The organism is Streptomyces asiaticus (assembly GCF_018138715.1).
In the GTDB taxonomy this organism is placed as follows: domain Bacteria; phylum Actinomycetota; class Actinomycetes; order Streptomycetales; family Streptomycetaceae; genus Streptomyces; species Streptomyces asiaticus.
In genome coordinates, this window is record NZ_JAGSHX010000006.1 from 690,411 (window position 1) to 793,788 (window position 103,378).

At 69.7% G+C, this 103,378-nt stretch carries 145 protein-coding genes and 1 pseudogene (2 of these 146 only partly in view); 45 read left to right on the top strand and 101 right to left on the bottom strand.

The genetic code is table 11. The annotated features are described in order from the left end of the window. Together KHP12_RS10235 and uppS are read left to right on the top strand one after the other, a co-directional pair. Positions 1-372, top strand: the 3' portion of a protein-coding gene (locus KHP12_RS10235; RefSeq protein ID WP_086879357.1) for an SAM-dependent methyltransferase. The gene continues 441 nt to the left of window position 1, outside the view; the window shows 372 of its 813 coding nt (coding positions 442-813); the start codon falls outside the window, past its left edge; the stop codon is at positions 370-372. Positions 373-494: 122 nt separating this feature from the next. After that, positions 495-1,304 (top strand): polyprenyl diphosphate synthase, encoded by an 810-nt coding sequence (uppS, locus tag KHP12_RS10240; RefSeq protein WP_211832590.1) that lies wholly within the window; start codon positions 495-497, stop codon positions 1,302-1,304. Between the two features lie 125 nt (positions 1,305-1,429). On the opposite strand, the gene KHP12_RS10245 is transcribed toward uppS, so the two are convergent. Beyond that, a complete protein-coding gene (locus tag KHP12_RS10245; protein ID WP_037960006.1) occupies positions 1,430-2,656 on the bottom strand; it encodes an acyl-CoA dehydrogenase family protein in 1,227 nt (408 codons plus the stop codon). 192 nt (positions 2,657-2,848) lie between these two features. Here KHP12_RS10245 and KHP12_RS10250 point away from each other — a divergent pair, with 192 nt between their 5' ends. Continuing rightward, a complete protein-coding gene (locus KHP12_RS10250; protein WP_086879354.1) occupies positions 2,849-3,505 on the top strand; it encodes a TetR/AcrR family transcriptional regulator in 657 nt (218 codons plus the stop codon). 58 nt (positions 3,506-3,563) lie between these two features. Here the strand turns inward: KHP12_RS10250 and def are convergent, their stop codons facing one another. Next, positions 3,564-4,136, bottom strand: coding sequence for a peptide deformylase (gene def, locus KHP12_RS10255; RefSeq protein WP_086879353.1), 573 nt, complete (start codon positions 4,134-4,136; stop codon positions 3,564-3,566). Positions 4,137-4,326: 190 nt separating this feature from the next. Between def and KHP12_RS10260 the strand changes: the two genes are divergently transcribed. The 5 genes from KHP12_RS10260 to KHP12_RS10280 all read left to right on the top strand — a co-directional run bounded on the left by KHP12_RS10260 (position 4,327) and on the right by KHP12_RS10280 (position 8,987). Then, positions 4,327-5,565, top strand: a complete 1,239-nt coding sequence (locus KHP12_RS10260; RefSeq protein WP_037959995.1) for a Mur ligase family protein — start codon at positions 4,327-4,329, stop codon at positions 5,563-5,565. Between the two features lie 23 nt (positions 5,566-5,588). Next, a complete protein-coding gene (locus KHP12_RS10265; RefSeq protein ID WP_086879352.1) occupies positions 5,589-6,326 on the top strand; it encodes a type 1 glutamine amidotransferase in 738 nt (245 codons plus the stop codon). A 176-nt stretch (positions 6,327-6,502) separates the two neighbouring features. Then, positions 6,503-7,528: a 6-phosphofructokinase gene (locus tag KHP12_RS10270; RefSeq protein ID WP_211832592.1), complete on the top strand. Its 1,026-nt coding sequence runs from the start codon at positions 6,503-6,505 to the stop codon at positions 7,526-7,528. Between the two features lie 57 nt (positions 7,529-7,585). Continuing rightward, positions 7,586-8,536, top strand: coding sequence for a cytochrome c oxidase assembly protein (locus KHP12_RS10275; protein ID WP_086879351.1), 951 nt, complete (start codon positions 7,586-7,588; stop codon positions 8,534-8,536). A gap of 295 nt (positions 8,537-8,831) precedes the next feature. Next, the gene (locus tag KHP12_RS10280; RefSeq protein WP_167442820.1) at positions 8,832-8,987 is read left to right on the top strand and encodes a hypothetical protein; all 156 of its coding nucleotides are present in this window, start codon (positions 8,832-8,834) and stop codon (positions 8,985-8,987) included. 3 nt (positions 8,988-8,990) lie between these two features. Here KHP12_RS10280 and KHP12_RS10285 read toward each other — a convergent pair whose 3' ends face one another. The 5 genes from KHP12_RS10285 to KHP12_RS10305 are packed head-to-tail and all read right to left on the bottom strand — an operon-like array spanning position 8,991 to position 13,418. Next, on the bottom strand, positions 8,991-10,484 hold the full coding sequence (locus KHP12_RS10285; RefSeq protein WP_211832594.1) for a cytochrome P450: 1,494 nt from the start codon (positions 10,482-10,484) through the stop codon (positions 8,991-8,993). Next, complete coding sequence (locus tag KHP12_RS10290) at positions 10,481-11,104, bottom strand: GTP-binding protein (RefSeq protein WP_086886479.1); 624 nt, start codon at positions 11,102-11,104, stop codon at positions 10,481-10,483. The genes KHP12_RS10285 and KHP12_RS10290 overlap by 4 nt, the downstream gene beginning before the upstream one ends. Further along, positions 11,085-11,447 carry a DUF742 domain-containing protein gene (locus tag KHP12_RS10295; RefSeq protein WP_037959976.1) on the bottom strand — a complete coding sequence of 121 codons (363 nt, stop codon included), beginning with the start codon at positions 11,445-11,447 and terminating at the stop codon, positions 11,085-11,087. The genes KHP12_RS10290 and KHP12_RS10295 overlap by 20 nt, the downstream gene beginning before the upstream one ends. Then, positions 11,444-11,863, bottom strand: a complete 420-nt coding sequence (locus tag KHP12_RS10300; protein ID WP_037959972.1) for a roadblock/LC7 domain-containing protein — start codon at positions 11,861-11,863, stop codon at positions 11,444-11,446. The genes KHP12_RS10295 and KHP12_RS10300 overlap by 4 nt, the downstream gene beginning before the upstream one ends. After that, positions 11,856-13,418 carry a sensor histidine kinase gene (locus tag KHP12_RS10305; protein WP_210610291.1) on the bottom strand — a complete coding sequence of 521 codons (1,563 nt, stop codon included), beginning with the start codon at positions 13,416-13,418 and terminating at the stop codon, positions 11,856-11,858. Before KHP12_RS10305 ends, KHP12_RS10300 begins: the two co-directional genes overlap by 8 nt. Positions 13,419-13,683: 265 nt before the next feature. Between KHP12_RS10305 and KHP12_RS10310 the strand changes: the two genes are divergently transcribed. Further along, on the top strand, positions 13,684-14,745 hold the full coding sequence (locus tag KHP12_RS10310) for an NAD-dependent epimerase/dehydratase family protein (RefSeq protein ID WP_211832596.1): 1,062 nt from the start codon (positions 13,684-13,686) through the stop codon (positions 14,743-14,745). 71 nt (positions 14,746-14,816) lie between these two features. Here the strand turns inward: KHP12_RS10310 and KHP12_RS10315 are convergent, their stop codons facing one another. Together KHP12_RS10315 and KHP12_RS10320 are read right to left on the bottom strand one after the other, a co-directional pair. Continuing rightward, positions 14,817-16,460: an alpha/beta hydrolase gene (locus KHP12_RS10315; RefSeq protein WP_086883503.1), complete on the bottom strand. Its 1,644-nt coding sequence runs from the start codon at positions 16,458-16,460 to the stop codon at positions 14,817-14,819. 127 nt (positions 16,461-16,587) lie between these two features. After that, complete coding sequence (locus KHP12_RS10320) at positions 16,588-17,274, bottom strand: urease accessory protein UreD (RefSeq protein ID WP_086883504.1); 687 nt, start codon at positions 17,272-17,274, stop codon at positions 16,588-16,590. Between KHP12_RS10320 and KHP12_RS10325 the strand changes: the two genes are divergently transcribed. Further along, positions 17,186-17,458 carry a hypothetical protein gene (locus KHP12_RS10325; protein WP_167442612.1) on the top strand — a complete coding sequence of 91 codons (273 nt, stop codon included), beginning with the start codon at positions 17,186-17,188 and terminating at the stop codon, positions 17,456-17,458. The two genes, KHP12_RS10320 and KHP12_RS10325, sit on opposite strands and share 89 nt — an antisense overlap. A 145-nt stretch (positions 17,459-17,603) precedes the next feature. Here the strand turns inward: KHP12_RS10325 and ureG are convergent, their stop codons facing one another. The 5 genes from ureG to KHP12_RS10350 form a co-directional block, all read right to left on the bottom strand. Further along, positions 17,604-18,299 carry an urease accessory protein UreG gene (gene ureG, locus KHP12_RS10330; RefSeq protein WP_086883505.1) on the bottom strand — a complete coding sequence of 232 codons (696 nt, stop codon included), beginning with the start codon at positions 18,297-18,299 and terminating at the stop codon, positions 17,604-17,606. A gap of 40 nt (positions 18,300-18,339) precedes the next feature. Next, positions 18,340-19,008 carry an urease accessory protein UreF gene (locus KHP12_RS10335; RefSeq protein WP_086883510.1) on the bottom strand — a complete coding sequence of 223 codons (669 nt, stop codon included), beginning with the start codon at positions 19,006-19,008 and terminating at the stop codon, positions 18,340-18,342. A gap of 707 nt (positions 19,009-19,715) precedes the next feature. Then, on the bottom strand, positions 19,716-21,440 hold the full coding sequence (locus KHP12_RS10340; RefSeq protein ID WP_086883506.1) for an urease subunit alpha: 1,725 nt from the start codon (positions 21,438-21,440) through the stop codon (positions 19,716-19,718). Next, entirely contained in the window at positions 21,430-21,744 is a 315-nt protein-coding gene (locus tag KHP12_RS10345) for an urease subunit beta (protein ID WP_037959955.1), read from the bottom strand. The genes KHP12_RS10340 and KHP12_RS10345 overlap by 11 nt, the downstream gene beginning before the upstream one ends. 14 nt (positions 21,745-21,758) lie before the next feature. Continuing rightward, positions 21,759-22,061, bottom strand: coding sequence for an urease subunit gamma (locus tag KHP12_RS10350; RefSeq protein ID WP_086883507.1), 303 nt, complete (start codon positions 22,059-22,061; stop codon positions 21,759-21,761). Positions 22,062-22,427: 366 nt separating this feature from the next. Here KHP12_RS10350 and KHP12_RS10355 point away from each other — a divergent pair, with 366 nt between their 5' ends. After that, positions 22,428-23,381: a M28 family metallopeptidase gene (locus KHP12_RS10355; protein WP_086883508.1), complete on the top strand. Its 954-nt coding sequence runs from the start codon at positions 22,428-22,430 to the stop codon at positions 23,379-23,381. A gap of 48 nt (positions 23,382-23,429) precedes the next feature. Here KHP12_RS10355 and KHP12_RS10360 read toward each other — a convergent pair whose 3' ends face one another. Then, positions 23,430-23,732: a type II toxin-antitoxin system Phd/YefM family antitoxin gene (locus KHP12_RS10360; RefSeq protein WP_037959943.1), complete on the bottom strand. Its 303-nt coding sequence runs from the start codon at positions 23,730-23,732 to the stop codon at positions 23,430-23,432. 84 nt (positions 23,733-23,816) lie between these two features. Between KHP12_RS10360 and KHP12_RS10365 the strand changes: the two genes are divergently transcribed. The 5 genes from KHP12_RS10365 to KHP12_RS52365 all read left to right on the top strand — a co-directional run bounded on the left by KHP12_RS10365 (position 23,817) and on the right by KHP12_RS52365 (position 27,368). Continuing rightward, on the top strand, positions 23,817-24,452 hold the full coding sequence (locus tag KHP12_RS10365) for an ATP-dependent Clp protease proteolytic subunit (RefSeq protein ID WP_211832598.1): 636 nt from the start codon (positions 23,817-23,819) through the stop codon (positions 24,450-24,452). 5 nt (positions 24,453-24,457) lie between these two features. After that, positions 24,458-24,766: a hypothetical protein gene (locus KHP12_RS10370; protein WP_210610289.1), complete on the top strand. Its 309-nt coding sequence runs from the start codon at positions 24,458-24,460 to the stop codon at positions 24,764-24,766. A gap of 443 nt (positions 24,767-25,209) precedes the next feature. Then, positions 25,210-25,683, top strand: coding sequence for a C40 family peptidase (locus KHP12_RS10375; RefSeq protein WP_037959937.1), 474 nt, complete (start codon positions 25,210-25,212; stop codon positions 25,681-25,683). Between the two features lie 87 nt (positions 25,684-25,770). After that, entirely contained in the window at positions 25,771-26,166 is a 396-nt protein-coding gene (locus KHP12_RS10380) for a VOC family protein (protein WP_086880187.1), read from the top strand. After that, on the top strand, positions 26,163-27,368 hold the full coding sequence (locus KHP12_RS52365; RefSeq protein ID WP_211832600.1) for a nucleotidyl cyclase domain-containing protein: 1,206 nt from the start codon (positions 26,163-26,165) through the stop codon (positions 27,366-27,368). The genes KHP12_RS10380 and KHP12_RS52365 overlap by 4 nt, the downstream gene beginning before the upstream one ends. Before the next feature lie 31 nt (positions 27,369-27,399). Here KHP12_RS52365 and KHP12_RS10390 read toward each other — a convergent pair whose 3' ends face one another. Then, on the bottom strand, positions 27,400-27,828 hold the full coding sequence (locus KHP12_RS10390) for an ATP-binding protein (protein ID WP_037959925.1): 429 nt from the start codon (positions 27,826-27,828) through the stop codon (positions 27,400-27,402). Positions 27,829-28,103: 275 nt separating this feature from the next. On the opposite strand from KHP12_RS10390, the gene KHP12_RS10395 reads away from it, so the two are divergent. Then, complete coding sequence (locus KHP12_RS10395; protein ID WP_037959922.1) at positions 28,104-28,973, top strand: helix-turn-helix domain-containing protein; 870 nt, start codon at positions 28,104-28,106, stop codon at positions 28,971-28,973. Between the two features lie 18 nt (positions 28,974-28,991). Next, a complete protein-coding gene (locus KHP12_RS10400; protein WP_372455188.1) occupies positions 28,992-29,219 on the top strand; it encodes a DUF397 domain-containing protein in 228 nt (75 codons plus the stop codon). Positions 29,220-29,282: 63 nt separating this feature from the next. Here KHP12_RS10400 and KHP12_RS10405 read toward each other — a convergent pair whose 3' ends face one another. Then, entirely contained in the window at positions 29,283-30,470 is a 1,188-nt protein-coding gene (locus KHP12_RS10405) for an 8-amino-7-oxononanoate synthase (RefSeq protein ID WP_086880190.1), read from the bottom strand. A gap of 169 nt (positions 30,471-30,639) precedes the next feature. Here KHP12_RS10405 and bioB point away from each other — a divergent pair, with 169 nt between their 5' ends. The 9 genes from bioB to KHP12_RS10450 all read left to right on the top strand — a co-directional run bounded on the left by bioB (position 30,640) and on the right by KHP12_RS10450 (position 39,796). After that, positions 30,640-31,875, top strand: a complete 1,236-nt coding sequence (gene bioB, locus KHP12_RS10410) for a biotin synthase BioB (protein ID WP_086880191.1) — start codon at positions 30,640-30,642, stop codon at positions 31,873-31,875. After that, entirely contained in the window at positions 31,868-33,196 is a 1,329-nt protein-coding gene (locus KHP12_RS10415; protein ID WP_211832602.1) for an adenosylmethionine--8-amino-7-oxononanoate transaminase, read from the top strand. Before bioB ends, KHP12_RS10415 begins: the two co-directional genes overlap by 8 nt. 73 nt (positions 33,197-33,269) lie before the next feature. Beyond that, positions 33,270-33,974 (top strand): dethiobiotin synthase, encoded by a 705-nt coding sequence (gene bioD, locus KHP12_RS10420; protein ID WP_086880193.1) that lies wholly within the window; start codon positions 33,270-33,272, stop codon positions 33,972-33,974. 100 nt (positions 33,975-34,074) lie between these two features. Then, positions 34,075-34,758, top strand: coding sequence for a class I SAM-dependent methyltransferase (locus KHP12_RS10425; RefSeq protein WP_086880194.1), 684 nt, complete (start codon positions 34,075-34,077; stop codon positions 34,756-34,758). 110 nt (positions 34,759-34,868) lie between these two features. Then, the gene (locus KHP12_RS10430; RefSeq protein ID WP_086880195.1) at positions 34,869-35,672 is read left to right on the top strand and encodes an ABC transporter ATP-binding protein; all 804 of its coding nucleotides are present in this window, start codon (positions 34,869-34,871) and stop codon (positions 35,670-35,672) included. A gap of 106 nt (positions 35,673-35,778) precedes the next feature. Next, the gene (locus KHP12_RS10435) at positions 35,779-36,696 is read left to right on the top strand and encodes an LLM class F420-dependent oxidoreductase (RefSeq protein WP_086880196.1); all 918 of its coding nucleotides are present in this window, start codon (positions 35,779-35,781) and stop codon (positions 36,694-36,696) included. Between the two features lie 51 nt (positions 36,697-36,747). Then, a complete protein-coding gene (locus KHP12_RS10440; protein WP_086880197.1) occupies positions 36,748-37,173 on the top strand; it encodes a GNAT family N-acetyltransferase in 426 nt (141 codons plus the stop codon). 257 nt (positions 37,174-37,430) lie between these two features. Then, positions 37,431-38,795, top strand: a complete 1,365-nt coding sequence (locus tag KHP12_RS10445; RefSeq protein ID WP_086880198.1) for a hemolysin family protein — start codon at positions 37,431-37,433, stop codon at positions 38,793-38,795. Further along, positions 38,792-39,796 carry a hemolysin family protein gene (locus KHP12_RS10450; protein ID WP_086880199.1) on the top strand — a complete coding sequence of 335 codons (1,005 nt, stop codon included), beginning with the start codon at positions 38,792-38,794 and terminating at the stop codon, positions 39,794-39,796. Before KHP12_RS10445 ends, KHP12_RS10450 begins: the two co-directional genes overlap by 4 nt. A gap of 24 nt (positions 39,797-39,820) precedes the next feature. Here the strand turns inward: KHP12_RS10450 and KHP12_RS10455 are convergent, their stop codons facing one another. After that, a complete protein-coding gene (locus KHP12_RS10455) occupies positions 39,821-40,075 on the bottom strand; it encodes a hypothetical protein (RefSeq protein ID WP_372455189.1) in 255 nt (84 codons plus the stop codon). Between the two features lie 91 nt (positions 40,076-40,166). Next, positions 40,167-40,397, bottom strand: coding sequence for a hypothetical protein (locus KHP12_RS10460; RefSeq protein WP_244202572.1), 231 nt, complete (start codon positions 40,395-40,397; stop codon positions 40,167-40,169). A gap of 54 nt (positions 40,398-40,451) precedes the next feature. Between KHP12_RS10460 and KHP12_RS10465 the strand changes: the two are divergent. Together KHP12_RS10465 and KHP12_RS10470 are read left to right on the top strand one after the other, a co-directional pair. After that, positions 40,452-40,574 (top strand): annotated as a pseudogene (locus tag KHP12_RS10465) (SGNH/GDSL hydrolase family protein); the annotation flags it as partial. A gap of 481 nt (positions 40,575-41,055) precedes the next feature. Beyond that, entirely contained in the window at positions 41,056-41,667 is a 612-nt protein-coding gene (locus KHP12_RS10470) for a GntR family transcriptional regulator (RefSeq protein WP_211832609.1), read from the top strand. Positions 41,668-41,804: 137 nt separating this feature from the next. Here KHP12_RS10470 and KHP12_RS10475 read toward each other — a convergent pair whose 3' ends face one another. Then, on the bottom strand, positions 41,805-42,209 hold the full coding sequence (locus tag KHP12_RS10475) for a hypothetical protein (protein ID WP_211832612.1): 405 nt from the start codon (positions 42,207-42,209) through the stop codon (positions 41,805-41,807). A gap of 161 nt (positions 42,210-42,370) precedes the next feature. Between KHP12_RS10475 and KHP12_RS10480 the strand changes: the two genes are divergently transcribed. Next, positions 42,371-42,637 carry a winged helix-turn-helix domain-containing protein gene (locus tag KHP12_RS10480; protein ID WP_211832614.1) on the top strand — a complete coding sequence of 89 codons (267 nt, stop codon included), beginning with the start codon at positions 42,371-42,373 and terminating at the stop codon, positions 42,635-42,637. Positions 42,638-42,696: 59 nt separating this feature from the next. On the opposite strand, the gene KHP12_RS10485 is transcribed toward KHP12_RS10480, so the two are convergent. Then, a complete protein-coding gene (locus KHP12_RS10485) occupies positions 42,697-42,921 on the bottom strand; it encodes a hypothetical protein (RefSeq protein ID WP_211832616.1) in 225 nt (74 codons plus the stop codon). Positions 42,922-43,205: 284 nt separating this feature from the next. Here KHP12_RS10485 and KHP12_RS10490 point away from each other — a divergent pair, with 284 nt between their 5' ends. Continuing rightward, the gene (locus KHP12_RS10490; RefSeq protein WP_308289357.1) at positions 43,206-43,430 is read left to right on the top strand and encodes a hypothetical protein; all 225 of its coding nucleotides are present in this window, start codon (positions 43,206-43,208) and stop codon (positions 43,428-43,430) included. Here KHP12_RS10490 and KHP12_RS10495 read toward each other — a convergent pair. Beyond that, positions 43,427-43,882, bottom strand: coding sequence for a DUF6221 family protein (locus tag KHP12_RS10495; RefSeq protein WP_211832618.1), 456 nt, complete (start codon positions 43,880-43,882; stop codon positions 43,427-43,429). The two genes, KHP12_RS10490 and KHP12_RS10495, sit on opposite strands and share 4 nt — an antisense overlap. A 254-nt stretch (positions 43,883-44,136) precedes the next feature. Next, positions 44,137-44,364 (bottom strand): hypothetical protein, encoded by a 228-nt coding sequence (locus tag KHP12_RS10500; RefSeq protein ID WP_211832620.1) that lies wholly within the window; start codon positions 44,362-44,364, stop codon positions 44,137-44,139. Between the two features lie 118 nt (positions 44,365-44,482). Between KHP12_RS10500 and KHP12_RS10505 the strand changes: the two genes are divergently transcribed. Continuing rightward, the gene (locus tag KHP12_RS10505) at positions 44,483-44,707 is read left to right on the top strand and encodes a hypothetical protein (RefSeq protein ID WP_211832621.1); all 225 of its coding nucleotides are present in this window, start codon (positions 44,483-44,485) and stop codon (positions 44,705-44,707) included. Here KHP12_RS10505 and KHP12_RS10510 read toward each other — a convergent pair. Next, complete coding sequence (locus KHP12_RS10510; RefSeq protein ID WP_211832622.1) at positions 44,704-45,177, bottom strand: DUF6233 domain-containing protein; 474 nt, start codon at positions 45,175-45,177, stop codon at positions 44,704-44,706. The two genes, KHP12_RS10505 and KHP12_RS10510, sit on opposite strands and share 4 nt — an antisense overlap. 78 nt (positions 45,178-45,255) lie before the next feature. Between KHP12_RS10510 and ku the strand changes: the two genes are divergently transcribed. The 3 genes from ku to KHP12_RS10525 all read left to right on the top strand — a co-directional run bounded on the left by ku (position 45,256) and on the right by KHP12_RS10525 (position 47,178). Continuing rightward, positions 45,256-46,029: a non-homologous end joining protein Ku gene (ku, locus tag KHP12_RS10515; RefSeq protein WP_211832624.1), complete on the top strand. Its 774-nt coding sequence runs from the start codon at positions 45,256-45,258 to the stop codon at positions 46,027-46,029. 75 nt (positions 46,030-46,104) lie between these two features. Next, positions 46,105-46,386, top strand: coding sequence for a hypothetical protein (locus KHP12_RS10520; protein WP_211832626.1), 282 nt, complete (start codon positions 46,105-46,107; stop codon positions 46,384-46,386). Positions 46,387-46,623: 237 nt separating this feature from the next. After that, complete coding sequence (locus tag KHP12_RS10525) at positions 46,624-47,178, top strand: hypothetical protein (protein ID WP_211832627.1); 555 nt, start codon at positions 46,624-46,626, stop codon at positions 47,176-47,178. Positions 47,179-47,358: 180 nt separating this feature from the next. Here the strand turns inward: KHP12_RS10525 and KHP12_RS10530 are convergent, their stop codons facing one another. Next, positions 47,359-48,402 (bottom strand): tyrosine-type recombinase/integrase, encoded by a 1,044-nt coding sequence (locus KHP12_RS10530; RefSeq protein WP_211832630.1) that lies wholly within the window; start codon positions 48,400-48,402, stop codon positions 47,359-47,361. A gap of 195 nt (positions 48,403-48,597) precedes the next feature. Between KHP12_RS10530 and KHP12_RS10535 the strand changes: the two genes are divergently transcribed. The 5 genes from KHP12_RS10535 (at position 48,598) to KHP12_RS50900 (ending at position 50,463) form a co-directional block, all read left to right on the top strand. Next, positions 48,598-48,909, top strand: a complete 312-nt coding sequence (locus KHP12_RS10535; protein ID WP_246648487.1) for a hypothetical protein — start codon at positions 48,598-48,600, stop codon at positions 48,907-48,909. Further along, entirely contained in the window at positions 48,906-49,070 is a 165-nt protein-coding gene (locus KHP12_RS10540) for a hypothetical protein (protein WP_211832632.1), read from the top strand. The genes KHP12_RS10535 and KHP12_RS10540 overlap by 4 nt, the downstream gene beginning before the upstream one ends. A gap of 60 nt (positions 49,071-49,130) precedes the next feature. Further along, positions 49,131-49,442 (top strand): hypothetical protein, encoded by a 312-nt coding sequence (locus KHP12_RS10545; RefSeq protein WP_211832634.1) that lies wholly within the window; start codon positions 49,131-49,133, stop codon positions 49,440-49,442. A gap of 2 nt (positions 49,443-49,444) precedes the next feature. After that, a complete protein-coding gene (locus tag KHP12_RS10550; protein WP_211832636.1) occupies positions 49,445-49,660 on the top strand; it encodes a hypothetical protein in 216 nt (71 codons plus the stop codon). A gap of 500 nt (positions 49,661-50,160) precedes the next feature. Next, complete coding sequence (locus tag KHP12_RS50900) at positions 50,161-50,463, top strand: hypothetical protein (RefSeq protein ID WP_246648492.1); 303 nt, start codon at positions 50,161-50,163, stop codon at positions 50,461-50,463. 11 nt (positions 50,464-50,474) lie between these two features. Here the strand turns inward: KHP12_RS50900 and KHP12_RS10560 are convergent, their stop codons facing one another. The 53 genes from KHP12_RS10560 to KHP12_RS52860 all read right to left on the bottom strand — a co-directional run bounded on the left by KHP12_RS10560 (position 50,475) and on the right by KHP12_RS52860 (position 87,310). Further along, the gene (locus KHP12_RS10560) at positions 50,475-50,771 is read right to left on the bottom strand and encodes a hypothetical protein (protein ID WP_211832640.1); all 297 of its coding nucleotides are present in this window, start codon (positions 50,769-50,771) and stop codon (positions 50,475-50,477) included. Positions 50,772-50,788: 17 nt separating this feature from the next. Beyond that, complete coding sequence (locus KHP12_RS10565; RefSeq protein WP_211832641.1) at positions 50,789-51,160, bottom strand: hypothetical protein; 372 nt, start codon at positions 51,158-51,160, stop codon at positions 50,789-50,791. 84 nt (positions 51,161-51,244) lie between these two features. Then, positions 51,245-52,084 carry a peptidoglycan-binding protein gene (locus KHP12_RS50905; protein WP_308289358.1) on the bottom strand — a complete coding sequence of 280 codons (840 nt, stop codon included), beginning with the start codon at positions 52,082-52,084 and terminating at the stop codon, positions 51,245-51,247. A 57-nt stretch (positions 52,085-52,141) separates the two neighbouring features. After that, the gene (locus tag KHP12_RS10575) at positions 52,142-52,624 is read right to left on the bottom strand and encodes a hypothetical protein (RefSeq protein ID WP_211832643.1); all 483 of its coding nucleotides are present in this window, start codon (positions 52,622-52,624) and stop codon (positions 52,142-52,144) included. Positions 52,625-52,675: 51 nt separating this feature from the next. Then, positions 52,676-52,915 carry a hypothetical protein gene (locus KHP12_RS10580; protein ID WP_211832645.1) on the bottom strand — a complete coding sequence of 80 codons (240 nt, stop codon included), beginning with the start codon at positions 52,913-52,915 and terminating at the stop codon, positions 52,676-52,678. A gap of 8 nt (positions 52,916-52,923) precedes the next feature. Further along, positions 52,924-53,691 (bottom strand): glycine-rich domain-containing protein, encoded by a 768-nt coding sequence (locus KHP12_RS10585; RefSeq protein ID WP_211832647.1) that lies wholly within the window; start codon positions 53,689-53,691, stop codon positions 52,924-52,926. Further along, on the bottom strand, positions 53,688-54,500 hold the full coding sequence (locus tag KHP12_RS10590; protein WP_211832648.1) for a hypothetical protein: 813 nt from the start codon (positions 54,498-54,500) through the stop codon (positions 53,688-53,690). The genes KHP12_RS10585 and KHP12_RS10590 overlap by 4 nt, the downstream gene beginning before the upstream one ends. Before the next feature lie 24 nt (positions 54,501-54,524). Continuing rightward, positions 54,525-54,980 (bottom strand): hypothetical protein, encoded by a 456-nt coding sequence (locus tag KHP12_RS10595; protein WP_211832650.1) that lies wholly within the window; start codon positions 54,978-54,980, stop codon positions 54,525-54,527. A 51-nt stretch (positions 54,981-55,031) separates the two neighbouring features. Beyond that, complete coding sequence (locus KHP12_RS10600; protein WP_211832652.1) at positions 55,032-56,063, bottom strand: DUF5047 domain-containing protein; 1,032 nt, start codon at positions 56,061-56,063, stop codon at positions 55,032-55,034. A gap of 52 nt (positions 56,064-56,115) precedes the next feature. Beyond that, entirely contained in the window at positions 56,116-57,585 is a 1,470-nt protein-coding gene (locus KHP12_RS10605; protein WP_211832654.1) for a hypothetical protein, read from the bottom strand. Continuing rightward, entirely contained in the window at positions 57,586-62,256 is a 4,671-nt protein-coding gene (locus KHP12_RS10610; protein ID WP_211832662.1) for a phage tail tape measure protein, read from the bottom strand. It abuts the gene before it with no gap. 154 nt (positions 62,257-62,410) lie between these two features. Beyond that, positions 62,411-62,848 (bottom strand): phage tail assembly chaperone, encoded by a 438-nt coding sequence (locus KHP12_RS10615; RefSeq protein WP_211832664.1) that lies wholly within the window; start codon positions 62,846-62,848, stop codon positions 62,411-62,413. Positions 62,849-62,855: 7 nt separating this feature from the next. Then, on the bottom strand, positions 62,856-63,329 hold the full coding sequence (locus KHP12_RS10620; RefSeq protein WP_211832666.1) for a hypothetical protein: 474 nt from the start codon (positions 63,327-63,329) through the stop codon (positions 62,856-62,858). Continuing rightward, a complete protein-coding gene (locus tag KHP12_RS10625; RefSeq protein WP_211832668.1) occupies positions 63,304-63,549 on the bottom strand; it encodes a hypothetical protein in 246 nt (81 codons plus the stop codon). Before KHP12_RS10625 ends, KHP12_RS10620 begins: the two co-directional genes overlap by 26 nt. Then, positions 63,546-64,025 carry a phage tail tube protein gene (locus tag KHP12_RS10630; RefSeq protein WP_211832670.1) on the bottom strand — a complete coding sequence of 160 codons (480 nt, stop codon included), beginning with the start codon at positions 64,023-64,025 and terminating at the stop codon, positions 63,546-63,548. The genes KHP12_RS10625 and KHP12_RS10630 overlap by 4 nt, the downstream gene beginning before the upstream one ends. A 2-nt stretch (positions 64,026-64,027) precedes the next feature. After that, positions 64,028-64,336, bottom strand: a complete 309-nt coding sequence (locus tag KHP12_RS10635) for a hypothetical protein (RefSeq protein WP_211832672.1) — start codon at positions 64,334-64,336, stop codon at positions 64,028-64,030. Further along, on the bottom strand, positions 64,333-64,674 hold the full coding sequence (locus KHP12_RS10640; protein WP_211832674.1) for a hypothetical protein: 342 nt from the start codon (positions 64,672-64,674) through the stop codon (positions 64,333-64,335). Before KHP12_RS10640 ends, KHP12_RS10635 begins: the two co-directional genes overlap by 4 nt. Positions 64,675-64,725: 51 nt before the next feature. Then, complete coding sequence (locus tag KHP12_RS10645; protein ID WP_211832676.1) at positions 64,726-65,157, bottom strand: hypothetical protein; 432 nt, start codon at positions 65,155-65,157, stop codon at positions 64,726-64,728. Positions 65,158-65,186: 29 nt separating this feature from the next. Next, positions 65,187-65,723 (bottom strand): head-tail connector protein, encoded by a 537-nt coding sequence (locus KHP12_RS10650; RefSeq protein WP_211832677.1) that lies wholly within the window; start codon positions 65,721-65,723, stop codon positions 65,187-65,189. A 29-nt stretch (positions 65,724-65,752) separates the two neighbouring features. Next, positions 65,753-66,046: a hypothetical protein gene (locus KHP12_RS10655; protein WP_211832679.1), complete on the bottom strand. Its 294-nt coding sequence runs from the start codon at positions 66,044-66,046 to the stop codon at positions 65,753-65,755. Beyond that, entirely contained in the window at positions 66,043-66,729 is a 687-nt protein-coding gene (locus tag KHP12_RS10660) for a hypothetical protein (protein WP_211832681.1), read from the bottom strand. Before KHP12_RS10660 ends, KHP12_RS10655 begins: the two co-directional genes overlap by 4 nt. Beyond that, the gene (locus KHP12_RS10665) at positions 66,726-67,226 is read right to left on the bottom strand and encodes a hypothetical protein (protein WP_211832682.1); all 501 of its coding nucleotides are present in this window, start codon (positions 67,224-67,226) and stop codon (positions 66,726-66,728) included. The genes KHP12_RS10660 and KHP12_RS10665 overlap by 4 nt, the downstream gene beginning before the upstream one ends. Before the next feature lie 46 nt (positions 67,227-67,272). Then, positions 67,273-68,667, bottom strand: coding sequence for a phage major capsid protein (locus tag KHP12_RS10670; RefSeq protein ID WP_211832685.1), 1,395 nt, complete (start codon positions 68,665-68,667; stop codon positions 67,273-67,275). 141 nt (positions 68,668-68,808) lie between these two features. Then, on the bottom strand, positions 68,809-69,858 hold the full coding sequence (locus KHP12_RS10675; RefSeq protein WP_211832686.1) for an HK97 family phage prohead protease: 1,050 nt from the start codon (positions 69,856-69,858) through the stop codon (positions 68,809-68,811). Continuing rightward, entirely contained in the window at positions 69,851-71,098 is a 1,248-nt protein-coding gene (locus KHP12_RS10680) for a phage portal protein (RefSeq protein WP_211832688.1), read from the bottom strand. The genes KHP12_RS10675 and KHP12_RS10680 overlap by 8 nt, the downstream gene beginning before the upstream one ends. A 15-nt stretch (positions 71,099-71,113) precedes the next feature. Further along, complete coding sequence (locus tag KHP12_RS10685) at positions 71,114-72,643, bottom strand: terminase large subunit domain-containing protein (protein WP_211832690.1); 1,530 nt, start codon at positions 72,641-72,643, stop codon at positions 71,114-71,116. Positions 72,644-73,141: 498 nt separating this feature from the next. Next, a complete protein-coding gene (locus KHP12_RS10690) occupies positions 73,142-73,447 on the bottom strand; it encodes an HNH endonuclease signature motif containing protein (RefSeq protein WP_211832692.1) in 306 nt (101 codons plus the stop codon). Between the two features lie 50 nt (positions 73,448-73,497). After that, complete coding sequence (locus KHP12_RS10695; RefSeq protein ID WP_211832694.1) at positions 73,498-74,010, bottom strand: hypothetical protein; 513 nt, start codon at positions 74,008-74,010, stop codon at positions 73,498-73,500. Positions 74,011-74,068: 58 nt separating this feature from the next. Next, positions 74,069-74,389, bottom strand: a complete 321-nt coding sequence (locus KHP12_RS10700; protein WP_211832696.1) for a hypothetical protein — start codon at positions 74,387-74,389, stop codon at positions 74,069-74,071. 224 nt (positions 74,390-74,613) lie between these two features. After that, on the bottom strand, positions 74,614-74,856 hold the full coding sequence (locus KHP12_RS10705; protein WP_246648496.1) for a hypothetical protein: 243 nt from the start codon (positions 74,854-74,856) through the stop codon (positions 74,614-74,616). Positions 74,857-75,030: 174 nt separating this feature from the next. Next, positions 75,031-75,675: a hypothetical protein gene (locus KHP12_RS10710; RefSeq protein WP_211832699.1), complete on the bottom strand. Its 645-nt coding sequence runs from the start codon at positions 75,673-75,675 to the stop codon at positions 75,031-75,033. Positions 75,676-76,047: 372 nt separating this feature from the next. Further along, complete coding sequence (locus KHP12_RS10715) at positions 76,048-76,206, bottom strand: hypothetical protein (RefSeq protein ID WP_211832701.1); 159 nt, start codon at positions 76,204-76,206, stop codon at positions 76,048-76,050. 96 nt (positions 76,207-76,302) lie between these two features. Continuing rightward, the gene (locus KHP12_RS10720) at positions 76,303-76,500 is read right to left on the bottom strand and encodes a DUF4236 domain-containing protein (RefSeq protein ID WP_211832703.1); all 198 of its coding nucleotides are present in this window, start codon (positions 76,498-76,500) and stop codon (positions 76,303-76,305) included. A gap of 173 nt (positions 76,501-76,673) precedes the next feature. Next, a complete protein-coding gene (locus KHP12_RS10725) occupies positions 76,674-76,994 on the bottom strand; it encodes a DUF7739 domain-containing protein (RefSeq protein ID WP_211832704.1) in 321 nt (106 codons plus the stop codon). Between the two features lie 11 nt (positions 76,995-77,005). Beyond that, positions 77,006-77,239, bottom strand: a complete 234-nt coding sequence (locus KHP12_RS10730; protein WP_211832706.1) for a hypothetical protein — start codon at positions 77,237-77,239, stop codon at positions 77,006-77,008. Further along, positions 77,236-77,838, bottom strand: coding sequence for a DUF6197 family protein (locus KHP12_RS10735; RefSeq protein ID WP_211832708.1), 603 nt, complete (start codon positions 77,836-77,838; stop codon positions 77,236-77,238). Before KHP12_RS10735 ends, KHP12_RS10730 begins: the two co-directional genes overlap by 4 nt. 86 nt (positions 77,839-77,924) lie before the next feature. Next, positions 77,925-78,170 (bottom strand): hypothetical protein, encoded by a 246-nt coding sequence (locus KHP12_RS10740; RefSeq protein ID WP_211832710.1) that lies wholly within the window; start codon positions 78,168-78,170, stop codon positions 77,925-77,927. Between the two features lie 22 nt (positions 78,171-78,192). After that, entirely contained in the window at positions 78,193-78,612 is a 420-nt protein-coding gene (locus KHP12_RS10745) for an NUDIX domain-containing protein (RefSeq protein ID WP_211832711.1), read from the bottom strand. Positions 78,613-78,658: 46 nt separating this feature from the next. Further along, positions 78,659-79,093, bottom strand: a complete 435-nt coding sequence (locus KHP12_RS10750) for a hypothetical protein (RefSeq protein WP_211832713.1) — start codon at positions 79,091-79,093, stop codon at positions 78,659-78,661. Positions 79,094-79,120: 27 nt separating this feature from the next. Further along, the gene (locus KHP12_RS10755) at positions 79,121-79,732 is read right to left on the bottom strand and encodes a hypothetical protein (RefSeq protein ID WP_211832715.1); all 612 of its coding nucleotides are present in this window, start codon (positions 79,730-79,732) and stop codon (positions 79,121-79,123) included. Between the two features lie 151 nt (positions 79,733-79,883). Beyond that, positions 79,884-81,854 (bottom strand): hypothetical protein, encoded by a 1,971-nt coding sequence (locus KHP12_RS10760; protein ID WP_211832717.1) that lies wholly within the window; start codon positions 81,852-81,854, stop codon positions 79,884-79,886. Positions 81,855-81,970: 116 nt separating this feature from the next. After that, complete coding sequence (locus KHP12_RS10765) at positions 81,971-83,290, bottom strand: MFS transporter (RefSeq protein ID WP_211832719.1); 1,320 nt, start codon at positions 83,288-83,290, stop codon at positions 81,971-81,973. Positions 83,291-83,311: 21 nt separating this feature from the next. Then, positions 83,312-83,611, bottom strand: coding sequence for a hypothetical protein (locus tag KHP12_RS10770; RefSeq protein ID WP_211832721.1), 300 nt, complete (start codon positions 83,609-83,611; stop codon positions 83,312-83,314). A 102-nt stretch (positions 83,612-83,713) separates the two neighbouring features. Next, positions 83,714-83,920 carry a hypothetical protein gene (locus KHP12_RS10775; protein ID WP_211832729.1) on the bottom strand — a complete coding sequence of 69 codons (207 nt, stop codon included), beginning with the start codon at positions 83,918-83,920 and terminating at the stop codon, positions 83,714-83,716. Between the two features lie 54 nt (positions 83,921-83,974). Next, positions 83,975-84,130 carry a hypothetical protein gene (locus tag KHP12_RS10780; protein WP_211832731.1) on the bottom strand — a complete coding sequence of 52 codons (156 nt, stop codon included), beginning with the start codon at positions 84,128-84,130 and terminating at the stop codon, positions 83,975-83,977. Positions 84,131-84,253: 123 nt separating this feature from the next. Further along, positions 84,254-84,466 carry a hypothetical protein gene (locus KHP12_RS10785; protein ID WP_211832732.1) on the bottom strand — a complete coding sequence of 71 codons (213 nt, stop codon included), beginning with the start codon at positions 84,464-84,466 and terminating at the stop codon, positions 84,254-84,256. A 92-nt stretch (positions 84,467-84,558) separates the two neighbouring features. Beyond that, positions 84,559-84,822, bottom strand: a complete 264-nt coding sequence (locus KHP12_RS10790; RefSeq protein WP_246648500.1) for a hypothetical protein — start codon at positions 84,820-84,822, stop codon at positions 84,559-84,561. After that, positions 84,822-84,956, bottom strand: coding sequence for a hypothetical protein (locus tag KHP12_RS52370; protein WP_281429934.1), 135 nt, complete (start codon positions 84,954-84,956; stop codon positions 84,822-84,824). Before KHP12_RS52370 ends, KHP12_RS10790 begins: the two co-directional genes overlap by 1 nt. Positions 84,957-84,967: 11 nt before the next feature. Continuing rightward, entirely contained in the window at positions 84,968-85,135 is a 168-nt protein-coding gene (locus tag KHP12_RS10795; protein WP_211832736.1) for a hypothetical protein, read from the bottom strand. After that, positions 85,135-85,728, bottom strand: a complete 594-nt coding sequence (locus KHP12_RS10800; RefSeq protein ID WP_211832738.1) for a DUF6197 family protein — start codon at positions 85,726-85,728, stop codon at positions 85,135-85,137. Before KHP12_RS10800 ends, KHP12_RS10795 begins: the two co-directional genes overlap by 1 nt. Next, on the bottom strand, positions 85,728-86,030 hold the full coding sequence (locus KHP12_RS10805; protein WP_211832740.1) for a hypothetical protein: 303 nt from the start codon (positions 86,028-86,030) through the stop codon (positions 85,728-85,730). Before KHP12_RS10805 ends, KHP12_RS10800 begins: the two co-directional genes overlap by 1 nt. A gap of 80 nt (positions 86,031-86,110) precedes the next feature. Beyond that, positions 86,111-86,359: a hypothetical protein gene (locus tag KHP12_RS10810; RefSeq protein WP_211832746.1), complete on the bottom strand. Its 249-nt coding sequence runs from the start codon at positions 86,357-86,359 to the stop codon at positions 86,111-86,113. Between the two features lie 195 nt (positions 86,360-86,554). Next, on the bottom strand, positions 86,555-87,310 hold the full coding sequence (locus tag KHP12_RS52860; RefSeq protein WP_211832747.1) for a GntR family transcriptional regulator: 756 nt from the start codon (positions 87,308-87,310) through the stop codon (positions 86,555-86,557). A 181-nt stretch (positions 87,311-87,491) separates the two neighbouring features. Here KHP12_RS52860 and KHP12_RS10820 point away from each other — a divergent pair, with 181 nt between their 5' ends. Together KHP12_RS10820 and KHP12_RS10825 are read left to right on the top strand one after the other, a co-directional pair. Further along, positions 87,492-88,073 (top strand): endonuclease domain-containing protein, encoded by a 582-nt coding sequence (locus KHP12_RS10820; protein WP_211832750.1) that lies wholly within the window; start codon positions 87,492-87,494, stop codon positions 88,071-88,073. A gap of 323 nt (positions 88,074-88,396) precedes the next feature. After that, complete coding sequence (locus KHP12_RS10825; RefSeq protein ID WP_211832752.1) at positions 88,397-88,837, top strand: DUF6907 domain-containing protein; 441 nt, start codon at positions 88,397-88,399, stop codon at positions 88,835-88,837. 52 nt (positions 88,838-88,889) lie between these two features. On the opposite strand, the gene KHP12_RS10830 is transcribed toward KHP12_RS10825, so the two are convergent. Beyond that, positions 88,890-89,390, bottom strand: a complete 501-nt coding sequence (locus KHP12_RS10830; RefSeq protein WP_211832754.1) for a hypothetical protein — start codon at positions 89,388-89,390, stop codon at positions 88,890-88,892. A 176-nt stretch (positions 89,391-89,566) separates the two neighbouring features. Between KHP12_RS10830 and KHP12_RS10835 the strand changes: the two genes are divergently transcribed. Continuing rightward, complete coding sequence (locus KHP12_RS10835) at positions 89,567-89,923, top strand: hypothetical protein (protein ID WP_211832755.1); 357 nt, start codon at positions 89,567-89,569, stop codon at positions 89,921-89,923. Positions 89,924-89,970: 47 nt separating this feature from the next. Here the strand turns inward: KHP12_RS10835 and KHP12_RS10840 are convergent, their stop codons facing one another. From KHP12_RS10840 to KHP12_RS10880, 9 genes are all read right to left on the bottom strand, one after another. Then, complete coding sequence (locus KHP12_RS10840) at positions 89,971-90,213, bottom strand: hypothetical protein (RefSeq protein ID WP_211832757.1); 243 nt, start codon at positions 90,211-90,213, stop codon at positions 89,971-89,973. 18 nt (positions 90,214-90,231) lie between these two features. Beyond that, the gene (locus tag KHP12_RS10845) at positions 90,232-90,516 is read right to left on the bottom strand and encodes a hypothetical protein (protein WP_211832759.1); all 285 of its coding nucleotides are present in this window, start codon (positions 90,514-90,516) and stop codon (positions 90,232-90,234) included. 111 nt (positions 90,517-90,627) lie between these two features. Beyond that, entirely contained in the window at positions 90,628-90,942 is a 315-nt protein-coding gene (locus tag KHP12_RS10850; RefSeq protein WP_211832764.1) for a hypothetical protein, read from the bottom strand. Next, the gene (locus tag KHP12_RS10855; RefSeq protein ID WP_211832765.1) at positions 90,939-91,220 is read right to left on the bottom strand and encodes a hypothetical protein; all 282 of its coding nucleotides are present in this window, start codon (positions 91,218-91,220) and stop codon (positions 90,939-90,941) included. The genes KHP12_RS10850 and KHP12_RS10855 overlap by 4 nt, the downstream gene beginning before the upstream one ends. A gap of 112 nt (positions 91,221-91,332) precedes the next feature. Continuing rightward, positions 91,333-91,773: a hypothetical protein gene (locus tag KHP12_RS10860; protein WP_211832766.1), complete on the bottom strand. Its 441-nt coding sequence runs from the start codon at positions 91,771-91,773 to the stop codon at positions 91,333-91,335. Between the two features lie 38 nt (positions 91,774-91,811). Beyond that, positions 91,812-92,372 carry a hypothetical protein gene (locus KHP12_RS10865; protein WP_211832768.1) on the bottom strand — a complete coding sequence of 187 codons (561 nt, stop codon included), beginning with the start codon at positions 92,370-92,372 and terminating at the stop codon, positions 91,812-91,814. A gap of 11 nt (positions 92,373-92,383) precedes the next feature. Further along, complete coding sequence (locus tag KHP12_RS10870) at positions 92,384-92,635, bottom strand: hypothetical protein (protein WP_211832770.1); 252 nt, start codon at positions 92,633-92,635, stop codon at positions 92,384-92,386. Positions 92,636-92,667: 32 nt separating this feature from the next. After that, positions 92,668-92,838: a hypothetical protein gene (locus KHP12_RS10875; RefSeq protein ID WP_211832777.1), complete on the bottom strand. Its 171-nt coding sequence runs from the start codon at positions 92,836-92,838 to the stop codon at positions 92,668-92,670. Positions 92,839-92,910: 72 nt separating this feature from the next. Further along, complete coding sequence (locus tag KHP12_RS10880) at positions 92,911-93,234, bottom strand: hypothetical protein (RefSeq protein ID WP_211832779.1); 324 nt, start codon at positions 93,232-93,234, stop codon at positions 92,911-92,913. A 156-nt stretch (positions 93,235-93,390) separates the two neighbouring features. On the opposite strand from KHP12_RS10880, the gene KHP12_RS10885 reads away from it, so the two are divergent. Beyond that, complete coding sequence (locus KHP12_RS10885; protein WP_211832781.1) at positions 93,391-93,669, top strand: hypothetical protein; 279 nt, start codon at positions 93,391-93,393, stop codon at positions 93,667-93,669. 51 nt (positions 93,670-93,720) lie between these two features. On the opposite strand, the gene KHP12_RS10890 is transcribed toward KHP12_RS10885, so the two are convergent. The 13 genes from KHP12_RS10890 to KHP12_RS10950 form a co-directional block, all read right to left on the bottom strand. Next, positions 93,721-94,830, bottom strand: coding sequence for a hypothetical protein (locus KHP12_RS10890; RefSeq protein WP_211832783.1), 1,110 nt, complete (start codon positions 94,828-94,830; stop codon positions 93,721-93,723). Beyond that, on the bottom strand, positions 94,827-95,135 hold the full coding sequence (locus tag KHP12_RS10895; RefSeq protein WP_211832784.1) for a hypothetical protein: 309 nt from the start codon (positions 95,133-95,135) through the stop codon (positions 94,827-94,829). Before KHP12_RS10895 ends, KHP12_RS10890 begins: the two co-directional genes overlap by 4 nt. Further along, positions 95,135-95,533: a hypothetical protein gene (locus KHP12_RS10900; RefSeq protein ID WP_211832786.1), complete on the bottom strand. Its 399-nt coding sequence runs from the start codon at positions 95,531-95,533 to the stop codon at positions 95,135-95,137. Before KHP12_RS10900 ends, KHP12_RS10895 begins: the two co-directional genes overlap by 1 nt. Next, entirely contained in the window at positions 95,530-95,808 is a 279-nt protein-coding gene (locus tag KHP12_RS10905) for a hypothetical protein (protein ID WP_211832788.1), read from the bottom strand. Before KHP12_RS10905 ends, KHP12_RS10900 begins: the two co-directional genes overlap by 4 nt. A 247-nt stretch (positions 95,809-96,055) precedes the next feature. Beyond that, positions 96,056-96,310, bottom strand: coding sequence for a hypothetical protein (locus tag KHP12_RS10910; protein ID WP_211832790.1), 255 nt, complete (start codon positions 96,308-96,310; stop codon positions 96,056-96,058). Then, positions 96,310-96,639: a hypothetical protein gene (locus tag KHP12_RS10915; protein WP_211832792.1), complete on the bottom strand. Its 330-nt coding sequence runs from the start codon at positions 96,637-96,639 to the stop codon at positions 96,310-96,312. The genes KHP12_RS10910 and KHP12_RS10915 overlap by 1 nt, the downstream gene beginning before the upstream one ends. 91 nt (positions 96,640-96,730) lie before the next feature. Beyond that, positions 96,731-97,633 carry a deazapurine DNA modification protein DpdA family protein gene (locus KHP12_RS10920; RefSeq protein ID WP_211832795.1) on the bottom strand — a complete coding sequence of 301 codons (903 nt, stop codon included), beginning with the start codon at positions 97,631-97,633 and terminating at the stop codon, positions 96,731-96,733. Further along, positions 97,630-98,151 carry a VUT family protein gene (locus tag KHP12_RS10925; protein ID WP_211832797.1) on the bottom strand — a complete coding sequence of 174 codons (522 nt, stop codon included), beginning with the start codon at positions 98,149-98,151 and terminating at the stop codon, positions 97,630-97,632. The genes KHP12_RS10920 and KHP12_RS10925 overlap by 4 nt, the downstream gene beginning before the upstream one ends. Positions 98,152-98,230: 79 nt before the next feature. Beyond that, positions 98,231-99,592: a DNA cytosine methyltransferase gene (locus KHP12_RS10930; protein WP_246648503.1), complete on the bottom strand. Its 1,362-nt coding sequence runs from the start codon at positions 99,590-99,592 to the stop codon at positions 98,231-98,233. Positions 99,593-99,600: 8 nt separating this feature from the next. Further along, positions 99,601-99,783, bottom strand: coding sequence for a hypothetical protein (locus KHP12_RS10935; protein ID WP_211832801.1), 183 nt, complete (start codon positions 99,781-99,783; stop codon positions 99,601-99,603). Beyond that, the gene (gene dnaB, locus KHP12_RS10940) at positions 99,780-101,174 is read right to left on the bottom strand and encodes a replicative DNA helicase (protein ID WP_211834833.1); all 1,395 of its coding nucleotides are present in this window, start codon (positions 101,172-101,174) and stop codon (positions 99,780-99,782) included. The genes KHP12_RS10935 and dnaB overlap by 4 nt, the downstream gene beginning before the upstream one ends. A gap of 20 nt (positions 101,175-101,194) precedes the next feature. Continuing rightward, positions 101,195-101,908: an ATP-binding protein gene (locus KHP12_RS10945; RefSeq protein WP_211832803.1), complete on the bottom strand. Its 714-nt coding sequence runs from the start codon at positions 101,906-101,908 to the stop codon at positions 101,195-101,197. 8 nt (positions 101,909-101,916) lie between these two features. Further along, on the bottom strand, positions 101,917-102,900 hold the full coding sequence (locus KHP12_RS10950) for a helix-turn-helix transcriptional regulator (protein ID WP_211832805.1): 984 nt from the start codon (positions 102,898-102,900) through the stop codon (positions 101,917-101,919). A 169-nt stretch (positions 102,901-103,069) separates the two neighbouring features. On the opposite strand from KHP12_RS10950, the gene KHP12_RS10955 reads away from it, so the two are divergent. Continuing rightward, a protein-coding gene (locus KHP12_RS10955) for a type II toxin-antitoxin system prevent-host-death family antitoxin (RefSeq protein WP_211832808.1) crosses the window boundary here: on the top strand, positions 103,070-103,378 show its 5' portion. The gene runs 75 nt beyond the window's last position; the window shows 309 of its 384 coding nt (coding positions 1-309); its start codon is at positions 103,070-103,072; the stop codon falls past the right edge of the window.

The window sequence follows — 103,378 nt, forward strand, 5'->3', positions numbered from 1 at the left end:
GCCGCGTCGAAGACGCTCGACTTCGACCGGCCCATCGCCCTGATGCTGATGGGCATCCTCGGCCACATCCAGAACTACGACGAGTCGGTGTCGATCGTGCGGCGGCTCCAGGCCGCCTTACCGTCCGGCAGCTACTTCGTGCACTACGACAGCACCGACACCGACCAGGCGCTCAAGCAGGCCCAGCAGGGCTACGACGACACCGGCGCCGTGCCGTACGTGCTGCGCAGCGTCGAGCAGATCAGCCGCTACTACGAGGGCCTGGAGCTGATCGAGCCCGGTATCGTGTCGTGTCCGCTGTGGCGCCCGGCCCCCTCCGAGACGGATATCGAGACCACCGATGTCCACGGGGGCGTGGCGCGCAAGCCGTGACGATGGTGACGACCAAACGAATGGTGACGACCAAACGAATGGTTCGGCCACCGGGGAGGTAACCCCCGCCCCCGTCGCGTCGTCAGACACGGCGCCGGGAAGCGAGGCGGAGGGACGCGCGGGTGTTCGAGGTCGGGGCCTGGAGAGTGCCCTCCGTCAAGCGGCTGCTGCGGGCGTCGGTCGCCGGTGCCCCCGCCGTCGTACGGCAGCGCCGCGGCCCCCAGGACGAGGCGCCGGGGCGGCCGCGGCACCTGGCCATCATCATGGACGGCAACGGCCGCTGGGCCGCCCTGCGCGGCCTCTCCCGCACCCGTGGCCATCAGGCGGGGGTGCTCGCGCTGCCGCGGGTGGTGGACACGGCCCTGGAGGAGGGCATCGAACACCTGTCGCTGTTCTTCTTCTCCACCGAGAACTGGAACCGGCCGCGCGGCGAGGTGGCCGCCCTGATGCGGCTCACCGCCCAGCTGGCGGATGTCTTCCGGGGCTACGGCGAGCGGGGGGTGCGGCTGCGCTGGCTGGGCTCGGAGGCCCGGCTCCCCCGGGCCACCCTGGCCGCGCTGCGCCGCGCGGAGGACGACACCCGCGACAACCGCGCCATGACGCTGGCCTTCTGCTTCAACCACGGCGGCCGGGAGGAGATCGCCCGCGCCGCCACCTCACTGGCCCGCGCCTCGGCGGACGGCGCGCTGGACCCCGGGGCCATCGACGAGGCGCTGTTCACCCGCCATCTGCCGCACGCCGATCTGCCGGACATCGACATGCTGGTGCGCACCTCCGGGGAGCAGCGCATCTCCAACTTCATGCTCTGGCGGGCGGCCTACGCGGAGCTCTTCTTCGTGGACACCCTGTGGCCCGACTTCACCGCTGAGGAGCTCCGCGCGCTGCTGACCGCGTTTGCCTCCCGGAAGCGGCGTTTCGGCGCGGGGGTCTGACCTGTTGTCGATCGTCTGCGGCGCCGTCGTGGCCGGTCGCGCCCGCGCGGCGGAGCCGCACATCGACACAGCCCCGCGCCCCTTCAGGGCGCCTCCCGAACCGGAGCCGACTTTCGCCGATCTGCTCAGCGAATCTGGACGCCGGACAGGGTGCGGGCGATGACCAGGCGCTGGATCTCGCTGGTGCCCTCGAAGATGGTGTAGATGGCGGCGTCGCGGTGCATCCGCTCGACCGGGTACTCGCGGGTGAAGCCGTTGCCGCCGAGGATCTGCACCGCCTGGGCGGTGACCTGCTTGGCGGTCTCACTGGCGAACAGCTTGGACATCGAGCCCTCGGCCGACTCGAAGGGCCGGCCGTTCACGGCCATCCACGACGCGCGCCACACCATCAGCCGCGCGGCGTCGATCCGGGTGCGCATATCGGCGAGCTGGAAGGCGACACCCTGGTTGTCGATGATGGGACGGCCGAACTGCTCCCGGGTCTTGGCGTAGTCGAGCGCGACCTCGTACGCGGCGCGGGCGGTGCCGACCGCCATGGCGCCGACGGCCGGGCGGGACGCCTCGAAGGTGGCCATGGCGGCGTTCTTCAGCCGCTCCCCGCCCGACTTGGCCCGCTCCCGGGCGCGTGCGAGGCGTTCGTCCAGCTTCTCCTTGCCCCCGAGCAGGCAGCTGCCGGGCACCCGCACCTGGTCGAGGACCACTTCGGCGGTGTGCGAGGCGCGGATGCCGTGCTTCTTGAACTTCTGGCCCTGGGAAAGACCGGGGGTGCCGGGCGGGATGATGAACGAGGCGTGGCCCTTGGAGCCGAGGTCGGGGTCGACGACCGCGACCACCACGTGGACATTGGCGATACCGCCGTTGGTGGCCCAGGTCTTGGTGCCGTTCAGCACCCATTCGTCCTTGGCCTCGTCGTAGACGGCGCGGGTGCGCATCGAGCCGACGTCGGAGCCCGCGTCGGGCTCGGAGGAGCAGAAGGCGGCGACCTTCACATCGTCGGCGTCGCCGTACATCTGCGGGATCCAGGTGCCGATCTGCTCCTCGGTGCCGTTGGCGAGGACGCCGACGGCGGCGAGGCCGGTGCCGACGATGGACAGGGCGATGCCCGCGTCGCCCCAGAACAGCTCCTCCATGGTCATCGGGATGCCGAGGCCCGTGGGATCGAAGTACTGCTGGGCGTAGAAGTCCAGGGAGTACAGGCCGATCTTGGCGGCCTCCTGGATAATCGGCCAGGGGGTCTCCTCGCGCTCGTCCCATTCGGCGGCGGCCGGGCGCATGACGTCCGCGGCGAAGCCGTGGATCCAGTCGCGCACCGCCTTCTGATCGTCGTCGAGCTCGAACGAGAACTCCGCCATGACCCCTCCACGTGCTTATTACCTGCGGTAACAGCAGTCTGTTACCGCCCAGTAGGCGATGTCAACTCCCCCGGGCACGCGGGCCCCGCTCCCCCTCGGGTGTTACGTTGCGCTTCAGCGCGCAGCGCGATCGCGCAGGGAAGCGCGAGGCGCGAAGGCGCGAGTACGACATCGGGGGCGGGGAGGCAACGCATGCGGACCGGGACCAGCCAGCGGGACGACCAGCGGCAGACGGCCCAGCAGAGGCGCAAGGAGCTGCTGGAGGCCGCGGACCGGGTGGTGTTGCGCGACGGACCAGAGGCCTCGATGAACGCCATCGCCGCCGAAGCGGGCATCACCAAGCCCATTCTGTACCGCCACTTCGGTGACAAGGGCGGACTGTACCGCGCCCTCGCCAAGCGTCACACCGACGCCCTGCTCGCCTCGCTGCGCGCGGCCCTGGACGCGCCCGCCGACGACCGTAGGCAGCGCGTGGAGGCCACGCTGGACACCTATCTGGCCGCGATCGAGGCCCGGCCCCAGGTGTACCGCTTCCTGATGCACCCGGCCGACCACGGCCAGCAGGAGCCGGAGCAGAGCTTCGACGTCGGCCACCACTCCGCCCCGCTGCTGCGGCGGCTCGGCGAGGAGCTGGCCACGGTGATCGCCGAGCGGGTGGAGCTGGGCCCCGGCGGCGACGAGGTGGCCCGGGTCTGGGGCCATGGGATCGTCGGCATGATGCACGCGGCCGGTGACTGGTGGCTGCGCGACCGCCCCTGCGCACGCGGCCAGTTGGTGCACCATCTCACCGATCTGCTGTGGGGGCGGCTGTCGCTGGCGGACGACCGGGTCGGCGCACCGGGATTCTGAGACCCCGGCAGCTCCCCGCCCCTTCCCTCAACTGGGGCTCCGCCCCAGACCCCGCTCCTCAGACGCCGGAGGGGCTGGAACCGGAGGGGCTGGAATGGGTCCAGGGGGCGCGGCGGATCGCGCGCAGCGCCCTGCGCCGCCGCAGCCCGGTGAGCCGGTCGATGAACAGCCCGCCGTCCAGATGGTCACACTCGTGCTGAAGACAGCGCGCGAAGAAGCCCGTGCCCTCGATCCGCACCGGCTCCCCGGTCATCGTCACGCCCTCGATCACCACGTGGTCGTGGCGCGGGGTGCCCGCCTCGACGCCCGGCAGCGACAGACAGCCCTCCGGCCCGCGCACCGTCACCCCGTCGGCCGCGACCGGCCGGGGGTTGACCACATGCCCCAGATGGCGGTGGTCCTCGTCGTCCGGGCAGTCGAAGACGAAGACCCGCAGCCCCACACCGATCTGATTGGCCGCGAGGCCCACCCCGTGGGCCGCGTACATCGTGGCGTACATGTCCTCGATCAGCAGGGCCAGCTCGGCGTCGAACGCGGTGACCTCCTCGCACGGCGCGCGCAACGCCGGATCGCCGAGGAGACGCAGGGGCCGCACCGCTCCGCGGCTGCCCGGGATCACGCCATGTCGCATGGCAGCCAAGCTTACGGCGCCGGTGAGGTGGGCCCCGCGCGCGCGGCCGGAATTCGGGACAGCCGCCGGATCTCGATAGGCTGCTCTCCGACCGTGGCCTCCCGGCCGGCGACGCGGCACGGAGGGGGCGTACCACCGGCGCCTCGGGGGGCAGGAGCGGCGCCGGTATGCGAGGAGGATCGAGAAGACGATGGCAGGCAACTCGGAGCCGCTGTCACCGCGGGCCAAGCTGGCCGTGACGGCGGGCAAGGCCGCGGCGGCGGTGTCGCGGGCCGCGGGCCGCGGCAGTGGATCGGTGATCGGCGGCAAGGTGGCCCTGCGGCTCGACCCCGATCTGCTGGGCAGGCTGGCGCAGCACCTGGACGTCATCCTGGTGTCGGCGACCAACGGCAAGACCACGACCACCCGGCTCATCGCCGAGGCGCTGCGGGCGGCCGGCCCGGTCGTCTCCAACGCGCTGGGCGCCAATATGCCGGCCGGTATCACCTCGGCCCTGGCGGGCGGCTCCGATGCCCGCTACGGCGTCATCGAGGTCGACGAGAAGTACCTCGCCGGTGTGGCGCGCGACACCGAGCCCAAGGCCATCGCGCTCCTCAACCTCTCCCGTGACCAGCTCGACCGCGCCGCCGAGACCCGGATGCTCGCCGAGAAGTGGCGCGAGGGCCTGACCGGCTCCAAGGCGGTCGTGATCGCCAACGCCGACGACCCGCTGATCGTCTGGGCCGCCTCCTCCAGCCCCAATGTGGTGTGGGTCGCGGCCGGGCAGGAGTGGAAGGACGACGCCTGGTCCTGCCCGTCCTGCGGCGGTGTGCTCCAGCGCCCGGGGGACGACTGGGTCTGCGGGGAGTGCGGCTTCCGCCGTCCGGTCCCCAGCTGGGCGCTGAACGGCGACTACGTCCTGGACCCGCACGGCGCCGCCTGGCCCATCCAGCTCCAGCTCCCCGGCCGCGCCAACAAGGCCAACGCGGCCACCTCGGCCGCCGTCGCCGCCACCTTCGGGGTGCCCCCGCAGGTCGCGCTGGAGCGGATGTACCAGGTCCAGGCCGTGGCCGGCCGGTATGACGTGGTCACCTTCCAGGAGCGCCAGCTGCGGCTGCTGCTGGCCAAGAACCCGGCCGGCTGGCTGGAGACCTTCTCGCTGATCGACCCGCCGCCCACCCCGGTGATCCTCTCGGTGAACGCGCGCGGCGCCGACGGCACCGACACCTCCTGGCTGTGGGACGTGGACTACACCCGGCTCGCCGGGCACCCGATCTGCCTGATCGGCGACCGCAAGCTGGACCTCGCGGTGCGCCTGGAGGTCGCCGGGCTGGACTTCCGGGTCTGCGCGGACGCGGACGAGGCGGTGCGGATCTCCCCGCCCGGCCGCATCGAGGTGATCGCCAACTACACCGCGTTCCAGGACCTGCGCCGCCGGGTCGGCAACTGACCCCCGTATCGAGAGGCACGAAGATGCGTAGCACGAGCCAGAACGGCCTGCGTCTGGTGTGGGTCTACCCCGACCTGCTGAGCACGTACGGCGACCAGGGCAACACCCTGGTGGTGGAGCGCCGGGCGCGGCAGCGCGGGCTGGAGGTCTCCCGCCTGGACGTCCGCTCCGACCAGCAGATCCCCACCTCCGGGGACATCTATCTGATCGGCGGCGGCGAGGACCGCCCGCAGCGGCTGGCCGCCGAGCGGCTGATCCGCGACGGCGGGCTGAACCGGGCGGTGGCCAACGGGGCGATCGTCTTCTCGGTGTGCGCCGGGTACCAGATCCTCGGCCATGAGTTCGTCAACGACCTCGGCCAGCGCCAGCAGGGCCTGGGGCTGCTGGACGTGGTCAGCACCCGCGGCGAGGGCGCCCGGTGCGTCGGGGACGTGCTGGCCGACATCGACGAGCGGCTGGCGCTGCCCCCGCTGACCGGCTTCGAGAACCACCAGGGCGTCACCCACCTGGGCCCGACCGCCCGCCCCTTCGCCCGGGTCCGGTTCGGCAACGGAAACGGCACCGGGGACGGCTTCGAGGGCGCGTACAGCGACACCGTCTTCGGGACGTACATGCACGGCCCGGTGATGGCCCGCAACCCGCACATCGCGGACCACCTGCTGAAGCTGGCCCTCGATGTGAACGCGCTGCCGCCGGTCAACGACCAGTGGTACGAGGCGCTGCGCAACGAGCGGATCGCGGCGGCGACCCAGCCCGCCTGAGCCGCGCCCCGCTCGCTCGAGCGCAGCTCAGACGCCGTTCGAGCGCAGGGTGACCGCATGGCGGACATCCGGCCGTCGAGCGCGCCCCCGCCACCCGCCCGCTTGTAGGGTGGCGGGGTCCCGCCGGACGACGCGGTCCGGCCGTCGGCCCCATCTCAGACAGAGGTATGCGTGCCATGCGCATTGGTGTGCTCACGTCCGGCGGCGACTGCCCCGGCCTGAACGCGGTCATCAGGTCAGTCGTCCACCGCGCCACCGTCGACCACGGCGATGAGGTGATCGGCTTCCAGGACGGCTGGAAGGGCCTGCTGGAGTGCGACTACCGCAAGCTGGACCTGGACGCCGTGAGCGGCATCCTGGCCCTCGGCGGCACCATCCTCGGCTCCACCCGGGTGCGCCCGGAGCATCTGCGGGACGGGGTGGAGCGGGCCAAGAGCCATGTGGCGGAGCTCGGCCTGGACGCGGTCATCCCCATCGGCGGGGAGGGCACGCTGAAGGCCGCCCGGCTGCTCTCGGACGCCGGGCTGCCGATCGTCGGCGTGCCCAAGACCATCGACAACGACATCGCCTCGACCGATGTGACCTTCGGCTTCGACACCGCGGTCGGGGTCGCCACCGAGGCCCTGGACCGGCTCAAGACCACCGCGGAGTCCCATCAGCGGGTGCTGATCGTCGAGGTCATGGGGCGGCACACCGGCTGGATCGCGCTGCACTCGGGCATGGCCGCGGGCGCCCACGCCATCGTCGTCCCGGAGCGCCCGTTCGACATCGAGGAGCTGGCCGGGACCGTCGGGGCGCGGTTCGAGGCGGGCAAGAAGTTCGCGATCGTGGTGGTGGCGGAGGGCGCCAAGCCGCGCGAGGGCACGATGGACTACGAGGCCGGCGGCAGGGACGTCTACGGCCACGAGCGCTTCGCGGGCATCGCCCGCCACCTCTCCGTGGAGCTGGAGCGGCGGCTCGGCAAGGAGGCCCGGGCGGTCATCCTGGGCCATGTGCAGCGCGGTGGCACCCCGACGGCGTACGACAGGGTGCTGGCCACCCGCTTCGGCTGGCACGCGGTCGAGGCGGCCCACCGCGGCGAATTCGGCACGATCACGGCGCTGCGCGGCACGGACATCACCCTGGTGCCGCTCGCCGCGGCCGTGGAGCGGCTGAAGACGGTCCCCACCGAGCGGTACGCCGAGGCCGAGTGCGTGCTGTGATCGATGCGGTTCTAGGCTGGTGCGAGCACATTTCGTGCGCACTGGGAGGAGCACCGGATGGATCACGGCGGGCACGGCATGATGATGGATCTGCCGCCGTTCACGCTGTCGCGCGGGCTGGAGTTCGGCGGCGATCCGTTCTTCCTGGTCGGCTGTGTGCTGGCGCTCGGTCTTTACGGCTGGGGCGTCGCGCGGCTGCGGCGGCGCGGCGACGCCTGGCCGGTCGGGCGCGTGGTCTCCTTCGTGCTCGGGGTGCTGACCATCGCGGTCGCGATGTGCACCAAGCTGAACGACTACGGCATGGTCATGTTCAGCGTCCATATGGTGCAGCACATGATCATCAGCATGGTCTCGCCGATCCTGCTGCTGCTGGGCGCGCCGGTCACGCTGACCCTGCGGGCCCTCCCGGCGGCCGAGCGCGGCCGCAAGGGGCCACGGGAGCTGCTGGTCGCGCTGTTGCACAGCCGCTATATGCGGATCATCACCCACCCGGCGTTCACCATCCCGCTGTTCATCGCGAGCCTGTACGCGCTGTACTTCACCCCGCTCTTCGACTTCCTGATGGAGAGCAAGGCCGGGCATATCGCGATGATGGTCCACTTCCTCGCGGTGGGCCTGGTCTTCTTCTGGCCGATCATGGGCGTGGACCCGGGCCCGCACCGGCCCGGCTATGTGATGCGGATGCTGGAGCTGTTCTCGGGCATGCCGTTCCACGCGTTCTTCGGCATCGCGCTGATGATGGCGTCCGAGCCCATGGTCGGCGCGTACAAGCACCCGCCCGCCTCGCTGGGCATCGACGCGCTGTCGGATCAGACCTGGGCGGGCGGTATCGCCTGGGCCTTCAGCGAGATCCCGTCGGTGATCGTGCTGGTGGCGCTGGTCTACCAGTGGTACAAGTCCGAGCAGCGCCAGGCGCGGCGCATCGACCGCACCGCGGACCGGGACGGCGACCAGGAGCTCGCGGCGTACAACGCGTATCTGGCCTCGCTCCAGTCCCGGAGCCAGTGAGGGTTCGCCGGATCTTGTCGCCTGCGGCGGGCCACGCGGCGGAGCCGCATATCGATGCTTCCCCTCCCCGCCCCTTCCCGACACCTGACGATTTGCGGCTTCGCCGCGTGGGCGGCTCCGCCCCTGGACCCCGGGGTCTGGGGCGGAGCCCCAGTTGAGGGAAGGGGCGGGGAGGGGAAAGACCCGCCGGACACCCCGTAGCGGCCGGGGCCCGGAGCGCGAGACCATGGACCCGGGCCCTGGGTGGCCCGGGTCCTGACGAAGGGGCGTCGGGACCGCCGTGAGGAGGTCGGGGATGCCCGGTTCCGCGAAGGCGATGACGATGGCCACGGTGGGGGGTCTGGTGCTGGTGACGGCCTACACCGTGGCTCTGGGGAGCAACGGCTGGCTCTGGTTCAGCTGGGTGGTGCTCGGACTGCTGACCGTGGGGGTCGTGGTGGCCCGGGGCTGAGTCCTACCGGGCGGAGGCCCGCTTCGGAGCGGATCCCGGGGGCCTGCCCAGCAGCCACCGCCATAACGCCACCCACCACGGGACGCGCCCGGGGGCCGCCGCCTCTGGCCCCTCGGTACCGGACAGGACCGGGGCCGGCGTCTCCTCGGCCATCGACGGCACCCGCTGCCGGGGGGAGAGCAGGGCCTCGACGGGGAGGTCCATGATGTCCGGCTCGGGGCGCCGGGGCATGAACTCCACCGGCAGCTCCACAAGGTGGCGGGAGATCCAGGACGAGAGCCAGGTCAGCTCGGTCTCGTCCACGGCCAGCCGCAGATCGGGCAGGCGCAGCAGCAGGGTGTCGATGGCGGTGTCCGTGATGGCGCGGCCGATGTCCTGCCCCGGGCATTCATGGGGGCCGCCGCTGAAGGCGAGATGGGACCGGTTGCCGTACATGGGCGCGGCGATGTCGGGGCGGATGGCCGGGTCGACGTTCCCGGCGGCCAGCCCCAGCAGCAGCATGTCGCCGGCCTTGATCCGCTGACCGCCCAGCTCGGTGTCGCCGGTGGCCCAGCGGCCGGGCACGACCGTGAGCGGGGGCTCGTTCCACAGCACGTGCTCGATGGCGTCCGGCAGCGTCATATGGCCGCCGGCCAGGGACGCGCGGAAGCGCGGGTCGGTGAGGACCATGCGCAGCGTGTTGGCCATCAGATTGGTGGTGGTCTCGTTGCCGGTGAGCAGCACCAGCCGCAGATGCTGGACCACCTCCTCCTCGGTGAGGCCGGAGGGGTGGGCCAGCAGCCAGGACGCCAGGTCCTCGCCGGGTTCAGCGCGCCTGCGGTCCACCAGGCCCTTGAGGGCTTCGGTGACGTACGCGTCGCTGCGCAGGGCCGTCTCGGTGCCCTTCATCAGGTCCCGGGTGGCCTCGACCAGCCGTGGGCCGTACTCGTCGGGCATGCCCAGCAGTTGGGTGAGGACGAGCATGGGCAGCTGCTGGGCGAAGGCGGTGACCATTTCCGCGCCCCCGTCGGCGCAGAAGTCGTTCACCAGCTGGTGGGTGAAGCGGGTGACATGGCGGCGGATCCCGCGGCGGTCGAAGCGCCCCATGGACTCGGTGAGCGCGGCCCGCAGCCGCTCGTGCTCGTCGCCGTCGGCGAAGGTGCACATGGGCTGCCAGCCGACCACCGGCAGCAGGGGCGAGTCGGCGCCGATCCTGCCGTCCTTCCAGGCGTGCCAGTGGCGGGAGTCGCGGGAGAAGCGGGAGGGGGTGCGGGAGACCTCCAGGTTCTCGCGGTAGCCCAGCAGCAGCCAGGCCGGTATGCCACCGTCGAGCACGATGGGGGCCACCGGGCCGTGCTCGGCGCGCAGCCGCTCGTACAGCCCCATCGGGTCCTTCTCGTTCTCGGGCCCGAGGAGGTCCACCAGAGCGCCGTCTCCGTGGAGCGCGGTGTGGACGGGGCACCGGGTGAGCGGCGGATCGGCGGGCCCGGTGCCGGGGCCGTCGGGATGAGGAGTCACGGTGTCTCCGGGGTCACGGTGTGGAGGGATTGCAGATGGCGTACGAGGGCGAGGAGGGTGTCGCGGCTGGAGGCCCGGTCGCGGGCATCGCAGTCGATCATCGGTACGGAGTCGGGCAGGTCCATGGCCGCGCGCAGCTCCGCCATGGGGTGGACGGGGGCCTCGGGGAAGGCGTTGACCGCGACCACGAAGGGCACCCCGCGCTCCTCGAGCCGCCCGACCGCGTCGAAGCTGACCTCCAGACGGCGGGTGTCGATCAGGACGACGGCGCCCAGGGCACCCTCGAAGAGGCCGTTCCACAGGAACCAGAACCGCTCCTGGCCGGGGGTGCCGAACAGATAGAGCACCAGCCGTTCGTTGAGGCTGATCCGGCCGAAGTCCATCGCGACGGTGGTCTCGGTCTTGCGCTCGATCCCCGCGATGTCGTCGACGCCGACCCCGGCCTGGGTCATGGTCTCCTCGGTGGTCAGCGGGCGGATCTCGCTCACCGAGCCGACCATGGTGGTCTTGCCGACGCCGAAGCCGCCGACGATCACCACCTTGACCGCGGCGGCGGCGGAGGCCGGGAGGGTGTCCTCGCTGCGCGGTCCGGTGATTCCCTCAGAGGTTCTGTAGTCCATGCATCACCGCCTGGAGCAGTTCGGGGTCGGGCAGCACGGCGGCCGGGACCGGCGCCCTGACCTCCACCCGGTCCTCCCGCAGCAGCCCCGCGAGGAGCACGGTGACGGTGGAGACGGGCAGGACCAGATACGCGGAGATCTCGGCCACCGAGAGCGGGAACTGGCACATCCTCAGCACGGCCGCGGCCTCGGGGGCGGTCCCCGGCTCCGGTTCTGCGCGCGCCACGATCAGGCTGACGAGCTCGACGGGCCGGTGCCGGGGTTCCTGCGGCGCGCGGCCGCGGCTCACGGTGTAGAGCCGCTCCGGGCCGCCCTCGTCCCACGGCTTGCCGGGCTCGCTCATGTCACGCGTCCGTCGACCCGCGGCGGGCTGCTGAGGTGCTCCCCGAGCCGGGCGACGAGGTCTCTCATGCACTGGCCCATCAGCCCGGCGTCCACGCTGTCCTCGGCGAGCACCGCCAGATACGAGCTGGTACCGGCCGCCATCAGATAGAAGAACCCGCCGTCGACCTCGATGACGACCAGCCGCATCCGGCCGTCCCCCTCGGGGAATTCGGCGGCGATCGCACCGGAGAGGCTCTGTAGCCCGGCGCAGGCGGCGGCCAGGCGGTCGGCGGTGTCCTTGTCCGTGCCGACCTGGGCCATGCACAGGCCGTCCGAGGACAGCAGGACCACGTGCCGGGTCTCCGGAACGCTGGACGCCAGGTCCCGGAGCATCCAGTCCATGTTGAACCGCGGTTGCGTCACTTGCCTACTCATCCTTGTCCGACGTGTTCGGGTTGCTCGAGCTGTCCGGGGTGTGGGGGGACTTCCGGGGGTCCGGTGGGTCCGTGGCGGCGTCCGCCGCCGGGAGCGGCTCACCGTTGAGCCCCTTGGTGAAGGCGTCCAGCCAGATCCCCGGCTGTACCGGCTGGCGGGGCGGGGCGGGCGCCGCCGGGGGCGCGGAGTCGACGCGGAACGACGAGGGGGCCGGGGCGACCATGGGCATCCGGCGGCGGCGCTGCGGGAGTCCGGCGCCGTTCTGCCGGAAGCCGGGGCCGGGGCGGCCCTGCGCCACCGGGCCGGTGCGGGTGGGCGACGGCAGCGGGGTGGCCCGCTTGATGGGCTTGGGCGGGGGCAGTTTGGCCGCGCGGGCGATGGCGCCGCCGGGCGCGGGGGTGGGGCAGATGATGTCCTGCGGTACGACCAGCACCGCGCGCACCCCGCCGTACGCCGAGGGCCGCAGCGAGACCTGGAAGCGGTACCGCACGGCGAGCCTGCCGACCACGGCCAGGCCGAGCCGCGGTGTCTCGCCGAGGTCGTTGAGGTCGAATCCGGTGGCCGCCTGGAGCAGCACCGCGTCGGTGCGTCTGCGCGCCTCCTCCGACAGGCCCACCCCGGCGTCCTCGATCTCGATCGCGACCCCGGACTGGACCTCGATCGCGGTCAGGTGCACCCGGGTCTTGGGCGGCGAGTAGCGGGTGGCGTTGTCCAGCAGTTCGGCGAGGGCGTGGATCAGCGGCTCCACCGAGGGGCCGACGATGGCGACGTCCGCCACCGAGTGCAGATCCACCCGCTCGTACTCGAGGATGCGGGACATGGCGCCGCGGCAGACGTTGAACAGCGGCACCTCCTTCTGCCACTGACGGCCCGGGCGGGAGCCGCCCAGGACCGCGATGGAGTCCGCCAGCCGGCCGATGAGGGCGTTGCCGTGGTCCAGGTGGAGCAGATCCTCGAAGACGTCCGGGTCGGCGCCGTGCTTGTCCTCCATCTCCCGCATGTCCTGGGCCTGTTGGTGGACGATGGCCTGCACCCGGCGGGCGATGTTGACGAACGCCCGCTGGGCCGCGTCCCTCAGGTCCTCCTCGGTCCGCACGGTGTCCAGCACCCACCGCAGCAGTTGCTCGTGGGCGGCGTCGAAGTCCGGGTCGAGACGGGGCGCGTAGTCGACGTCCTTCATCGCCTCGTGCACCATGGCGCCGCGCCGCAGCCGGGCCACCGTCGCGGGGAGCACCTCCCGGGTCAGCCGCCGGATCTCCGCCTCCTGGTCCGCCAGGCGCTGCCGCAGCTCGGCGTCCCGGGCGGTGAGCCGGGTGCGCAGCGTGGTGATCAGCCGGCCGCGGCGCATCGCCTCGGCCGCCGCGAGGGCCACGGCGAATGTCGCCGCCACTCCGCACCAGGCGACCGTGGCCCGCGCCCCGGAGGGGACCACGACGACGGCCAGCGCCGCGCAGAACGCCATCGCGGCGGGAGGGATGACCCATACGAGCGTGGAGGCGGGCCGTCGGCCTCCGGGTGACGTGCCACCTCCGGATGAGGTGCCGGCGAAAACCATGGGCATCCTTAAAAACAGCGAAGAGAAAATGAGTGCGAAAACGCGGGCGATGAACCAGCCCGTCATGGGCCCTGGAGCATAGCGGTTTCACCGTCGCATGAATCGAAGATGCTTTTTTCTTCGGAATGCATCACGGTGAATTCAAAGGGCGTGAAAAAGCGATCACCTGCACTCAGTCTTTGACCGTGAATGATCGGCCGAGGGCGAATCTGCTCATGGCGAAGAAGTCTGGGCAGCGTGCCGCCCGGGCCCTTAGCGTCCCGGCATGAGCACTGGGAACGCATGTGTGATCGGGGCGACGGGACAGATCGGCCGGGCGGCGGTGCGCGCGCTCGCCGAGGAGGGCTGGCGGGTGCGGGCCGCCTCGCGCGGCGGGGGCCGCGACGAGAGCTGGCCCGGCTCGGTGGAGAGCGTGGCCGTGGACCGGGACGACGACGCCGCGGTGGCCGCGCTGGTCGGCGACGGCTGCGATGTGGTGCTGGACTGCGTCGCCTACGGCCGGGCGCACGCACGGCAGTTGCTGGGGCTCGCCGACCGGATCGGATCGGCGGTGGTGATCTCCACCGGAGCGGTGTACGAGGACGACCAGGGCCGGGGCTTCGGAACCCAGGACCGGCCGGACGGCGCCCCGCGCTATCCGCTGCCGCTCCCCGAGTCCCAGCGGACCGTCCCGCCGGGCGACGGCTACGGCAGCCGTAAGGTGGCGCTGGAGCGGGAGCTGCTGGCCGCCGGGGACCGGCTGCCGACGACCGTGCTGCGCGCCGGGGCGATCCACGGCCCGCACTGCCGCACCCCCCGTGAGCTGTACTTCGTCAAACGGGCGCTGGACGGGCGGCCGGTGCGGATCCTGGCGTACGGCGGCCGCAGCCGGTTCCATCCGGTGCATGTCGACAACATCGCGGAGCTGGTGCGGCTGGCCGCCCACCGGCCCGGTTCCCGGGTGCTCAACGCGGGCGATCCGCAGGCCCCGACGGTCGCCGACATCGCCGCCGCCGTGGACGCGGTGCTGGAGGTGCGCGGCGAGCTGGTGCTGGTCGACGGGGAGCCGCCGCATCCGCATGTCGGCAGCACCCCCTGGAGCCTGGCCCACCCCCTCGTCTACGACATGTCCGCGGCCGAGCGGGAGCTGGGCTACCGCCCGGTGACCGGCTATGCGGAATCGCTGCCGGCGACCGTCGCCTGGCTGACGGAGCGGCTGGCGGCCACCCCGGACTGGCGTACGGCCTTCCCCGACATGGCCGCCGCCTACGACCCGATGACCGATCTGTTCGACTACGCGGCCGAGGACGCGTGGCTGCGGGGCGGCGGGGATTCCCCAGCGTCCTGATCACTTCGGGGAAACAGCGCCGGGCCCGTGCGGGAAACGCACGGGCCCGGCACATCACCGCGTACCGCCGGCTACTTGACGACGGCGGCCGCCTCCTTCGCGGCCTTGGCCGCCTTCGCGGACGCGCCCGACTTCGCGGGCACCGGCGTGGCGTGCGGGGCGCAGGTCACGTCCTTGGCGTCCACCGTGCCCTTGAGCAGGTAGGCGTCCACCCGGTCGTTGACACACGGGTTCACCAGACCGGTGACCCCGTGCGAACCGGCGTCCTTCTCGGTCACCAGACGCGAGCCCTTCAGCCGCTTGTGCAGCTCCACCGCGCCCTCGTACGGGGTCGCGGCGTCGCGGGTGCTCTGCACGATCAGCGTCTTGGGCAGCCCCTTGGCGGCCCCCACCTCCAGCGGGGTCCCCTGCTTGGCCCCCCAGGTGGCGCACGGCAGGTTCATCCAGGCGTTGGACCAGGTCAGGAAGGGGTAGTCGCGGTGGAGCCGGGTGTTGTCCCGGTCCCACTTCGACCAGCTGGTCGGCCACTTGGCGTCGGCGCACTCGACGGCGGTGTAGACGGCGTTGCCGTTCTCCGAGGCGATGTTGCCCGCGGTGTCGGACATGTCCGGGCCCGCGGCCTCGACCAGCGCCTTCTCATCGCCGCCGAGGTAGTCGCTCCACACCTGGGCGACGGTGGCCCACGACGAGTCGTAGTACGGAGCGCTCTGGAAGAACCCGAGCAGTTCGGCCGGGCCCACGACCCCGCCGATGGGGCTCTTCTTGGCGGCCGCGCGCAGCTTCTCCCACTGCCGCTGGACCTTCGCCGGGGTGTCGCCGATGTGGTAGGCGGCGTCATTCTTCGCCACCCACGCCTTCCAGTCGTTCCAGCGCGTCTCGAAGGCGACGTCCTGGTCCAGGTTGGCCTGGTACCAGATCTTCTCCCGCGAGGGGTTCACCACGCTGTCCACGATCAGCCGGCGCACATGGGTCGGGAAGAGCGTCGCGTAGACCCCGCCGATGTACGTTCCGTAGGACACGCCCAGGTAGTTGAGCTTCTTGTCGCCGAGCGCGGCCCGGATGACGTCGATGTCCCGGGCGGTGTTGGGCGTCGTCATCTGCGGCAGCATCCAGCCGCTGCGCTCCTTGCACCCCTCGGCGTACTCGCGGGCCAGCTTGCGCTGGACGCGCTTGTCCGCCTCGCTGTCGGGCACCGGGTCCAGCTTCGGGGCCTTGACGTACTCCTGGGGATCCACGCAGGAGATGGCCGTGGAGTGGCCCACCCCGCGCGGGTCGAAGCCGACGAAGTCGTACGCCTTCGACACCTTCGTCCACAGCGGGTTCTTGGTGGTGACCCGGGTCGGGAAGCGCAGCCCGGAGCCGCCGGGCCCGCCCGGGTTGTAGATCAGCGAGCCCTGCCGCTCGGAGGCGGAGCCGGTGTTGGCGATCCGGTCCACCGCGAGCTTGATGGTGCGGCCGTTCGGCTTGGCGTAGTCGAGCGGCACGGTGACATAGCCGCACTGGATGGGCTTGGCGAACCCCCAGTCGGCCGGGCAGTCCGTCCAGTCGATGCCCTTCTTCGCGGCCTTGGCCGCGGCCACCGCCACCCCACGGGCCTCGGCGGCCCCGCCGGGCGTCCGCTCCGAGGCCCCGGCCGTGGGGGCGGCCAGCGCACCGGTTATCAGCGCACCGGCGATCACACCGCCGGTCGCGCCGAAGAGTGCTGTGCGTCTCACTTAGTCATCCCCCTGCTTTGTTGCGCCGCCAGGAGCGGCAATGATCACAGAGTGTCAGGGGGATTCTTCTGTCTTGCTTACCGCCGAGTACAGGGCAAACCGCCGTTTCTTTATCAAGACGTGAACATCAACCCACGGCGGCGGCCGCCGCGTCGAGGGCCCGGCGGAGGTGGAGGGCGTCCGGGGCAACGGCGGTGGCGAGGGCGGCGGGGCCGGTCAGCGGCGTGAGGACGGCGGTCTCGGCGAGGCGGCGGGGCGTGATGGGACGAGTGTCGAAGGCCGGATCGACCACGAGCAGCTGGCCCACCGCCCGATGGCCGCCGAGGACCGCGCCGCCGTCCCAGCCGGGGGCGCCGGGGCCGTGGGCGAGCTCCTGGTCGAGGAGCGGGCGCCCGGCGCGGTGGACGGTGAGGCGGCTGGTCAGATGGCCCGGGGATTCGCCGGTGCGGCCCAGGATCTGCTCCTCGCGGAGCACGAGGCGGGCGGTGGGCGCGAGTTCGACCCGGGTGGTCATCAGCAGTTCGCTGCCATGGGCGGAGATCAGGGGCTCGGGCAGCCAGTGCAGGGCCGCGCCGTCGGCGACCGTCAGCCGGATCTCGTAGTGCGCGGGCCCGGCCGCGCGCCCGGGCAGCGCGATGGTGGCCGCGGCGGAACCGATGCGCAGCCGGGCACCCGGTCCGACGGTCGCCTCCAGGGCGATCCGATCGCCGCCGAGGGGCCCGCTCATGGCCCCGACCACGGTGACACACGCCGCCCCGCCCACGCCCCGGGTCCGCCGCAACGCGAGCGGCCCGCCCCCGGCGAGCACGGGCAACGCGGTGCCGCCGCGCCCGTCCGCCTCGGCGACGAGACGGGCGGTGGCCCGTACGACCGGGCTTGGGGTGCCCGTTGCGGGTGAGGTGCCCGATGCGGGTGAGGTGCCCGATGCGGGTGAGGTGCCTGCCGCACGCGGGACGACTGCCGACGCACCCGAGGTGCATGTCGCGCCCGAGGCGTGAGTCGCAGCCGAGGAGCCCGCCGCACCTGCGGTGCCCGAGGCGGCCGGGCCGCGCCGGATGTCCGGGGCTTCCCGCTCCGGAGCACTTCCCGGCATCCGCGGCTCGGGGTGTGGCGGTACGCCACCCGGTGCGGCCGGGGCCGGGGTCATGCCGGGGCCGCCGTCCAGGCGGCCAGGCGGCCGCGGACCCAGTCGGCGATGGGGCGGATGCCGTCCTCGGCGACCAGGGAGGTGAAGGCGACGGGGAGTTCACCGCGCTGGGCCTCGGCGTCGCGGGCCATGCGCGCCAGGTCCGAGCCGACGTAGGGGGCCAGGTCGGTCTTGTTGACCACGAGCAGATCGGCGGTGGTCACGCCGGGGCCGCCCTTGCGGGGTATGTCGTCGCCGCCCGCGACGTCGATGACGAACACCTGCGCGTCGACCAGGCCCTTGGAGAACGTCGCGGTGAGGTTGTCGCCCCCGGACTCGACCAGGATCAGATCGAGCGGACCCACGGTCTCCTCGAGCTCCTCGACCGCCTCCAGGTTGGCGGAGATGTCGTCGCGGATCGCGGTGTGCGGACAGGCCCCGGTCTCCACGGCGGTGATGCGCTCCGGCGGCAGTACGGCGTTGCGCAGCAGGAACTCGGCGTCCTCGCGGGTGTAGATGTCATTGGTGACCACGGCGAGGGAGAGCTGGTCGCGCAGCGCCCGGCACAGCGCGGCGACGGTCGCGGTCTTGCCCGAGCCCACCGGTCCGCCGAGGCCGACGCGCAGCGCGCGGCGGGTGCCGTCGGGGCGGTGGGGGTCGGTGGCGCCGTAGGTGTGGCGCGGGGGGTAGGTGTCCGGGTGGTCGAGATGCATGAACGGCTCCGAAATTCCAACAGGGGCGGCACGGGCCCGGTTACGAGGCGAAGAGGCGTACGGACCAGGTGGCGTGCTGTTCGGCGGCGATGTCGAGCAGCGGCGCGGAGGCGGCGGGCAGCGCGCCCGGGCCCTCGTCGAGGGCCCGCCGCGCCGCGTCGGCGGCCCGCGCCACGACCTGGTCCAGTTCGGGGGCGAGGCGGGCGAGGACGGCGGTGGCGTCGAAGGGGTCGAGGCTCAGCAGCCGTACGGCGGCGGTCGCGGGCCCGCTCACCGCCTCGTACCCGGCGGCGTACGCGGCGTCCGGCGGGCCCAGCGCGGCGGCGCGCGCGGTGAGTCCGAGCACCACGGGCTGATGCGCCCCGCGCGGCCGGGCGGCGGCCAGGGCGTCCAGCCCGGGCGACGGCCAGGTGGCGCGGGCGGCGCGCATCAGCTGGCGCCCGAGCCGCCGGGCGGTGGCCCGCAGCGCGGGGCTGGGGGTACGGGCGTCCGCGGCGTCGTCCAGCGCGAGCGGCTCGAGCCCGGCGGCGGCCGCGGCGGCGAGCCCGGCCGCGGTGAGCCCGACGGTGTGCAGCCGCCCCCGGCAGAACGCCGCCAGGGAGGCCGCGTCACGGATCCGCCCCGCCGCGACGGCGGCCTCGGCCCCACCGGAATGCGCATGGCCTCCGGCGGGAAACCGCCCATCGGAAAGAACGAGCAACGCACCGATCCCACCGGGGGCTTCACCCCCGGGCCCCCGTTGCGAGGCCCCCACCGCATGCCCTACAGCCACGTCCTCCGCCCCCGACCGAGCCCGACCTGGTCCGCCCGATGACGGCGTACCGGGGCGGGCGGGAACGTCGGCCCGGACCCCGCCGGAGGGCGTCTCCTCCGTCCCCGAACGGGCCCGATCCGGCCCGTCCGATGACGGCGCACCAAGCGCCCAGGGAGCAGCAGCGGCGCCCCCACCAGAGGCTCCACCCCCGGGCGACCGTCGACCGGCCCCATCCGCCCTGCCCGGCGACGAGGCACCCGGGGCCCAGGGACCGGAAGCGACAATCCCACCAGGGGCATCACCCCGGACCCCACCGGAGGCTTCACCCCGGACCTCACCGGAGGCTCCGCCCCCAGGCGACCGTTGACCGGCCCCATCCTCCCTGTCCGGCGACGGGGCACCCGGGGCCCAGCGGCCGGGAGCGGCGATCCCGCTAGAGGTTTCACCCCCGACCTCACCAGAGGCTCCGCCCCCGGGCGACCGTTCGCGGGCCCGGTCCGGCACCTCCGCTGACGAGGCACCGGGGGTCCAGGGGGCGGAGCCCCTTGGTTGTGGGAAGGGGCGGGTTGGGGAAAGGTCCGCCGGCCGGCCACCCGCGGCCGGGCCGTGGACGTCCCCAGGACTGGGCGGTGTCTCGTTCGTGGGCATGATGGCCGGTCCGGTCAGAAGAGGAAGTACCGCTGGGCCATGGGAAGTTCCGTCGCCGGAGCCGGTTCGACGGGCTCGCCGTCGATCGTCACGGTGAACGTGTCGGGGTCGACCTCGACCCGCGGCAGGGCGTCGTTCTCCCGCATGTCCGCCTTGGTGACCCCCCGCGTGCCGCGGATCGGGGCGAACCGCTTGTGGAGGTCCAGCCGGTCCGCCAGGCCGTCGTCCAAGGCGGCCTGGGTCACGAAGTTGACCGAGCCCCTGGCCGCCGCGCGGCCCAGCGCGCCGAACATGGGGCGCGGCAGGACCGGCTGCGGGGTCGGGATGGAGGCGTTGGCGTCGCCCATCTGCGCATACGCGATCTGGCCGCCCTTGATGACCAGGTGCGGTTTGACGCCGAAGAACGCGGGGTCCCAGAGCACCAGGTCGGCCAGTTTCCCGGGCTCCACCGAGCCGATCTCCCCGTCGAGGCCCTGCGCCACCGCCGGATTGATGGTGTATTTGGCGACATAGCGACGCGCCCGGAGATTGTCGGCGCGGCCGTCCCCGGCCAACGCCCCGCGCCGTCGCTTCATCACATGCGCGGTCTGCCAGGTGCGCAGCACCACCTCGCCGATCCGTCCCATGGCCTGGGAGTCGGAGGAGATGATCGAGATCGCGCCGAGGTCGTGCAGCACATCCTCGGCGGCGATGGTGCTGGGCCGGATGCGGGACTCGGCGAAGGCGAGGTCCTCGGGGACGGCCGGGTTGAGGTGGTGGCAGACCATCAGCATGTCGAGGTGCTCCTCGACGGTGTTGACGGTGTGCGGGCGCGTCGGATTGGTGGAGCTGGGGAGTACGTTCGGCTGGGAGACCACGGTGATGATGTCGGGCGCGTGCCCGCCGCCCGCGCCCTCGGTGTGATACGCGTGCAGGGTGCGCCCGGCGATGGCGGCGAGGGTGTCGCCGACGAAGCCCGCCTCGTTGAGGGTGTCGGTGTGAATGGCGAGCTGGGCGCCGCTCTCCTCGCAGACGCCGAGGCAGGCGTCGATGGCGGCGGGGGTCGCCCCCCAGTCCTCATGGATCTTGAATCCGAGTGCCCCACCGCGCAGTTGGGACCACATCGCCTCACTCGAGACGGTGTTGCCCTTGCCGAGCAGCCCGATGTTGACCGGATACCCCTCCAGCGCCTCGAACATCCGGGCGAGGTGCCAGGGTCCGGGGGTGATGGTGGTCGCCTTGGTGCCCTCGGCAGGCCCGGTGCCGCCGCCGACGAGGGTGGTGATCCCGGAGCAGAGCGCCTGGTCGACGAGGGTCGGGGAGATGAAGTGAACGTGGGCGTCGATGGCGCCCGCGGTGAGGATCCTGCCGTTGCCCGCGATGACCTCGGTCTCGGGCCCGATGACGAGGTCGGGGTGGACGCCGTCCATGGTGTCGGGGTTCCCGGCCTTGCCGATCCCGGTGATACGGCCGTCACGCAGGCCGATATCCGCCTTGACGACGCCCCAGTGGTCGAGCACGACGGCCCCGGTGATCACGGTGTCGGGGGCGCCCTCGGCACGGGTGGCCCGGGACTGGCCCATGGACTCGCGGATCACCTTGCCGCCGCCGAAGACCGCCTCGTCCCCGGCCCGGCCGGGCCCCCCGCAGCGGTCCTCCTCGATCTCGATGAAGAGGTCGGTGTCGGCGAGCCGGACGCGGTCCCCGGTGGTGGGGCCGAAGAGATCGGCGTACGCGGCGCGGTCCAGTTCAGCGGTCATCGAGCGCTCCTCCCGTCTCCCCGCGCAGCCCCGGCACGATCCGCTCCCCCGCGATCGGGATCAGGGCGACCTCCACGGGGATGCCCGGTTCGAAGCGCACGGCGGTGCCCGCGGCGATGTTCAGCCGCTTGCCGCGGGCGGCGGCGCGGTCGAAGTCGAGGCCGGGGTTGGCCTCGGCGAAATGGTAGTGGGAGCCGACCTGGACGGGCCGGTCGGCGGCGTTGAGCACGGTGAGCCGGGTGACCGGCCGCCCCTCGTTGAGGCGCACCGGCTCATCGGCGTGCAGGATCTCTCCGGGGATCATCGAAGCGCCCCCCGTCAGGCTATCGGCTGATGGACGGTGACCAGCTTGGTGCCGTCGGGGAAAGTGGCCTCGACCTGCACGTCCTGGATCATCTCGGGAACGCCCTCCATCACCTCGTCGCGGGTGAGCACCTGGCGGCCGGAGGCCATCAGCTCGGCGACACCGCGGCCGTCGCGGGCGCCCTCCAGGATGTGGGCGGTGATCAGCGCCGTCGCCTCGGGATGGTTGAGGAGCACGCCCCGGGCCCGTCGCTTCTCGGCCACGTCGGCGGCCACATGGATGAGCAGACGTTCCTGCTCATGCGGGGTCAAACGCATGCTTCCCACCTCATTCTCGCCCTCATCCCGCGGAAGCCCCGATCCGGCGGAAACCACCCGTTCCGCGCGATTCCGGGCCATGTGCGTCCAGCCTTCGCAGGCTAGTTCCGCGGCATTTCGTCGGCGTTAACTGAACCATTGACCGGACAACCCTGATCAATCCGATCGATGCTGGTCAAGACGGCCTTGGGAGCCACGGTCACGTTCCCGTACCCCCCTCGGCCGCCGCCCGGCAATCCGCTCGGCGGACCCGTACGTCCGGCTATCGCACTTGACGGCCCCACCGCATAGCCCCGATTCTCATCACCGCAACACCATGATTCACCTGCTCCGCTCCAACCCCCCACATCACAACGGAGCCCAACTGTGAAGCGAATAGCGTCAATTCGCCGCGGAAGCCTCGCGGCGGCAACCGGTGCCGCGCTCGCCGCGGCCCTGCTGAGCGGCGCCTCCGGCGCCGAGGCCACCGTCAACACCAAGGCCGCCGCCCCCGACGTGGACGTCGCGGCCGTCAAGGCCGATCTGGGCGAGCTCCAGTCCATCGCGGACGCCAACGGCGGCAACCGCGCCCATGGCGAGCCCGGCTACCAGAAGTCCCTGGACTTCATCAAGGGCAAGCTGGACGAGGCCGGATTCACCACCTCCGTCCAGGAGTTCACCTCCGGCGGCAAGAAGGGCTACAACCTCATCGCCGACTGGAAGGGCGGTGCCGACGACAAGGTCGTGATGGCCGGTTCCCATCTCGACTCGGTCGAGGCCGGCCCCGGCATCAACGACAACGGTTCCGGCTCGGCCGCGATCCTCGAGGTCGCGCTCGCCGTGGCCAAGGCCGACCTCCAGCCCTCCAAGCACCTGCGGTTCGCCTGGTGGGGCGACGAGGAGGACGGCATGGTCGGGTCGACGCACTACGTCGACAGCCTGGCGGCCGACGACACGTCGAAGATCGACTCCTATCTCAACTTCGACATGCTCGGCTCCCCCAACCCGGGCTACTTCGTCTATGACGACGACCCGGAGCTGGAGAAGGTCTTCAAGGACTGGTACGCGGCGAAGAACATCACCACCGAGAAGGAGACCGAGGGCGACGGCCGCTCGGACCACGCCCCGTTCAAGGACGCGGGCGTGCGGGTCGGCGGTCTGTTCACCGGCGCCGAGGCCACCATGAGCCAGGAGCAGGCCGACCAGTGGGGCGGCAAGGCGGGCGAGGCGTTCGACCCGTGCTACCACTCCGCATGTGACAAGGCGTCGAACATCGACGACAAGGCGCTGGACCTGAACACCGACGCCATCGCCAACGCGATCTGGACGCTCAGCTCCTGACGAGCGCCCCCACACCGGACCGGCGCCGAGCCGGTCCGGTTCCGTCCGTCACTCCTCGCGGCCCGGACGCCGATCCCCGGCGTCCGGGCCGCGGTGTTCCGCCGCGATGCCGAAGCGCCGCCGTTCGCCCGGAGCGGACGAGGTGGGGCGCATCGAGGACACGGTGCTGATCACCTGCTCCTCCTCGCCCGTCTCGATCTCCTCGAGTCGCCGCAGGTCCGCGGCTGACACCAGGGCGACAAGCGGCTTCCCGTGGCGCGTGACGACCACCCTCTCGCCGCCGTACACCACGCGGTTGATCAGCTCCGCGAGCTCTGCACGGGCTTGCGTCACCGGAATCTCGTAAGCCATGCTCCCATCATATCTGGATGTACATCCTGTACATTTTTTACGGAGCCCACGACACCGCTGACGACGACGCCGAGAGGTGACGCGATGGAACGACCGACCGCGCGCTATGTCCTGCCCGAGTTCACCGAGCGCACCAGCTCGGGGACGCACACCATGGACCCGTACTCCAAGCTGCTCTCCGAGCGCATCGTCTTCCTCGGCACCCCGATCGACGACACCGCCGCCAACGATGTGATCGCGCAGCTGATCCATCTCGAGCACGCCGCGCCCGACCAGGACATCTCGCTCTACATCAACTCGCCCGGCGGCTCGTTCGGGGCCATGACGGCGGTCTACGACACCATGCACTTCGTCTCCTGCGACATCGAGACGGTCTGCCTGGGCCAGGCCGCCTCGGCGGCCGCCGTGCTGCTGGCCGCCGGCACCCCGGGCAAGCGCCTGGCCCTGCCGGGCGCGCGGATCCTCATCCACCAGGCCGCGTTCAGCGAGCCGGTCGAGGGCACCACCTCGGATCTGGAGATCCAGGCCAATGAGCTGCGGCGCACCCAGGAGATGCTCGAGGAGATGCTGGTGCGGCACACCGGCCGGAGCGCCGAGCGGATCCGGGCCGATATCGACCGCGACAAGATCTTCGACGCCGAGGGCGCGAGGGCGTACGGGCTGGTGGACGAGGTCACCCAGAGCCGTAAGCGGCCGGGCCCGCCGCCGCGGACGAGGTGAGCGCGGTGCTGCCACCGGAGCTGCCCCCGCTGCCCGCGCTCACCCGCGCGGAGGGGAATCTGATCGACGGCTATCTGGAGGTGGTCGATCTGCTGGGCCGGATCAATCCGGCCCGCGGCCGTGACACCTACGGCAGTCTGCGGGCCGCCCAGGCGCTGGTGGGGAAGGCCACCGCGCTGCGGGACGCGCTGACGCTGATGCATGAGCGCGGGGAGAGCGAGCTGCACACCGCGACCCTGGCCCGGGCGCTGCGGGTGCTGGACGGGGAGCGGCGCGCGGAGCGCGTCACGCTGCCCCCGGCGCTGCGGGCCTGAGGCGGGCTGGTCAGGGGCGCGGGTCGGTCGGGGGCCCGGGTCGGTCGGGGGCCCGGGTCGGTCGGGGGCCCGGGTCGGTCGGGGGCGCGGGTCGGCCGGAGGGGGCGCGGGGCGGCCGGGGGGCGCGGGGGCCGTCACCGTCGCGCAAGGCCGTCGCCCGAACGGCGGAGTGGAATTCCGGTGCTCCGGGCCGGATCGGCTTGCGCCGCGCGGCGCCCCGGGTCCGTTCCACCGCCCGCCCCACCACGCCGCAGCACGGCCGTTCGGACAGGTCATGGACGTATGGCGGGACGGTCGGCACCACCCGAACGGCCCTGCCGTGACCACCGTCACACCGCGCCCGCTCGAGTCGGAACCGGTGCGCGTCTGCGTGACCATCCCTGGAGACGACAGGACCCCGCCACCGCACCGGGGCGGGGTCGGCTCACGAAGGGTGTCGTGTGATGTCTGCGCACATACGTATCCCCAGGATGTTCTCCCGAGCGAGCGCCGTCTCCGCCCTCACCGTCGCCGCCGTGGGCGGCACCGTGGCGACGCCGGGCTGTCCACCGGAGGCCGAGGCCGCGACCGTCGCCGCCAAGGCGCTGCGGATCGCGGCCTCCAAGAAGGGCGCACCGTACAAGTACGGCGCGGCGGGGCCGAAGCGCTTCGACTGCTCCGGGCTGACGCAGTACGCCTACAAGCGGGCCGGGAAGCGGCTGCCACGCACCGCGGCCGCCCAGTACAACCGGACCCGCCATATCAAGGCCGCCTCCCGCAAGGGCGGTGACCTGGTCTTCTTCCACTCCGGCGGCGGGGTGTACCACGTCGGGGTGTACGCGGGCGGCGGGCGCCTGTGGCACGCCCCCAAGACCGGCCAGGTGGTGCGGCTGGAGCGGATCTGGACCAAGAAGGTCTGGTACGGACATGTGCGCTGACCCGCCGTAGGCGTCAGTGACCGTGGGTAGGTTGACGGGGCCGGGACACCGCTGTGGACCGGCCCCGTCGACCACCGGAGGCTTCGCATGGCGTATCTCAACCCGGTCCGGCACATCACCTTCGACGCCCGTGATCCGCACGCCCTCGCGCGGTTCTGGTCCCGGCTGACCGGCTACCCCCTGGAGGACTCCGATCCGGACGGCGAATGGGCACTGATCAGCCCGGGGCGACCCGGGGTGCCGGGGCTGCTGTTCCTGCGGGTCCCGGACGCCAAGACCGTCAAGAACCGCGTGCACCTGGACATCCAGCCGCCGTCGGGCACCCGGGACGCCGAGGTGGAGCGGCTGATCGGGCTCGGCGCGCGGGTGGCGGACGACCGGCGCACGGAGGACGGGCTGGGGTGGGTGGTGATGTCCGACCTCGAGGGCAATGAGTTCTGCGTGGAGCGCAGCGCCGTCGAGCGCGGTGTGGTGCCGTCATGAACGAGCCCTTCCAGCCGGACCACACCTACGACCAGGTGTATCTGCTCTTCGTCGACACCTCCGGGTATTCGACGATCGTCCGCTCGAACCCCAGGGACCGCGCCGCCCACGCCTTCGATCTGCTGCGCGAGCGGATGCGCGCGCGGATCGAGCAGTTCTCGGCCCAGCACCGCTGTGCCCGCGGCGACTTATGGAGCTGGCGCGGCGACGGGGGCTTCTTCGCGGTCCACGACGACCGCGAGAGCGTGGCCCGTGATGTCGCGCTGGAGGCGGCCCGCACCTTTCTCACCCTCGATCTGCGCCATCTGCGGGACGAGTTCGCCCAGGCGGGGGTGGACGGCGAGCTGCATGTGCGGATGGCGCTGCACAAGGGGGCGATACGGCACACCGGCGAGGGCCGGACCGGCACCATCCACTCCCCCGACATCAATCTGGCCGCGCATCTGGAGAAGGCGACTCCGCCGGACTGCCTGGCGGTCTCGGAGGATGTGTACCGCACCGCCGGGCCGTACGCGGAGCTGTTCGCCCATGTGGGAAGCCATGAGGGCAAGGACGTCTATCTGATGGCGGGCGACGGCGGCCCGGGCGGGGCGGCCAAGGCGTGGCTGGCGGGCCGGGGGCTGGCGGACGGCGCCCCGGTGCACGCGTATCCGGAGCGGCCGAGCCCGCAGGAGAAGGCGCGGCTGCTGGACGCGGCGGACGAAGAGGTCCTGGACATGGGGACGGCGCTGCGCACCACCTCCGGCCGGCTGGTCACCACCGAGCGTCCGGCCCGCTTCCGCGACGCGGTCCTCGGGCTGCTGCGCCGGGGCGGCACCTACCACTGCTATCTGCTGGACCCGTCCTCGGACGCGGCGGCCACGCTCTCCCGCCAGTACCAGGAGGACATGGCGCGGAAGATCAAGGATTCGCTGGAGCGGTTCGGCCGTTTCAAGGAGCGCTACGGGGCGGAGGCCGACGGTCTGCGGGTCTATCAGACGGAGGAGTTTCCCGGCTTCTCGGCGCTCACCATCGATATGCGCGGACCGAGCGGGCTGATCCTGTATTCCTCATATCTGATGGGCACGAGCCGGTACGGGGTGATCGAGCGCGGCGACATGCCGCACTATCTGATCGGCCCGGCCGCCGGGCGGGTCTACACCCGGATCCGCCAGCTGGCCGAGGCGCGGGTCTCGGAGGGGCAGGCCCAGCGCGTGCTGTGAACGATTCAGCGGACGGGGAGGGTCCACCGGCTCAGCGGACCGGCACGGTCCACGGCAGGGCGATCCAGACGGTCTTGCCGCCGTCCGCGGTCGGGGTGACGAACACCTCGCCGCCCGACTCCGCGGCCAGACAGCGGACGATGACCATCCCGCGCCCGCTGTCCTGCTGGGTGGCCAGCGGCAGCCACCTGGGCCATTTCGGATGGCTGTCGGTGACCCCGATCTCCAGCCGCTGCTCGCGGTCGAGCCGTAGGTCCACGGTGAAGGTGGGCGACTGGCCCACGGTGTGCTCCACGGCGTTGGTGGCGAGCTCGGAGACGATCAGCCGCACGGTGTCGGCGGCCTCCGCTCCCGCCCCGAGCCCCCATTCGGCGAGCACGTCCGTGACATAGGCGCGTGCCGCGGGAACCGACGCCGGTGCGCTCGGCAGAGTGACGGATGCTTCCTGATGGTCTGCCATGACGGCCTGTCCCTTTCCGGCCGGGGCGCGGCTGCGGACGCGTTTCGAGGGTGGACTTGCGAAGCCGGTGAAGTCGTGGGCTGCCCCGACGGCTCTACGCGTCAGACTGCCACCAATGGCCTCTCCAACGGGGGCGATCCACCGAGTTATGCATATATCTGTCGCCCAAAGCGGTGAACTCTGCTACGGAAGACCGGATTTGGAAGGCACACTGGGCCACTGGTGCGACACGCGCTCTGGGTGGCGCGTCAAAAGGAAGGCGGGAGGGAGAACTGATGCGATACGGCCCGGCGGTGCGTCGCCGCAAGCTCGGTGCGGAACTGCGCCGCCAGCGCGATCTGGCCGGGCTCACCAGCGGTGAGGTCGCCAACCGGCTGGGCTGGCACCAGTCGAAGGTGAGCCGGATCGAGACCGGGCGGAGCGGCGCCAAGCCCTCGGATGTGGCCCGGCTGCTGGAGGTCTACCAGGTCGCCGACCCGGAGCTGCGCGCCCTGCTGGAGGCGCTGTGCCGCGGGGGTGCCTCCGATCCGGAGGGGTCGCGGCGCGGCTGGTGGTACGCGTACCGCGATCTGCTGCCGCCCGCCTACCGGGACTTCATCAGCCTGGAGGCGGAGGCGTCGGACGCGTACACGCTGGAGACCACGGTGGTGCCGGGCCTGTTGCAGACCCCGGACTACGCCCGGGCGGTGACCCTCGCGGCGCTCCCGGATCTGCCGGGACCCCAGGTGGACTCGCTGGTCGAGGTGCGGATCGCGCGCCAGTCGGTGCTGCACGGCGAGCGGCCGCTGCGGCTGCACGCGGTGCTCGACGAGGCGGCTCTGCGGCGTGAGGTGGGCGGGCCCGGAGTGATGACGGCGCAATTGCGCCATCTGGCCGAACTCTGCGCATTGCCTCAGGTGCAGCTACAGGTGCTGCCATTCTCGATCGGAATGCCCATTGGTATGACAGGTCCTTTCATTATTTTCTCTTTTCCGCACATTAGTGACCTGGACGTAGTAGTTCTCGACCACTTGACGAGTAGCCTCTATCTGGAGCGGAAAGAAGACCTCCGGGCGTACAGCGCCGCGTTCGAAGTACTGCGCGCACACGCCCTGACACCTGAGGAATCGTTGTCCTTCATCAACAAAATCGGGGGCGGCGCCTGAGGGGGCACCATGTCCAAAATGTCCGCCAACTCCGTCGACTGGCTGCGCAGCAGCTACAGCGTCGGAATGAACAACTGCGTCGAGACGGCCCTGCTGGGGCCCGACCAGCTCGGCGTGCGCGATTCGAAGAACACGGCGGGCCCCGTCCTGCTGTTCACCCCGTCGACCTGGGTCTCCTTCCTCGAGGGACTCAAGGGCGACGGCCCCGGCTCCGGCATCTCCCGCTCGGCCGGAACCGGAAGCTGATCCGTGAGTGAAGTATCCCTTCCGCCGGTGAGCTGATCCGCTCACCGTCCCGTCAGTGAGCCATCAGGCGGCCGGCGCGGTCCTCACGATCACGTCGGCCGCCTCTTCGATCTGGTCCTCCGTCAGATCCCCGCGCGCGGTCAGCCGCAGCCGGGAGACGCCGTCCGGGACGGACGGCGGGCGGAAGCACCCCACCATCAGCCCGGCCGCGCGGCAGTCCGCGGCCCAGCGCACCGCCTTCTCCGGCGACGGGGCCCGCACCGACACCACCGACGCGTCCGGCCGCACCGCGGCCAGCCCGGCGGCGGTCAGCCGCCCGTACAGCCCCATGGCGACCGTACGGACGCGGGCGGCGCGCTCCGGCTCCCGGCGCAGCAGCCGCAGGCCGGCCAGGGCGGCGCCCACGGCCGCCGGGTTGAGCCCGGTGTCGAAGATGAACGTCCGTGCGGAGTTCACCAGGTGCTCGATGACCCGGGCGGGCCCCAGCACCGCCCCGCCCTGGCTGCCCAGCGACTTGGAGAGGGTGGCCGTGACCACCACGTCCGGCGCGCCCGCGAGCCCGGCCCCGTGCACCGCGCCGCGCCCGCCCTCGCCGAGCACCCCCAGGCCGTGCGCCTCGTCCACCACCAGCGCCGCGCCGTAACGCCGGGCGACAGCGGCGAGGGCGGCCAGCGGGGCGGCGTCGCCGTCGACGGAGAAGACCGCGTCGCTGACGACGAGGGCGCGCCGCCGCGCCTCCCCCTCCTTCGTCGCCCCCGCGTCCGCCTCGTCCGCGTCCAGCGCCTTGCCTACGGCGTCCGGGTCGGCGTGCGGGACGACGGCGATCTCGGCGCGGGAGAGCCGGCAGCCGTCGATGAGCGAGGCGTGGTTGTCCGCGTCGGAGACGACCAGGGCGTCCCGGCCGCCCAGCGCGGAGACGGCGGCCAGATTGGCCGCGTAACCGGAGGAGAACACCAGGGCCGCCTCGAATCCGCAGAACTCGGCGAGCTCCCGCTCCAGCGTGGTGTGCAGCTCGGTGGAGCCGGTGACCAGGCGCGAGCCGGTCGATCCCGCGCCCCAGCGGTGCGCCGCCGCGGCCGCGGCGGCCGTCACCTCCGGGTGCCGGGCCAGCCCCAGATAGTCATTGCTCGCCAGATCGAGCAGCGGGGAGTCGGCGGGGCGGGGGCTGAGCCGGCGCACCAGCCCCGCCCGGTCGCGCCGCTCCCGCTGCGCGTCGATCCATGCGAACGCGCCGTCGCGGTCCTGGGGCATCGGCTGCCTCGCCTTCCGTGGCCTCGTCTCGGGCACCGACTGTCGGGTCCGGATAGAACGTAGCCTCGTCCATGCCCGGTCATGGTGTGGCAATACACACACCCCGATCAGCGCGTCTTGTACGGTCTCTCCTTGGCCGCGGGCGGTGGGGTAGGAAAGGATCGTCGCCATGGACCTGCTGAACACGCTGGTGGAGAAGGGGCTGCGGCGCGAGACGCCCACCCGCGAAGAGGCGCTCGCCGTCCTGGCGACCTCCGATGACGAGCTGCTCGATGTGGTGGCCGCGGCGGGCAAGGTGCGCCGCGCCTGGTTCGGGCGGCGGGTGAAGCTCAACTATCTGGTGAACCTCAAGTCGGGGCTGTGCCCCGAGGACTGCTCGTACTGCTCGCAGCGGCTGGGCTCGAAGTCCGGCATCCTCAAGTACACCTGGCTCAAGCCGGAGCAGGCGGCCGCCGCGGCGGGCGCCGGGGTCGCGGGCGGCGCCAAGCGGGTGTGCCTGGTCGCCAGCGGACGCGGCCCGACCGACCGCGATGTGGACCGGGTCTCCCAGACCATCGCCGCCATCAAGGAGGAGCACCAGGACGTCGAGATCTGCGCCTGTCTGGGGCTGCTGTCCGACGGCCAGGCGGAGCGGCTGAAGGACGCGGGGGCGAACGCGTACAACCACAACCTCAACACCTCAGAGGCGACGTACGGCGACATCACCACCACCCACACCTACGCCGACCGGGTCTCGACCGTGCAGCAGGCCCAGGCGGCGGGGATGTCCGCCTGCTCCGGGCTGATCGCGGGCATGGGCGAGTCGGACGAGGACCTGGTGGACGTGGTCTTCTCGCTGCGCGAGCTGGACCCGGACTCGGTGCCGGTCAACTTCCTCATCCCGATCGAGGGCACCCCGCTGGCCGGGGACTGGAACCTCACCCCGCAGCGGTGTCTGCGGATCCTGGCCATGGTGCGGTTCGTCTGCCCGGACGTCGAGGTGCGGCTGGCGGGCGGCCGCGAGATCCATCTGCGGACGCTCCAGCCGCTGGCCCTGAACCTGGCGAACTCGATCTTCCTCGGCGACTATCTGACCACCGAGGGCCAGTCGGGCAAGGACGATCTCGCGATGATCGCCGACGCGGGCTTCGAGGTGGAGGGCACCGATACGACGACGCTGCCCGCACACCGCGCGGACGCACTCGCCGCGGCCGGTTCCGGCTGCGGCGGCCACGGTGCGGAGGGCGGCGGCTGCGGCCCGTGCGGTGACGCGGCGCCCGCCGACGCGGTCCCTGCCGACGCCGTACCCGCCCCGGCGGCGGCCGGTGCGGTGGTCCCCGCCGCCGCGGGCACGCGGGAGTCCCACGCCGACCTGGTCGCGGTGCGCCGCCGCGGCGCGGGCACGGATCTGCCGCCCAATGCCTGAGCCACTGACCCCGGCCGAGCTGCGGGACCTGGACCGGCAGCACGTCTGGCATCCGTACGGCCCGATGCCCGGCCGCCAGGACCCGCTGGTCGTGGAGTCCGCGGCCGGGGTCCGGCTGCGGCTGGCCGAGCCGGTGGAGGGCGTCCGCGAGCTGGTGGACGGGATGTCGTCGTGGTGGTCCGCCATCCACGGCTACAACCACCCGGCGCTCAACGACGCCGCGCGCGGTCAGCTGGACCGGATGAGCCATGTGATGTTCGGCGGGCTCACCCATGAGCCCGCCGTCCGGCTGGCCACCCGGCTGGTGGAGATCACGCCCGAGCCGCTCCAGCACGTCTTCCTCGCCGACTCCGGTTCGGTGTCGGTCGAGGTCGCGGTGAAGATGTGCCTCCAGTACTGGCGCTCCCTGGGCCGCCCCGCCAAGCGGCGGCTGCTGACCTGGCGCGGCGGCTACCACGGCGACACCTGGCAGCCGATGGCGGTGTGCGACCCGGAGGGCGGCATGCACCGGCTGTGGTCCGGTGTGCTGCCCGAGCAGATCTTCGCGGACGGCCCGCCGCCCGGCTTCGACGCGGACCCCGACCCGGTGTACGAGCGCCACATCCGTGAGCTGGTGGCCCGTCACGCCGATGAGCTGGCCGCGGTGATCGTGGAGCCGGTGGTGCAGGGCGCGGGCGGGATGCGCTTCCACTCCCCCGCGCTGCTGCGGGTGCTGCGCGAGGCGTGCGACGAGCACGATGTGCTGCTGGTGTTCGACGAGATCGCCACCGGCTTCGGCCGCTCGGGCGCGCTCTTCGCGGCCGAGCACGCGGGGGTGTGCCCCGATGTGATGTGTCTGGGCAAGGCGCTGACCGGGGGTTATCTGACCCTCGCCGCCACGCTGTGCACCCCGCGGGTGGCGGAGGGCATCTCGCGCGGCGAGGTGCCGGTGCTCGCCCACGGCCCGACCTTCATGGGCAATCCGCTGGCCACGGCCGTGGCCTGCGCCTCGATCGACCTGCTGCTCTCCTACGACTGGCGGCAGGAGGTCAAGCGGATCGAGGCCGGGCTGCGGGACGGTCTCGCGGAGGCGGCCGCCGGGCCGGGCGTCCGGGACGTACGGGTGCTCGGCGCGATCGGCGTCGTCCAACTGGACCGTCCGATGGACGACGCGGCGATGGCGGCGGCGACGCGGGCCGCGGTGCGCGAGGGCGTGTGGCTGCGCCCGTTCCGCGATCTGCTGTACACCATGCCGCCGTACATCACCGGGGACCACGATCTGGCCCGGATCTGCGCGGCGGTCCGGGCGGCCGCGACAGCGGCCAGCGCCACGGCCGTCTGACGCGGGAACAGGCCGGGGCAGACCGGGGCACGCCCCGGAGTGCGAACGAAAACGAAAGGCAACGGAAACGAAGATGTCAGTCCTGGTCGTCACCGGTACGGGCACGGAGATCGGAAAGACCGTCAGCACGGCGGCCGTCGCCGCGGCGGCGCTGGCACGCGGCCGCTCGGTGGCGGTGCTCAAACCCGCCCAGACCGGTGTCGCGGAGGGCGAACCGGGCGATGCCGCGGAGGTGGGCCGCCTCGCCGGGGCGGTGACCCTGCTCGAACTCGCCCGCTACCCCGAGCCGCTGGCCCCGGCCACCGCCGCCCGCCGCGCCGGACGGCCGCCGGTGCGGCCGCACGAGGTGGCCGACGCGGCCGAGAAGCTGGCCACCGAGCACGATCTGGTGCTGGTCGAGGGCGCGGGCGGGCTGCTCGTACGGTTCGACGAGACGGGGGCGACGCTCGCCGACGCGGCCCGGCTGCTCGGCGCGCCCGTCCTGGTCGTCGCCCACGCCGGTCTCGGCACGCTCAACGCGACCACCCTGACCACCGAGGCGCTGCACGCCCGCGGGCTGGAGTGCCCCGGTGTCGTCATCGGCAGCTGGCCCGCCGCCGCGGATCTCGCCTCCCGCTGCAATGTGGCCGATCTGCCGGAGTCCTCCGGCGTCCCGCTGCTGGGCGCCATCCCCCAGGGCGCCCCCGCCCTGCCGCCCGCCGAGTTCCGCGCCCAGGCCCCCGGTTGGCTGGCGCCCCGGCTGGACGGCACCTGGGACCCGGCGCGGCTGGCCGCGTAGCGACACCCCCCGGCTGGGCAGAATCCCGGTACCGGTCATCGTCCATCCCTGGAACACGGCCGGGACAAACCGTCCGAACCTGGGACAAGGGGGAGCCCCCATGCCCGTAGGCCGTCGCACACCCCCGCGTGACGCCGTCCACCACCCGCTCTTCGCCCGCGCCTACGCCAGACTGAGCCCGCTGGCCGACGAGCGGGCCGGGCTGGGTGAGCTGCGCGGCGAGCTGCTGACCGGGCTCTCCGGCCGGGTCATCGAGATCGGCGCGGGCAACGGGCTGAACTTCCCGCACTACCCCGAGACCGTCTCCGAGGTCGTCGCCATCGAACCCGAGCGCCATCTGCGGCGGCTGGCCGCCCAGGCGGGGCTGCGCGCCGGGGTGCCGGTGGACGTGGTGCCGGGCGTCGCCGAGGCGCTGCCGGTCAAGAGCGAGGGGTTCGACGCGGCGGTGGCCTGTCTGGTGCTGTGTTCGGTCCGCGATGTGCGGCGCGCGCTCGCCGAGCTGCTACGGGTGCTGCGGCCCGGCGGTGAGCTGCGCTTCCTCGAGCACGGCCGGGCCGAGGGCCGGGTCCTGGCGACGACCCAGCGGGCGCTGGACCGCACGGTGTGGCCGCTGATGTTCGGCGGCTGCCATACGGCGCGCGAGGCGCGGTCGGAGATCGCGGCCGCGGGCTTCGAGCCGCTCGGCCACCGCCGGCTGCGCATCCCCGACCGGGGCCCGACGCTGCCGACGTCCCCGTGCGTGCTCGGCGCCGCCCGCCGCCCGTCCGCGCCTTCCGGTCCCTGATCGCCTCCCCGTCGGCGTTCGCAATCCCGTATGCCCGTGTCCGCGGGCGGGCGTACCGGCGGCCGGGTCCCTACCATCGAGGGCACGACGTTCCGATACGGGGAGGCATCGTGTCCACACCGGCGGCAACGAAAACGGACGGGTTCGCGGACGGCGGCGCCCATGTGGCGGCCCGGGCCCAGTCCCTGACCAAGGCGTACGGCAGCGGCGAGACGGCCGTGCTCGCGCTGGACGCGGTGGACGTGGAGATCGAACGGGGCAGGTTCACCGCGGTGATGGGCCCGTCCGGCTCCGGGAAGTCCACCCTGATGCACTGTCTGGCGGGGCTCGACACGGTCTCGTCGGGCCGGGCCTGGCTGGGCGACATCGAGATCACCGGCCTGGGCGACAAGGAGCTGACCCAGCTCCGCCGCGACCGGATCGGCTTTATGTTCCAGTCGTTCAATCTGCTGCCCACGCTCAACGCGGCCGAGAACATCACCCTGCCCATGGACATCGCGGGCCACAAGCCCGACCGGGAGTGGGTGGACCGGGTCATCGACACCCTCGGGCTGCGGGACCGGCTGCGGCACCGGCCCGCCCAGCTGTCCGGCGGACAGCAGCAGCGGGTGGCGTGCGCGCGGGCGCTCGCCTCCCGCCCCGAGCTGATCTTCGCGGACGAGCCCACCGGCAACCTGGACTCGCGGGCGGGGCTCGAGGTGCTGCGCTTCCTGCGGGAGGCCGTGGACGAACTGGGCCAGACGGTCGTCATGGTCACCCACGACCCGACCGCGGCCGCCCACTCCGATCTGGTGCTCTTCCTCGCCGACGGCCGGATCGTGGACCGGATGGACCGGCCCACGGCCGAGGCGGTGCTGGAGCGGATGCACATCTTCGCGGCCACCACCACCCCCGACCCCGATCCGCTCACCTGATCCCCCGGCCCCGGGCCGGATCTGCCGGGCCGCCGCATGAGGGTGAGTGGTCCCGAACGGGGCCGATCTCGGATACGTTCGCGGTATCCGCGATCAAGGAGGGCTCATGGCAAGGCCGTTCCGTTTCGGAGTCAATCTGCTCACCCTTGAATCGGCCGAGGCATGGCGGGAGAAGTGCCGCCACGCCGAGCGACTCGGCTACGACGTGCTGCTGGTCCCCGACCACCTCGGCAACCCCGCCCCGTTCCCGGCGCTGGCCACCGCCGCCGAGGCGACCGAGCGCCCCCGGCTGGGCACCTTCGTGCTCAACGCCGGCTTCTGGAACCCCGCACTGCTCGCCCGGGAGGTGGCCACCTGCGACGCGCTCACCGACGGCCGGCTGGAGCTCGGCCTGGGCGCCGGCTATGTCAAGGCCGAGCACGACAGCGCCGGGCTGCCGTTCGGTTCGCCACGGGACCGGGTGGACCATCTGGTGCACACCGTGGCCGAGTTGGAGCGGCTGCTGACCGATTCCGAGCACCGGCCGCGGTCCACCCAGTCCCCGCGCCCGCCGCTGCTGCTCGGCGGCAACGGCGACCGGCTGCTGCGGCTGGCCGCGCGCCACGCGGACATCGCGGCCTTCACCGGCGCGGTGCAGCCCGCCGGCAAACCCCAGGGCACCCTCCGGCTGATCAGCCCCGAGGCGCTGGAGGGCCGGGTCGCCGCCTTCCGCCGCTTCGCCGCCGAAGCGGGGAGGGCGAAGGGGTCCGATGAGAGCGATGACACCATCGAGCTGAACTACCTCATCCAGATGGTCGGCCCGACCGGCGACCGGAGCGCCAAGGCGCGTGAGCTGGCCCCGTACGCACCGGACCTCACCGAGGACCAGCTGCTGGAGCACCCGGCGCTGCTGCTGGGCGACGCCAAGGAGATGGCGGAGCAGCTGCGGGCCCACCGCGAGCGGTTCGGCTTCTCGTACTTCACGGTGCTGGAGCACAACATGGAGGCGTTCGCCCCGGTGATCGAGGAGCTGCGCGGCGGCTGACCCGGCGGAATCCCGTCGACGCCGCGGCCCGCCCAATGGTGGGATACGGCCATGGACGATCTCCGGATACGGGCCGCGGCCCCCGCCGACCTCGACACCGTGCTCACCTTCTGGAAGGAGGCGGCCGAGGGCACCAGCATCAGCGACGACCGGGCCGGGGTGGCCCGGCTGCTCGACCGCGACCCGGAGTCGCTGCTGCTGGCCGAGCGGGACGGTGCGCTCGCCGGGACCGTGATCGCCGGTTTCGACGGCTGGCGCTGCCATCTGTACCGGCTGGCCGTCCACCCCGCGCACCGCCGCCGCGGCGTGGCGACGGCCCTGCTGGCCGCGGCCGAGGAGCGGTTCGCGGCCCTGGGCGGACGGCGCGGGGACGCGATGGTGCTCAACGAGAACGAACTCGCGCATCACGCGTGGAGCGCGGCGGGCTATGCACCGCAGCCGCAGTGGAGCCGCTGGGTCAAGCCGCTGCGCCCCTGACCCCGGCGGGCGTCCCGGGCGCGGCGCCGCCGTGCCCCGCCTTCAGGGCCTGTCTGGGGTTGTGATCTGGGCTCGTGGGGCGTGGCACGCTCCCCCAGCTACCGCTGGGAGGTACCCCCTCTCGCGGCGTTGCCGAAACGCCCCAGTAGCTCCGCTACGAGGGCCTTCCGGCGCCTTGCGATCGCACGCACCACGCCCCGCTCCCTGATCCAGATCACAACCCCAGACAGGCCCTAGCATGGGACGGAGGTGAACCGATGACCGAAGTCCTCCTCCTGGCCGTGGCGCTCCTCCTGGCGGTGACCTGTGGCGCCTTCGTCGCGGCGGAGTTCTCGCTGACCACGGTCGAGCGCGGCGAGCTGGAACGGGCGGCCGAACGCGGGGAGCGCGGCGCGGCCGGGGCGCTGAAGGCGGTGCGGAGCCTCACCTACCAGCTCTCCGGCGCGCAGCTCGGCATCACCGTGACCAATCTGGTCGTCGGCATGCTGGCCGAGCCGTCCGTCGCGGCCCTGCTGGCCGGGCCGCTCACCGCGATCGGGGTGCCCCCGTCGGCCGTCCGCTCGGCCGCGCTGGTGCTCGGCACCTTTCTGTCGACCGTCGTGCTGATGGTCGTCGGCGAGCTGGTGCCCAAGAACTGGGCCATCTCCCGGCCGCTGCCGGTCGCCAAGGCCGTGGCCACCCCGCAGCGCGTCTTCAGCTCCGTCTTCCGCCCGCTGATCAGCCATCTCAACAACACCGCCAACCGCACCGTGCGCCGGATGGGCCTGGAGCCCGCCGAGGAGCTGGCCTCCGCGCGCGGCCCGCAGGAGCTGATCGCCCTCGCCCGGCACTCGGCCAAGGAGGGCGCGCTGGAGAAGGACACCGCCGAGCTGTTCGTCCGCACCCTCAACCTCGCCGAGCTCACCGCGGAGAACGTGATGACCCCGAGGGTGCGGGTGGTGGCACTGGACGTACGGGCCACCGCCGAGGACGTCGCCAACGCGACCCGCGCCACCGGGCTGTCCCGCTTCCCCGTCTACCAGGGCAGCCTGGACACCGTCGTCGGCATCGTGCACATCAAGGACGTCCTGGCGGTCCCCGCCGAGGAGCGGCCCCGCCGCCCGGTGTCCGAGCTGATGCGCGAACCGGTACTCGTCCCCGAGTCGCTCACCGTGGACCGGCTGCTGGACCGGCTCTCGGCCCAGCGCAGCATGGCGGTGGTCATCGACGAGTACGGCGGTACGGCCGGGGTCGTCACCCTGGAGGACATCGTCGAGGAGGTGGTCGGCGAGGTCCGCGACGAGCACGATCCGCACGAGACCCCCCATCTGATTCCGATGGGCCGGGACACGGAGGGCCATATGCTCTACGACGCGGACGGCGCGGCCCGCGTCGATCAGCTGGAGCGCATCGGGCTGCGCGTGCCGCCGGGCCCGTACGAGACCCTGGCCGGGCTGATCGCCACCGAGCTGGGCCGGATCCCGGCCGTCGGCGACACCGTCGAGCTGGCGGGCTGGTCCGCGGAGGTGCGGAAGGTGTCCAGCCACCGGGCGGCCCGGGTCCGGCTGCGGGCGCCGGTGCGCGGTGCCGGGAGCGATGGCGACGGCGGCGTGCCCGGTACCGAGGGGGCGGCGGGCCGATGACCGTCCTCCAGCTGCTGATCGGCCTGCTGACGCTGGTCCTCAACGCCTTCTTCGTGGGCGCGGAGTTCGCCCTGATCTCGGTGCGCCGCAGCCAGATCGAACCGCATGCCCAGCAGGGCGACCGGCGGGCCCGGGCCGTGCTGTGGGGCCTGGAGCACCTCTCCGCGCTGCTGGCCGCGGCCCAGCTCGGGATCACGCTGTGCACGCTGGTGCTGGGCGCCGTGGCGGAACCGGCCATCGCGCATCTGCTGGAGCCCTTGTTCCACGTGGTGAGTCTGCCGCTGGGTCTGGTGCACCCCATCTCGTTCGTGATCGCGCTGACCCTGGCCACGTATCTGCACATGCTGTTCGGCGAGATGGTGCCGAAGAACGTGGCGCTGGCCGAGCCGGTGCGCACCGTGCTGCTGCTCGGCCCGCCCCTGGTCGCCCTCGCCCGCGCCCTGCGCCCGGTGATCTTCGGGGTGAACGCCCTGGCGAACGGGGTGCTGAAGCTGTTGCGCGTGGAGCCCAAGGGCGAGGTCGCGGCCACCTTCTCCGACGACGAGCTGGCCCGGATGGTCTCGGACTCCAGCGAGGCCGGGCTGCTGGACGACCGCGCCACCGAGCGGCTGCGGGACGCGCTGGAGCTGGGCCGGCGACGGGTGCGGGACGTGGTGCTGCCCATGGACCGGGTGGTCAGGGCGCGGCTCGGGGTGACCCCCGAGGAGCTGGAGCGGCTGGCGGCGCGGACCGGCTTCTCACGGTTCCCGGTGGTGGACGACTCCGGGCGGATCCTGGGCTATCTGCATGTGAAGGACGCGCTGGACGCACGGCCCCGGGATCTGCCGTTCCGCCCCGATCAGCTGCGCCCGATCCCCCGGGTGCGGTCCCTCACGCCGCTGGACGACGTGCTCACCGCGATGCGCGACAGCCGTACCCATCTCGCGGCGGTCATCGCCGCGGACGGACGGCTGGAGGGGCTGGTGACCATGGAGGACGTGCTGCGCGAGCTGGTCGCCTGAGCGCCCCGGCCCGCCCGCGTCCGGTCATTCCTCGGTCTGTCTGGACTCATGGGCGATGATGCACGCCTGCCAGTGGGCCAGCGCCTCCTCCCGGCCGCCGCCGCCCTCCTCGGCCACCGCCACCAGCGCATGGGCGGCCATCGCGGCGAGCCGCACCGCGACCCGGCACACATCGCGGGTCTCGAGCGGCTCCAGGAGGGCGGCGGCGCCCTCCCCGTCGTCGGCGAGCGCGGTGGCGACGATGGCCATGGTCGTACGGTCGCATTCGAAGGCATCCACGCCGACCAGACTGCCCCGCCGCGCGGCGCGGGGAACCCCGGGCGGTCCAACCGGTCCAACGGCGGCCCCCGGCCGGACGGCCGCGCGAGGCTCAGCGGCGGGGGCCGGAACCGGGGCCGGGACCGGGCCGGGTGCCCATCGGGTCGTAGCGGAAGATCACGTACTCGACCCGGCCGATGACCTTGGTGCGGTTCGTCCGCCGGTACAGCTCGGGTGGCCGGAAGATGTTGTCGTCGTAGATGTCCGCGCCGGGCTCCACATTCCAGCTGGCGGTCGTCCCGTTCCGCGCCCCGCCCTCGAAGTAGATGTGGGTCATCGCCATGCGGCTCATCATGCTCGCGCTCGGCGGTCCACGCAGCCCACGCACCCGGATAGAATCTCCCGAGCCATGCAGACGAACATCACCTACAGCAGCTTTGTCGCGCTCGGCGACTCCTTCACCGAGGGAATGTCGGACGCGCTCCCCGAGCCAGGTGGATCATCTGCGCTAATGGCTGGCTGACCTGGGGAAGCGCCCGCCCATGGTGGGCGTTCCCCCGGATTGCTTGGGCGTTGATCCGGGTTGCAAATGCTTGATCATCTCCCAATCGTCTCCCAGATCCCGGCCGCTGGACACTAAAGCCAGCTCCGCCCTCCAGGGTGCAGAATGTGCACGAGCCCCCCTCCCCTTTGTGGAGGGGGGCTCGCTCTGTGCCGGGAGCACCGACCGAGAGGGCCATCTCTGGCAGGCATCCCGGCACGTCTATGTGTCCGACTACCCACTACGACCGCTGGATGCAGCAGGCAATCAGCAATCACACCAACGAGTGAACGCTTGTGCGAATCCGGACGTCATGATCCCCACCCTGTCGCGGCACCACCGAAGGTGACGCAGGGTTTCATCCTCATCAACCATTGTGACCGTATCTTCCGGCCGGAAGATTTTCGACCCCTCTCTAGCGTGACATCTTCAAGATCGTCCGCTGTTGGGGGCCTGCTAAATGGCTGGTGCGCCGTATCAGCGGCTCGCCGCCCACCTCCGGAGCCTCATCCAGAACGGCGACTGGCCGCCCGGATACCGCATCCCCTCGCACGCCCAACTCCAAGCCGAGCACGGCGTCGGCCGTGGCGTCGTCGAGCATGCCATCGCCCAACTGCGGCGCGAGGGACTCCTCGAAGGGGTCCGCCGCGCTCGGCCCACAGTCGCCTACCCTCCAGCTGTGCGCACCCTCGTCTCCGCGGACGTCGACTGGCCGGTACGTCGGGACGCGAAGCAGGCCGAGAGCCGGCCGATGGCGGACGACGACCTGGCCGCCCGGCTTGGCGTACCGCCCCGCACGCGGCTCATCTGCCGGGCAGTCGAACTGGTCGACGCGTGTGGTGTGACCGTGGGCCTGTGTACGACGTGGCGGCGCGGCCGGCGCCGAGCGCACGCCTCGTATCGGTGTGAAGTGCAGCCGCATCAGGTCACCGCCGCGGAGGCTGAACTGACGGGTCTCGCTGCTGGCGCCGCTGCCTGGCTGCTTCAGCGGGTGCGGTATGCCGCAGATGGCCGCCCGGTTGAGGCATCTGACCTGGTCCTTCCTGCGGATCGTTGGCGCCTGCGCGCATAGGTTCCGGGCAGGACTGATGGGGGCGTTTGCGCCGTTCGGCGCCGCCTTGTTGACGCCACAGTCAACTCGGGTAGATGCCGCCAGGGAAGAGGGTTGCGCCAGATAAATGCATCCCCCACGGACCCATCACTCGGTGTTCAACCACTGGCCAATGGATTTGCCTGACAGGCAGGGGCACACGCCCAAAGTTGCAGGCCATCGATACTGCCGAGGAACCGGGTCGTGTACAGGCCGGCGCCGCACAAAGCGCAGGCGTAGCCGGCGCACTGGTCGGCGGTGAGCCGGCCGAGGGCCGGTAGCTCGAGGAGTTCGGCCCACACCTGGCCGTCCGGGTTGATGCCGCAGTGGTCGGTGGCGGCGAGGGCGAGGTACAGCATGCGGCATTCGGCGTTGGTGAGCCGGGGTGGAAGGTCGGCTTCGACCCGGGTTCGCGCGCCGTCGGTGGTGATCCGCGGCGTGCTGCCGGTGAGGGCGGCTAGTCGGGCGGCTACGGATTCGGCCCTGGGGCTGCTGTGGTGGCGTGGTCCGGTCGTAGGCTCCATCGTGTCTGCCTGCTCTCTCCAGGTGGGCCATGCCCCCGGGCCGGTCGCACGGTCGCGGGGGTCAAGCATCGTACCGCTATGCAGTGCGGTGCGTAGCGGTGCAGTGCGGTGCACCGCTCTCTGGAGATGTGCCCTGCTGGGGGCAGCTTTACGTTGCTGACATGAGCGAAGATCGCGAACCGGTGGTGGACACCTCGGCGGCGGCCTACGTGTATGTCCAGGTCGCGGACCATGTGGCGTGGCAGATCCGCGTGGGGCGGCTACAGCCGGGTGCGCGGTTGGCTGGTGAGCGGGATCTGGCACAGGAGTATGGGGTGTCGGTTCAGACGGCCCGACGGGCGGTGCAGGAGCTGCGGGAGCGCGGGTTGGTGATCACGCTGCCCGCGAAGGGCACGTTCGTGGCCGGGCCTGGGTCGGGTGGCGGATAGCCTGGCGCGCCAAGGCTCCACCTCCTCAGGCGGGGGCGTCGTGTACGCGGGCCGGATCCTCACTGCTCGGTGGTGCGGTCGCCCGTCAGTTGGGCGACTTTGACTTCGAGCGCGCCGATCCTGCGCCCCTGTTCGGCGATCAACTCCGCGAGTTTGGTGATGCCTGTCGTCCGGTTACCCAGTTCGGCGACACATTCCCGCAGCAGGGATTCGATCTCGCTCTGCTCCGTTGGCACTCTCCCCGACTGGCGGGGGTGGTCCCGTTCGGCGTCGTTATTGTTCATGGTCGGTGTCCTCACCGCTCGGTGGTACGGCCGGGGCCACGGTACGGTCGAGGCCAGCCTTTATGTCAGACCTTCGTCCTAAGATCGGGGGCATGTCCGACACTCCTCGACCTACCCCGGTGCACCCGTCTGCTGATGAGGTGAACAAGCGGATCCGCCGCCTGCTGGAGCGGGCTGGTGGGCGCCTGTCGTCGCCGGAGGATCGGGCGGAGTATGCGCGGCTGGTGGTGGCGTGGGCGGCAGCCCAGCGCCGGGATGTCACTGCCGCGGCTTAAGATCCGGCCGTGAGTGATATCGACAGATTGATCGAATTGCAGCGGGCCTCTGATGCCGAGCACGCCAAGCTTCAGGGCCTGGACGGCGAGGAGCACCGCGAGCAGTGGGAGCGGTGGCGGACAGCGGCCGAGACCGTGCAGGCCGCCATCACCGAGGCGGCGGGCGATGGGAACCGGTTCGAGCTGGAGGCGAAGGTGAAGAAGGCAGCCCGCCACCCGGAGTCGGAGGGCTAGGGCCGCCACTCCACGCGGTAGTCGGGGTGTTCGGCGTAGGGCAGCGCCAAGTGCTGGAGGGTGTTCCGCATCAGGTTTGTCGCGCCCGTCAGAAGGTCGTGAGGTGGAGTACCCGGCCCTGCACTGCTGAGGCTTCGAGCCACGGCTTCGTAACTGGTCACGATCTGCCGCTTGGCGTCGACTTCGGCGAGGATGCGGGCCGGATCGTGGCGGGCGATGTGGGGTGCAATGTGCGAGTCGATGGTCTGGCCGCGCCAGTGGTCCGAGACGACGGGCAGACCCTTCTCCCGCTCCTTCTCCGCGATGTGCGGCTCAGGCGGCCACCACAGCACGGTCTCCCCGAACTCCTCGTCGAGCCGCCACTCGGCCTCGGCATACTCACAGGCACGCCGTGCGATCTGCTCGTCTTCGTCGAGCCGCGCCCGCAGGAACTCCACCAGACCGTCGCTCACCGCGTCCTCCTCATGCCGCCGCCCCGCCGGGTGGACGGGGCGGTTCGCATCCGAGTAGCTGCGCAGCCCACGCAGTAGATCGGATAGATGAGACCAAGGGTACGAGACGGCACCGACAACGCCGGGGCGCGAAGTGGCCCCCGCCGACGGGGGATGCGGTGGGGGCCAAAACCAGTGTGGCACGGAGGTCAGCGGCGGAGGGCCCGATCCGGTCGGCACACGCCTCAGTTGCGGCCGGTACAGGTTCCCCCGGCCTAGACGGGAGCGAGGTCGCGAGCGTCGTAAACAACCTCCGCGCCGGAGGGGTCACCATCCAGGAGTACGCCGTAACGGCCGTCGAAGCGGCCACCGGCTCGGGCGTCCTTATCAAGGCGGCTTGCGATGCGACCGAGGGTCCCGACCGGGGCAGAGAAGGCTCCGGGCCGGTCGTCGAGCAGGTCGACGGTGGTACGAACGAGCTGTCCTACGGTGAACGTCTGCATCGTGGGCTCCTTAAGAGGTGAGGTGGAGGCAGGCAAACCAGTTGCGCCGCATCGGTGGCTTGCCACCAAGCTTCCCGCACTCTTTGACCGGTGGCAAGCCACCTGTCATGATTCGCACATGGCCAGCGCAGAGGAACGCCGACGACAGCACCGTCACCGCCACAGGCAGCGGGTCGTGCGTGGCATCAGCGACGAACTGGTCGATGAGTTTGACGCCGCCGCACGCGCCGCAGGCGGCGACCGCAGCAGCATCACGCGACAGCTCTGGGAATGGTTCGCGCACCGTCCCGGCGCCGAGCTACCCCAGCGACCCGAGCCACCCGAGGCGCGGCCCGTCGACTAGCGACGCAGGGCCTTGTCGGGTCGGCACACGTCGCACCGCACGACAGTCTCGCGGGCGAGCCGGTCGATGGCGTCCTCCGTCGTGATGCGCTCGTGAGAGTCGCGGGCCTGCCAGCAGTCCCGGCGGTGCAGGCGACGGGACGGATCCTCCTCGGCGTACTGGTGGAGTTTCTCGAGCACCCACTGGCGCCCGGCGATCGCCCCGCCCCTGGGCACCGCCGAGTAGTCCTCGCCGGGGATCGGGGTGACCCGGTCGGCGGCCAAGGTGATCGCGGTCGGGGCACCGGTCGGGCGGCTACAGCCATCAGTATCCTCGTGCCGCGTCGGCAGGATCGCCTCGGCCTCGCACCACCACTGCCCATCCAGGGAGCGGGTCCAGCCTGTGACGATGACGTCCAGCTCCTGGCCGTCCGGGAGCGTCGCCCGCACCCACGGCCCGGCCTTCGACCGCCACCCCTCCTCCGGATCCATAAATCGGATTCTAGTTCGAATACTCGGATGGGGGCCGACCAGGGGCGCAGCCCACCAGCCCGTCCTACCGTCAGAAGCATGCGGGCCATCTGGAGCGGAACCATCAGCTTCGGGCTCGTCGCACTGCCCTGCCAGCTCTACACCGCCACCGAAGAGAGCGGCCCCGGACTCCACACCGTCCACGCCACCTGCGGAGGACGCATCCGCCACCGGCGCGTCTGCGAACTCGAAGGGATCGAAGTCCAGCAGGCTGAGATCGCCCGAGCGTGGGAAGCCCCCGACGGGCGGCAGGTCATCCTGCGAGACACCGACCTCGAAGCCCTACCGCTGCCCACCAAGCACGTCATCGAAGTGCTCGGATTCGTCTCCACGGACGAGGTCGACCCCATCCTCTACTCCCGCCCGTACTGGATCCGGGCATCCGGCGCCGGCGCCCAGCGGCCCTACGCGCTCCTCGTCGAAGCCCTCTCCCGGTCCGGTCGGCTCGCCATCTGCAAGGTGGCTATCCGTAGCCGGGAGCGATTGGCGGCGCTCAGGCCGCGGCACGGGATGCTGCTCCTACAGACGCTGCTGTGGCCGGAAGAAGTGCGCGACCCCGGCGACCTCTCCTCGTCGTCGCCGTTGACCGACCGGGAGCTCGCCATGGCCGAGGTGCTGATGGATGCGCTCGCCGGAGTCGACATCGACCAGCTCCACGACGAATACACGGCGGCCCTCAACAGCTTGGTGGATGCCAAGGCATCCGGGGGCGAGCTCGCCGTGCGGCCCGAGCCGGCGCCCGCCGTCGACCTCATGGCCGCCCTCGAAGCATCCGTGGAAGCCGCCCGGCAGGCCCGCGGCGAGGACAACTGAGCTGAACTGCGTCACTCGCCGAAGCGTGGGCACACGAGGGTGAGCCCGAGGGGGGATCCCCGAAGGAGCATCCCAATGATCAAGAAGTTGCACGACATCGGCCTGCGCTCCGAGCATGCCTACACTGCCGCCGTCGCCTCCATCGGCCTGTCCGTCCTCACCTGGGCCGCCTCCCTCCGCGCCGAGCCCGGTAGAGGTCTCGACCGTGCCGACCGGTGGGGCATCTTCGTCGGTGAATGGGCGCCCACCTTCTTCGGCCTCGGCCTCGCCCTCTCCCACTACGAACAGGAAGAAGGCTCCCTCCTCGGGAAGACCCACGCTGACGGGGAACGGCGGCGGGACGTGGTAGGCGCATAGCGCGGACAGTACGAGCGCCCGCCCTCAACCTCGGAGGACGGGCGCAAGGCGTTCGCTGGGTCGCGGCTCCAGCTCGGCGGCCGATCGGGCGACCCCCTGGGGAGTCGTACCGCCGTGGATCGCAGACCTACACCGGGCAAGAGGCCCGGGTCAGCCCGCATAACCAGTGTCGCATGTGGGGCTGGCAGCAGGCAGCGCGTTAGGGGAGGACGATCCAGCGCCGCTTAGATGAACGCTATGAACGTCATAGCAGCGGCCGGCGCGAAGACCGGCGACGTTGGACGCAAGGTCGGATTCGACATGAGCGAAGGCTGGGGCATGGTCTTCGCTGCCCTACTCGCCGCCATCGCAGCTCTCCTAGCTGGATGGCTGGCCTACCGTGCCGGACGGCGCCAAGTCGCCGACCAAGGACTCATCGAACACAGACACTGGCGACGTCAGAACCGGTTCGACGCCTACCAGAAGCTCATGACGGCCACGGACGAGTTCGCGCAGGCCATGGATCGGTGGCGCCTCCCATCAACCCGCTCCTCAGCAGGGCTCGATGAGGCGATGAACAACCTGGATACGGCAGTGGCATGGGTGCGGCTGGCGGGCCCCGACACGATGCACGATCAGGCAAAGCATGTGTTCACGGCTGCGGGCAGGGGCTATCAGCACCTACGGAGGCCGATCTCTAACATGACGCCGATCCCGCCTGCGCTCTGGACAGAAATGGTCCAGCGGGTCATCGATGCCCAGAACACTTTCGTTCGAGAGGCAGCGAAGGTGCTTGACGACCCAGCCCAGTAGGACACCCCGTCCTGTTCGCAGCGACAGGAACGGGGCGGGCAGCGGGCGGGGAGGCCGCGATCAGCCTGCGCCCCGGGTGGGGCGGCAGGCAAGGGATCGGACGCATAACGTTCCCTGGCGCGCTAAGGGGTGGTCACGACCGAAACAGAGACCCCGCCCCATTGAGGGCGGGGCCTCTGGCTATCCGCGAGGGTCTCGTGGCAGGAACGGGTTGTTCTTGCGGCGTTCCGCAGGGCGCACGTAGGTGAGGACCTGAGTGGAGTTCTTGCTCCAGCGCCCATGCTCAGCGATGAACGGTACGGGGACGCCCCGCTCGGCGGCGTCGGTTGGGCCTCCAGCTCGTAGACCGTGGGCGGTCGTCCGCTCCGCGTCGGTCAGGTTGGCAGCCTTGGCCAGCTTCTTCACGATCTCGTTCACCGCTTCCCCGGACATGCTGTTGCCGACGTTGCCCCAAACGTCGATGCGGCGGATCAGGTGCCCGTCGGTGATGCCGTGCTCGGCCAGGCCGACGAGGTACGAGCTGACGGCGGCGCCTGCGTCGATGTCCGGGGCGATGGCTCGAGGGATGTCAACGTCTTCACCTTGAGCGTTCGTGTCGGTCTTCGACATGGGGATGAAGACGGTGACCCAGTCGTCTGTGATGGTCACCTGGTCGATGGTGCAGGCTGCGATTTCGGATCGACGGCCCATGAGCCCGTAGCCGAGGATGAGGATGGTGGCGTCGCGCCGACCACTGAGAGAGTCCGTGTCGCACTGCGCGAGCAGAAGGCGCAGGACGTCGAGGGTGATTGCCTTGGCGCGACGGGGACGCCAGCCGTCCCGTGCGCGGTCCTGGCGGTGGACCTTGATGATGTCGCGGGCGGCGCGGGAGTTGGGCTGGCCTTCGAATCCGGCGCGGAAGTGTGCTGTGCGGATCGCAGAGAGGGCTTGGTCGAGGCTGGCAGGAGAGTAGGACTTGCCGGTCGTCGGGGAAATGGACCTCTTGAGGTGTCCGATGAACTCGGCGACGGTCTGGGCGGTCATGGGGAGCGGAGTGCGCCCCTCTTGCTCGCACCAGTCGAGGGCCATGCGCCACCAGCGGGCGTAGGCCCGGTCGGTGTTGGCCGCTGTTGCGCGTCTGAGGTCGGCGGCGGTCTCGTCGGAGACTCGTTGGTCACGTTCACCCTGAGATGCGTCGTCAGTGACGATCTCTGCCTCTTCTGCTGGTACGAGTTCACTTGCCAAGTTCGACTCCCTCACGTCAGTTTGTCCCGAACTAGCGTACCCCTCACCGGCCTTGATATGTGTGGGTTATCGAGAGCCACTCCCGCCCAACCGACCACGGCCCGCGCGTCGTTGCGCACCTTCCCGGCGACAGCCTTCCACCAATAATCTTGATGATGCATCATGATGACCCATCAAGGTGCGCTATCTTGAAGTATGAGCAACGACGACTCCCCCCGCCTCATCCCCACCGGCAAGTGCTGGTGCGGCTGCGATAGGGACACGAGCCTCGGCAGCTTCTTCGCCCGAGGCCACGACAAGATGGCCGAGGCCGCGATCCTCGCCCTGAAGTACGAGGGCTCCGTGGCACGGCTCCTCGCCGAGCACAACTTCGGCCCGAACAACTCACTCAAGGCCGAGGCTCTCGCCAAGGGAGTCTGGAAGCCGTGCCCGTACTGCAGCTACGCAGGGGCTCCGGCCAGCATCCGCAACCACATCAGCAAGGACCACAAGGTGGAACGATCGTGACCAAGGAAGAGTACGAGGAGCGGCAGCGGCGCCTCGCCACCGATATCGAGGACGCGCGGCAGGCGTTGAACCGGGCGCGGGCCCGGTACGACCAGCTGTGCGAGGAGTCCCGGAACCTGCGCATCGACTGGCGGGAGCAGCAAGCGAAGAGCACGCCCTGACCACCCCTCCCCCGCCCACCGCGTGTGGGTCCGCCGCACCACCAACACAGAGGAGAAACCGTGAACCAACCGACCACAACCACCTTCGCGTGGTGCTTCAGCCATGGGCGACTGCACCACTTCACCAGCGAGCCCTGGTGCACCGCCACGTGGGCCATCCTGCCCGGCACCACCGAGGCAGAGGCGCTGGCGACGAAGGAGGAGCGATACGGCGACGCCGAGTTCCTCCACCAACTGCCGGACGACCAGCAGATCGCCCTCATCGATGCCCGCCGCGACGCGTCGGAGGCCGCCGCCAACACCATCAACGACGGGCTGGAGACGCTGTTCCGCCACCTCGGCCCCCCGCCCGCCGACACCAAGGAGAAGTGACCATGATCGCAGTACCCGAGCGCGTCCGAGGGCGCGACGAAGATGTCCTGGTCTGGCACAAGCCCGTCGGCCGTGTCGTCGAGGAGTTCCAGGCCATCGCCTGCAGCGCCGACGAGGGCATCACGATGCCCGGCCCGAAGCAGAACGTTCCGCTACACCTGGACAAGCCAAGCGAGCGCTGGTGCGCGGACTGTCTGAAGCTGGCCCGCCGAGCCTGACCCCCGCGCAGCACGCCGCCCCGCCTGAGGAAAGCAGGCGGGGCGGCTGCGTGTCAGGGTAGCGGGGCGGGGTGCACGACAGAACGCCCCGCCTCCACTGGAGGCGGGGCGTTCTCGCTCAGCGGGTGGCCCTCCTAGGGGTATTGGCGGCGCTGCGGGTCAAGCCCGAGGGTCGTCGGCCCTTGCGATGGGGACGGCTCTGGTGCGGGCTGGTTCGATCGGCAGGTGTAGTGGGTGGAACCATCGCCGTCAGACGTGCACTCGTAGGTGACGCCCTGCGGATCGGTGTACGTCCACCCGGACGGCGGCGGCCCCTGTTCGCCGCGGGGCCCGGTGTCGCCCGGTGTCCCCTTCTCTCCCTGAGGGCCTTGCGGCCCAGCCGGCCCGGGTTCACCCTGCGGGCCCGCTGCCCCGGGCTGGCCGTCATTGCCCGCAGCGCCAGGATCCCCAGAGGGGCCAGCGGGCCCCGGCTTACCGGTCGCGTTCGCGCCGTTCTTGCCGTGGCTGCCAGGAGGTCCGGTTGGCCCGGGCGAACCTGGTTCGCCCTGCTCTCCTTTGGGTCCGCGGGGGCCGACGACGGACCGGCCCGGCTCGCCACGGGATCCGGGCGGCCCGGCGACGGGCTTCTCCCCCAACTGCTGCACCTGTCGGGCGAGGGCGTCCCGGGCTTGGTTGGCGGTGCGCAGGTCGTGGTTGAGGGCCTGCACGGTGAGGACGATCCATGCGACCACCGCGCCAAGCAGCAGCGCACCCGCGACGGCGAGCGCGTCGCCGCGGCGCCACCGCCTCTCCTCTTTGCGTAGCTGCCCCCGCTTCATGTGCCCGCCCCTCGAGTGAGCATGATGATGATCGGCAGGAGGACGCTCATCAGGGGCATCACCACGGCGCCGATCAGCCAGCGGCGTGTGGCGACTATCCGCTCCACGTCTTTCTCGCGGAGTGTCTCCAGCGCGGCGACACGGGAGCTCAGAGCCTCGTGTCGCAGGTCGTAGACCTCTTGGGAGACCTTGGTGTCGATGCGGTCGCCGAGCTGTTTGATGTCGTCGCGGACATCCGCGAGCCGGTCCTCAAACCGCCGGACTACCTCGCCGAGGGTCGGCTCGTCGGACATAGATGGCTCCGGTCAGTTCACACACCCGTCGGGCCGGTGCGCCGTGCTGCCGGCGCCGGGAGCGGCGGGACCGGTGCGGTGACGGTCTGCCGGACGGCGAACTGAGCTGCGGCTGTGACGAAGATGAGGACGGCTGCCTGACGTTCGGCGGACCAGTCGAGGCCGAGGCCGACGGCGAGGGTGATGGTGGCCTGGACGAAGCCGGCGATGGCGGCGATGACGCCGTCGTGGACCATGACGGCGACGATGAGGCCGAGGGCGGCGAGCACGACGGCGTTGACCCACGCCTGGGTTTCGGCGTCGAAGTTGGCGACGAATGCGCCGATGGTCTGGAGCAGGATGGAGGCGAGGGCGGCCCACGCGGCGGGCTCACGGCCGAGGATCTTCATGAGGGTTCCGTTCGTTGTGGCGCCTTCCCGGCGCCGGAAAACGTGCAGGTCGGGGCGACTTCGGGGCGTTCCGAAGTCGCGTACTCAGGCGTTGGGGACCTTGAGCCGGTCCCAGGTCGTCTTGCCGGGCGGCCACTTCGCGTCGGCCCCCGAGTAGCCGCACTTCCGCTGCCACGCCTCGTAGCTGGCTTTGTCGCCGGAGCCGATGACGTTCTTGTTCTTGCTGCTCTGGTAGTGGTTGCAGCCGACAGCGACGAGCCGGTCATGCATGGCAGCCACGATCGGCGACTTGCGGCCCATGGTGAACCAGTCACCTCCGGGGAACGGCTCGTACTTCGGCGACGACGGGGACTTGGAGGGGCTGGTCGCGAACAGGTCCGGCATCGGGCCAGGGTCGACGTGCCTGTTTCCGGGGGCCTGGTTGTGGCCGTAGTGCCCGCCGCGCTTCAGCCAGGTGTCCATGGGCACGGTGTCCCGGGCGAACCCGGTCGGGGCACCCCCAGGCCACACGTCGGGGATGCCGAGGCCCCGCAGCCACGCCATGATCTGGTCGAGGCCCTTGCATGGGGTGTCCCGCACCGTGGCGTACTTCTTGCCGTTCACGGTCTCGCCCTGTGTGAAGACGGTCTCGACCTGGATGCAGTACGTGCCGGTCCTGTTTGTCTTCACGCTCCCAGCGTTCTCCAGCGACAGCGACCGCGAGTCGGCCGGGAAGAACTGGGCGATCTGCCCGGTGAACGGATCCCACAGCAGGTGAGGGGCGACATCCCGGCCGCCGCCGGTGAACCAGCCGAGTTCGTTGCGGAAGGTCCAGTCGTGGGCGTTGCTGGTGATGTGCCAGACGGCCCGTGCCGGGCCGCCGTTCATCGTCCCGGTGTTGCCGACGGCGTGCCGGGCCGCACCCGGCATCCACAGATCAGTCACGGGCCCTCCCGGGCATGAAAAAAGCCCCGGCCGGGGCGGTGGTTGAGGCAGGTTCGGTCAGGTGTGGATGACGAGCTTGAACTCGGCGAACGCCAGATTCACGGCCCTGGGGGCGTCGTGCTTCACCAGCAGCCCGAGCGGCGTCCCCGGGTGGACGAAAATCCCCCAGTGTTTGGCCCGGTACTGGCCGCCCGGGGTCGGCGGATGGTCCTCGGTGCACGTCGAGTCGTAGCCGGTGCTGCCCGGAAGGCTAAGCGGGTCGCGCACGAACCGGTCCCGGATCTCGCTGTAGTCCCCCGCGTCCCAGTACATGAGGGCGTGCAGCTCGCCCCAGCCCTCGGTTGCAGGCCAGATCAGCCCGGAGCGGTCGTCGCGACGCCAGTCCGTGATGGTGTAGCCGTCAGGTTGCGCCATCTGGTGCATGGTGGCGTCGTCGTAGGACTCCCCCGTCCCGAACGGGAACTTCACCACGTGGTAGGCGCCATCGGCGGGAATCGACTGGGGTTCGTTGACGATCAGCGAGCAAACCTGCACGGGCACGATGGCCTCCTAGCCAGTAGCGGAGCAAGCGGGCGTTGGTGGCGCGGTGCCTCACGACGAAGGCCGCATGGCGCGGGTGGTGTTCGCCATGTAGCTCTTGGTGCCGGAGACGTTCGTGAACGCCGCCGAACGGTGGAGGGCATCGACGAGGTCCTGCAACGCGCTGTCGCCGTCCGTCTCGCCGCCGGATCCCTCGGCGATGACCTGGGCGGTGACGCTGACCGGTCCATGGGTGGCGCTGATGGTCCATGTGAGGTTGCCCTGCGAGGTGACTGGCTCGTCCAACGGCATGTCTTCTCCTATGCCTTGATGGTGGTGACGATGACGACCCCGTCGGCGCCTGCGGCACCCGCCTGTGCCGACTGTGAGGGGCCGGCGGATGCGCCTGCTGCACCGCCGCCGTAGCTGTTGCCGGAGATGCCGCCGGTACCGCCGACGGAGATGCCGCTGGAACGCTGCACACCGGCGAAGAAGGAACCGCCACCGTTGTTGATCTTGACGGGGAAGCCGGACATGCACTGCGAGCAGCCGCCGTCGCCGCCCTGCATGCGGAAGCTGCCGCCAGTCCCGCCGGAGCCGCCATCGGCGCCAGCAAGCGAGACGCTGCTGGACGACGATCCGGTGGCCCCTGCCTGGCTGCCGTTGCCGCCGACGGCGGTAATGAGGGCGCCGAAGCTCGAGTTGCCGCCGTTGCCGCCCGCGTTCGCTCCCGCCGGGCCGGCCGTACCGCCAGTGCCCACAGTCACGGCCTGACTCGATCCTGCTGCCGCGGCGGTGAAAGTGCCGCGCGCATACTCGCCGCCCGAACCCCCAGGGGACGCGGAAGCCTGGCTGGCGAGAGTGGCGGGAGTCCCCCCGGATCCCCCTCCGCCGGCCTGGACTTCGACGACGACCCAGATCGCCCCCGCAGGCCGTGTCCACGTTCCGGAGCTGGTGAACACCTGCACGTCGACCGAGCCGGGGATGATCCCGTCGGCGGTCGTGGCGAGGGTCTGGAACCACTCCCACAGGCGGGTGTGGTCGACGTTCTCCGGGTACGTGATCCCCTTGGCGGTGTTCTGACTCACGAGGTTCGCCTCCAGGAGATCGACAGGGTCCAGGCCGCCGACCAGGAGCCGCGGCCTGCGAGATGCAGATAGGGGTCGTCGCTGCTGACGTTGATGGCGATGCCGCCGCGGGTGCCGTCGACGATGGCCTGACCCCAGGAGTCGGGAATCGTGAACGTGGTCGAGTCACCGATCTTCAACGCTGGCCCGGACGTGGTCTCGTTGAGCGTCGGCGCGCCAGACGGTCGACTCGACTGCGAGACGAGCCGCAGCGTGGCCGACCGGGCCGAGTAGTCGCCGGCCGATAGCCGCTTGATCTTCACCGTGGCCTTGGTGACCGTGGCGCCGGACAGCGTGCGCGGCTTGCTGCCGTAGAAGGCACAGCCCGTGTTGCGGCCGAACGAGGATCCGCCGTAGCGGCCCTGGAACAGGTCGAAGCTGTTGGTGGGATCGCCATCCGAACGCCAGGAGCCATCCCGGTAGCACGCCGTCGATACAGGTACGCACGTCAGCGTGCCGGTCCGCGTCGTCGGTTTCGGCGCCGGGGGCGTGTCCCCGGTGCTGGGTTGAGGGGTGTCCGGCGGCGGCGGGGTGGCCGGCGTCGCCGTCGGGGCGGCTGGCACGATGCTGGTGACGTAGTAGGTGCTGCCCACGCGGGCCAGCAGCAGGATGTTACCGGCGGCGATCGTCAGAGTCGTCGCTACGCGGGCGGTCACCGTGATGCCGCCGACGGTGACGAGGCATGCCCCGCCGGAAACGCCGGTCTGTGCGATGCCCCGGACGACGCCGGTTCCGGCGAGGCTGATCCTGGTGTCGGCGAAATCCGGCACAGCGCCCCCCTTCGATCATGTCGTCTATCTGCCACTCGGCTTGAGCGCGTCGCGGATCATCCCGGGCGTCACCAGCATCCGCCGCCCCAGTTCCTGCATGCGGATCTGCATGGCGCTCAGCAGCATGTACTTCTGATGCAGCTCGCTGAGGGCATCCCGCTCGTCGAAGTGCCACAGCAGGTGCATCACCCTGTCGGCCGCCACAGCCACAGCCTCAGGGGACGCATCGGCGTCGACATCGAGCTGCTTTCGCCACGGGTCCCCGATGTCGTCGCCGACGCCATATGTCAGCCGTCCGTCGATTAGCCGCCACGACAGCCAGAACTCCGAGAACCTCATCGCGCGCTCAGTGTCCGGGTCCGGGAAGGTCATCTTGATCTCGGAGTCGGTGACGTACTCCGGATCCCAACCGAGGACCCTCATCTGGTCGGCGATGGCCAGTGTTGTGTCAGCGGGCAGACGGACGTAGGTGTCGCTCACCGGTGTGCCTCCTGGACGTGTTCGACAGTAAGCACAGCATCCTGCATCACGTCACAGGACGCGGACGGTCAGGGACTGCTCGCCCGGCGAGTACGGCAGAGACATGGACTCGATGACGCACGAGGCGCCCGTGAGGCCAGCCCCGGTAAGTGACACGATGTCGCCGGTGGTGAGCCCGGGGTGCGGCACCATCGTGACGGCGAGCTTGCGTGAGGCGGTGCGCCGGAGCCGAAGGAGCGTGCTTGCTGCGGCCTTGCGGCACTGGGCAACCGTCGTGAGGAGCGATGACTGGTAGCTGTAGGGGACGGGCAGCGGGTTGAAGTCGCCACCCCACACGAACGGCGAGTTCGGGTCGGTGTCGTAGGCGACGCCGACGAGCTGGTTGCCTGCCGTGTCCTCGCCCTGGGCGACGACCACATTGAAGGCGCCGTCCCGGCTCGTCGAGCCTTGCCAGCGGATGACAGTGCCGCCGGTGCCATCGGTAAGCGAGAGGACGGGCGACCCGCTGTCGCCGACGGGACCGATGAACAGGTAGCCGTCTTCGGTGACAATAGCGTCCGCGGGCCACGCGTCGAGTACCTCCGTGATGCCGCCGAGCCGGTCACTGTCCCACTGCATACCGAACGGAACAGCCCTGTCGGTAAGCCCGCCGTCGAAGCTGACGGTGAGCGCAGGTTCGGCGAGGGCGCGGATGACCGAGGCGAGCGTGTCGGTGCTGGACGGCTGGAACGGGGCGACCAGGGCGGCCTCGTCGATCAGCGTGAGGAGCCCGGCGGCGCTGACGCTGACCGTGTCGCCGTCGGTGCTGCTCTCGGTGATGAGGAACCAGCCGCGGTTGATCCACTCGATGCCGTTGCCAACATCGACGCCGTAGTCGATGCGGAGCTGCTGGCCGAACGCGGCGAGCGGGTGGGCCGGGTCAGTGCCGGGGTCCCAGTCGAATCCCTGGTCGCGCCGCGGCACGGTCAGGGTGATCTGCTCCGGCACGTTGAGGGACCGGTCGCGGTTCTCGCCGCCGTCGGCGATGGGGATGTTGTCGGCGAGGAGTTGTCCGCCGAGCCAGGACTCGGCGCGGACCTGCATGGTGTAGCTGCCCTGTACGACCGCGAGCGCGGTTGTCGACATGTCCAGCATGTCAGGGCCCGAAGTCGTAGAGGGCGATGGCCAGCAGGTTCGTGGGGAACGCGTTCGCGATGTCCTGCAAGATCGAGTAGTTGTTCGCGATGTCCTGGAGGGTGAACCCGGCGGCCTCCATCACGTCCGGCCAGTCGTCGGACTTCACGACATCGAGGGTGAACCACCGGAACTCGTCGTACCAAGTGGGCGCCTCGTTGTCGCTGAGCAGGGCGTAGGTGCCGTCGAGGCGGATCATGCTGTTCTGCTTGCGGACGAGAAACGTGCCCTCGGTCGCGTTGTCCAAGACCTCGTTCAACGCGTCACCGTCCTCGTCGGTCTCCGTGCGCACGGTGAACGTGGCCGACGGCGCGGAGCGGGGCCGGCCGACGACGACGATCCGCCCGCCCACGTTGAAGCTGGTGGCGTCGCGGTCGCGCTTCTTCTCCAGAGGCGTCTCCAGCTTCACCGCGGCGCCGGTCCCCCGGATCGCATCCGAGATGACGTCCGCGTTGACGGTCGACGTGATGGGCCCCGAATAGATGGTCCACTGAGAGCCGTTGACGTCGGTCAACACCGCGGCATAGTTCAGTGACACGCCGAACGGCTGCTCGGCGTCCACCCGCAGCAGGGCACTCTGTCCGGTCACGTCGATGCCCGACGCGGCACGGACCGGGGCGAGGGCCGTGTCGACTTGGCGGTACACCGTCGCGGCGACGATGTTGTCCGCGGCCAGGCCGGTGACGGAGACGAGGTTCCTGGGAGGGAACGCGGATTGTGCTGTGGCGGCGATGTTGCTGCTCGCCTCGCGGATCCGCAGCACCCCGCCGACGCCCGTCGATGCGGCGGACAGGGTTGCCGTCTCCGTCGGCGCCTGCGTGCCGGAGCCCGCGGTCACCGAAGAGTCGGCCAGGGTCAGCCGGCCGCCATTACCGGAGGTGATGGCGTCGCCCAGATGCGACGTCGCCGTGTTGAAGGTGATGCCCGATGCGGTGACGGCGCGGGCGGTGGTGCTCGCTGTCTGCAGCGGCCACGTGTAGCCGAGCAGGCAGAAGTCGCCCGCGGCGAACGTCAGCGCCGCGGTGCCGGTGATAGAGAAGGCCGTACCCGACGTGGTGTCGTCGGCGAAGCTCGCGGCCCAACGCCACCCGACGCCCGCCGAGCGGGACAAGGTGACGATGCGGGCCCCGATCAGCGATCCACTACTCCCCGCCGGGATGGCCGTGGTCGGCACCGGGTCCGACCCAGCGAGCTCCCGCACAAAGTACGTGAGCCGCCGCGGGCCGGCGTTAAGACCGAACGTGCCGCCCCCACCCGACAGAGTCCCGGCGAGGATCCACCCCGATGGTGTCGTAGGGGTGGATTCGCTGGGGTGCCCGGAGACGACTTGCAGCACGGCCAGCTGCCCGGCCGCCGCCCCCGCCGGGTAGGCGGCGGCAACGGTGTCGGTGTGCTGCACGAGCGTGCCCGCGGCCACGTAGGAGATCGTCACTCAACGCCTCCCCACCTTTGCCCGGTATGCTTGCCGGTCCTCTGATGCCTTGATCTTCGGCTTCACCTGGACGTCAATGAGGTCGCGCAGCCGGTCGTCACGGAAGTTGACGTGCAGCTCGCTGCCCGACGCCTCGATGGCTTGGGCGAGCCGCTCCCATCGGGCGTCTTCTTCCGCAGTACTGCTCCGGCCGCTGGCTGCGGTCGGGACGTACCGACGGCGCATGGATACACCGGTGGCGGTGTCGGCCATGCGCTGGGCTGCGGCGCCGACGAGGTGACTGTGCAGATCGATGCCGTGGGCCATCCCGAGGACGACGTTCTTGCCGACCTCGTCACGGAAGACCCCGGAGGGAGACTTGATCTTCAGTATCTTCTTAATCTGCTTGACTAGATCGGCGGCCAGCTTGGCCATCTGCTTGCCGAGCGCCTTCTCCTGGGCCTTCAGACCCGCCAGGAAGCCCTTCCCGGCATCCTTGCCGCTGTCATACATCAGGTCGGCCATGTCCTTGCCGAAGGACGTCGCCAGCTTCCCGCCGGACTTCATCAGGCTGTTCAGCTTCTTGATGTCGTTCGTCGTGACCTTGCGGTCGCCGAGAATGGTCGCGAGCTGGCTGCCCGGACCCGCGTCGGAAAGCTGCTGAAGCAGTGCCTTGGACGCGCCCCGCGCCTTCAGGGACTTCGACAGGGCGACGAAGTTGGAGGCGGTCTTCTGCTGGCTGGTGGCCTGGCCGATAAGGTCGCGGACGTTCGTCGCCGTCGTCCCCGACACGCTAAGGAAGTCCGTGATGTTGGATGCCTGATCGGACGCGTACTGGTTCGCTGCGTTGATCGTCTTCTGGATGGACGCCTTCCTGGTCGCGAGCGATTCGAGTCGGCCGCCCTTCTTCTGGATGCTCGCCGCGGTCTTCGTGTACCCGGCGTTCAGCAGCTTCGTCGCCAGCGACTTGATAGCCGAGGCGATCGCCGACGACGTACCCGTCGACAGCGTCTTCTGCAGTCCGGTGGCGATGGTGTTGGCGATCGACGTCTTCGCCGACCGCTGCGCGTTGCGGAGCGAGATCTGGGCCGCCTTGAGCTCCGTCTCCGCAGCCCTCAGACGCTTCTCCGCAGCCGCGACACCTTTGTGCCGCCTCCTGGCGCGCGCCACAGCGTCCTTGGCGTCCTCGACCCGCTGCCGGTCGCGGCGCACACGGTCCGCGGCATTGTTGATGGTGCCGGACGCGTACCCGGGCAGCTTGATGCCGTGAGTCTTGGCGAACAGCATCGACTGCTGGTGACTGAGGACGTCCTCGCCGCCCTTGAAATTCACCAGCTCGGGGCCCTTCTCGCCGACCCATGCCAGGCCCGGTGCGGCACCGCTTGTGCCCTTGGCGTACCAGTGCGGGGACCTCGCCAGCCATTTCGAGTAGGCGTTGACGGGGTTGCCGTACACCGACGCGATGTACTTCAGGCCCCATTTGATCTGTGTGGCGGCGTTCGTCTTCCAGTCGGAACCGGCCGACGCCATCTTGCTTGCAGGCAGCGACTGCGGGATGCCGTAGGCGCCCGAGCTCTTGTTGAGGGCTCGCTCGTTCCAGCCCGACTCGCCGTTCCACAGGGCCTTTAGGGCGTTCCACTGGGGCCCGGACCACCCGCGGGCCGCCGCGAGGGTCTCGCCGATCCTCTGGTTTACGGACGAGCCGCCACCTCCGCCGCCCAGGCCGAGCAGGTCGAGGATGTCACCGCCCAGGCCGCCCAGCGCCTTCAACGCCTTGCCTGGCAGCTTGGCGACGGACACCAGGCCCTTCTTGACGATCGCGCTCAGGGCCTTCGGCAGCGAGCCGAACACGCGCTTCGCGATCGCCGTACCCGACGTCTTCGACATGCCCCTGATCAGACCGGAGACGAGGTGACCGCCGATGCCCATGAACACGCGGGACGGCGAGTGGATGCCGAAGAAATGTTTAACGGCTTTCACGACGGGATCGACGAGATGCGACTTGATCCAATGACCGATTCCCTTGATCGCCCCGACGATGCCGTCCTTCAAGCCCGAGAGCAGATGGCCGCCCGCCGACTTCAGCCACGACCCGGCACTCTTGAAGACGCCAGTGACCGGACGCACCACGTGGTCACGTGTCCACGTCCCGATCGTCTTCGCGATGCCGATGACGCCATCCTTCAGACCCGAGACGACAGCCCGGCCTTTGCTGACCAGCCAACTACCCGCACGGGAGAACACGCCCGTCACCGGACGCACCATGTGATCGCGTGTCCAAGACCCGATGGATTTCGCGATGCTTACTACGCCGTCCTTCAGGCCGATCACGAGCGCCTTGCCCCTGCCGACCAGCCAGCTCCCAGCCCTGGCGAACGCGCCAGTCACCGGGCGCACGACATTGTCGCGCGCCCAGCGGCCGATCGTCCTGGCCACGCTGAGAACGCCATCCTTCAAACCCGAAATCACGGCCCGGCCCCTGCCGACCAGCCAACTGCCCGCCTTCGCGAACGGTTTGACGAGCCAGCCGATAACCCTGCCGATCCACGCGCCGATCGAGCCGCCGAACTTGAGGATGCCGTGACCAAGACCGTTGATCAACCGCTCCGCAGCTGCCCCGAATCGCCCGGCATAGCCGACGATAGCGAGGGCCATCCGACCGATGAAATCATCCAGCTTCCCCGCCACGCCCGGGAACACCTCGGTGAAGCCGCGAACAATTCCGCCAAGGATGCTTTTGCCGAACCGCCCAATCGGCTTGAGGACGTACCTGACGAAACCCTTCTCGATCCAGCCGCCCAGCTTGCCGATGCCCCGGAGCAGCGGCTCAAATATCTTCAGGATCGGGATGTGTTCGAATAGCTTGCCGAGACCGCTTGCAATCCGGCCGATCGGGATGATGGACAGCACCGCGATGATCGTGTCCAGCCAGTGGTGCTTCCAGAAATCCAGCGAGAACAACGGGGCGAACAGGTTCGTGATGAAGCCGATCGCCAGCGGTATCGCGGCAGCCCCGAAGCCCTTGCCGATCTTTACGAAGTCCAGCTTCCCGAGGACAGCCGCGATCTTCTTGGTGAAGTCGGCGGTGTGCTTGGCAACCCAGCCGATGGCGTCGCCGAGCCCTTTCCCGAGAGTGGCGCCGAGCTTCCCCCAGTTGATGTGCGAGAAGCCGTCACTGATCGATTTGCGGATCATCTCGCCGAGCTTCTCCGCAGCACTCTTGGGCGGCTTCGCCTTCGGGGAAATGAGCGGGGCGATCATCCCCGATCCGCCGTGCGGCATCGGCTGAAGCCGCGGCATCTGCACCCCTGTGCTTGGGGCGACCTGGCCCACACCGTAGTGCGGCATCTCCTCCAGAGGCTTGCCTGGCCTCTTCGTTAGAGTCTTTCCGCTGCCCAGGTGCGGGGACTTGTCTACGAGGCCGCCCACCAGATCGGACGCGGCCTTCTTCGTCCCGGAGAACCCCTTGAGAAAGTCCCCGACCATCCCCTTGATGCGGGAAAAACCCTGCTGAATCGGGCCGACAGGGACAATGCCAGCCATCGCCTTGCCGAAGCGGGCTGCAGCAGGCATGGCGTCGGTGGCGAGGAAGTGAACGAAATCCGTGACGGGCGGCAGCACCTTTGTGCCGATCCGGATCCCCATGACCTCCAAATTCGACACGAGCAGATGCCACTGCGCCTCGGCAGTCTTGCGCTGCATCTTGACCGCGTCGTCGAACTTCCCCGTCGACCGGTTGATCTGCTCCTGCTTCTTCTCCAGCACATCCAAGTTGTTGAGCATCAACAGGATGCCCGACGACGACTTGCCGCCGCCGAACGCCCGAGAGAGGATCTGCGACTGCCGGGACGCAGACATCCCCGAGTTGTCGAGGTGGTCCTTCAGCAGCCGCAATGCGCCGATCAGGCCGTCCTTGCCGCGCATCGCGTCGGCCAGGTTGAGGCCCGTCAAGCCGATCTTCTTGAGCTGCTTCTCCGCCGCTTTCGACGGGGCGCCCATCAGGGAGAACGACATGCGCAGCCGGGTCGCGGCCGACGCGGAATCGATACCCTCGTCTGTCATCAGCGCCAGCGCGGCGCCGACCTGCTTCATGCTCAGGCCGAATGTCTTCGCGCTGGGGAGGATGCCGGTGCCGATGGCCGCGTTGAACTGATCCATCGACATGTTGCCCGCGCCGATGATCGCGTTCACGGTGCTGACAGCCTCGTGGAACGAAGTGGCGCCCTTGATACCGGTACGCCACGCGCCCGCCAGCGCGTTGGTGGTCTCCTCCAGGTTGGCGTGACCGACGGCCGCGAGGTCGCTGGACTCCTTGAGCGCCTTCATCGCCTGGACGTTGTCCATGCCAACCGACTTGAGGTGGTACAGCGACTCGGCCAGATGCTGCGGCCCCTGCTGCGTGGTGGTGCCCAGCTTCAGCACCTGCTCGGACAGAACCTGGACGTCCTTCGCCGTGCCGCCAGCCTGCGTCGAGATCCGCGTCATCTCCGATTGGAAACGGGCGGCGTCCTTCGCCCCCTTCGCGAGACCGCCAGCGAGACCGACAGCGACAGCCTCACCGGCGAGTTTCGCGGTGCGGCCGAGCTTCCCCAGGACGGATTCGGTGTTGCCAGCCGCCCGGCCGACCTGGTGGAAGGTGCGGGACGCAGAGTCGTGGGCGACGAGCCGGTAGATGATGCCCGTGGACGCCATGACGCCTCCCCTCAGTCAGCGGGTCGTGGTCATGGCCAGTTCCGGCGGGGCTCGGCAGCTTCCTTCTCGGCAGCCGCCTCTTGCTCTTCCCGGATCTGGTAGAAGATCTCCCACTCGGCGAGCTCGCGAGCGGAGACCCGGCGGAGCATTTCGGCTACGGAGCAGTGGAAGACGTCTCGGGCGAGGACGAAGTAGAAGAGTCGTCCGTCGCCGCTTCGGAGTTTCCCTCCAGTTCCGCCTTCTCCTCCTCGGACAGGCCCGAGAGGGCGGAAGCGACGTCGTAGAGCCGGTCGATGACCGAGCCGTTCTTCGCACCCAGCGCGGAGGCGTCCTGGTCCGTGAAGAGCCGCTCGCCGGCCTCGTCGACGATGCACTTCACCAGCAGCTTGGCCCGCATGTTGTCCTGAACGAGGACGGCTTCCATGCCCTTGCCGTCTAGGCTGGGCCGGAACTGGCGGACGGAGCCCTGAAAATTGTCGAGTTCCTCGCCGGTGAGGCCACGGATGATGACCTCGCCGCCCCACTCCGGGACGGGCACCTTCTCGGTCTTGATGTCTACGGCGCCGAGGATGCCGTCGCGGGACAGTGCCATGGTGCTCCTAGGAAATGTCGCGTGTGATGCCGTCCAGGACGCGGCTGACGGCCCGGCGGGAAGCGGGGCCGGCCACGCGGAGGGCGCTGTAAAAGTAGGGCTCTTTCGTCTGAGTGACCCAAACGTCCCTATTTCCGAAGACGGGGTGGCGCCAGCGCTTCTTGCCCTCGACCATCGAAGGCAGGCTCTTCATGTGGCTGGGCATTTTCCGCCCGTCCACACGGATCGCGACACCGGCCTGTCGACCCGTGGTCTTCACTTCGAGCCGCACGGCCTTCGAGAGGGCTCCGCGCAGTCCGTCCGGGCTGTAGCCGCGACCGGAGGGGATGGAGCGGATCGATTCCCGCACCTTGGGGACGAGCGGGCGGGCCGCGGCGCGCAGCTCCTTCCGGAAACGCTTCTTGATCTCCGGGTTGTCCATGCGCCGCAACTCCCGGGCGACCCGCCGCAGATCGTCACTCCGGCGCAGCTCGATCGTCATCGCTGGCCTCCTCGCCGAACTGGACGAAGCTTCGATGCGTTGCGGCGTCGCGCCCGTCGGAGATCTTGTGGCCAGTGGCGTTCAGCGCGAAGAACGTGACGTACAGGCCGTAGGGGCTGAACTCGAGGCCCTGGACGTCACTCGGGTCGAGGCCCAGGCTCTTGCAGAAGTCGACGACCGCATCGCGCGACACCGACTCCGGAACGCTCGGCTGCGTCACGGGATCGTCACATTCTCCGCAGGAATGCGGGTGATGGCGAACTGGAACGTCATCGACGCCGGGTTCTCCACGTCGCGGGACTTCGGCACGCCGGTCACCTTGACGGGGAAAATGTCCATTTTCTGGCCGGTGATGTCGCCCTCGGGGAAGATGACGATGAAGCCCGCGGTGTCGCGCGGCATCAGCGTGCGGGCGTCCGACGAGTTCGACGACGCGTACAGCGTGATCGAGCTGTCGTCTGCGGTGATCCGGCCCGGGATCTTCGACACGAAGCGGGAGCCGAGGTCCGGGGTGTCCTGCTGGTCGCTGTTCGTGGCGAACCCAGACACAGCCGAGACCTCGCCCGTCAGATCCGTGCCAGCGTTCAGCTCCGACCGGGTCGGCGACTGGTAGTTCGAGATCGACACGACCCAGTAGTAGTGGGTCGTACCGGGCGGGATGTACCGCGAGGTCGCGGCAAGCGGGGTGGCAGGCATGGTCAGCTCTCCTCAGCCTTCTTCTCGTGCGCCTTGGCGCGCGACCGCGCCGGCCTCTCGGTGGGTTCCGCCGGCTCCGACTTCTCCGGCTCGTCTGCGGGTTCGGCGGTCTCCGCCTTGTCCGTAGCCCTCTCTTCGGCCGCTGCGGCTGCGGCTTCCGCCTGCGCCTTCAGCGCGGCCCGCTTCTCCAGTTCCTCGGTCGGGACCTGCTGCCAGCCCGCCGCGGTGTAGTGCGGCATGGACTCCCGGGGAACCTCGATCTCCTGGTCCTTCGGCAGGGTCGGGTGCCGCATGGTGATGGTGTCGCTCACGGGACCCTCACCACCGCGACCTGCGTCGACGCGCCTGCGGTTGAGTAGGTGATCGTCGCAAGACCCGTCGCAGGGTCCGCATACAGGCCGGGGATCAGCGGGATGAGGCCGATGCCAGTCGTTGCCCCGACACTGAACGTCGAGTCGGCGATGGCCAGACGGCCATCGACCTGGCCCGGCGTCGCCAGGGTGACGGTGACCGGCGAGCCGCCGGTGTTCTTGACGAAGAGGAAGGTGCCGGAGCCGCATGCCGCCGTGTCGCCGTTCGTGGCGTTGACGGTAGCGCTTCCGATATCCGCGCCCACATTGGGCACGACCTGGGTTACGAGCGCGGTCATCCGCGGTCTCTCCTTCTGACTGGCCCAACGGGCGAAACGGCGGCGCCGGAATCAGGCGCCGGTGTAGGCGTCACAGGACACTTCGAAGACGACGACCGCCTGTGCGCCTTGCGGGGTCAGGCCCTGAGTGAGGCTGTGCGAGCCGACCATCGCCCGCATCACTGCACCACCCAGAGTTCGATCCGCAGCGATCGCGGCCCCGGCCTGCGCCAGCAGCTCGTAGGCGCGGCGCCGCGCACCGGCAATGTCGTCGCCACCCTGCAGAACAGCCGCAGCGCAACGGATCGTGAACTGCTCCCGGTCGACGCCGCCACCAAGGCCCTCGGTCAACAGCGTGGATTCGGCGTCGGTCTCGCTCTCACCGCCGGTGTAGCCGACGGACACAACCTCCTGCACCGTCGCCTGCGACGTCGACGGACCATCCCGCACCGTCACCCCAGCAAGACCAGCCCAGCCCTCGAAAGCAGCCACAAGGCCGTCCATGGTGGCCGGAAGCCTGGAGGTCCACGCCATCACGCCACCCCCGGCAACTGGCCGCCCAGCAGCTCAAGCGCCCGCCGCGGCACCGCGAAACCACGGCCCGCAACATAGGTCTCATTGTCTCCGCCGAGCTGAACGCCCATGGTGCCGCGCTGCGTCTCCCACAAATGCTGAATGATGATCAGTGCTGCCAGTTGGACGTTCGGCGGCACCGTCGACACGCCAGCGACATAGTTGACCTGGATCCGCCCCTGGACTGCGGGCCCGGACAGGGCTGTGACTTCGCCCGTCTTGTTGTCCAAATGCAGTGCGTTGACGTCCCAGGTCTGCGAGCCGTCCACGGCCGCCACCGACGTCAAGGAGACGACGGGCGTCGACCGCAGCAGAAAGCAGCTGCCGCGCACGACCAGCTCGTCCGTCACCGCCCGCTGGTCGATGACCCGGCCGCACGCCTCCTCCACCGGGAACGTCGCCGCATCCACATACGACTGCAGCTCCACATCGTTGCTGGTGTCCGAGGCGGGAATGTTCAGCTGCGCCTTGACCTGAGACAGCGAAACCAGTGGCATCACTCACCCCCAGGCTCGAGCGGGCAGGGCTACTTGCTGCTGGACTGAGCGTCGTCGGCCTGCTTCGGCGGCCGTCCGCGGCGCGGCTTCGGCTCCACAGCAGCCTCCGGCGGCTTCTCCGCGTCCGCGCGCTCGGGTGCGGGCTTCGGCTCGGCCTTGGCTTCCTTCTCTGCGCCGTCGCCATCCGTCTTGGCGACGTCGTGGCCGTACTGGTCCTTGAGAACCTTGGCGACCTGGTCGGCCTCCGCCGAGCGACCAGCCCGCACGTACCCTTCGTACTCCTGCACCAGTGCGGCCTTCATGTCGGCCTTGATGTCCCTCATAGCTCCCTCACCTGCTCTATCTCGGGCAGCAGCGCGTAGTAGTTGTCCTTCAGTGCCCGCCGCAGCGGCGATCGCTGCCGGGTGCGGTGCTCCAGCCGCACATCCCACAGCGCCTCTGCATGCTCGGCGTGGTGCTTCGTGTCGTTGCCGCACAACACTCGCGTGCCGTCCTCGCCGGGCGCGGTCACCACGTAGTGGGCCTGCTGCACGCCGATGCCGGGCAAGGCTCGGAAGAGGACCCGCAGCGGGAACTGGGAGTCGATGTCATCGCGCTCCCACATCGTCACCTCGGCGACGTCCAGGGCCGTCGCCGCGAGCAGCGTCCGGGTGTCGGCCGGTACTTGGGTGAGCACCTCGTCGGCGTCGATCCGCAGAAACCAGTCCCCCGGCTCGGCCATCGTCGCCCCGAGCCGGAACATGAAGTCCCGTTTCTCGACCTCGTTGCCCCACCACGGCTGCCGCGGCGTATGGATCGTGCAGCCCATTCCAGCACCCGCTGCAGTGTGCGCGATCGTCTCCGCCTGCTCAATCCCCGAAGCCGGCTTGCGCACCGCACCGGGGAAGCGGGCGTAGGGCCCGTCCACGGCGATCAGGTGGTCGCACAGACGTGCCGCGGACGCGACGCACTCGGCGAGCCACGATGCAGGCTCCTCGTACCACGACAGCAGACCGATGACCCTCACGTGTGCACCCCCAGCCAGCCGCCCCGCGGATTCCTCAACAGGACACCCAGCTGTCCGGTTGCGGCACAGACAGCCCCGATCCGGTAGTGGATGGTGTCCTCGTCGTGCCCGTTGCCTGCGTCGTGTACCAGGCACACCGAGCCGCGCGCGCCTACATCAGCCCACAGCCTGATCTCCTGCAGCCGATAGGAGGGGTCACTATCCAGGATCACCAGTTGGGCCGTGGCCATCTGCTCGGCGGTAGGCGTGGTCGCATCCGGGTGCGCGGGAGGCTGACGCCACTGCGGATCCGACTCGAAGCCCACATACTCGCAGCCGTCGAGGTCCAGATGGCTAGTGAGGCGCCCGACTCCCACCCCGGTCTCCAGCACCCAGGCCGGCTGAAGCATCCGCTGGAGCATGCCCGCGAAGCGGCAGAAATCCTGCTCCGGTGACCACTCGTCCCACGACAGCCAACCGAGTTCGGCATGCGCCGTGAACGTCTGCTCGTCCTGCATCACACCCCCGCCAGGGGCCGGACCGGAGCCCGACCCCCTTTCATGATCAGAAAGTCGGGCTGACCAGGCCGGTTCCCGTGACCTCGACGACGCTCGCCGGGTAGCGGGCCGCGGTGAACGCGAGGTAGCCGTACACCTGCAGTCGCACAGTGAGGTTGCCGGAGCCGACCTCGGGCAGCACGCGGGAACGGATCCCCGACTCGTAGAGCAGCAGGTCGGAGGCGCGCAGGACGTGGACGACGTCCTCGTTCGTGCCCGCACCGAGAGCGGTCGGCATGTTCGGGTCGGTCACCACGGGCAGGCCGTGCATCTGGCCGACGACCTGCTGAGAGGCCACCGAACCGAGCGTCGCCATCGCATTCTGCGGGTTCCCCGCGTCCGGCACCACGAGCGGGCGACCGTTGGAGTCGGAGGCCGCGAGCAGATACGCCCACCGCCGCGGGTGCATCACGATGACGGTCGGTGCCATGAACCGCAGTGTGTGGACCCGCTGCACCGCATCCGCGATCTTGCTGTACAGCTTCGCCACCGTGGGGGTCGCGTCCGTGTACGTGATCGTGGTGATGCCCGAGGTGCCACGCACACCCGTCACCTGGCCCGACGTACCCGAGCCGGAGATCACCTGCAGATCCGTCTTCGTCGCGTAGTCCGCCACGATGTCCCGGAAGATGACCTCGTCGAAGCTGACGGGCGACTGGTCGAGCAACTGGATCGCCACGTCCTGCTGACCGGCGATCGTGCGCACCGGAGCACTGATGGAGGTGTCCGTCAGGTCGGTCTCCTGCACCGCGGCGTTGTCCGCAGTCTGGATCGCGGCAGCAGTGCCGGTGGCGACCTTCGGGATGTTGATCGAGTCGGTGCCGGGCGGCAGGGGCTGGTTGTTGACCACGTTGGCGTAGGCGCGGCCCGCGCGGGCCAGCTCGATGAACTGCGACATGAGCCACAGCGGCGGGACCGCATATCCGCCGTTGCCGTCGGTCCGGTTCAGGTCACGGTATTCCTGCCCGGTCGCGACATCCTGTGCGTGCCGCTGAAGGCGGTCACGCGACTGCCCGTCGGCGTCCATGTTGAGCTGGACGCGGGCGAGGTCCTGGAGGTACGAGCGGCCGTTGCCGCGCTCGTAGGTGCGGGCCTCGTTGACGGTCTCGACGCGGGCACGGGCCCGCTTCACCGCGGCAGCGCCCTCGGTGACGCTACGGGAACGCTCCGCCTCCTCGGACAGCTCGCTGATGCGCTCGTCGAGGGCGCGCAGTTCCTCGTCCTTGGCCTTCACCTGGCCGGTGAGCTCCCGGAATTCCGAGTCCTCTTCGGGGAGGAGGTCCTCGCGGGCCTCCTCCTCGGCGAGGTCGGTGATGGCCTTGCGCTTGGCGAGGATCTCCTCGCGCTCACGCGCGGTCTGCTCGCGCCTGGCGACCAGCCGCTTGAAACGCTCGTCAGCCATGACGAGTCTCCATTCCTGAATGGTGGATCGTGACGGCGGCCCGTGCCGGGCCGTGATGAGCCGTCGACCCGCCAGTGCCAGGCGCGCGACAGCGCCGCGGTCAGTGCCAGACCACGGAAAGATCAGATGGGTGCGCCGGGCTCAGTCGGCGTCTTCGAGATGGCGCCGCAGGTGACGCTCGATGGCCGCCTTCTGGTCGGCGTCCATGTCCGCCTGCGGCAGCAGGGACAGCGCGTGCCGGACAGCAGGCAGGTTCGCCGCGGCGCCGATCCGCGGCTCGTGGTGGGTGAACCGGTACGAGTCCGGGGACTCGGGGTCGCCGTCGGGGTCAACCCAGGCGTGCATATAGCGCAGCAGGACCTGATTGCCTGCCGCACTGGCGGCAGCACCTCGCCGGTCGAAGCCCGGCTCGGTGGAAACACCAGTCCGGTGCGCGGGGATCTGCGCCGAGAGTCGCACGTCGACGTCGCCGTCGGCGATGGCTCGGGCGTCAGCCAGCGACAGCCGGCCGGGCGTCTTGCGTTCCGGGCCCATCTTCCGGTGCAGGGCGAGCACGGTGTCGCGGGCCCGCGTGAGCCGCGCCAGGTCGACACCGTCACCTGACCGGAGCTCGGCCATCGCCGCCTCGGGGTCGAGGGCGGCGAGCACTTCCAGGGCATCGGCCGCAGAGTTCAGCTGGGCGGACGTTGCCGGGTTCGCGCCGAAGTTCACCACCGACACGTCCCCCTTATGGAGGGACACTTCGGTCAGGGTGCGTTCGGTGTCGTCCTCCGACCAGGCATCGGCCTTCACACGGAACGCGAACGACATCTCGTCCATGTCGCCGCGCTCCATCTTAGTCTCCAGGCGCTGCACGTCCGGATCTCGGCGGTCGAGCTCGGCCTCAGTCAGGAGGCCCTTGGAGTCGGTAGACAGGCGCAGCGTGCCGCTCTTTGTCCTGGCGAGAGGCATTCCCTCGTGATTGATGAGCAGGTGCAGATCCGGCTTCGCAGCGAGCGTCGTGGCAAACGCCCGCTTGTCGACCCACTCCGTCCAGCCGTAAGGCGGCCCGCCGAGCACGTCGTATCGGTAGTCGAAGACCGACGCGTAGCCGGTCAAGATGAGCCCATCTCCCTTGCCGCGCAGCTCGAAGCCGTCCGCGGCAATCGAGCGCCGCTCGGGAGAGTCCAGCAGCTTGTGCCGGTCAACCATCGGTGCCGTCCTTTCGGATGAGGCGCAACGGCCCCGGGTTGTCGCTCCGGATCGTGGGAGGCGAAATGACCGTGCCCGACGCGATCGGCAGCGGCGTGTAGTCCTGCCCGGCGCCGTTCGGCAGCGGCGGCTCGTCTTCCAGGGCGCGCAAGCCGTCGATGTTGTCCCAGCCGATCAGGCGCTTCTTCTCGTGCACCTCGAAGCGGGTCAGCAGGTCGGCGCGGATCAGCACGTCCGGGTTGAACTTCACGTACTGGCCGCGCGGCAGCAGCGCCGACAGGTGCGACTCCAGCAAGGCCAGCCACGGCAGCAGGGAAAACTGCACCAGCTCGATCTGTCGCTGCTCGGGCGAGCTGTACGACATCGACCCGCCGGTCTCACCGCCGATCATCTCCGGCGGAATCCCGTAGATGGAGGCGATCGTCGACGCCGTCAGACGCATCGTCTGCACGAACTGCGCCTCGTTCGGGCTGACCGTGGTCGGCTCATACTCCCAGTCCTTGCCGTACACGATCGGCTCATGCGAGCGGATGGCCTGCACCAGGCGCCGCTTGATGACGTTCGCCTGCGTCTGATCGACCGTCTGCTGCGTGTTCTTGAAACGGCCCGGCGGCACCCCGCCCGAGCGGAACCAGTCGTCGGAGAACTGCTGCGCCGCCAAGCCCGTCGACACCGTCACCGCATAGGCGCCGATCGGCGACAGCCCCCACACCCGGCCCGGCAACTGGAACCACGGAATGTGGACGACATCCTCGGACGGAAGGCGCTCCCCCATGTAGGAGAACTTCGGGTTCGTGAAGGAGCCCGACTCCCCCATCGCCGCCATCCGGTCCTCACAGAGCACGAACGCCGGGTCCAGCCACTCGATCTCCGTCGGATACTCCAGATAGTCCCGGGCCGTCACCACCCCGACCGCATTCCCGCGGTAGGCGAGCGACGTCACCGCGCGGAACACCCAGTCATGCAGCGTGCCCTGCGCGCACGGCTGCGTGAACAGGCTCGGCAGCGGCAACTCCTGCTTCGTGTTACCCATCTGCCGGTACACGCACAACGGCATCCCCGAGATGGTTGCCGCGAGCAGCCGACCTGCCGCCAGGACCGGCCCCAGCCGCAGCGCGCCATCCTCGTTCAGTGCGGCCGGCGACGCCAGCGGGTCGGCCGGCCACGACACCGTCGAAGAGTCCAGCATCCGTCGCTCATCACCACCACGCCGCAACAGGCCACGGAACGGGTTACGCACGATCGACCCCTCCCGTCAGAACACCGAATCCAGAACGTCGTACTGGTTGCCTTCGAGCAGGTGCGAGCGGGTCACGTAGGACCAGCGGGCCAGCGTCATCGCCACCAGCGGGCTGATATCCCCGTCCACGCCCTTCACCGTCCACGCGATCGTCTCCCCTGTGGCCTTGGTCTTCGCCGAGGCGACCGCCACATCCAGATGCCGGTTCGGCACCACCCGGAACGACTCCTCGCGAACCGCCTCCAACAACTGGCCGGCCGCCGCGGCCATGTCGACCGCGTTCGTCACCGCCAGATCACCCGGCTCGGGGGTTTCTGGATCCTCCGGCTGCTGGAACCCCGCCGCATCCAACGCCGTCTCCAGGAACGCGAACGTGCCGCGACCCATCGCGATCGAGATCGGCCCCAGCGCCTCCCGCAGCTCCTTCAGGCGCGGCAGCAGCCACTTCGTGCCCGGCCGGTAGTCCGCCAACTGCGTATGCCCCAGCCCATCCGCCCGGACCCCGTACACCTGCACCGCCGCGTAGTCCCGCAGCGGGCTGATGTCGACCCCGATCGCCACCCCGTGTTCGCGGTCCCGCTGCGACTCCGGATCCGCCAGCCGCGCCCACGCCGCCGCGTCGATGACCGTGTTGCCCTGCGACTTCCGCGGCCACACCCCAAGCCGCTCTCGAGCGAACCCCGCATCGCCCATCGAACGGCGCTCCCGCAGCACCGCCTCCTCGCTGAGCCGGTAGCCCAACGCCGGGTTCGACGCCGCCCACAACCGCCGGTCGTCCAAGTCGATGTCATCCAGGTGGTCAAGGTCGCCCGCGATGCCCCAGTCGCGCCAACCGAAGCTGTCGTCGCCGCCGTTCTCTGCTCGCACATGGAGCGCGAACATGACCTCGCCGCTGCCGTCATCACCGTCCAGCGGCGGGCTACTGGTGTAGATGATCTGCGGGTTCGGGCGGGCTGACATGGTCGGCATCAGCGCGTCCTGCTGGATCGCGGTGTACGCGAACGCCTCGTCGATGATGTTGCAGTCGCCGGAGAAGCCACGGCCGGAGCCCTTGCTGCGAGCGATGAACTTCACCCGGGCCCCGGTGTCGAGCCGCTCGAAACTCTCTTCCCCGTTCGTGTTGATGACCTTGATGTGGACGCCGTCGATGTCGATGAGGTTCTCGGAGATGGGCTCCCCCAGGCCCTTCAGCAGCGCTTTGAACCGACGGAAGCCCTCCATCGCCGTCTTGTACTCGTGCGCCGACCACATGATCAGCCGCTCATCCAGCAGAAACAGGCCCGCCAGCGCCCGCGCTTCGAGGATCGCACCCTTCCCGTTCTGCCGGGCCACGATCTCCCCGTACTCGAAGCACGACCATTTGCCGTCCTCGCGCACCGACAGCATCAACCGGATCGAATCCGCCTGCCACGGGTCCAGCACCAGCCCGGCCCGCCGCGCCAGTTCCACCGCCTCGTCGCCGAGCGAGAACGCCGACGGTGGGACGCACTCAACCCGGGGCTTGGCCGCGCCGCGCAGCGATTCGCGCCGAGAGATCCGCGACACCAGAACCCCCCGCCTTCGAAGCCGGCTTTCCCGAAGCCGGGACCGAACCCTTCTGGGCCTGCCGAATCTCCGCCACAAGGCCCCGAAGAGCCGTCTGCTGCTGCCGAGCTTCCGCGAGAAGCGGCCCGACCGCCGGAGATTCACCCTCGTCATCTCCGTCGTTCGCCTTGACCGGCGAACAGGCCCGCTGGAGAATGGTGTTGAGCCAATCGAGCCGGTCAGCGAGACGGCAAGCCTCCTCCAGAAGCACCAGATGCGCTGGAGTCAGAGAGCCGGAAGCCGTCATCTCCCGCCAGAGCCGAGAGCCGCGGGAACCAAGATCAGGCGGAAGCTCCTCAGACATCGAACCCCCACTCCATGATCATCGACCCCCTGTGATTTTTTGCGGGGGGATATTTTTTTCAGGTGGGGGCGGGGTCAGGATGACGTTGATCAAAAAAACCGGATGATCTTGACCCCAAGATCACCTCGGCCTTGATCGTCGACCAGATCCGCAGTTCAGAGGCTTGTGGCGTCGGCTGCGTAGATCGGGCGGGGCCTCAGCCGTGCCCTGAGCTGGTTCGATCGCACTGTGTTGCACCGCCGATGCGCCAGCCTGAGGTTCGCCCGGTCCGTCTCAGCGCCGCCCATGCCCAGCGGGTGCACGTGGTCGACCGTGCGGGACATCGGATGCTCACGCGGCAACTCCTGGTCCACGTAGCGCTGGCATACCCAGCAGTGCGTCTCCTCAGCGAAGACCTGTGCCTGCACCTTGAACCATGCGGTGCCCGAGCGTCCCTTGCTGTAAGCCACGACCACCTCCATGCCTGGGTCGTAGCCAGCATCGATGGGCAGGTAGGTGGTACTGCTCTGGCCTACTGCTGCACTGTGCCACCCAGGGCCTTGGCTACCAGTGGGGCTAGGTGCTTGCTGTCAGTGCGGGCTGCTGCGCTGGTGGTGGGGAGACTGACCGCCCACGTGTCGCCGGTGACGGCGATACCACCCATGCTCTTGGAGATGTCCGCCCATCTGGTCAGCGCTTCATGGTTGGGGAACATGTTGATCCCGCTGTCGCCAGGAGCTGGCTTGCCAGCCTTGTCGGTGACGGTGAAGTCGTAGGCGGTACCGCCCACCTCGCTGATGTACGTGTCCTCGCTGGTCTTGTGCAGCATGGAGACGGTGAGCCCACCCGCTTGAAGCGCGTCGGCGATCTGCTGGGCAGAGTCGTAGCGGTGGCTGCCTGCTGTTGCGCTCTGCGAGGTGGAGATGCTGGTCGACGGCTTGACGTCCACGGTCTTCGTCTTCTCTGGCCCGAGCAGGGCCCAGCCTGCCGCCCCGGCGGCGATCCCGATGGTGCCAGCTAGAGCCGCTGCGGCAGTGGCGCGCATGATTCCCCCCGAGGTGGAGCAATTGGTGCGCGGATCGTCGCACCAGCATCACACTCGGTCAACTGGGTCGGCCCATATCCACACGCGCGGGTGAGCGCTCCGTGTTCCCGCCGTGGGCCATGGGGCAGGGCTCGGGGGCTTCGCCCCACGGGGTTTGGTGTCCCTCGTCGCGGGCTTGGACGCACAGTTCGAGGGAGCGGCGACCGCAGGTGAAGCTGGGGGTGCGGTCGTCTTCGTTCGAGTCGCGGGCAACGATCCAGTCCGGGCCGGCTGCCTCAACGCGGACGCAGTCGTAGTGGTCGCGGCCGAATGCTCCGTAGGCGAAGCCGTGGATCACATCGCCCACGGCGAGGGGGCGGCGTTCGACGGTGGCGGCCATGGTGCGGGCCTCCTCGGTGGTGCTGCCTGGGGCCCGCTGCCCGGTCGCGATCCTCCGGGCAGCGGGTGCTTGGGCCCGCCCGGCCGTGACGAGTCGGCCGGGCGGACGGGGGAAGCGGCATGGGGGTTGCGGGCTTCCCGTTCCTGCCCCCGCAGGGCAGGCGTTTGTCCTCGCGGGCGGGAGCGTCCACCACCCAGCGCGCTCAACCAGCCCGCGAGGAGTCGTTAGGCGGCCCGGTGGCCGCGTTGTGGTGTGGCCCGGTACGTGCGGGCCCGCTCTTCGATCTCGGGGAGCGCGTACATGGTCTTGTACTCGTGGCCGTTGCCGGTGAGCCGGTTCTCTCCGGAGAACTTGCGGATCTTCCCGCGTGACGCCCACTGCCGGATCACCTGCTGGGGGACGCCTGTCGCTTGGGAGGCTTCGTGGGCGAACACGAGGTCGTCTGGCTGGATCTCAACGAGTCGCACGCACTCACCCCCGGTTTGTGGCATGCAAAAAGCCCCCGACGAATCGGAGGCTGCTGAAGATTTCGGGCACACGAATTCTTCGTCCAGGGCAGTGTGACATATGCGATCAGCCGGGGCAAGCAGAGACCGGCAGCAGCCGTCAAGGCTGCTACCGGTCGAGGAAGTCGCCTGCGTCTATGCGGCCAGTCTTCGCTCGGCAAGCGGCAGTTCAAGGGCGTCAGCACGGGAGTACTGGGTGCCGCATCCTCCGCAACGGGCACCGGGTGTGGAGATGGTGATGCGCAGGATGCCACCACACGAGCAGGCGACGCTGATGCGCCGCTCTGGCCGCTCTCCGGTCGCTTGCGCGCGGCATGCCCGGGTGAGGGATGCGACCTCGGTGGAGAATTCGGCGAACGCGGGATGGGAGGAGGCGGCCCATTCGAGGTTGACCCGCAGGGCTTTCACGACCTGGTCGAGCTGCTGTTGCAGTCCGCCTTCCCATCGGGGGTGTCGCCAGCCGAGGGCGTCGTGCCAGTCGATGAGCCAGGTTTGGAGGATGGTGACGACGCCTCCGCGGGCGGAGAGGCTGAGGGGTTCGAGGCGGAGCGGGAGTGGGGCGGTGCGGCTGCCGGATACGCGGCCTTCGCCTGTGCTGGCGCCGGGGGCGAGTGCGATTGCGAGCGCCGCGTAGAGCCCGGTGTCGCCGCCCAGCGCTTCCAGGTGCTCGTCGGTCCGACGCTGGCAGAGTCGGCAGGCTATTCGGCCGAGTTCCTCGTGGCGGAGTTCCCGCGTGCAGGCCACACAGGTGGGCCATTCGTAGTCGGTGGTGTCGGTCACGGTGGCTCCTCGGTGCGGGTGGTGCGAGGTGCAGGGGGTGGTGCTCTGCCCTCATTGTGCATACCTGCCCCGACAAGCCCGGGTTGCCGACTCGGGGGTGGCGAGTAGCCGCAAATCACCCCGCTCCCCTGCTCTGCCCGCCACACTGGCCCTATGGCGGTGACGGTGGTGGTGTTGACGGAGTCGGAGGCTGAGGCTCTGGCGTGGCACCGGCGGGTGTGTGAGGTGCTGGGTTTGGAGCCGCTGGGTCGCCCGTCGCAGGCTCTGGGCCGGGACCGGTGGATGGCCCGCGCGCAGGTTCCCGGGCCGCAGCCGCAGCCCGCCCACGAGTAGGCCCCGCCCGGGATCCGAGCGGGGCCGAGGTGGTGCAGGTCAGTAGAGCTGGGCGAGGCGGCGACTGGATGTGCGGGCGGCGTCCGCCACGTCTCGAGCCTCCTCTGCTCCTATGCGATCGCCTATCTGCTCCAGGCGGTCGGCGATGGCGTCCTGCTCGGCGGCAATCTTGGCGCGCTCCTGGTCGGTGAACTCCATGACGGCGGTCCTTCCTGGTCGGTCGGGTTGGTGTTCGGGGTGCGCCAGCCGCACTCCGCGCCCGTGACGGCACGCGGAGCACAGCGGGCAGGCAGGTCACCGGCGCCGGTTGCGGCGGTGGTTGTGCCTCCACCCGAACGGGCCGGGCAGGTCCATGGAGCTGGTGCGGCGGCCGGTGGAGCTGATGGTGTGCCGGGGCCCGCCGCGGGCGCCGAGAGTTATCGACCAGGACTTGGCGTTCAGGTTGAGCGTGACGCCGGGGAAGATGCGGATGGACTTACGGAATGTGATCACGGCGACTCCTGTTCAGCTCGCGGTAGGCCGCTTGTTGCGGCGACTGGTGGATTCGGGTGTGCCTGCTGGATGCCTTCCGGGGCGGCGGCCGTTCCCGGTGACCGTGCGGTCCCCCGGCGCGCTGCCGCTCGAGCCTCCCGGGCCGGGGTGCGGAGCCTTGCTGCCCGCGGCCATCAGCTCCACTCCCACGACTGCCGGGCGGTGGCCGCACGCTGTGCGGCGTTGGCGAGCTCGCGCACGTTCGCGTGGAAGCTACGCGGCATCAGCCGGTGAGCCGCGGCTTCCCGCAGCACGGCCGCCATCTTCCCGGCCTCACGGTGCGGAATGCTGAACGGCCCGTCGTCACTGTTGGCGAGCTTGAAGAGCTTCTGCACCGTCTGCCACTCCTTGGCCGTGGCGACGTGCGCCACCTGCTGGCCGACCTCGTACATCGCAGTGGCCGACCGGTAGTTCGTGCCACGCGGGCTGTTGCCGTGGCTGATGGACCAACCCATAGGTTCCTCCTTCACTTCTTCCGGATGGGGACGTGCTGCTCGGTGGGGTCGTGATCGGCGTGATACGAGGCGGCGAGCATGGCGCCCGTTGCGCTGTTGCGCGGCGTTGCCTGCAAGTCGGGGCAGCCGGAACAGACGACCCGGAACTCCCCGGTCGCGTAGTTGGCCTGGGCGTAGACGAAGGCGCCATCGGGAGTTTCGAGAATCTTGCTGATGCGTTCGAATCCGTCAGCGGACTTCTTCATCGTCCAGCCGCCCCTGCCGCCTGTACGGCTTCGCGCAGCAGGTAGAGCACGTCGCCTTCGTCGCGGCCCGCGTGGTCGTTCCACTCCCAGTAGTGGGCCCGAATGCCACGGCCAGCGAGGATGCGGTCCATGACCCGGCCGGCGGCCATGGCGGTGTCCTGGTCGCCGTAGCCGAGCCGGTAGAGGACGGCCTGTGCGCCGAGAATGCAGCGCCGCCCGGAGCGGGAGCGGAGGCCGCGGCCGCACCAGCCGTAGCGCTGGATGACGAGGGCGGTGAGCTGGAGGTGTTCGGTGACGGTGACCTGGCGGCGGGGGCCGCGGCGGGCGGACAGGGCCCAGTCGGGCAGCATCCGCCACACGCCACCGGGCAGGCCGCGGTCTTTGGTCTTCTTCTGGCGGGGCGCAGGGCCGGTGACGATCCCGGCTTCGGCGATCAGCTCGTTCACCGGCGGGAGGTCGAAGCCGCTTCCCCGGACGGGCTTCGGCTCCGGAATGGCCGGACGCTTCGCGGGTCGGGTGGCGAGGAATCGTTCGATCTCGGCGATCAGTTGCTGGCCAGCCTGATCCAGGCTTGCCGCGTCGGGCATGGCTGTGGTCATCTATTGGCCTCCTACGGCCTTTCGGGGTGTCGGGGAGGGGTGGGGCGCCCCGGTTGCTGCCACGCGGGTGGGGCGCCCCGGCTTGGTTACTTCTCGCTCAGCGAGTAGCTCACGATGGTGACGTCGGCAACGGGGATGCCGTTTTGCTGCGCGTACCAAGATTTGATCCACGCGAGGAGGGATCCCACGGTGGCGCCGGGCCGCGGAGTGCAGGTGCCGGCGCATTCCTGGGAGGGGTTCTGTCCGTAGCTCAGGGGTCCGCGCACGATCGTGGCCTTCCAGCCGTAGCGGCTGGCGGTGAGCGGAGTGTCTGGGTTGCTGTAGTTGGTCATACCTTCTCCTAGATTGGGTGTTTCAGAACGTTGGGTCCACGGCTGCGCCGAGGATGTCTGCGTGGTCGAACGCGAGCGGAGGCAGGGCATCCAGCGGCCACCACTGGGCCGTGCGGGCGTCGTCCCCCGCCACGATGGGAGTGCCAGCGGGAACGACGACGAGGTAGGCGTCAGTGCTGTACCTGCCTCGTGGGTCGCGGCCGGGCTGGTTCCATGTGCCGATCTGGCGTAGGTCGCCGGTGGCCACGTGAACACCTGTTTCCTCAGCGAGCTCCCGGGCGGCGGCCTCGCGACTCGACTCCGGCGGGTCGACGTGGCCGCCAGGCAGGGCCCAGTGCCCTTCAAAGGGGGCCCAGTTGCGTTCGATCAGCAGTACCTGCCGATCGGGGGTGACGACGATGATGTTGGCGGTGTAGCGGATGGTCTCGGGCTGGGTTTCCATGGGTTCTCCTTGATCAGCATCAAGCGCTGGAAGCGCCCCGGTCAGGTCAGAACGTCTTGTTCTCTTCGTCCCTGCGGCGCTGCCGCCACGACTTCTTGGCGCCCTTCTTCCAGGCGTCGTTGGCGTCGTTGACCTGCTTCTGCATGCTGCGGATCTCGGTCTCGTCGAGGTACCGCTCGGTGTCGTTGCCGAGGGGTCCGGCGACCTGCGGGCTGGGCTCCCAGTAGCCACGCACGCCGCGGGGCTGCGAGGTGTAGACGGTGCCGTGCTCGGCGAGCAACTGCTCGACGCTCTTGGAGCCGATCATGGCGCCGCCGAGGATCCCGTTGTGGTGGGTGACCTCGTACCGGGCGCACATCCGGGGGTCCTCCCAGGGGGCGCCACGGGTCTCGATCTTCTCGATCACGTACAGCGTGGTGCCCTTGGGGACGCGCTGGATTGCCTTCATGTCGCGGCGGTTGTTGCGGTAGACGGTGGACAAGGTGATCTCCTTCGAGTCGGGGAATGATCAGGCGGTCTTGACCCGAGTGCGGGTCGGTGGTGCCTTGCGAGTGGTCTTCTTCTTGGCGGGCTTGGCTTCGACGGTGGGTATGGGGGCGCCTTCGGGGACTTGGGCGTACCAGGCGCCTCCGACGCTGATCCCGCCGTGCTTCTTGCGTTCATGTGTGCGGAGGGCTTTGGTGGCGGCCTTGGCGTCGCGATACCGGGGCTTCTCGCGCTTGCCGCAGGGGCACTTCCAGCCGATGAGCCCGGAGCGCTGGTCGGCGCCGAAACGGGCGGCCTTCTGGATCTGCCACTTGCTGACAGTGGTCTTGGACGGCTTAGCGGGGCAGGGCTTGGAGCCGGAGAGGGTTCCGTCTTTCTTCTGCGTGTAGATCTGGCCGTTGCCGTGGCAGGTTGGGCAGCCTTCGTGGGTCTTGCGCATGATCGCCGCGTCGCGCTTGGCCCGCCGGGTGTCGAAGTGGGCGGAGGCTTGCCGGTCGGCCCACTTGGCAGCTTTGATCGCCATCTTGCGGCGCCAGCCCTTGCGGGTGGGCTTGCGGCCGACTGGGCGCCTCGGCGCCATCGTCTGGCGGCGCTTCGTGGCCCGCTTCCGTGCCGTCGACCGCTTCGCAGCCATGATCGTCCAGCTCCTTCAACGAATAGTACAAATGCGGATTAATAGGGCGACTACGGGCCGTCTAGACCCCGGCTATGGGCCGTCTATGGCCCGGCTACCTGCGGAGATGCTTGATCGGCTAGACGGGTCCCAGTCGGGGTCTAGACGGGGGTCAGACGGCCTCAAGACGGGCCTTAGCCGGGTCCAACAGGCCCCCAGCCGCCCGCTCCACAACCTCCCGGCGCCAGCCGCGAACCTGCGGGCGCCCATCCCACTCCTCGCGGCTCGCCGCCGCCCCTGGGGCGTGAGCCCGGAGCTTCGACGCCAGCGTCGTGCTGTCCATGCCGTCGATCCCGGCGGCCTCAAGAACAGGCAACAGCACCTCGGTCGTGGGCAAGAAGCTCCGCTTCTTCGACTCAAACGCCTGAAGCAGGACAGACACCAGCTCGGCGTCCGAGTGATCCAGCCGGTCGACCCGCTCGGCCAGCGTCATCTGCCCGGCCGGGCCGTACTCGCTGGCCAGGTGCAGCAGGTCGGCCTCAGCGAGCGTGTCGTGATCGAGCCACGGGCGCCCGGCCTTACTCCGCTCCTCGACCGCCCGCTCGATCGCGTCCCGGCTGTGCTCGTTCCAGCCGTACAGCAGCGGCCGGGTGATGCCCGCACCCTTGATGTACGACTGGCCCGCGTCATTCTTGATGTCCTTGTTCTGGGCAGGCACGAGGCGATCGGGTCGGTAGCCCTCGGCTGCGGCGCCCTTGCCGAAGACGATGCGGATGTCGTCCCATCGCGAGGCCAGCATGATCCGCAGCGTGAAGGAGTCGGCGATCGCGTCACCCATGGCGTCGCTGGTGGCATCCTGACCTGCGGCGATCGGGTACATCCCGGACTGCTTGGCCAACCGCAGCAGTTCGATGAACTGCTCCTTCGCGAGAGGGCTGAGGTAGATGTACTCGTCGACGAACACAAAGATCGCGGGATGCTGGGCCGTGGCGACCCACGTGTCGCCCATCTTCAGCCGGTTGCGGACCTTGTTCCGGGCTTTCGCCATGGCCACGAGGTGGCCGAGCCACTCCTCGCACTCCTTCTGCCCGCGAATGGGCGGCACCGCCATGACACCTTCGAACTCTCGCAGCCCGTCCTTCACCGGGTCCATCTCGATGGCGATGGCGTTGTGGCAGGCGGTGATGACCTCGGCCAGGTCGCGCAGGACGCCGGTGGTTTTGGCTGCGCCGGACACGCCGATGGCGAGGATCCGCAGCCCTTCCAGAACCAGATTGAGGGGGCTGCCATCCATGCATCGCCCGAAGTGGTGAGCCTCGGTGATGTCCAGGCTGTTGGGGGCGTGCAAAATCGGCCGCGCCATATCGCTGAAAGGGTTCGCGGTGACGAGCCGCAGCACGATGTGGGAAGCGTCCTGAGCGTCGGGCTCGATGAGGGTGCCGCCCGTCTTGATGCCGAAGTGCGTGTCGAGTTGGTCGGCGATCGCCGCGACCTTGCCCGGCGTGGCACCCTTCAGCACGATGTCGATCTCTCTGCCCCAGGCGTGCGAGGCGAGGAGTCGGATGCTGCGGGTAGCGATCCCCTCGGCGTAGAGGGCTCGGGACACGCACTCCTCGACCTGGCTGCCGTCCTTGCACCAGGCGAGGGGGAACGGCTCGTCGGGATCGTCCTCGTCGCGGTCCTCGTCGGCGAGGATCTGCCCGGCGGGCATGCCGGGGTGGTTGGCCCGATACCTCCCGTACAGGGCCAGCACCGCGGCAGTTGTCGCCACCTCGGACCCCGGCGCGATAGCCAGCGCCTCGAGCGCGTCCATGTCGGCGGCCGTGACGAGCGTGGCCCAGCCGGCCGTGTTGAGCGTGGCCGCGGCAAGTGTGGTCCAGCCGAGGATCTTCCAGCGCTTCACCCGGGTGCGCTCGACGTTGTTCCAGTCGCTGCCGGACGACATGCCGCCCAGCACCTCCTGGTGGTCGTAGGCCCGCACATACCGCCAGCCGAGGACGCCAGCCGCCTTGACACCGGTCCCGAACCACTGGAGCCCGACACACAGGGGGCGGGCGACGAGCCCGACCGCCCGCCCGGTTTTTGCTGCGACGACCATGGCGGCGGACCCGGCCCGGTAGATCGCCGGGGTGTACTCGGGCATGACCTCGATGACACCGGGCGCGATGTCCTCCTCGTCCTCGTCGGGGGTAACGAGCTCACCCTTGATGAGCTTGTCCCACGCCGGGTCGGCCTGGGTGCTGGGGGTCGTCTCGATGCTCACGACTGCTCCTCTCCGGCGGCGTTCCTGGCGGCGCTGGCGGCCTGTTCGAGGGCGGCCTGCTTCTTTGCGATCGGACTGTTCGGCTGACTGTCACCGGGCCGCCGAAGGGGCGGCGTGCCCCCGTTATTGCGGCGCCCGTCGGGGGCCTCCGGGTCGCGCTTGGCGCGACGGCCCCTTTGGGATTCGACCTGCGACAAGTCGCCCAGTATCGGCATCTCGGTGACGGTCTTCATGCGGGCCTCGGCCGTGCGCGCCCCGGCTTCGATTTCGGCGGTGATGCCGACCTTCCGGGTGCCGTTCACGAGGTGCCACGCGTCGCCCCAGATCTGCTCGGTGACGTACTGCGAGCCGCGGGCGGAGCGGAGCGCCTCGGCTACCTTCCACACCTCCGGGTGGTGCTCCTGGCGGTCCTCGTCGCGCCGCTTCTGCTCCTCCCTCGCGCGGGAGTCGGCGAGACTCTTGGCCGCGGCGGCAGCCGCTTCGGCGTCTGCCTTGTCGCGACGAGCCTTCTCGCGCGCCTTCTTCTCTTCGGCGGCCTTCCGCCCGGCCGCGCGCCGTTCCCGCCACGACGGGATTCCGTCGGCCTTCTGCGCGATGCTGTGCTCGTAGGCCATGAGAACGATCGGCCCGCCGAGGGATGCGATGGCGCCGATCAAGCCTGCGTTGAAGCCGATCCGCGGGTCGCGACCGCCGTACATGTTGATCGCCGCTGCGATGAGCGCGCCGATCATGATGCCTACGCGGTAGGGGGCGACGTCCCGACGGTGGGCGACCGCCCATGCGGCACCGAACGCCAGCACCAAGGCGAGGCCCTCCAGCAGTCCTGGCGCGGCAACGAGGAACGGCCGTTTCGGGTCCCAGAAGTGCATGAACTGCACTGGGGCGGCGATGACCAAGCCGACGGCGTAGATGCCGCGTGCTCCCCACTTCCACCAGCGCTCGGCGCGCAACTGCTCCTTGGCGCGCTGCTCCTCCTGAGCCTCTTGCTCTGCCGCAGCCTTCTCGGCCTTCTCCTTCTCCGCGTCGGCCTTGGCCTTTTTCGCTGCCTTGTCGGCGAGGTACTCGTCGTGACTGGCCCGGTCACGCTCCTGCTTCATGCGTGTCCGCTCGTTGGCCAGGCGCTGCTTCTCGGCTTCCTCGGCGGCCAAAAGTTCGGCGGCCTTCGCCTTACCCTCAGCCTCGATGCGGAGGGCTTCGGCCTTGGCCTTGGCTTCGGTCCGGATCGCCTCCGCCTCAGCCAGGGCACGCGGATCGAACCGCGGCTCGGCAGCGGGCACGGGCGTCCCGTTGACCTGCTTCTCGACGGAGGTGGTCACGGTGCTCAGTCCTTTCTCGGGTCAGCTGGCGGTTGCGCCGGTGCGGGCGCGGTGGAATTCCTTGACGAACTCGTCGGTCAGCCCGGAGCCGATCGCGGCGCCAACGGGCGCGATGCCGGTCACGGAGGCGGCCCACAGCTCCAGCCACGCGGCCCGGGTCGCCAAGTAGATGACGACGGGCCGGAGGCAGCGGAGCGGAAACACGACCGTGGCGAGGGCGGCCATGACGAGGAGAGCGAGGATGCGGATCGTGCACACCCGCAGCCCGCGGGCAAACCGCTGCAAGCGCGAAGGCTTCGCGGTGATCAGATAGGCGTGCACGGGAACTACTCCTCTAAGGCAGATGGGTGGTGGTGTCTGGCGGGCTTACCAACCCGCAGGTGCGGGGCCGAACCTGCGGGATGGGCTGCCGTCAGGCAACGGTCAGATCTTCTTCAGGTCTTCGGGGGCGAATCCGACGTAGCCGAGCACCCGCTCCTTGACCTTGGATTCGAGGCCCTTCACAGCCACGAGTCCGGAGCTGTCGGGGCCGTCGGTGTGGACGGTCGCGGTGCGGCCGATGTACTTGCGGTACTGCGGGTAGTCGACCGAGCTGACGATCTTGACCTTGTCTCCCTGGCGGAACTGCATGGCGATCTCCTTTCGTCGTCGAGTTGTCGGGCGGGATGGGCTGCCGTCAGGTGGTCAGCGGACGTGCTTGCGGGCGTCGCTCTTGGCAGCGGACTCGGTCGCGAACCAGGCGACCTCGTTGGACCTGCCGCACGGGCAGTCCCACATCCAGCGCTGACGCCGGTCACCCCGGTCACGCAGATACGTCCTGGGCTGGCACTTGGCGGGCATGTACTTCCTCTCTCGATGGACGATGTGGTGGGGGTGGCGCTGATCCTCGGAGTGCTGCCGGACTGTCCGGCCACCGCACCCCACGCCCCGGTGGTGGCGGCATGGAGCACGGGGGCGGGGCGGTCAGACGGTCGGCCCGTGCTTGCTGTGGTCGACGGCGAGGTTGCGGAGCCGATCCAGCTCGGCGTCACTGCTGCCGACTGCCTGGCTCGAGACGCCGCAGCCCTTGACCGGGCACGTGTAGACGGTGGTGCGGCGGCGGTCGTCGAGCCGCCGAATGAGGTACATGCTGGCGACACAGGCGGCCATACCGAAGGCGTAGAAGACGAGGAGCATGGGGGCCTTCCCTGGATGGGTGAAGTGAGGGAGTCGTGCCCGCGGGCGCCGCGGGGGTCGGATCACCCGCAGACACGACGACTGGGGGTGGGCTAGATGGGGCCGCGGTAGCCCTTCTCGTGGACCCACGGGAACGGCCGCAGCGCACGAGCCAGGTTGTAGACCTCGATCGCGGCCCCGTCATGCCCAGCCAGCGGATACACGCGAGGCCCAATCAGCGACGCGTACAGGCGGGCCCCGTGATGGATACAGGCCGACACGCCCGTGCCCTGCTGATCCACAACCCGCACCACCTGCTTGCCGTCACACGGCGTCGGATCCTCGACGTGAGCAGCCGGGCAACGATCGGAGGCCATCACTTGCCCCGCTTCTTACGCTGCTCCTCGGCCTGCTCGCGGGCTTCCTTGGCCCGCTTCGCCGCCTCCATGGCGGACTGCATGTTCGTCAGCGTCTGCTCGTTGGAGAACTCTTCGTCCGTCTGACGCGTCACGGGCCGCAGCATCACGCCACCTGCTCTCGGGGCACGATCCGGAACACGTCCCGGCGCGAGTTGTACACAACCTCGACGTCCTCGCCACCAGCCCGCAGGCCCTCGGCGATCCGGTCCAGCGTCGGCAGGCTCCGGGAGTCCCCAGCAGGCAGCTCACGCAGCATCTCGGCAGTAGTCATCACGCCACCGCCAGCCCGTAGCGGCGGGCGAACTTCGCCGTCACCAGCAGCAGCCCGCGCACCTCGTCCCACGAACGGCCCTGCCTCTCCGCCCACGCATCGGCGCAGGCGTAGGAGGCCCCAGACTGGGCGCGCAGCACCAGCTCCATGCAGTCGAACGCCTTACGCCGACTGTCACGGTCCATGTCGCCGAGCGCCTGTCCCAGCGTCAGGCCCGGCTCCGTCTTGGCCACCAGATCCCGACCGGAGTCCTTCACCGCCCACGACACCAGCCGAACCAGATACCGCACCAGCGAACCGGTCGACGCAGCCCCGTCCGGCTCCTCCGGAGCCTCCTTCTCCTCACCAACCCACTCGTAGGTGGTCTGCGCCCGGTCCCGGCGCCAACCCTCCGCCTCCAGGCGCTCACGGGCCGCATCCAGAACCTGGGCGACCTCCTCACCCGTGAACAGCGTCCCCGACAAGCCGAACCAGAACCTCGTCGGAGAAGTGCTGAAGCGGGCTTCCTCGGCGAGCAGCTCACCCGCCGCCTCCAGAACCTCAGCGCGCCCCAGCGCAGGCTTCACCGCGACAGCCGACACGACGGTGGTCATCACGCCACCTCCGCCAGGTCCCCGACACCGGCGGCGTCCAGCTCGGCCACCAGCGACGGCTCACCCGGGCGGGCCGCGTCCATGTCGGCCGCGGCCAGATACGCGGTGGCCATCGCGTCGACGTCACCGCGGGCACGGGCCGTCACGTAGGCGGTCACAATGTCCGCGCCGGCCGCGTCCTCCGCGTCCAGGTCCGGGACGAGCGTCAGGGCCCGCATCTGGCGCAGCTTCGGGGAGTCGGACGCCGCATCGGCGTCGAAAAGGCGGGCGAACGGCGGAGGCGGGGTGACGGTACGATTCATGTCGATCTCCAGTTGCTAGCGGCTTCGGGTGGTCAGGCCCCGGTCCATCGGCGTTGCAGCGCCGGGCCGGGGTTTTTGCGTTAGGCGGCGGGCGCCTCGGGGGTTGGGTGGACGCCCGTCGAATTCAGGACGGACTCGGGGATCCGGAGGGCGCCGGTCGCGCCATCCCCTGGCTTGACCTCAGCGCCGCGCAGATAGTCGGCGACGGATGTCTCGGCAACGCGGAAGCGCGGGCGCTCGGCGCCAACGGCAATGTCGATGGCAGCCAACCGGCCAGAGGTGATGAGCCGGCGAACGTGCTGCGGTGTGCTGCCGATACGGCGGGCCACTTGGCCAGTTGTCAGGTAGTCGCCCGAAGGGGCGACAGAAGCGGACGTCACTAGGTGCTCCCCTACGGTCGGCTGGGGTGGACACCTAGATACAAGCAGACGCTCTAGAGCAACGCAATAGCTCTAGAGCGTCCGGAGCTATTTTGAGGCACCAAAAAGCCCCCGCCGACGAGTGGCGAGGGCTATATATGCAGGTCAGCGCTTGAAGTCGTACACCAGAAGGAATCGAGACGCGTCCAGAACCATTCGGTTGAACTCGACTACCCGACCGTCCCCCTGCATCGCGATGCGATGCTGCTCGATCACCGGAGCGCCAGCCGCCAAGTGCAGGTCGTCCACCTCGGCCGGAGTTGCCAATCGGCAGCGAACCTGCTCGCGGAACTCGACCGGCTTATGGCCAGCCTCCTCCAAGCGGGCGTAGATCCCACCTTCACCCGTGTCGATTTCGGTGATCTGCGTGTCGCGCGCGAACTCGTCCGGAATGTACGACGTGGCTCTCATGACGGGCACTGCGTCGACGACGTACTTGCGGTCACGCCTCCACGCCTTGGCCCCTGGCTCCAGGTCGAGTACGCGAGCAACGCCATCCGGAACGCGAGGGAAGTCAACCTGCGGCTCAACGACTTCCCATTGGCGGCCCTCCACATCCACGTCCCACATGGAGCGGGCCTCGCCCCAATGCTCGGGATAGAGCCGCTTCAAGGCGTTACGGACGATGGGTCTCCACTCGGCGAGGAACCATCCGGATCCCTGGCGTGCCTCGACGAGTCCCTCATCGCGCAGCACACCGAGCGCTTGCCGAACGGTCATCAACGAGACCCCGTAGTGAGTACGCAGGTCCCTTTCCCCCGGAAGCTTGCGATCCTCCTCGAAGTCGCCTGCATTGATCCGTTCGCGCAGGTCGTCGGCGACCCCCCGGTACTTGTGCGGCTCGCCGGACTTGGGTGGCACGGGCTCTCCTTATAGACGGATTCATCTAGAGCAACGCTACCTGCTCTACATCGGCACTGGTCAATGAGCTCCTTGCCGACTTTCGTATCGAGGGCTGGCCTCGATTGCTCTAGAGCGCTACGGTGGCGTAGTCACCGCGTCGCTGTGAGTGCCAACACAGCGGAAGGGAGCGTCTGCACGCATGCACATCCGCCGGAAGCCGAAGCATGAGAGCGGCATCAAGTGCGACATCCACAAGATCTACTCGCTCAGCTGCGACGACTACGACGCACTGTGGAGGCGCAGCGGCGGAGTCTGCGAAGCGTGCGGCTTCGAGCCAGACCGGCCAGAGCGCGGCCTCGTCATCGATCACGATCACAAATACGGTGACGCGGCCGTGCGAGGACTCATTTGCCGCTGGTGCAACACCGCGCTGGGAAAGCTGGAGAACCCCGACGTCAATCCGGCGTTCGGTCCAGGGCCCGGCAGTTGGTTCCGTAGCTACTTCCGCCGCGCTTGGTTCGCCCGCGCACAAGACGCGGAGGCCGATGTCGCTCTCCCTCTCGACCGCGAGCGCCTCGGGCAAGAACTGAGAGCCTGGCGGACCTACAACAAGGCACTCTTCACCACGAACCCGAAGACGGCCCTCGTCCCTCTCGACAAGGCGTCGGTCGCTGCCGAGATTCTCCGGGAGCAGATGAGCCCGCAGGCGTTCGGCGTTCTCGTCCGAGCGGTCAACAAGCTCGCTGAGGAGCCCAAGCGGAACGGCGCACCCTCTCAGTAACGCGATGGGGCGGGCATTCCGAACTCTGCGTCGCCAAGTTCCAGCCGATCCGCAGCAGCGTCTGCGCTGACCGCGCGTGCGAAGGGAGCGCGTCCAGATCATACCGAGTCAGGCAACTCGGACTCCGCGCAGGTCAGCAAGTGAGCGGTCGACTTCCGGATCTACATCGGGCTGTACGTCACTGGCCGGAATATCGCCTAGCGTCAGCCGGACTGGTTCGGCAGCACAACGGCCGGGTGCTACGAACACCCGGCCGCCGGAAGAAACCAGCGAGTCATCACCTCGCTGATCAGTAGCTCAACCCTCGAAGATTGGAGCTCTTCATGAGCGTACTGCACGACATCCCGACCCAGCAGTCTCCTGTGCCCGGCGTCACCCCCACCCCTCCCCCGCCGTCCGCCTCGCCCCGCCTGGTCGCGGCTGTGGTGCGTGGCCAGCGGATCGCGGTTCCGGACCCGGATTGGTGTGTGCGCGACCACTCGAAGGAGGATCTGGCGTTCTTGGAGGATCTTTCCCACGAGGGTGAGGAGATCGCACTCGCGGCGCCCGAGTTCGGCGGGGTCACCGAGGTGCTGGTCGCCTCGATCCGTCAGTGGCCGTTCGTGAACGACGAGGACCGGGGCCTGCCCTACCTGGGGCTGGACGCGACGGGCGAGGGTGAGGTCGCGAACCTGCGGAAGGCTGCGGCGTTGGCGTTCGCGGACCAGCTGGTGGCGCACGCCGCGGAGATCCGCCGGCTGGTTGGCGTACTGGCCAGCGCTTGATCTCTGACTTGCAGTAAGGGCCGGGCAGCGACAGCCGCCCGGCCTCTTCACGTCAGCCCCCGGTCACTTCGTTCAGCCGCTTCACCACGGCATCGAGGTGCTTGTTGCCGATCGCCATCTCGGCGGCCATCGTGTCGAACGATGCTTGATCTTCGTTGTTGGCGCCCTCGGTACAGGCCCTCGCGGATGCGGTCAGGTGGGTGACGGCCAGCCCCCACCTCTGGGCCATCGCCTTGTCCGGCATCGGGTCTTCGTCCTTCGCCACCTCCAGGTCGGCGGTCAACAGTGCGCAGCTCTCCTTCAGCCCGTCAATGTCGACTGGGTGAGAGTCTTTGTCGACGGCGTCGAGGTCTTTCAGGACGGTGTCGATGGTGTCGGAGCCGCCGGCGTTCGACCAGGCGAGGAATTCGGCGGCCGGGTCTTGGCTGGGGCTGGCGCTGGTGGCTGACGGACTGCGGCTGGGCTTGCTGCTGGCTTTCCCGTCATCGCTTCCGCAACCCGCGACGGCGAGTCCGGTGAGCAGGATGCTGGTGATTGTGTAGTGCGCGCGCACTGTCCCCCCTTGGTTCGTTGTGGGGGCATGGTGGCAGGTGTGGGCGATAAGGGGTGGCGTTGTGATGAAACGGTGATTTGAATAGGTTCTCGTCATGCTGGCCGAATCGAGCCCTGCCCTTCCGCGGGCCGCTTCCGCCACCCTGATGCCTGTCGTCTGACCAGAGGGGGATTGGCATGGCCTACGCGTGCCCGAAGTGCGAGAAGCCGGATCAGGTTCTGAACCTGGCCGAGTTCTGGAGATCACTTTCGCAGGATGCGGAGCTGAAGAAGTCGCTGGCACAACCCGCCCCGTATGAGGCCCGCTGGATCATCCCGATCGCGCTGGGTGCCGTGGCGATCCTGTGCCTGACGACCGGCTCGGTCGCGGGCATTCTGCTGGGCGCGGTGCTGTTGCTGGCGGCCGGCGGGTCTGCGGCTTGGATCTGGCGGGAGTCTGCGGAGCGGGAGGCCGCACGTGAAGCCTGGTCGAGGCTGCTGTACTGCAGGCACTGCCCGAACCAGTTCCTGCCCGACAAAGCCCTGACCGTGTAGGCGCAGCAAAAGCCCCCGACCTTGTTGGTCGGGGGCTTCGGCGTTCTTCACCCGAGGTGCTTGAGGTCGAGGATGCGCAACCGCCGAGGCTGCGTGAAGACGAGAAGGACGGCTCGGGTGTACTGGAGGGTGAGCATGCGCTTGACGTCGCCGTCTTTGGGGTGGGGCTCCGTTGATGCGTAGGGGTCCTCGCAGGCGGCGAGGATGGCGCGGTCGAACTCTTCGCGGGCCTGGTCGGGGAGGGAGTCCCAGACGGCTTCGATGCGGGGTTCGTAACGGAGCAAGTACACGCTGTATAGCGTGCCAGGTCAGGCTGCCCCGCGTGCCCTGATTCGGGCAGCTGCTTCCCGGATCCGGTCAGTTCCGTCGATCCACTGGCCGGGGGGCTCTTCGCCGCGGGCTTCACAGGCGATGATCTCGTCTGCGCGTTCGAGGGCAGCAACAGTGTCCTGGGCGATGCGCTGCCACTTGGCGAAGACGTCCAGCAGTTCGTGAGCCGGCGCACGGTTGATCTCGCCGAGGAACCGCTGGGCTAGGCGCGGGTCCCCTAGAGCGTCGCTGATGCGCTCGATCGTCCAGGGTGCTTCGCTCATGGTGGAGGCCCTTCTGTCGTGACGCCCCCACCGTAGCGGCGATACCAGCTTGATACCGCCCTCATGCAGGGCATTCCCCCAAGGATTCTTGTAGCGATTGCTATTCGACAGTTAATCGAGGATCTCTGCGCGGATTGCAATTGCCGCTGGCATACGACAGCAGTGCGCCCCGCGGCCGACCTCCTCGGGCCACGCCGTCGCCGCGTATTCGGCGGCGCACCGCAGGTCGGCGATGCTGGTCTGCTGGTCCCACCACTCCGGGGACCGGTAGCGGAGGTCCCAGTGTCCGGTGTGGGCGCGGAGCCACCAGTAGTGGGCGGCCCGGCGGGAGGGCGTGGGGCGGGCGCACGGCCCGCACAGCACGCTGGTGCGCGGGGTGGTGGTGACGCCCCAGGCGTGGCCGCATTCGCGGCACTTCTCGATCACGGCCGACCGTCGCCGTCGACGAACCAGGCTGCGGCCGCAGCCCACCGCATTCGGGCCGTGTGACCGTCTGGGTCGATGGCCGCGGCCTGGAGGGACTTCTTCGTCCAGGCGATCCGCAGCTTCTCGAACCCGTGCCGCTTGACGGCCTCGTTCCGCAGGGTGGCGGTCCAGTCTGGGGTGATGAGGGCGCCGGTGGGTAGGGCGCACAGGTACACGGCCTGCCCAGCAGGCGTGAGAGGGCCGGTGTCGAGGATGGGGCTGAGTTCCATATCGTCCACGGCGGGGCGTCTCCTCTGGGTCGGTGATGCAGCGAGTTCTGGCGCCCCGCACCGGATTCGAACCGGCTGTGGATCCCGGACGGGGCTGGGGGATCATGCGGCAGGAAGGGCATCAGGACTCCTTAGCGGTCTCGACGGCGAGCCGGTCGGCGATGGCGCGGACGTCGCTCGGGCGCAGCCGGAGGACGCCAGGGCTGCGGCGACGCATGGCGCACGTCGCGTCGGTGAGTGCCTGCCGCAGCGCATCACGCCGAGCTTTCGCTTCCCCGTATTCGGTTTCCGACCGAACGCTGATGTCCTGGATGTCGTACCGGCCCGCGCATCGGTCCCACACCAGTAGCGGCCCGTAGGTGGCCCTCATCAGCATTACGGCGGTGACCGCCCGAACACCGTCCCGCCGGTACCGCGTGCTGCGGAACTGGTCTAGTTCCATCACATCAGCGAGGTCGTGAAGCGACTTGACGACCGGTCCGTGGTCTCCGCGTCGGGCCATGCGGGCACGGCGCGCGGTTCTCAGGCGGGTGAGTAGTTCGGGGCGGGCTTCCTCGGTCACGGCAGGTCTCCAGGGGTTAGGCATGGGGGAGTGGACGGTCATGCAGCGTCGGGGAGGGCCGCCTGCTCGGGCATGACGGGCAGATCGTTGCTCTCGGCCTCGCCAGCACCGTCCGGGCTGGTCACGATGACCAAAGCGTCCGTGGAGTCGCCGTAGGGACGCTGTGTGTCGACCGCCTGCTGCGCATCCTCGTGGGTGTCAAAGTTGCGGAGCGTGTACTCGCCGCTGGTCGTGTTGAAGAAGGCCACCTGGTAGATCGGCGCGTAGATGCCCTCTAGCCAGTCGTCACCAGCGGCGAATTCCGGGCGACGTTCGGCCCAGAAGGCGTATGCCTTCTGGTATCTGGGCCGGTCGTACAACTCGTTGAAGCCATGTTGCTCGACCATCTCCCGCCAGGACCGGCGCGCTTCATCGTAGGCGCGGCGGGAGAGGTTGTATCCGCCGCTGGGGTCGATGTCGTCTATGGCGACGCCGTTGGCGATGCAGAGGGCTATGCGGGCGTCTGCCATCGCCCCAAGACGGTCGGCCTCGGCGACAGGGTCGCTGGTGACCATGCTGGCGTATTGGAGCAGGGCGCCGCGGAAGAGGTGGCGGTCCACGGTGAGGCTCTTTAGGAGTCGCCGAGGGTGGCGCGGAGTTCCGTGTGCCGGTCGCCAATGGCGGTCATGGCGTCCTCTTCGTTGAGCCGGCCGCTGGTCCAGTTGGCCCAGATGGTCATGACGTCGGCGGTGAACTGGCGGTAGGCATCGAGGTCGACCAGCATCATTTCGGCGATCTCGCGGGCCGCTGCCGTCGGGGCGGGTGTGCCGTATCGAGTGGTGCAGAACTTGATCCTCTTGATGAGGTCGGCAGTGTTGTCCATGCTTCTCCCTTCCTTCCGTGAAAGCCTTGCTTTCAGTTGTCGAGGTCGAGTTCCCGGCGGAGCATGCGGAGGGTCCGCTGCCTGGTCTGCTCACGGTTCTCCCGCCGAGCTCGCTGTACGACGCGTGGCGGGTCGGGGTGCAGGCCGAGTTCGTCCAGGGCTTCGGTCAGTTCAGGGCTGAGGGGGTTCTTAGGGCTCTGCATTGCGGTCTCCCCTGTGGTGCGGTTGGCGGTGGTGGGTGAGGGCCCGGCCCGAAGGCCGGGCGGGGGCAGGGATCAGCGCGATGCAAGGAGGTATGGCTTGCGGGAGCGAGGACCTCGTCGCTCCACGGTGTATCCCGCTGCCTCCAGCGTGGTGGCGTAGGCGTCGACCATCCGGTGCCGCTCGGCGGCCATCTCGTCGTCGCTCATGCGGTCTTCGTCCAGCAGGTCCGGCTCGGGCATCCGGTGCGAGACTCGGACCCCTCCGTCGGTGCTCGCGTCCACGACATACCCGGGCGCGGTGCACTTCCCGTAGTTGTCGCTGACGGACACCTTGTGCTTGGCGAACAGGACGCGGGCGGCCTGATCGACGATGGGCGAGAACGTGAAGCGCGGCATTGCTGACTCCCCTGCTGGTCTCCCTGGCGATGACTCCACCATAAGGCCAACTGGTTGGCCATGCAAGAGGCCATCCCGTTGGCCTCCATGATTCTTTGACGGCCCTCCAACCAGTTGGCCTTCACAGTGGCCACCCCGTGTGCGAACATGAGCCCCATGGCCAGCGACGACTACGCCCCTACCCCAGACGAGGCCCGTGTCTTCGGGCAGTACAAACGCGCTTACGAAAAGGAGCGCGAGCTACGTCCTGACGTGAAGAAACTGGCCGCCGATGCACTCCATCGAGGCGCCACCAACAAGGAGCTGATGGAGCTCACCGGGCTGTCCGACGAGTTCTTCCGCCGCATCGCCCGAGCCGAGGGCATCGAACGCCAGCGGGAACCAACCGTCGGCCGCGAAGTCGAGGCGAAGCGCGCCTCCCAGCCCACCACCTGACCCCTGTGCCGCACACCCCTCCCCCGGTGTGCGGCACGAGTGCGTCCGAGGTCAGGCGGGCCCGTGGTGTCCGCAGGTGCAGAGCTTCCCGGTGTACTTGTTGTTGGTCCTGCACCGGTCATGCATTCGCCGGGCCCACTCCCCCAGCCCCGCCTGCCTGTCCGGATGCTCGGCCGTCGCCTGCTCGAGGAGCTGGGCGGTTTCGCAGGCGGTGGACAGGTACGGCGGCGGATCGATCAACGCGAGGATGTCGTCGGGCAGTTGCTCGGCGGTGGAGCCGGGAGGCGGCGGGACGAACTGGTCCTGGATTACGGCGAGCACGGCGGCGGCCTCGCCCCGGTGATGTTCGCTGGGCATGTCGTTCCCTGACAGCCCGTGCTCGTAGTCGTAGCGGTGAATAGCGCGGGCGATCTGGTTGCGCAGGCCGGCAGCTGGCGCGGGGGCGAGCCGCCCGGGATCGATGGTGCCGCCGATCGCCGTCCACAGTGCCTGCGCCCGCGGGCTGGTGAAGTCGCCCCGTCGGGCCTGGTCCTCCAGCTCGGTGTAGGTCAGGCCGAGTGCGGCCAGGGAGCGGCCGGCGGATGCGTGCGCCTCGGCCTCCGACACGGTGATGACCGGGTCGGCGCTGGCGCCACCGTAGATGGCCGCACTGATCGCGTCGGATCGCGCGGCGGGGTGGCTGCTCAGATCATCGGCCACACATCGCGCTGCCGTCTCCACTTCGGGGCGCGGCACGTACCCGGGGTCACGCATCCGCCCCTCGGCGATCAGGTCGGCTACATACACGGCGGCCATGTGCGCCTCGACTGTGGCGCCTTCGTGGACCCGGGCGGTCTCCTCGGTCAGGGCGAGGGTGGCGGCGCAGGCGTGATGCGCGCCCTCGGCGATCATGCGGGCCAGCAAGGCAGGGAGTGGGGAGTCGAACACGTCTGCCACAGCGGACGTCTTCCGCCCCGCAGACTCATCAGCCCACCGGTCGGGGCGCACCGGCTCCCAGTCGCTGTAGGTGGCGCGGCGGCGGACCTGCACGCCGCGCTGTCGCTGGCCGCGCACCATGTCCCCGCCGCCATCCGGGTGGGGGAACCAGGTGAAGATCTCGGACTCGGGCGGCGGGATGGGCGGCAGGTCGCTGCGGCGGATCGGGGCGGGCTCGGCGGTCATCGTTCGGTCTCCTGGTCGGTGAGGCTGCGGAAGCGCAGGGGTTCGCTACGGGTCGGGGGCGGGTCGTTGCGGTGTCGCCAGGCGCGGGCGCCCTGGATCGGGTGGGCGATGAGCCAGCCGATGTTCTCGGCGGACAGGACGGCCCACACGGCCCACCAAGCGGGCCCGTTACGCCGCGCGGACGGGTGGTACTTCTTCCAATTGGCCCAGTCGGAGGCACGGCGGGCGGGCCGCCAGCGGCCGAGGACGTATCCGGCGGCGAGCAGCGCGGCGGCCGCTACAAGGGCGGCCGGGGTAGTCGCCATCAGAACCTCCACCACCCGTCCCAGCCGTCGGGCAGGTTCGGGTAGTTGGCGAGCATCGGCCGCAGCACAGCGAGGTGCTGTTCCTGCTGCTCGAGGGTGACGTTGCCCCAGTAGGACTTGCCGTCCCAGCGGCCGTGGCAGTCACCGCCGTAGCGGCCGTCGTCGTGGTGTTCCAGGAATTCGCGGGCGTCGGCAGGCTCGGGGTGCTGGAGGTCCCACAGTTCGCCGATGCAGGCGACAGTCACGCCCTTGCGTCGGCGGAACCAGACAGCGTCGATTCGCCCGGCGAAGTAGTATTCGTTGCGCCCCTGTGGGGTCTCGGTGCGGTCACCGCGGAGGCTTCCGAGGTTGACGGCGTAGGGCTTGCGGGAGATCAGGAACTTGTCTTCACGGATCATCGGTGCTCCTCGGGCTGGTAGGTGGCGATGTCGGGCACGTTGTGGACTGGCCTGCCGCGGCGCCGTGCGGACGGGATCGCGGCGGGCAGGAAGGCGGCCACGGGTATGACCATCTGGCCGTTGGCGGCGAGCGCGGCGTGGTCGAGTGGCTCGCCGCCAGATGGCGCCGGGATGGTGGCGGCCTTGGGCGTGAGGCGGGCGCGGCAAACAGGGCCGAGACCGTCCGGGGACGGGCGGAGCATCGGACGGCGGCAGGCGTTGCAGCGGGCGGTCATGGGCAGACCCGGCGGGCGCAGGCGAACGGGTCGCGGCATTGGGGCTGGTCGTCCCACCAGGTGGCTGTGTGGCGCGGGATGGGGGTGCCGCACCACTGGCAGGTGACGGTGGGCGGGGGCCCTGTGTGCCCGTCTGCGGCCCGTTGGGTGGTCTGCGGGTCCTGGGCGGCCTCCGGGCGCTGCGGGGCACTCACAGGCGCCGTGGAGCCCCGCGGTGGGGTATCGGCGACTGAAGTCTGCGGATCCGTCACGACAACCCCATCCCGGGCCCTGGGCGGGGCTCTGACGGCCCATGGGCGGTCGACTGGGGCTCGGGAGCCTCCACCGCCGGAACGAGCCGCAGACGGGCACCTGCGGGCTCGCCCACCGCCCAGCCGTCGAGTCGCAACACCATCGACAGCAACTCGGCCGCCTCCGCACGGCTGATCGGCCGCGGATCCTCGGACCACTGATCGGCCAGAGCATGCGCACGATCCAGAGCGCGGGAATGGCGCTCATCCATCACGCCGCCCTCCGCAGCTCGTCGAGCCGGGCCACATCCGCTGTCGAGCACGGCCACTCCGTCACCAGGCCCAGGCAGCGAACCCCGTTCCAGCCCGAGCACTCGACGCACACCTCGACCCCGCCGCGCAGCACCGGACGATGCAGGCGACCCAGCGCACGCCGAACGGTCTCCGACTGCCGCCGCCCCAGCACCGCCTCTCTGCGGGCGAACACGAGAGCAGCGATGCCCTCACGAAGTCGACCAGCCTCCACCGGCCGCAAAGGGCCACGCTCGGCCCGGTCGACGAGGACAAGCAACTGCTCGCCCGTGGGCTTGGTTCGACGCATCAGGGTTCTCCGTCCGTCATTCAGCGTGCGATGGGATGTGGTGGGATCGGTGGGCGGTCGCCCCCGCTAGCCCCGGGGGCGACCGTGCACATCAGGCGGCGGCATCGACTGCGACAGCGCTGTAGTCGAAGGCCAGCTGGCGGCCAGTGGAGCGCGGGTTGTCGACCACGGCCATCACTCGCTGCCGCCAGGCCAGCGCCCAGTCGGGGCAGTTCGCGCAGTTCTTGTGCCGGGCCTCATGGCCGGGCAAGGGCTGGTTGCGGCGGGCGTCCATGGACCAGGCCATGGAGTCGGCGGAGGCGAGTTCGGGACCGTAGTCGCCCAAACCTTGGGTTTTCACGCCGAAGCCATGCAGACGTATCCCGCGGGCATGGAAGGCGGAAACGATCTCGTCGATCTCGGAAGTGGCCTGGCGGCGGCACACCGAGCCCAAGCCGACCAGTGGCTCGGACGTCAGGTCGATTCCCGCCTCTGCGTACATGCGGGCGCAGTACTTGTAGTCCTCAAAGTTGTTTCCCTGTAGGACGTAAATGAACGGGATCTCGGGAGCCAGGCGCCTGAGCTCGAGGCCGTTCTCGACGGTGAGTCGCTGATGGATCCGGACAGCGGTCGTCAAGTCCTGTTCGGGGTCGCCAGGCGCGAGGCCGCGGAGCTCGCGGGTTCCGCGGAACTTCTGCCCTTGGAACACTCCGCCACGGATGACAACCTCTTCGCACATGTAGTCCTGTGGGGCAACGAAGTCGGGCATGCGTCCGACCCCGGCAATGATGCGGCGGACATCCGCCACATACTCGGCAGCGGTGATGCGCCAGCGCCCGTGATCCTTGAGTTCGGTGAAACCGCCGGAGTCCATCGCCCACCGGCCGAGAGCCTGCGGGAAGGTCTTGTATCCGGTGAGCCGGTTGCGGGAGATGAACAGTGGCACGTGGCGGAACTGTTCGAGTCTGAGCCAGTGCGGCTGGTGGGTGCCGAGGTAGAACACGGGCTTGCTCACGCTGCCACCGCCGCCGCCCGCCGCCGCTGGATCACGGCGATCACGCCGATGGCGGCGAGGGTCATCCACGCCTTGCCCAGCAGCTGGCCCGGCAGGAATGCGAGCGACCCGAACGCCAGGTGCAGGAACAACAGGCTGTCCGCCAGCATCCCCACCACGTTCGAGGCAACCATTGCGGTGAGCAGGCCGCGCTTCCGGAGAGGCTCGTACACGGCGAAGTCCATGGTTTCGGCGACCGCGAAAGCCGCGGCCGAAACCACCGCGAGCGCAGGATCCGCCAGCCAGTACGACACCACGGCACCCACGACGATCGCGGCCACCACCGCGGCACGACCGGCGGCCTCCCGGGCCACATCCCGCAGGACGAGAGCCAGACCGACCAGGTACACCCCGGCCGGGGCCACATAGCCGAAACCAACGGGCACCGCGCCGAAGTGGGTGACGGCCCAGTTGGCGGCCGGGATGGTGGCGATGTAGCCAGCCAGGGCAGCGGCGGGACGAATGTTGTTGCGGATCATCAGGCGGACTCCAGACGTGGTGCTCATCAGGCGGCTTCGCTTTCGGTGGCAGGGGCAGGCAGAGGTGGGGTGGTGGCGGTCACGCGGCGGCCTCGAGAGCGATCGGCGGACCAGCCGGCTCCAGCGCTTCCCCGGTGAGCGACTCCACGGCCATGGCGACCAGATCGCGGGCCGCGTTCGGGGTGACGGCGTTGCCCAGCATCTTGACCTTGGTCCGCTTGTCGCGCGGCGTGAGGACGTACTCCTTCGGAAACTCCATCGCGGCCTGGTACTCGTGCGGCTCGAGCATCCGGAACCGCAACTCCTCGGCCCTCCGCACAGTCCCGCCGTACACGGGCCCGTGATGGTTGCCACCCGCGCACACCGCGGCCAGCGGCTCCGTCACCGCACGGTGCGACGACGAGCCCCCACGCAACTCGACGATGTAGTCCGGCACCACGGTCACACCGGTCTCATTGCGCGTGGAGCAAGTGCGCATCGGCCCGTCGATCGAGATGGGCTGCTTCCCATCGCGCCCCTCGACCGGCACCAGGAACGGCTTACCGAACGCCTCGAACCCGGCACGGATCCTGCGCATCGTGGCCGGCTCGAGCGGGTCAAGGCCGCGCTCGGCCCGCTCCTGAATGGCTACCGCGGGAAGGCCCCAGTCGACAATCTCCGAGGCCGGGCGGACGACAGGCTCGATGACGGCGTTACGGCACTCGATGCGGGGGCAGCGCCACACGTACTGGCGCAGCGCCCCGTACCGGCCCCACGGCTTGAGTGGGCTGCACTTGGCGGTCGTCTTCCAGCCCTGCATGGCACGCACCCAGCCGTGCAGGGCGCACTGGGCCCAGGGGCGCAGCCACTTGTCGAAGTCGGGGGCCCGGTTGCCTTCCTGCCAGAACACGTCGTACTTGCGGTCGCGGTTCTGTGCGGCCCCGTCGCCGAGCGCGGCGGCGAACATGCTGTTGAGGTAGACGGTACGGTGCTCGTAGCCCCACGCCTTGACGCTGGCGAGCCACGCGTCGTGCACGGCCCCGGGCCGGACCTTGGGGCCCCACCACCGGTTCTCGACGACGTTCTCGACGATGATGATCGGGTACTGGTGGGCTTCGGCGAACCGAACGACGTCCCACATGGTGGCGCGGGACCGGATCGCGGCCTCGTCGGTGCCGTCTGGGGCGAACAGGCCGTCGTCCCACTCGCCGTGATCGCGCTTCACGCCCTTGGCGCCGGAGTGGTTCGTGCATTCGGGCGACGCCCACAGAATGTCGGTGCGCGGGTAGCGGGTGGGCACCACCTGGCTGATGTCGGCGCAGTCGTGACGGGTGTCGGGGTGGTTGGCCTGGTGGGTGTCGATGGCGTGCCGGGAGTGGTTGGCCGCCATGATGACCTCCACGCCAGGGATCTGGATGGCGCCGGTCGAGGAGCCACCGGCCCCGCAGAACAGGTCAGTCATGGAGATCATCAGGCGGCCTTTCGGGTGTCGACGGCGTGGAGGTGGCGGTAGGCGGGCGTGTGGCGGGAGGTCTCCCAGCGGTGGCCGCAGCGGCAGCGGTAGGTGTGCACGGTCTGCTGGCCGTCGCGGCGGTTGCCGGTGGGGGTTATGTCGCGGCGAAGGCAGCGGGGGCACGAGTCGGTGACGGTCACGCCGCCTCCCCCGCGTCCGGCACCGCGGAGAGCGGCGCGCTGAAGTCGGCGGCCATGTCCACGAAACGGCTGTAGTGGAGCTGGTTGGCGACGGTGATCGTGGCCAGGGAGCCGTTGCGGTGCTTGTCGACGATCAGGTCGACTTCGCCGGCCCGCGGCGACTCGCGCTCGTAGGCGTCTTCGCGGTGGACGAGGATGACGATGTCGGCGTCCTGCTCGAGGGATCCGGACTCGCGCAGATCGGATTTGGTGGGCCGCTTGTCCTGCCGCTGCTCTGGTCCGCGGTTGAGCTGGCAGAGGACGATGACGGGCACCTCGAGCTCCATGGCCATCAACTTGACGTTGCGGCTCATGTCGGAGACCTCTTGCTGCCGGTTCTCCTGGCGGCGGGAGGATCCGGATTCGAGGAGCTGGAGGTAGTCGATGACGACGAGGTCGAGGCCGGTGGTCTGCTTGAGCTTGCGGCATCGGGCTTTGATCTGCATGACGGTCTGGTTGGTGGTGCTGTCGATCGTCAGTGGCGCGGCGGTGAAACGCGGGAGGGCTTCGGCGTAGCGGGCCCAGTCGGAGTCGGTCATGGCGCCGCCGCGGATGTGGTGGAGACCGATGCGGGCTTCGGCTGACATGATGCGGTGCTGGACGTCGCGCCTGGACATTTCGAGGTTGAACAGCACGGCTGGCCGCTGGTGCTTGATGGAGCAGGCGCGGAGCATGTCGACGCCGAGGGTGGACTTTCCCATGGCGGGCCGCCCCGCAATGATGATCATCTGTCCGGGGTGGAGCCCGTGGAGGAGGTCGTCGAGATCGGAGAAGCCGGTGGGTACGCCCATGGCGCGGCCGTTGCGCTGTAGCTCCTCGAGTTCGGCGACCATGTCTTCGGCGTCGTCGCCGATGAGGGCCGAGTCGGCGTCTTCGCGAACCTGCACGGCGTCGTTGAGTTCGGCCATGGCCGCGTCGGCGGTTTCGTTGGCGTCGCCGCCCGCATAGCCGAGTTGGGTGATGCGGTTGCCTGCTTCGACGAGACGCCTCAGCACCGCCTGTTCGTGGACGATGTGGGCGTAGTACTCGGCGTTGGCGGCGGTGGGGGTCTGCTGGACGAGGTGGTGCAGGTAGTCGGGACCGCCGACGCGCGTGATCTCGCCGCGCTTGGTGAGCTCGGCGGTAACCGTGATCGGGTCGACCGGCTCGCCCTTGGCGTACAGGTCGTGGATGGCCTGCTGAATGGTCTGGTGGGCGGGCCGGTAGTAGTCGCGCTGCTGGAGCGGACTGTCGAGAACATCGGCGATGGCGTTCTTGGAGAGCAACTGGGCTCCGAGCCCGCACTGTTCGGCGTCGATGTCTTGCGGGGGGACGCGCGTGAAATCGGGGGCGTCGACGGGATCGGTCCACATCTCGGGGTCGATGTCGGTGGTCACGCAGCCTCACCCCGGCGGCGGTCGTCGCCCTTGATGGTGATCCGCTGGCACATCTCGGCGAGCCGCGACGTGACCCGGTCCCCGAGGCGGGCGGCGAGTTCCTTCGGCAGCACGTTCGACGTGAACAGGGTCGGCAGGTGCCGCTCGTACCGGTGGTTCACGAGCCGGAAGTTGATCTCTTCGGTGAACTCGGTCGCTTTCCGTTCCGCGCCAAGGTCGTCGACCAGCAGCAGCCGGGCGTCCCGGTACTTACGGAACTCGGTCTCCGAGTCGATGTTGTGCCGGGGCCGGAGCGCCCCGTACATGTCGGCGGCAGTGGTCACGACCCAGCGGGAGGCGACACCGGTGACCGCCAGGGACCGGATCGCACCGTATGCCTGGTGGGTTTTGCCGACACCAGTGACGCCGAGAAGCATCAGCGACGGGCCGTGAGCGACTGTGGCGAAGCTCCGGCCGTGCGCCGCCTGCACCTTGCGGGCCTCGGCGACGAGCGTGGCGATCCAGGTGCGGAGCTCGGGCAGGGTGGCGATGGTGCTGCGGTAGTGGAACGGCACCACCTTGGCGGCTTCGAGGAACGAGTGGCGGGCGATGTTCGCCTCGGTGTACGGGTCGCAGTCGCCAGAGTTGAACCAGTCGACGGTGCGGCCCTGGGCGGCGAGCAGCGGCTCGAGGTCGTGATGCCTGGGGTTGATCGGCTGGACGTAGTCCACGGGGTCTCCTAGAAGGGTTCGTCGTAGTCGTCTTGGTTGGTGGGGTTGCGCCAGGGCTCGTAGCCGCCAGCGACTGCCTTGAGCTGGGTGCGGCCGGGCTGGGGGTCGGGCTCGTCGTCGTAGCAGCCCTTGTTGAGCCAGGTGGCCGGGTGCTTCGTGTACTTGGGGTCCTCGCCTGCGCGCTCCCGGGCGTAGCCCTGGGCGGCGGCGACAATGTGCTGGGGGTCGGCGCCGCGTTCGATGGCGGCGATCCAAGCCTTCTTGGCCTCTTCCTTGGCCTTCTTCTTCGGGTAGTTCGTCCAGAAGGCGCCGAAGGCATCGAGGTGGTGGTCCTTCTGCTGCTGGCGTTTGTCAGCCTGTGCCTTGGAAGTGCTCCAGGGGTCGGCGGTCGCGGTAGGCCATGGGTCGTCGCCAGCGGCGGCGGGGGAAGAGTCTTTATGTAGTTGGTTGTCTGACGGTTGTTGGTGGTTAGGGCCGCGTTCCGTGCGTGACGGCCGCACTTTAAGTGCGTGACGGCCGGACGCAGAGTGCGTGACATCGTCGGTCACAGACTCTGAATCCGTGACCGTCACGCCTTCTGAATCCGTGACGGTCACGGATTCTGCGTGCGTGACGCCCTTCGCTCGGGATCGGCGCTTGCGCTCCGCCGCAGCAGCCCGGTTCGCCTCTTCCTCGCCCTCGAGTTCCTTCCAGTCCGACTCGGGGCGGATCAGCTCCATCGACAGCTGCCAGCGCGTCCGGCCCTCGGTCGTGCCGTCGCGGCGGATCAGTCCTCCTTTCTCAAGGCGGCGCAAGGCGCGCTGAATGGTGGCCCGGTCGTAGCCGGTGCGGTACTGGATGCGGAGCACAGAGGGATGTGCGCTGGAACCGTCCGCGCGTGCGTGCTCGGCGAGCACCTGGAGGACATGCCGGGCCGTGGTGTCCGGCTTGCCCTTCTCGGTTCGCAGCATGGGCGCGTCGTCCATGGCCCAGTGCACTGCCTCTTTGCTCACGGCTTCTCTTCTCTCGGGAGGGGTGTCGCTGCTGGTGGCTGCTGGTTTGGGGCAGCGCTTATGGAGGCTTCAGCAGGGCACGGTCCTTGCCCTTGGGAGGGGCCAGACTCTCCAGTGAATTGTACAACGCGACGGACATGGATGTTAGCGTCGCGTGTATGCTGGTCGCATGGGTGAAGCCACTACACGAGAGATGGGGGTCTCCGAGGCCCGCGCGAACATGACCGAGGTCATCGCCGAGGCCCGACTGCTCGACGTCGACTTCGTGCTCACCCGGAGGGACAAGCCGCAGGCCGTCCTGATGTCCGTCAAGCGGTACGAGCAAGCCCAGAAGGACAGCGCCCTGCTCGCCGGCCTTCGGCAGTACCTCGAGGAACTGGCCGACCAGGAACAGAAGGGTGATGTTCCGACCAAGCAGCGAGCCATCCGCGAGGCGCTGGACGCCGCCGACCGGCGTGCCGCCGAGAACATCGCCACC

Bases quoted from the DNA above. Each gene is read 5' to 3' on its own strand.
- KHP12_RS10790 (WP_246648500.1), bottom strand. From the start codon at position 84,822: ATGGCCTCCGATCGTTGCCCGGCTGCTCACGTCGAGGATCCGACGCCG.
- KHP12_RS10650 (WP_211832677.1), bottom strand. From the start codon at position 65,723: ATGCCACTGGTTTCGCTGTCTCAGGTCAAGGCGCAGCTGAACATTCCC.
- KHP12_RS10520 (WP_211832626.1), top strand. From the start codon at position 46,105: ATGATCAAGAAGTTGCACGACATCGGCCTGCGCTCCGAGCATGCCTAC.
- KHP12_RS10745 (WP_211832711.1), bottom strand. From the start codon at position 78,612: ATGGAAACCCAGCCCGAGACCATCCGCTACACCGCCAACATCATCGTC.
- KHP12_RS10925 (WP_211832797.1), bottom strand. From the start codon at position 98,151: ATGATCCGCAACAACATTCGTCCCGCCGCTGCCCTGGCTGGCTACATC.
- def (WP_086879353.1), bottom strand. From the start codon at position 4,136: ATGCGACATGGCGTGATCCCGGGCAGCCGCGGAGCGGTGCGGCCCCTG.
- KHP12_RS10775 (WP_211832729.1), bottom strand. From the start codon at position 83,920: ATGCAGTTCCGCCAGGGAGACAAGGTCAAGATCGTCAGCTCGGTCGAC.
- KHP12_RS10295 (WP_037959976.1), bottom strand. From the start codon at position 11,447: ATGAGCGAGCCCGGCAAGCCGTGGGACGAGGGCGGCCCGGAGCGGCTC.
- KHP12_RS10395 (WP_037959922.1), top strand. From the start codon at position 28,104: ATGCGATACGGCCCGGCGGTGCGTCGCCGCAAGCTCGGTGCGGAACTG.
- KHP12_RS10245 (WP_037960006.1), bottom strand. From the start codon at position 2,656: ATGGCGGAGTTCTCGTTCGAGCTCGACGACGATCAGAAGGCGGTGCGC.
- ureG (WP_086883505.1), bottom strand. From the start codon at position 18,299: ATGCATCTCGACCACCCGGACACCTACCCCCCGCGCCACACCTACGGC.
- KHP12_RS10620 (WP_211832666.1), bottom strand. From the start codon at position 63,329: ATGACGATCGAGCTGCGCCGGAGTGACGATCTGCGGCGGGTCGCCCGG.
- KHP12_RS10440 (WP_086880197.1), top strand. From the start codon at position 36,748: ATGGACGATCTCCGGATACGGGCCGCGGCCCCCGCCGACCTCGACACC.
- KHP12_RS10365 (WP_211832598.1), top strand. From the start codon at position 23,817: ATGGAACGACCGACCGCGCGCTATGTCCTGCCCGAGTTCACCGAGCGC.
- KHP12_RS10885 (WP_211832781.1), top strand. From the start codon at position 93,391: ATGGCCAGCGACGACTACGCCCCTACCCCAGACGAGGCCCGTGTCTTC.
- KHP12_RS10690 (WP_211832692.1), bottom strand. From the start codon at position 73,447: ATGGAGGTGGTCGTGGCTTACAGCAAGGGACGCTCGGGCACCGCATGG.
- KHP12_RS10510 (WP_211832622.1), bottom strand. From the start codon at position 45,177: ATGGATCCGGAGGAGGGGTGGCGGTCGAAGGCCGGGCCGTGGGTGCGG.
- KHP12_RS10535 (WP_246648487.1), top strand. From the start codon at position 48,598: ATGAGCAACGACGACTCCCCCCGCCTCATCCCCACCGGCAAGTGCTGG.
- KHP12_RS10560 (WP_211832640.1), bottom strand. From the start codon at position 50,771: ATGTCCGACGAGCCGACCCTCGGCGAGGTAGTCCGGCGGTTTGAGGAC.
- KHP12_RS10250 (WP_086879354.1), top strand. From the start codon at position 2,849: ATGCGGACCGGGACCAGCCAGCGGGACGACCAGCGGCAGACGGCCCAG.
- dnaB (WP_211834833.1), bottom strand. From the start codon at position 101,174: ATGTGGACCGATCCCGTCGACGCCCCCGATTTCACGCGCGTCCCCCCG.
- KHP12_RS10895 (WP_211832784.1), bottom strand. From the start codon at position 95,135: ATGGCGACTACCCCGGCCGCCCTTGTAGCGGCCGCCGCGCTGCTCGCC.
- KHP12_RS10785 (WP_211832732.1), bottom strand. From the start codon at position 84,466: ATGCTCCTCGTCTTCTACGCCTTCGGTATGGCCGCCTGTGTCGCCAGC.
- KHP12_RS10415 (WP_211832602.1), top strand. From the start codon at position 31,868: ATGCCTGAGCCACTGACCCCGGCCGAGCTGCGGGACCTGGACCGGCAG.
- KHP12_RS10665 (WP_211832682.1), bottom strand. From the start codon at position 67,226: ATGCAGGACGAGCAGACGTTCACGGCGCATGCCGAACTCGGTTGGCTG.
- KHP12_RS10505 (WP_211832621.1), top strand. From the start codon at position 44,483: ATGGCCAGCGCAGAGGAACGCCGACGACAGCACCGTCACCGCCACAGG.
- KHP12_RS10280 (WP_167442820.1), top strand. From the start codon at position 8,832: ATGCCCGGTTCCGCGAAGGCGATGACGATGGCCACGGTGGGGGGTCTG.
- KHP12_RS10735 (WP_211832708.1), bottom strand. From the start codon at position 77,838: ATGACCACAGCCATGCCCGACGCGGCAAGCCTGGATCAGGCTGGCCAG.
- KHP12_RS10425 (WP_086880194.1), top strand. From the start codon at position 34,075: ATGCCCGTAGGCCGTCGCACACCCCCGCGTGACGCCGTCCACCACCCG.
- KHP12_RS10890 (WP_211832783.1), bottom strand. From the start codon at position 94,830: ATGACCGCCGAGCCCGCCCCGATCCGCCGCAGCGACCTGCCGCCCATC.
- KHP12_RS10500 (WP_211832620.1), bottom strand. From the start codon at position 44,364: ATGCAGACGTTCACCGTAGGACAGCTCGTTCGTACCACCGTCGACCTG.
- KHP12_RS10795 (WP_211832736.1), bottom strand. From the start codon at position 85,135: ATGACTACTGCCGAGATGCTGCGTGAGCTGCCTGCTGGGGACTCCCGG.
- KHP12_RS10375 (WP_037959937.1), top strand. From the start codon at position 25,210: ATGTCTGCGCACATACGTATCCCCAGGATGTTCTCCCGAGCGAGCGCC.
- KHP12_RS10825 (WP_211832752.1), top strand. From the start codon at position 88,397: ATGAGCGTACTGCACGACATCCCGACCCAGCAGTCTCCTGTGCCCGGC.
- KHP12_RS10645 (WP_211832676.1), bottom strand. From the start codon at position 65,157: ATGGACGGCCTTGTGGCTGCTTTCGAGGGCTGGGCTGGTCTTGCTGGG.
- KHP12_RS10910 (WP_211832790.1), bottom strand. From the start codon at position 96,310: ATGGATGAGCGCCATTCCCGCGCTCTGGATCGTGCGCATGCTCTGGCC.
- KHP12_RS10350 (WP_086883507.1), bottom strand. From the start codon at position 22,061: ATGCGTTTGACCCCGCATGAGCAGGAACGTCTGCTCATCCATGTGGCC.
- KHP12_RS10780 (WP_211832731.1), bottom strand. From the start codon at position 84,130: ATGCCCGCCAAGTGCCAGCCCAGGACGTATCTGCGTGACCGGGGTGAC.
- KHP12_RS10450 (WP_086880199.1), top strand. From the start codon at position 38,792: ATGACCGTCCTCCAGCTGCTGATCGGCCTGCTGACGCTGGTCCTCAAC.
- KHP12_RS10260 (WP_037959995.1), top strand. From the start codon at position 4,327: ATGGCAGGCAACTCGGAGCCGCTGTCACCGCGGGCCAAGCTGGCCGTG.
- KHP12_RS10405 (WP_086880190.1), bottom strand. From the start codon at position 30,470: ATGCCCCAGGACCGCGACGGCGCGTTCGCATGGATCGACGCGCAGCGG.
- KHP12_RS10445 (WP_086880198.1), top strand. From the start codon at position 37,431: ATGACCGAAGTCCTCCTCCTGGCCGTGGCGCTCCTCCTGGCGGTGACC.
- KHP12_RS10880 (WP_211832779.1), bottom strand. From the start codon at position 93,234: ATGCCGCGCTTCACGTTCTCGCCCATCGTCGATCAGGCCGCCCGCGTC.
- KHP12_RS10475 (WP_211832612.1), bottom strand. From the start codon at position 42,209: ATGGAGCCTACGACCGGACCACGCCACCACAGCAGCCCCAGGGCCGAA.
- KHP12_RS10800 (WP_211832738.1), bottom strand. From the start codon at position 85,728: ATGACCACCGTCGTGTCGGCTGTCGCGGTGAAGCCTGCGCTGGGGCGC.
- KHP12_RS10675 (WP_211832686.1), bottom strand. From the start codon at position 69,858: ATGGTTGACCGGCACAAGCTGCTGGACTCTCCCGAGCGGCGCTCGATT.
- KHP12_RS10730 (WP_211832706.1), bottom strand. From the start codon at position 77,239: ATGAAGAAGTCCGCTGACGGATTCGAACGCATCAGCAAGATTCTCGAA.
- KHP12_RS10655 (WP_211832679.1), bottom strand. From the start codon at position 66,046: ATGAGGGACATCAAGGCCGACATGAAGGCCGCACTGGTGCAGGAGTAC.
- KHP12_RS10755 (WP_211832715.1), bottom strand. From the start codon at position 79,732: ATGGCTGCGAAGCGGTCGACGGCACGGAAGCGGGCCACGAAGCGCCGC.
- KHP12_RS10820 (WP_211832750.1), top strand. From the start codon at position 87,492: ATGCACATCCGCCGGAAGCCGAAGCATGAGAGCGGCATCAAGTGCGAC.
- KHP12_RS10265 (WP_086879352.1), top strand. From the start codon at position 5,589: ATGCGTAGCACGAGCCAGAACGGCCTGCGTCTGGTGTGGGTCTACCCC.
- bioB (WP_086880191.1), top strand. From the start codon at position 30,640: ATGGACCTGCTGAACACGCTGGTGGAGAAGGGGCTGCGGCGCGAGACG.
- KHP12_RS10300 (WP_037959972.1), bottom strand. From the start codon at position 11,863: ATGAGTAGGCAAGTGACGCAACCGCGGTTCAACATGGACTGGATGCTC.
- KHP12_RS10550 (WP_211832636.1), top strand. From the start codon at position 49,445: ATGATCGCAGTACCCGAGCGCGTCCGAGGGCGCGACGAAGATGTCCTG.
- KHP12_RS10870 (WP_211832770.1), bottom strand. From the start codon at position 92,635: ATGGACAACACTGCCGACCTCATCAAGAGGATCAAGTTCTGCACCACT.
- KHP12_RS10485 (WP_211832616.1), bottom strand. From the start codon at position 42,921: ATGAACAATAACGACGCCGAACGGGACCACCCCCGCCAGTCGGGGAGA.
- KHP12_RS10435 (WP_086880196.1), top strand. From the start codon at position 35,779: ATGGCAAGGCCGTTCCGTTTCGGAGTCAATCTGCTCACCCTTGAATCG.
- KHP12_RS10525 (WP_211832627.1), top strand. From the start codon at position 46,624: ATGAACGTCATAGCAGCGGCCGGCGCGAAGACCGGCGACGTTGGACGC.
- KHP12_RS10290 (WP_086886479.1), bottom strand. From the start codon at position 11,104: ATGGACTACAGAACCTCTGAGGGAATCACCGGACCGCGCAGCGAGGAC.
- bioD (WP_086880193.1), top strand. From the start codon at position 33,270: ATGTCAGTCCTGGTCGTCACCGGTACGGGCACGGAGATCGGAAAGACC.
- KHP12_RS10325 (WP_167442612.1), top strand. From the start codon at position 17,186: ATGGCCCCGACCACGGTGACACACGCCGCCCCGCCCACGCCCCGGGTC.
- KHP12_RS10460 (WP_244202572.1), bottom strand. From the start codon at position 40,397: ATGGCGATGACCCACATCTACTTCGAGGGCGGGGCGCGGAACGGGACG.
- KHP12_RS10900 (WP_211832786.1), bottom strand. From the start codon at position 95,533: ATGATCCGTGAAGACAAGTTCCTGATCTCCCGCAAGCCCTACGCCGTC.
- KHP12_RS10905 (WP_211832788.1), bottom strand. From the start codon at position 95,808: ATGACCGCCCGCTGCAACGCCTGCCGCCGTCCGATGCTCCGCCCGTCC.
- KHP12_RS52365 (WP_211832600.1), top strand. From the start codon at position 26,163: ATGAACGAGCCCTTCCAGCCGGACCACACCTACGACCAGGTGTATCTG.
- KHP12_RS10480 (WP_211832614.1), top strand. From the start codon at position 42,371: ATGAGCGAAGATCGCGAACCGGTGGTGGACACCTCGGCGGCGGCCTAC.
- KHP12_RS10805 (WP_211832740.1), bottom strand. From the start codon at position 86,030: ATGAATCGTACCGTCACCCCGCCTCCGCCGTTCGCCCGCCTTTTCGAC.
- KHP12_RS10875 (WP_211832777.1), bottom strand. From the start codon at position 92,838: ATGCAGAGCCCTAAGAACCCCCTCAGCCCTGAACTGACCGAAGCCCTG.
- KHP12_RS10565 (WP_211832641.1), bottom strand. From the start codon at position 51,160: ATGAAGATCCTCGGCCGTGAGCCCGCCGCGTGGGCCGCCCTCGCCTCC.
- KHP12_RS10345 (WP_037959955.1), bottom strand. From the start codon at position 21,744: ATGATCCCCGGAGAGATCCTGCACGCCGATGAGCCGGTGCGCCTCAAC.
- KHP12_RS10695 (WP_211832694.1), bottom strand. From the start codon at position 74,010: ATGCGCGCCACTGCCGCAGCGGCTCTAGCTGGCACCATCGGGATCGCC.
- KHP12_RS10600 (WP_211832652.1), bottom strand. From the start codon at position 56,063: ATGCAGGTCCGCGCCGAGTCCTGGCTCGGCGGACAACTCCTCGCCGAC.
- KHP12_RS10835 (WP_211832755.1), top strand. From the start codon at position 89,567: ATGGCCTACGCGTGCCCGAAGTGCGAGAAGCCGGATCAGGTTCTGAAC.
- KHP12_RS10390 (WP_037959925.1), bottom strand. From the start codon at position 27,828: ATGGCAGACCATCAGGAAGCATCCGTCACTCTGCCGAGCGCACCGGCG.
- KHP12_RS10275 (WP_086879351.1), top strand. From the start codon at position 7,586: ATGGATCACGGCGGGCACGGCATGATGATGGATCTGCCGCCGTTCACG.
- KHP12_RS10610 (WP_211832662.1), bottom strand. From the start codon at position 62,256: ATGGCGTCCACGGGCATCATCTACCGGCTCGTCGCCCACGACTCTGCG.
- KHP12_RS10725 (WP_211832704.1), bottom strand. From the start codon at position 76,994: ATGGGTTGGTCCATCAGCCACGGCAACAGCCCGCGTGGCACGAACTAC.
- KHP12_RS10670 (WP_211832685.1), bottom strand. From the start codon at position 68,667: ATGGCTGACGAGCGTTTCAAGCGGCTGGTCGCCAGGCGCGAGCAGACC.
- KHP12_RS10715 (WP_211832701.1), bottom strand. From the start codon at position 76,206: ATGGAGTTCACCGACCAGGAGCGCGCCAAGATTGCCGCCGAGCAGGAC.
- KHP12_RS10360 (WP_037959943.1), bottom strand. From the start codon at position 23,732: ATGGCTTACGAGATTCCGGTGACGCAAGCCCGTGCAGAGCTCGCGGAG.
- KHP12_RS10930 (WP_246648503.1), bottom strand. From the start codon at position 99,592: ATGACTGACCTGTTCTGCGGGGCCGGTGGCTCCTCGACCGGCGCCATC.
- KHP12_RS10630 (WP_211832670.1), bottom strand. From the start codon at position 64,025: ATGCCTGCCACCCCGCTTGCCGCGACCTCGCGGTACATCCCGCCCGGT.
- KHP12_RS10470 (WP_211832609.1), top strand. From the start codon at position 41,056: ATGGCTGGTGCGCCGTATCAGCGGCTCGCCGCCCACCTCCGGAGCCTC.
- KHP12_RS10310 (WP_211832596.1), top strand. From the start codon at position 13,684: ATGAGCACTGGGAACGCATGTGTGATCGGGGCGACGGGACAGATCGGC.
- KHP12_RS10760 (WP_211832717.1), bottom strand. From the start codon at position 81,854: ATGCCCGAGTACACCCCGGCGATCTACCGGGCCGGGTCCGCCGCCATG.
- KHP12_RS10740 (WP_211832710.1), bottom strand. From the start codon at position 78,170: ATGACCAACTACAGCAACCCAGACACTCCGCTCACCGCCAGCCGCTAC.
- KHP12_RS10845 (WP_211832759.1), bottom strand. From the start codon at position 90,516: ATGAGCGAAGCACCCTGGACGATCGAGCGCATCAGCGACGCTCTAGGG.
- KHP12_RS10340 (WP_086883506.1), bottom strand. From the start codon at position 21,440: ATGACCGCTGAACTGGACCGCGCCGCGTACGCCGATCTCTTCGGCCCC.
- ku (WP_211832624.1), top strand. From the start codon at position 45,256: ATGCGGGCCATCTGGAGCGGAACCATCAGCTTCGGGCTCGTCGCACTG.
- KHP12_RS10400 (WP_372455188.1), top strand. From the start codon at position 28,992: ATGTCCGCCAACTCCGTCGACTGGCTGCGCAGCAGCTACAGCGTCGGA.
- KHP12_RS10640 (WP_211832674.1), bottom strand. From the start codon at position 64,674: ATGACCGCGCTCGTAACCCAGGTCGTGCCCAATGTGGGCGCGGATATC.
- KHP12_RS10615 (WP_211832664.1), bottom strand. From the start codon at position 62,848: ATGGCACTGTCCCGCGACGGCATCCTCGGCGCCGTAGACATCAAGACC.
- KHP12_RS10580 (WP_211832645.1), bottom strand. From the start codon at position 52,915: ATGCCGTTGGACGAGCCAGTCACCTCGCAGGGCAACCTCACATGGACC.
- KHP12_RS10915 (WP_211832792.1), bottom strand. From the start codon at position 96,639: ATGCGTCGAACCAAGCCCACGGGCGAGCAGTTGCTTGTCCTCGTCGAC.
- KHP12_RS10380 (WP_086880187.1), top strand. From the start codon at position 25,771: ATGGCGTATCTCAACCCGGTCCGGCACATCACCTTCGACGCCCGTGAT.
- KHP12_RS10270 (WP_211832592.1), top strand. From the start codon at position 6,503: ATGCGCATTGGTGTGCTCACGTCCGGCGGCGACTGCCCCGGCCTGAAC.
- KHP12_RS10700 (WP_211832696.1), bottom strand. From the start codon at position 74,389: ATGGCCGCCACCGTCGAACGCCGCCCCCTCGCCGTGGGCGATGTGATC.
- KHP12_RS10305 (WP_210610291.1), bottom strand. From the start codon at position 13,418: ATGGTTTTCGCCGGCACCTCATCCGGAGGTGGCACGTCACCCGGAGGC.